The following is a 111,854-nucleotide window of genomic DNA, read 5'->3' on the forward strand; positions in this document are numbered from 1 at the left end:
GGAAAGAAGCGGACCTACGAGAAGCCGGTCCCGATCTCCACGCAGGTGCTGCTGGACCGCGAGCGGTGCGTGCTGTGCGCGCGCTGCACCCGCTTCTCCAACCAGATCGCCGGTGACCCGATGATCGAGCTGATCGAGCGGGGGGCGCTGCAGCAGGTCGGCACCGGTGAGGGCGACCCGTTCGAGTCGTACTTCTCCGGCAACACGATCCAGATCTGCCCGGTCGGCGCGCTCACCTCGGCCGCCTACCGGTTCCGCTCGCGCCCCTTCGACCTCATCTCCTCGCCGTCGGTGTGCGAGCACTGCTCCGGCGGTTGCGCGACGCGCACCGACCACCGGCGCGGCAAGGTCATGCGGCGGCTGGCCGCCTTCGACCCCGAGGTCAACGAGGAGTGGATCTGCGACAAGGGCCGCTTCGCCTTCCGCTACGCCCAGCAGAGGGACCGGCTCACCACACCGCTGGTGCGCAACGCGGAGGGCGAGCTGGAGCCCGCGTCCTGGCCGGAGGCGCTGCAGATCGCCGCGCAGGGGCTGCTCGCCTCGCGGGGCCGTACGGGTGTGCTGACCGGTGGCCGGCTCACCGTCGAGGACGCCTACGCCTACAGCAAGTTCGCGCGCGTGGCGCTCGACACCAACGACATCGACTTCCGCGCGCGGGTGCACAGCAGCGAGGAGGCCGACTTCCTCGCCGCCCGGGTCGCCGGGCGAGGCCGTGACCTCGACGGTACGGGCGTGACGTACACCTTCCTGGAGAAGGCGCCGGCGGTCCTGCTGGCCGGCTTCGAGTCCGAGGAGGAGGCGCCCGGCGTCTTCCTCAGGCTGCGCAAGGCCTGGCGCAAGCACGGGCAGCGGGTGTTCGCGCTGGCGACGCACGAGACGCGTGGGCTGACCAAGGCGGGCGGCACGCTGCTGCCGGCCGCTCCCGGCACCGAGACCGAGTGGCTGGACGCACTCGCGAGCGGCGTCGGTCTGGAGGGCGACGGGGCCGGGGCCGCCGAGGCGCTGCGCACCGGCGGTGCGGTGATCGTCGTCGGTGAGCGGCTGGCCGCGGTGCCCGGCGGGCTTACGGCCGCCGTACGGGCCGCGTCCGCGACCGGCGCCGAGCTGGTGTGGATCCCGCGGCGGGCCGGGGAGCGCGGCGCGATCGAGGTGGGTGCGCTGCCGTCGCTGCTGCCGGGCGGCCGCCCGGCCACCGATCCACGCGCGCGTGAGGAGGTGGCCGCCGTCTGGGGCGTCGCCGAACTCCCGCACCGCTACGGCCGTGACGCCGGGCAGATCGTGGAGGCCGCCGCCGGCGGTGAACTCCAGGCGCTGCTGGTGGCCGGTGTGGAGGTCGCCGACCTGCCCGACCCGGCACGCGCGCGTGCCGCCCTCGACGAGGTCGGCTTCCTGGTGTCGCTGGAGCTGCGGCCCAGCGAGATCACCGAGCGTGCCGACGTCGTCCTGCCGGTCGCGGCGGTCGCCGAGAAGCCGGGCACCTTCCTCAACTGGGAGGGCCGGGTCCGCTTCTTCGACGCCGCTCTCAAGCCCGACCAGATGACCCGCCGTATCGAGCCGACCGACGCGCGCGTGCTGCAGATGCTCGCCGACGCCATGGACGTCCACCTGGGACTGCCCGATCTGCGCACCACGCGCGCGGAGATCGACCGGCTCGGCGCCTGGACCGGGCCGCGCGCCACCGACCCGCTGGAGACCGCCGGACCGTTGCCGCGGCCCGCGGCCGGTGAGGCGGTGCTCGCCGGGAACCGGCTGCTGCTCGACCAGGGCGTGCTCCAGCAGGGCGACGAGGCGCTCGCCGGGACCCGGCACGCCGCCCACGCGCGTCTGTCGGCCGCGACGGCCGCCGAGGCGGGCGTCAAGGACGGCGGCCTCCTCGCCGTGACCGGCCCCGCGGGTACCACCGAACTTCCGCTCGAGGTCACCGAGATGCCCGACCGTGTCGTCTGGCTCCCGCTGAACTCCGTCGGCGGCGGCGTCGCCTCCGACACCGGGGCGCTGCCCGGCTCGCTCGTCCGCATCGGCCCGGCGGCCGCCGTCGCCGACGCCCCGAAGGAGGTGGAGGCATGAGCGTGTACCTCGCCGCTGAGGACCTCTCGATGTTCGGCCGCGACCCGTGGTGGCTGGTCGTCGTCAAGGCGGTGTTCTGCTTCGCCTTCCTGATGGTGACCGTGCTGTTCTCCATCGTCTGGGAGCGCAAGGTCGTCGCCTGGATGCAGCTGCGCATCGGCCCCAACCGGCACGGCCCATGGGGCATGCTCCAGTCGCTCGCCGACGGCATCAAGCTGATGCTGAAGGAAGACGTCATCGTCAAACGCGCGGACAAGGTGGTCTACGTCCTCGCGCCGATCGTCGCCGCCATCCCGGCGTTCATGGCGATCGCGGTGATCCCCTTCGGACCGGCCGGCAACGAGATCTCGATCTTCGGCCACCGCACCACGATGCAGCTCACCGACCTGCCGATCGCGATGCTGTACATCCTCGCGGTCGCCTCGGTCGGCATCTACGGCATCGTGCTCGCGGGCTGGAGCTCCGGCTCGACGTACCCGCTGCTCGGCGGTCTGCGCTCCTGCGCGCAGATGATCTCCTACGAGATCGCGATGGGTGCCGCGTTCGCCTCGGTGTTCCTGTACTCCGGGTCGATGTCGACGTCGACGATCGTCGAGCAGCAGCACGACCGCTGGTACATCCTGCTGCTTCCGGTCTCCTTCATCCTCTACATCGTCACGATGGTCGGCGAGACCAACCGCGCCCCCTTCGACATGCCGGAGTCCGAGGGCGACCTGGTCGGCGGCTTCAACACCGAGTACTCGTCGATCAAGTTCGCGATGTTCATGCTCGCCGAGTACGTGAACATGGTGACGGTGTCGGCGGTGTCGACCACCCTCTTCCTCGGCGGCTGGCGCGCCCCCTGGCCCGTCAGCAGCTTCTGGGAGGGCGCCAACCACGGCTGGTGGCCGCTGCTCTGGTTCGTGATCAAGGTGCAGCTGCTGCTGTTCTTCTTCATCTGGCTGCGCGGCACACTGCCCCGCGTCCGCTACGACCAGCTGATGAAGCTCGGCTGGAAGGTCCTCATCCCGGTGTCGGTGGTGTGGCTGATGCTGGTCGCGACCGTGCGGGCGCTGCGCAACGAGAACTACGACTTCGCCGACATCGCCCTGTACGTCGGCGGCGCCGTCCTCGCACTGCTGCTGCTGTCGTTCGTCGTCGACATGTTCCGCGAGAAGACGAAGAAGGACGCGACGCCCGTCGAGCAGCCGGCCGGTTTCGACCCGATGGCCGGCGGATTCCCCGTACCACCGCTGCCCGGACAGGAGCTTCCGCCGGTGCCCCGGCGTCGCTCGCGCCGCGAGCGGGAGCTGATTGTCAGTGGTGGGTCCGATACTCACAGTGACGGATCTCTGGATGGAAAGGAGGCGTCCGATGGCTGAGGAGCCCAAGGAGACCGAGCCCGGTTTCCTCAACCCGGTGGCCGGCTTCGGCGTGACCTTCAAGGCCATGTTCAAGAAGCGGCTGACCGAGCAGTACCCGGAGCAGAAGAAGACCACGGCTCCGCGGTTCCACGGACGGCACCAGCTCAACCGCCATCCGGACGGCCTGGAGAAGTGCGTCGGCTGCGAGCTGTGCGCCTGGGCCTGCCCCGCCGACGCCATCTACGTGGAGGGCGCCGACAACACCGACGAGGAGCGCTACTCGCCGGGCGAGCGGTACGGCCGCGTCTACCAGATCAACTACGCCCGCTGCATCCTGTGCGGGCTGTGCATCGAGGCGTGCCCCACGCGCGCGCTGACGATGACGAACGAGTTCGAACTGGCCGACTCCAGCCGCGCCAACCTCATCTACACCAAGGAGCAGCTGCTCGCCGGCCTCGAAGAGGGCATGGTCGACTCCCCGCACGCCATCTACCCGGGGATGGACGAGCAGGACTACTACCGGGGCCTGGTCACCGAGGCCGCCCCGGACACGGTCCGGCAGGTCGCCGTCTCCAAGGGGGAGGTCCCGCAGGAGGCCGCGTCCACCTTCGGCGAGGAGGAACCGGCGTCGGAGAAGGTGATCGGGCGATGACGACGCAGCTCGCCGCCTACTCCACCTCCACCGGAGAGGCCTTCCAGTTCTGGGTCCTCGGCACGGTCGCGGTGATCGGCGCCCTGTGCACCGTCTTCATGAAGAAGGCCGTGCACAGCGCCCTCTGCCTCGCCGGGACCATGATCGTCCTGGCGGTGTTCTATCTCGCCAACGGCGCCTACTTCCTCGGCGTCGTGCAGATCGTCGTCTACACCGGCGCGATCATGATGCTGTTCCTGTTCGTGGTGATGCTCGTCGGTGTCACCGCGGCGGACTCCCTGAAGGAGACCATCAAGGGCCAGCGCTGGCTGGCCCTGGTGTGCGGCCTCGGCTTCGGCATCCTGCTGTTCGCCGGGATCGGCAACGCCTCCCTGAAGGAGTTCAACGGCACCGGCCAGGCGAACGCGAACGGCAACGTGGAGGGGCTCGCGTCCCTCATCTTCACCAAGTACGTCTTCGCCTTCGAAATCACCGGCGCCCTGCTGATCACGGCGACCATCGGGGCCATGGTGCTCACCCACCGCGAGCGCACCGAACGCGCCAAGACCCAGCGTGAACTGTCCGAACAGCGCATCCGTGAAGCCGTGTACATCCCGCCGCTGCCGGCGCCCGGCGTGTACGCCCGGCACAACGCGGTGGACATCGCGGGCCTGCTCCCCGACGGCACCCCGTCCGAGCTCACCGTCAGCAAGACGCTGCGCGAGCGCGGCCAGGTCCGTGACGTGTCCACCGAGGCGCTGAGCGACCTCAAGGCACTGGAGCAGCGCGCGCAGGAGCGCCTGGAGCGCGGTGCGAGCACACCGGCGACCTTCAAGCGGAACAAGGAGGCGTCACAGTGAACCCGGTCAACTACCTGTATCTGGCAGCTCTGTTGTTCACGATCGGCGCCACCGGTGTGCTGATCCGGCGCAACGCCATCGTGGTCTTCATGTGCATCGAGCTGATGCTGAACGCCTGCAACCTCGCGTTCGTCGCCTTCTCCCGGATGCACGGCAACCTCGACGGTCAGATCATCGCGTTCTTCACGATGGTCGTCGCGGCCGCGGAGGTCGTGGTCGGCCTCGCGATCATCGTGTCGCTGTTCCGTTCCCGCCACTCGGCCTCGGTCGACGACGCCAGCCTGATGAAGCTGTAAGGGGTCGGAAGAATCGTGGAGAACCTGATTGCGCTGCTCATCGCGGCGCCCCTGCTCGGAGCGGCCGTCCTCCTGGTCGGTGGCCGGCGCCTGGACCGCGTCGGCCACTGGATCGGCACACTGCTGTCGGCCGTGTCCTTCGTGTTCGCTCTCGTCCTCTTCTCCGACCTGCTGGGCAAGGACGCCGCACACCGCACCCTGACCCAGCACCTGTTCAGCTGGGTGCCGGTCGAGGGCTTCCGGGCGGACGCCGCCTTCCGCCTGGACCAGCTGTCGATGACGTTCGTCCTGCTGATCACCGGCGTCGGCTCGCTGATCCACCTGTACTCGGTCGGGTACATGGAGCACGACGAGCGCCGCCGCCGCTTCTTCGGCTACCTCAACCTGTTCCTCGCGGCGATGCTGCTGCTCGTCCTCGCCGACAACTACCTGCTGCTGTACGTCGGCTGGGAGGGTGTCGGTCTCGCCTCCTACCTGCTCATCGGCTTCTGGCAGCACAAGCCCAGCGCGGCCACCGCGGCGAAGAAGGCCTTCCTGGTCAACCGCGTCGGCGACATGGGCCTGTCGATCGCCATCATGCTGATGTTCACCACCTTCGGCACCTTCGCCTTCGGCCCGGTCCTCGGCACGCACGAGGCGCCCGGCCTGGTCGGCGGCGCCACGGAGGGCAAGCTCACCGCGATCGCCCTGATGCTGCTGCTCGCCGCCTGCGGCAAGTCCGCCCAGGTGCCGCTGCAGTCCTGGCTCGGGGACGCCATGGAGGGCCCGACCCCGGTCTCGGCCCTCATCCACGCCGCGACGATGGTGACCGCGGGCGTCTACCTCATCGTGCGCTCCGCGGCGATCTTCAACGCGGCGCCCGACGCGCAGCTCGTCGTCACCGTGGTCGGCGCGGTGACGCTGCTGTTCGGTGCGATCGTCGGTTGCGCCAAGGACGACATCAAGAAGGCCCTGGCCGGCTCGACCATGTCGCAGATCGGCTACATGGTGCTGGCCGCGGGCCTCGGCCCGATCGGCTACGTCTTCGCGATCATGCACCTGGTGACGCACGGCTTCTTCAAGGCCGGCCTCTTCCTCGGCGCCGGTTCCGTCATGCACGGCATGAACGACGAGGTCGACATGCGCCGCTACGGCGGCCTGCGCAAGTACATGCCGGTCACGTTCGTCACCTTCGGCCTCGGCTACCTCGCGATCATCGGCTTCCCCGGTCTGTCCGGCTTCTTCTCCAAGGACAAGATCATCGAGGCGGCGTTCGCCAAGGGCGGCACCGAGGGCTGGATCCTCGGCGGTGCGGCCCTGCTGGGCGCGGCCATCACCGCGTTCTACATGACGCGCGTGATGCTGATGACGTTCTTCGGCGAGGAGCGCTGGCGCAACGCGCCGACGCCGTCCCCGGCCGAGCCCAGCGTGGAGCCCGCGGCGGAGACCCGCGGCGCACACAGCGAGCCGCACCCGCACGAGTCGCCGAAGGTCATGACGATCCCGATGATCGTGCTGGCCGTCGGATCGGTCTTCGGGGGCGCGTTCTTCAGCATCGGCGACCGCTTCCTGAACTGGCTGGAGCCCGTCACCGGGCACAGCGAGGGCGACTCGCCGCTCAGCGCGGCGGTGGTCACCGGCGCCACCATGGTGTGCCTCGTCATCGGCGTGGCCATCGCCTGGGCCCAGTACGGCCGCAAGTCCGTCCCGGCCGTCGCCCCGCGCGGCTCGCTGCTCACCCGGGCCGCCCGCCGCGACCTGCTGCAGGACGACTTCAACCACGTCGTCCTGGTCCGCGGCGGCGAACACCTGACGCGCTCCCTGGTCTACGTCGACCACACCCTGGTCGACGGTGTCGTCAACGGCACGGCGGCCTCCGTCGGCGGCCTGTCCGGACGGCTGCGGCGACTGCAGAACGGCTTCGCGCGGTCGTACGCGGTCTCGATGTTCGGCGGTGCGGCACTGCTCATTGCCGCGACCCTGCTGATGAGGGCGGTCTGATACCGATGTCCTTTCCTCTGCTGACAGCGACGGCGGCGCTCCCGGCCATCGGGGCCATCGCCACGGCCGCCGTGCCGGCCGCGCGGCGCACCGCCGCCAAATGGCTGGCGCTGCTGTTCTCGCTCGCCACGCTCGCCCTGGCGGTCACGGTCCTGGTCCGCTTCGACCCGGGCGGAGGCCGCTACCAGCTCACCGAGTCGCACGCCTGGATCAAGAACTTCGGGGTGCGCTACGAACTGGGCGTGGACGGCATCGCGGTGGCGCTGGTCGCGCTGACCGCCCTGCTGATCCCGTTCATCGTCCTGGCGGGCTGGCACGACGCCGACCCGCTGGAGACCGGCAGCCGGCGCTGGCGGCCCACGCAGGGCTTCTTCGCGCTGATCCTGGCCGTCGAGGCGATGGTGATCCTCTCCTTCGAGGCCACCGACGTCTTCCTCTTCTACATCTTCTTCGAAGCCATGCTGATCCCGATGTACTTCCTCATCGGCGGCTTCGGTGACCGTGCCCATGAGCACGGCGAGGAAGCGGCGTCCACCCAACGGTCGTACGCGGCCGTGAAGTTCCTGCTCTACAACCTGGTCGGCGGTCTGATCATGCTGGCCGCGGTGATCGGTCTGTACGTGGTCGCCGGGAACTTCTCCCTCGCCGAGATCGCCCAGGCCCGGGCCAACGGCTCGCTGCACATGGCGACCAGCACCGAACGCTGGCTGTTCCTCGGCTTCTTCTTCGCCTTCGCGGTGAAGGCGCCGCTGTGGCCGCTGCACACCTGGCTGCCCAACGCCATGCAGGAGTCCACCGCGCCGGTCGCCGTCCTCATCACGGCGGTCGTCGACAAGGTCGGCACCTTCGCGATGCTGCGCTTCTGTCTCCAGCTCTTCCCGGAGGCGTCGAAGTGGGCGACGCCGGTGATCCTCGTCCTGGCGGTCATCAGCATCATCTACGGCGCGCTGCTCGCCGTCGGCCAGCGCGACATCAAGCGCCTGATCGCGTACGCGTCGATCTCGCACTTCGGCTTCATCATCCTCGGCATCTTCGCGATGACCAGTCAGGGCCAGTCCGGCGCGACGCTGTACATGGTCAACCACGGCATCTCGACGGCCGCGCTGATGCTGGTCGCCGGCTTCCTCATCTCCCGGCGCGGCTCGCGGCTCATCGCGGACTACGGCGGGGTGCAGAAGGTCGCCCCGGTGCTCGCCGGCACGTTCCTGATCGGTGGTCTCGCGACTCTGTCGCTGCCGGGTCTGGCGCCGTTCGTCAGTGAGTTCCTGGTGCTGGTCGGCACGTTCTCCCGCTACCCGGCGATCGGCATCATCGCCACGCTCGGCATCGTGCTGGCCGCGCTGTACACGCTGGTGCTGTACCAGCGGACGATGACCGGCCCGGTGAAGCCGGAGGTCTCCGCGATGCCCGACCTCCGGGTGCGCGAGCTGGTCGTCGTGGCCCCGCTCGTGGTCCTGCTGATCTTCCTGGGCGTCTACCCGAAGCCCGTCACGGACATCGTCAACCCGGCGGTCAAACAGACCCTGTCCGACGTACACAAGAAGGACCCCCGGCCCGAGGTGGAGGCGGCCAAGTGAGCACACCAGCCGTCCACAGCCTGTGGACAACTGCGGCCGACCCGATCTCCAAGATCGACGCGCCGAAGATCGAATACGGGCAATTGTCGCCCACCCTGATCGTCCTCGGCGCCGCGATCGTGGGAGTCCTCATCGAGGCGTTCCTGCCGCGCAAGGCGCGCTACCACGCCCAGCTGTTCGTGTCCGTCGTCGCGCTCGCCGCCGCCTTCGCCGCCATCGTCGCGCTCGCGGCGGACGGCTACGGCACCACCAAGGCGCACATCGCCGCGATGGGCGCGATCGCCGTCGACGGGCCGGCGCTCTTCCTGCAGGGCACGATCGTGCTGGCCGCCCTGGTCGGCCTGTTCACCTTCGCCGAGCGACGCCTGGACCCCGCCGCGCACGGCCGGCCGGTGGACTCCTTCGCCGCGCAGGCCGCGTCCGTACCGGGCGGCGACAGCGAGAAGGCGGCCGTGAAGGCCGGTTTCACCACCACCGAAGTCTTCCCGCTGCTGCTGTTCGCGGTCGCCGGCATGCTGGTCTTCCCGTCGGCCAACGACCTGCTGACCCTGTTCGTCGCGCTGGAGGTCTTCTCGCTGCCGCTGTACCTGCTGTGCGCCCTGGCCCGCCGCAAGCGGCTCATGTCGCAGGAGGCCGCGGTCAAGTACTTCCTGCTCGGCGCGTTCGCCTCCGCCTTCACCCTGTTCGGCATCGCCCTGCTGTACGGCTACGCGGGCTCGGTCTCCTACGGCACGATCGCCCAGGTCGTCGACGGCACGATCAGCAACGTCGACCCGGCCCTGGCGAACACCATGGGCAACGACGCGCTGCTGCTGCTCGGCACCGCGATGATCGTGATGGGCCTGCTGTTCAAGGTCGGCGCGGTGCCCTTCCACATGTGGACGCCGGACGTCTACCAGGGCGCTCCGACCCCGGTGACCGGCTTCATGGCCGCGGCGACCAAGGTGGCCGCCTTCGGCGCGCTGCTGCGGATCCTCTACGTCGTCCTGCCCGGGATGCGCTGGGACTGGCGGCCCGTCATGTGGGGCGTCGCGATCGTCACCATGCTGGGCGGCGCGATCGTCGCCATCACGCAGACCGACATCAAGCGGCTGCTGGCCTACTCGTCGATCGCGCACGCGGGATTCATCCTCGCGGGTGTCATCGCGACCACGCCCGACGGCGTCTCGTCGGTGCTGTTCTACCTGGCCGCGTACTCGTTCGTGACAATCGGCGCGTTCGCCGTGGTCACGCTGGTGCGCGACGCGGGCGGTGAGGCGACACACCTGTCGAAATGGGCGGGGCTCGGCCGGCGCTCGCCGCTGGTGGCGGCCGTGTTCGCGGTGTTCCTGCTGGCCTTCGCGGGCATCCCGCTCACCTCCGGCTTCGCCGGAAAGTTCGCCGTCTTCAAGGCGGCCGCCGAGGGCGGCGCGGCCCCGCTGGTCGTGATCGGTGTGATCTCGTCGGCCATCGCCGCGTTCTTCTACATCCGCGTGATCGTGCTCATGTTCTTCAGCGAGCCGCGCCCGGAGGGCCCGACGGTCGCCGTGCCGTCGCCGCTGACGATGACGGCGATCGGTGTCGGCGTGGCGGTCACGCTGGTGCTCGGTGTGGCGCCGCAGTACTTCCTGGACCTGGCGAGCCAGGCGGGAGTGTTCGTGCGCTGAGCCGTAGCCGTTCGTGCCGTGTTCGTGCGCTGAGCCGGTACGGCCGTGGGGCCCTGGTTCCTTGTCGGAGGAACCGGGGCCCCGCGCGTGCGTCGTCAGTTCTTCGGCATGCCGGAGGCCGGGCAGGTCACGTCGGGGTTCCACTGGGCGAACAGGCCGTTGCGGTTCGGCTTGTACAGCCAGGCATGCAGGTCGTAGTGGCGCGGCATGCCCGGGTAGTGACCGGCCATGGGACCCTGAAAGTCCTGGCCGAAGATCTGCGGCCGCTTGCCCTGGGCATCGGCGGTAGGAACGACCCACTCCACCCCCACGAGACGGCGCCCGCCGTTGCCGTCGTCCTCGTAGAGGAGACCGGCCGGCTTGGTCGGGTCGAGTGAGCCGAAGCGGGACTCGTTGAAGTAGTGGTAGCCCATCCCGCCCTGGTCGCGGGCCAGGCACATGTGCGCCCGGTAGCCGTCGGCGAGCGCGTTCGGCAGGTAGCTGTACTTCGCGGTCGCCTCGTAGGTGCGGGCGAGCTGCCCTCGCAGCGCGGGGTCCGGGGTCGTGGAGGCGGCGTGGGCGGGCTGCCCCGGCAGGACCGGCTCCGGGCCCGCGGAGCCGGCGTGGGCGGGCGCTGCGGCCAGGGACAGGGAGAGGGACGCGGTCAGGGCGAGGACGGCCTTGGCGAGGCGGGGACGCATGCGGGACATCTCCTCGGGACGGACGGACACGACGGCTGCGGATCCCCCCGGGGCCCGCCCGAGCAGCATGTCCCGCGTCACAGGGGGCCCGCCACGCCGGGCGGGCCATTGGGCTGAGGTGCGGGGACGGCACAGGTGTGCGGCGGTGAGGTCGGATGATCACACTGCGCGCCTGTGGATAACTCGGGCACTGTCGGCGCGGCCCCCTATCGTGGAGGCAGTGGTCGAGGGACGACACACGGGGGACGGGACGATGGCCGGGACGGGCGTGATCAGCGAGATGGCAGAGATGACCGAGGCGCCGGGCGTGGGCGAGAGCGAGGCGCTCGCCACACTGCACCGGGTCTTCGGATACGAGGCCTTCCGCGGCGAACAGGAAGCGATCGTCGAGCATGTGGTGGCCGGCGGGGACGCGGTCGTCCTCATGCCGACCGGCGGCGGCAAGTCGCTGTGCTACCAGATCCCGGCCCTGGTCAGACCGGGCACGGGGATCGTCGTCTCGCCGCTCATCGCGCTCATGCAGGACCAGGTGGACGCGCTGCGCGCGCTCGGTGTGCGCGCCGGGTTCATCAACTCCACGCAGGACTTCGACGAGCGGCGCGTCGTGGAGGCCGAGTTCCTGGCGGGCGAGCTGGACCTGCTGTACCTGGCGCCGGAGCGGCTGCGGGTCGACGCCACCCTTGACCTGCTCTCCCGCGGGAAGATCTCCGTCTTCGCCATCGACGAGGCGCACTGCGTCTCCCAGTGGGGCCACGACTTCCGGCCCGACTACCTCACCCTGTCCCTGCTGGGCGAGCGCTGGCCGGACGTCCCGCGCATCGCGCTCACCGCGACGGCGACCGATGCGACGCACCGGGAGATCACCGAGCGGCTGAACATGCCGCGCGCCCGGCACTTCGTGGCCAGCTTCGACCGTCCCAACATCCAGTACCGGATCGTGTCGAAGTCGGACCCGAAGAAGCAGCTGCTGAGCTTCCTGCGGGAGGAACACCCGGGCGACGCCGGCATCGTCTACTGCCTGTCGCGCAACTCCGTGGACAAGACGGCCGAGTTCCTCACCGGCAACGGCATCCAGGCGGTGCCGTACCACGCGGGCCTGGACGCCGGCACGCGCGCCGCGCACCAGTCGCGCTTCCTGCGGGAGGACGGCCTGATCGTGGTGGCGACCATCGCCTTCGGCATGGGCATCGACAAGCCGGACGTGCGTTTCGTCGCCCACCTGGACCTGCCGAAGTCGGTCGAGGGCTACTACCAGGAGACCGGCCGGGCCGGCCGCGACGGACTGCCCTCCACGGCCTGGATGGCCTACGGACTCAACGACGTCATCCAGCAGCGCAAGCTCATCCAGTCCGGTGAGGGCGACGAGGCCTTCCGGCGGCGGGCCCAGTCCCACCTGGATGCCATGCTCGCCCTGTGCGAGACGGTCCAGTGCCGGCGCGGCCAGCTCCTCGCCTACTTCGGGCAGGAACCGGACGAGGTGGGCTGCGGCAACTGCGACACCTGTCTCACCCCGCCGGAGACGTGGGACGGCACGGTCGCCGCGCAGAAGGTGCTGTCGACGGTGGTGCGTCTGCAGCGCGAGCGCGGGCAGAAGTTCGGCACCGGGCAGATCGTGGACATCCTGCTGGGCAAGCGCACCGGCAAGGTGATCCAGTTCGACCACGACCAGCTGTCGGTGTTCGGCATCGGCGCGGAACTCGGCGAGGGCGAATGGCGCGGCGTGGTGCGCCAGCTCCTCGCTCAGGGACTGCTCGCCGTCGAGGGGGAGTACGGCACGCTGGTGCTCACCGAGGCCAGCGGCTCGGTGCTGCGGCGCGAGCGGGAGGTGCCGCTGCGCAAGGAGCCGAAGAAGCCGGCGGCCTCCCGCTCGGCGTCGGGCTCCTCCGGCCGTGGCGGCGAACGCAGGCCGAAGACCGCCGCCGCCGAGCTGCCCGGTTCGCTCCAGCCCGCCTTCGAGGCCCTGCGTGCCTGGCGCGCCGAGCAGGCCCGCGAGCAGGGCGTCCCGGCGTACGTCATCTTCCACGACGCGACGCTGCGCGAGATCGTCACGGTGTGGCCGACGTCGGTGCGGGAGCTCGGAACCGTCGGCGGGGTGGGTCTGAAGAAGCTGGAGACGTACGGGGAGGGCGTGCTCGAAGTCCTGGCGGGCCTGGACGCCCCGACCGGCACGCCAGCGCCGGCGGAGGCCCGGCCCGGGGCGGCGGGTCCGGGGGAGGCAAGTGCCGGGGCCGGGAGTGCGGGTGTGGCGAGGGCCGGCGCCGGGAGTGCGGGTGTGGCGAGGGCCGGCGCCGGCGATGCGGGGGTGGCGAGGGCCGGGGTGGCGGATCCGGAGGACCACTGGCCCGACGTCGAACCGGAGCCGGAGGACTGGATATAGGGCGCTTGGCGCTCGGCGGTCGCTGTTGGTCTCCCGGCAGCGGGTGCGTGCGGCGGGCCGAGGTCGGGGCGGAAGCGGGCCCGCCCGCCGAGCGCCGGGCGGCGCCCCTGCTCCTGACCGCGACCGCCGCGTACCCGGACTTCCGGCGCCGCCTCACATCCCCCGTGCCGCTTACGCCCTGAGGTCCGCGACCGCCGCGTACCCGGACCTCCGGCGCCGCGTCACATCTGCCGTGCCGCGTACGCCGTTGGGCCCGCGACCGCCGCGTACCCGGACCTTCGGCCTCCTGTCACAGTCCCCGTGCCGCGTATGCCCTGACGTCGGCGTCCGTGTCCGCGGTGGCCGTGGCGAGGGCCGCGCGGGCGCCCTCGGCGTCGCCGCGCCGGGTGAGGGCGAGGACGGCGGCCTTGCGCACGTCGGCGTTCGGATCGGCGACCGCCTTGGCGAGCGCGGGCACCGCCACGGTGGCGTCCGCGGCCGACAGGGCGGTGGCGGCACCGGCGCGGACCTGCCAGGCCGCATCGGCCAGGGCGGCGACGGCCCGCGCGGCCAGGGCGGCAGGGCAGCCGGCGGCGCCGAGCGCCTCGTAGGCCGCACCGCGCACCAGCGCGTCGGGGTCCTCGGTGAGGGCCGCGAGCGCCGCGAGGACGGCAGCGGGTGAGGTGGCGGCGGGGGCGGCGTCCGCGCGGGTGGTCGCCGCCACCGTGGCCAGCGCCTTGGCGAGCGTGACCCGGACCTCGCGGGAGGGATCGGTGGCGGCGGCGCGGGCCAGTTCGTCGGCCGCGTCGACGGAGACGAGGGCCCGTACGGCCTCGATGCGCACGGTGATGTCGGTGTCGGTCAGGGAGCCGGCGAACAGGCCGGCGTCACCGAGGCGCAGGGCCCGCAGGACGTCGAGGGCGGCGGCGCGGACGACGGCGTCCGGTTCGGCCAGGGCGGCGGCGAGAGCGTCACGCAGGGCGGGATCCGGCGGCAGGGTCTCGACCAGCTCACGGAGGGAGGCGGCTGCCGCGGAGCGCACCTCGGCGGCCGGGTCGCGCAGCGCGGCGGCGAGCGCGGGCCCGGTCCCGGCCGGCAGCGTCTCGGTCAGCACGCCGACCGCCTCGCGCCGGACGGCGGCTGCCGGGTCGGCCAAGTACGGGAGCAGTGCGTCCAGTTCGGGCTGTTCCTCGGCGAGGGCCACCAGCTCCAGCAGACGCCCGGCGGACGGTCCGGTGCGGGGGAGGGCGTCCGACGGCCGCGGGAGTTGCGAGGACGCCTGCGGCTCGGAGTGCTCGGCAGCGACGCCCGTGACCGCCACGGGTGCAGCGTCCCGCGACCCGGCGGTGGCCACGTCCTGCGGGCGTACCTCGCCCAGAGCACGGGAGGAACCGCCGACCGGCGCGTACCCCTCCACGGGGACCAGATAGGGAGCCACGGGACGGGCCGTGAACTCCATCGCACCAGAGGGGGATTTGTGCAGATCGAGGTGGTGGAACCAGGAGGCGTCGTCGCGCGCGGGATGGTCGAGGCGCTCGTGGTAGAGGCCCCAGCGGGACTCCGTGCGGGCCAGGGAGGCGCGCGCGGCCATCTCCGCGCAGTCACGGATGAAGGTGACCTCCGCGCACCGCATCAGCTCGTGCGCGGTGCGCGCCCCCATCGCCGCGATGTCGGCGCGCATCCGCTCGAACGCCTCCAGGGCCAGGGAGAGCCGGGCGCCGGACTTCGGCGGGGCGACGTAGTCGTTCACGAAGCGGCGCAGCTTGTACTCGACCTGCTGTTGCGGCGGGCCGTCCGGGTTGCGCAGCGGGCGGTAGACCAGCTCGTGCGCCTCGTGCAGCTGGTCCTCGGGCAGGTCGCCCTCGTAGGGCGTGTACTGGGCGGCGTCCGCGCCGGCCAGGTCGCCGAAGACGAAGGCGCCGATCATGTAGTTGTGCGGCACGCACGCCAGGTCGCCGGCCGCGTACAGACGGGGCACGGTGGTGCGGGCGTGGTCGTCGACGCGGACGCCCGAGGCGGAGTGGCCGCCGCACAGGCCGATCTCGGAGATGTGCATCTCGACGTCGTGGGTGCGGTAGTCGTGACCGCGCCCGGAGTGAAAGGCGCCGCGGGTGGGGCGCTCCGTGGAGTGCAGGATCGACTCCAGCGCCGCGACCGACTCCTCCGGCAGATGGCTGAGCTTGAGATAGACCGGCCCCCGGTCGGAGGCCACCTCGGCGGCGAACTCCGCCATCATCTGCCCCGACCAGTAGTCGGAGTCGACGAAGCGCTCGCCGTGCCGGTTGACCTGGTAGCCGCCGAAGGGGTTGGCGACATAGGCGCAGGCCGGGCCGTTGTAGTCCTTGATCAGCGGGTTGATCTGGAAGCACTCGATGCCGGTGAGTTCGGCGCCCGCGTGGTACGCCATGGCGTAGCCGTCGCCCGCGTTGGTGGGGTTCTCGTAGGTGCCGTACAGGTAGCCGGAGGCGGGCAGACCGAGGCGGCCGCAGGCGCCGGTGGCGAGGATGACCGCGCCCGCGCGGACGGTGACGAACGCGCCGGTGCGGGTGTTGAAGCCGACCGCTCCCACGGCCCGCCCGCGCGCCGTGAGGACGCGTACCGGCATCACCCGGTTCTCGATGCGGATCCGCTCCCGCATCTCCCGCCGGCGCAGCTGCCGGTAGAGGACCTTCTTGACGTCCTTGCCCTCCGGCATGGGCAGCACATAGGAACCGGAGCGGTGCACCTGGCGGACCGCGTACTCGCCGTGCTCGTCCTTCTCGAACTTCACGCCGTACGACTCCAGCCGCTGCACCATCGCGAAGCCGCGCGTCGCCGTCTGGCGGACCGTGGACTGGTCGACGATGCCGTCGTTGGCGCGGGTGATCTCGGCGACGTAGTCGTCGGGTTCGGCCCGGCCGGGGACGACCGCGTTGTTGACGCCGTCCATGCCCATGGCGAGCGCGCCGGAGTGACGGACGTGGGCCTTCTCCAGCAGCAGCACGTCCGCGCCGCGCTCGGCGGCGGTCAGCGCGGCCATCGTCCCGGCGGTGCCGCCGCCGATGACGAGGACGTCGCAGGTCAGCTCCTCGGCGTCGCCGGGGGCGGGGATCGCCAGGGGAGTGTCCGCAGTGGTGTTCTCGACAGTCACCGGGGTGCCTTTCACGTACCGAGCGAGGAGAGGATGTCGCGGCGCAGCGCCACGCGCGCGGGGTCGTCGTGTGCCGTCCGGTCACGGGGGCGCGGCACATCGCGTACGGCGGTCAGTTCGCCGGAGCCGACCAGCGCCACCCGGTCGCCGAGGAACAGCGCCTCGTCGACGTCGTGGGTGACGAAGACGACGGTGGCGCCCGTGCCGTGCAGCACCTCCACCAGCAGGTCCTGCATGCCGGCCCGGGTCTGGGCGTCCAGCGCGCCGAACGGCTCGTCCATCAGCACGGCGCGGGGCCGGCCGGCCAGGGCGCGGGCCAGCTGGGCGCGCTGGCGCTGCCCGCCGGAGACGCGGTGCGGCAACTGCCCGGCACGTTCGGCGAGGTGGACGCGGTCCAGCCACTCCTGCGCCTGGGCCCGGCGTGTGCGGCGCGGGACGCCGGCGATGGCGAGCGGGAGTTCCACGTTGCCGCGCAGGGTGCGCCAGGGCAGCAGCGCGTCCTCCTGGAAGACCAGGGCGCGCTCCGCGGCGGGTCCTGTCAGCGGCCGGCCGTCCTGCTCCACCGTTCCGGCGAGCGGGGGCAGCAGCCCGGCGAGGGTGCGCAGCAGCGTCGACTTGCCGCAGCCGGAGGGGCCGACGACGGTGAGGATCTCGCCGGGCGCGATGTCCACGTCGACGCCGTGGACGGCGGGCGCGTCGGGGCGGCCGAGAGTGACGCCGCGCAGGGTGAGCCGGGTACCGCGCGCGGCCTGTGCCGCAGAAGGCGCGGGCCGGGTGGGCGTGCGGGTGTCAGACGAGGTGCTCATCGCGTGCCTCCTTGCTCGGCGCGGGGGACGCCGTGGCCACGGCGGCGCCTCCCGGCGCGTTCGACGCGGCGGTCCCGGCGGGGCGGACGCGTGCCGTGGGGGCGTGGGACGTGCGGGGCAGCCAGTGCGTCAGGCGGCGGCCGAGGAGTTCCACGGCGGTGGAGGTGATCCAGCCGAGCACGCCGATCGTGACCATGCCGACGAACACGCCCGGGTAGTCGACGACGGTGTAGTCCTGCCAGGTCCGGTAGCCGACGCCGTACTGGCCGGAGATCATCTCGGCGGAGATCACGCAGATCCACGACACGCCGATACCGACCGACAGCCCGCCGAAGATGCCGGGCAGGGCGCCCGGCAGTACGACCGAGCCCAGCACACGCCACCGGCCGCCGCCCATGGTGCGCACCGCCTCCTCCCACACGGGGGTCAGAGCGCGCACTGCGTGCCGGGTGGAGACCAGGACGGGAAAGAAGGCGGCGGTGCAGGTGATGAAGACGATGCCTTGCTCGTTGGACGGGAAGAGGAGGATCGCGACCGGCACCAGGGCGATCGCGGGGATGGGACGGACCACTTCCAGCAGTGTGCCGAGCAGGTCCTCGGCGAGCCGCGAGCGCGCCACGAGCACGCCGGCGGCCACGCCGAGGACGGCCGCGAGGAGGAAACCGGAGGCGATACGGGTCAGGCTGTCGGTGAGGTCCGTCCAGTAGTCGGGGCCGGACAGCCGCTGGGCGAAGGCGTGGGCGACGTCGGTGACCGTGGGGAACTGCGAGAAGCGCAGCCACAGGTCGACGTCCAGGCCGGTCAGCAGCTGCCAAACGCCGAGTGCCGCGGCGAGGGAGAGAACGCGCAGCGCGTACCGCGTCATGAGGCCCGCTCCAGAGCTTCCGCGTACGGGACGACACGCGCACCGCCGTGGCCCAGCACGTAGGCCCGCGCGGTGGCCGGGGCGACGAACGGCAGCAGCTTCGCGCCGTCGGCCACCCAGGTCGCCTTGTCGGCGAACCACGGGGTGCCCGTGGTGGCGTCGGCGACGTAGGCGGCGCGGACGGTGTCGCGGTGCCGCTTCACGTGGCTGAGCAGCGCCGCGGGGGAGGGCAGCTCGAGGGTCTTGTCCGCGCCTTTGGGCCAGACCTCGGCGGCGGCCGGGGCGGGCGTGGCGGTCAGGCGCCGGGTGTAGGAGGCGCCGAGGGCCTGCTTCACGTAGTGGTCGTCGACGAAGGCGTCCACGTCGATGTCGCCGGTCAGTTTCGCCGCCTTGAGGATGGCGACGTCCTGTTTCAGCGCGGAGACGAGCTGCGGTTTGACCGCCGGGTCGAAGGTGGCGATGCCGTGGGCGCCGTTGTAGAGGTAGACGACCTCGGCGGGCAGGCCGGTGGCGTCGGCGACCTTCTCGGCGGCGGTCACCGGATGCGCGCCCAGGTAGTCGGTGGCCTCGGCCTGGGCCCTGAGGAACGCCTCCAGCACGGCCGGGTGCTTCTCGGCGAAGTCCTCGCGGGCGGTGACGCCGTGGAAGGTGGGCAGGTTCAGCTGGGCGCCGTCGTACAGGGCCTTCGCCTTGCCCTGGTAGGCGAGCAGACCAGGCCAGGCGACGAACTGCGACAACGCGTCCGTGCTGCCTGCGGCCAGGGTGGACGCGCCGACGGCGGGCTGCTGGTTGAGCTTCTCGACGCCGCTGTCGGGGTCGATGCCGGCGCGCTGCAGTGCCCGCACGAGGGTGCCGTCGGCCGCGGAGCCGACGGACGTGGAAACCCTCTTGCCCTTCAGGTCCGTCACGGATGCGAGCTTCGAGTCGGGTGCGGTGACGATGGTGTTGAGGCCGCCGCGCAGGTTGTAGCCGGTGACGGAGACCAGGTGGGTGGGGCGGCCGAGCTGTGTGCCGCGGGCGGCGTTGATGAGGAGCGGGAAGTCACCCATCGAGCCGATGTCGATCTTGCCCGCGGTCATCTGGGCCGTGATGGGCGCGCCGGTGGCGTAGTCCTGCCAGACGACCTTGTAGGTGTGGCCGTCGCGCAGGGCGTTCAGCTGCTTCTCGAAGGAGCCGAGGGAGCGCAGCAGGGTACCGGCGGTGACGGCGTTGATGGTCTTGGACTGGTAGCCGACCGTGACGGTGACCGTGGCGCTGTCGCCGGCGGAGGCGGTGCCGCCGCAGGCGGTCAGGGGCGCGAGGAGCAGCACGGCGGCGGCAAGGGCCTGGGGTTTCATGGGTGTGGGTGACCTCTCACCGGAGCAGGTAGGGCATGTTGACCGTGACGGCTCCGGTGGGGCAGCGGGCTGCGCACGGGCCGCAGTACCAGCACTCGTCGACGTGCATGTACGCCTTGCCGCTGGAGGTGTCGATGGCGAGGGAGTCCAGCGGGCACATGTCGACGCAGAGTGTGCAGCCGTCGATGCACTTGGACTCGTCGATGGTCACGGGCACGTCGGCCCGCTGGGGCACCAAGGGCATGGCTGTCTCCAGAGATCGGGGCAGAAAATCGGCGGGAATCCGCGGGGATCCGCGGGAAAAGTCGTCGCGGCCGTGAACCGGTCGGGCCCCGCCGAACGATGAAGAGGTGAAGGGCAGGACGGCGGACCGGGAGGGGGCGGGATGAGGGCGGTGAGAGGTCAGGCGGAGCGGTGCAGCAGGCCGCTCATGGAGATGCGGTCGCCGCGGAAGCGGATGAACTCGAGGTCCACCGGGCGCCCGTCACACAGGTGCGTGAGGCGCTCCAGCATCAGTACGGCCGCTCCGCGCGGTGCCTCCAGGACGGCGGCGGAGTGGGCGTCCGCGTTCACCGACTCCAGGGTGATCTCGGCATGGCCGAGACGCCGGCCTGTGATGGCCTCCAGGAGACGGAAGACGTCGGTGTTCTCCAGGTCGGCGCCGAGCAGGGCGGTGCCGATGTCGAGCGGGACGTAGGTCAGGTCGAGCGAGAGCGGCAGGCCGTTCAGGCGGCGCAGCCGTTCGATGTAGAGGACGTCGGCGCCGGGCGGGACGTGGAGCCGGTCGGCCACGGGGCCCGGTGCGGGGACGGGGCCCATGGTGCGGACCTCGTTGGTGACACGGCCGTGTTCGTGCAGGGTCTCGGCGAGCCCCATCAGGCGGTCGAGCCCATGGGGGTACTTACGGGCGACGACGACCGTGCCGACGCCGGGCAGGCGGTCGACGAGGCCTTCGGAGCGCAGCAGGTCGAGAGCCTGCCGGACGGTGTTGCGGGAGGTGCGGTAGTCGGTGGCGAGGATGGATTCATGGGGAAGGGTGCCGGTCTCGAAGCCGCCGGTGAGGAGCTGGCGGCGGAGCAGATCGGCGAGCTGCCGGGCCCGGTCCGCACGCAGCCGGCGCCGCGCGCGGTGGGCGGCGACGGTGGTCGCGCCCTGGCCGGCGTGGTCCCGGATACGGTCGGTGGCTGGCATGGCTGGAACCATACCGAGTAGGTAGGAAACGGGGGGTTGCTGAAATGTTGCGCCACCTGACGACCCGTCGCATACGGGGCTGACCTCGGGTTTCGGTACGCGTCGGGGGAGATCTGCCACCCGGGAGGTGCGCCGGTGGGTGCGCCGGCCCAGTGCGCACCGTCCGGAGCGGGCCCCAGGTTCGCGCGTCAGGCCAGTGCCGTCAGCCCGGGGGCGAAGGCGATCAGCAGCGGCAGCAGGGGGACCAGCGCGGCCACGGTGGTCGTCAGGGCCCTGCGGCTGCGGTCCAGCCGGGGCGGCGGCTCCAGCAGGCGGTCGACCCGCTCGCCGAGCAGGCGGTGACTGGAGGCGCAGGAGAGCACACCCCGGTGCTGGTTCAGCTCGATCAGGGCCAGGGCGGTGGTGACGTGGCCGCAGCGGCGGGAGGCGGTGTCGTCGGCGGCCAGTTCGACCAGGCGGTGGGTCTGGTCGCAGAAGTGGGCGAAGAGCGGAATGCGGGGGAAACCGGTGGCCAGGGCGGTGGAAAGGTGCAGCAGCCAGTCGTGGTGGGCGCGGGCGTGGCCGCGTTCGTGGGTGAGGACGGCGTCGAGCTGGTGGGAAGTGAGGCGGTGCAGGGCGCCGGTGGTGACGACCAGCTGGGGCGGATGGCCCGGCATCCACCAGGCGTCGGGGTACTCGTCCTCGAGCACGAGCAGCGGGCCGCGCGCCGGACCGAGGCCGGCCGGCAGTTCGGGGGCGCGTTCGCGCAGGTGGGCGCGGGTCACGCCACGGCGGCGCCGGGCCTCGGCGAGTTCCCGGGCGAGCATGGCGGTGGTCCAGGCGGCACCGCAGGCCAGGAGCAGGGTGAGCGCGACCGCCCAGGGCGGCGCCGAGGACAGGTCGTACGCCTCGCTCACCCCGGGCGGCGCGGGCGCGAAGAGTTGGGTGCGCACGGTGTGGAAGACGGCGGCGGCGCTGAGCGCCAGGGCCGTCAGACAGCACAGCAGGACGGTCGCGACGAGGCACTGCCACACCCACAGGGCGACGACCGGTTCCCGTTCAGGCCAGGCGGCCCGGGTCAGCGCGCGCGGGACCGGCACGGCGGCCGTCAGGGCGACGGCGCTCAGCAGGAGCAGGCAGACGGTCATGCCACGGGCTCCGGATCCTGGTCGGACAGGGCGGGGGTGGTCGTGCGGGCGACGGACGCGATCGCTCGACGGCTCGGTGAGCGCGTCCGTCGCCAGTATGACGGCCCTGGGGGCGGTGCGTCAGCCCGTCATCACCGCCCTGCGGGGGTATGCGTCAGCGCGTGACGATCCGGCCTGTCACCTCGCCGAGTCCCACCCGGACGCCGTCCGGGCCGGGCGCCCAGGCGGACAGGGTCACCACGTCGCCGTCCTCCAGGAAGGTCCGCTTGCCGTCGGGGAGTTCCAGCGGGTCCTGGCCGTTCCAGGTCAGCTCCAGCAGGGAGCCGCGCTGGGCGGGCTCGGGGCCGCTGACCGTGCCCGAGCCGTAGAGGTCGCCGGTGCGCAGCGAGGCGCCGTTGACCGTCATGTGAGCGAGTTGCTGGGCGGCCGTCCAGTACATCGTGGAGAAGGGGGGCTCGGAGACGACGTCGCCATTGATGGCGACGGAGATCCGCAGGTCGTAGCCGCCGGGTTCGTCGGTGGAGTCGTCGAGGTAGGGCAGCAGGGGGTGGGTGCGCTCCGGGGGTGCGACGCGGGCCTCGTCCAGGGCCTCCAGCGGGGTGATCCACGCCGAGACGGAGGTGGCGAAGGACTTGCCGAGGAAGGGTCCGAGGGGGACGTACTCCCAGGCCTGGATGTCGCGGGCCGACCAGTCGTTGAGCAGGCACAGTCCGAAGACGTGATCGCGGAAGTCGCCGAGGGCGACGGGCTCGCCGAGGGAGGAGGGAGCGCCGACGACGAAGCCGACCTCGGCCTCGATGTCGAGGCGGACGGACGGCCCGAAGACGGGCGCCGGATCGGTCGGGGCCTTGCGCTGACCCGAGGGGCGCGCGATGTCGGTGCCGGAGACCACGACGGTGCCGGAGCGGCCGTGGTAACCGATCGGGAGGTGCTTCCAGTTGGGGGTGAGGGAGTCGGCGGCGTCGGGGCGGAAGATCTGGCCGACGTTCCGGGCGTGGTTCTCGGAGGCGTAGAAGTCGACGTAGTCCGCGACCTCGAAGGGCAGGTGCAGGGTCACGGCGGACAGGGGGTGGAAGAAGGGCTCGACGGCCTCGCGGTGGGAGGGCACCGTCACCCACGCCGTCAGCGCGCGCCGGACGTCGGACCAGGCGGTGCGGCCGGCGGCGAGGAGCGGGTTCAGCGAGGGCTGGGCGAGCAGCGCGGCATAGGGGGAGCCGAGCGCCATCGCCGCCGCGCCCGCGTCGAGCACGTGGTCGCCGAGCCGGACACCGACCCGCCGCTCTGCCGGAGAACCGGCGGGCGAGAAGACGCCGTACGGAAGGTTGTGCGCACCGAAGGGGTCGCCCTCGGGGACGTCGAAGGGGGGCATGCGGTGCCGCCTCGCTTTCGTGCACGTCGGACACGGCACCAGGGCCGTGCGATCCAGGTGGTCGCGCCACACGTTACGGCTGAGGCGGAGTCTTGGGCAGTGTCTAAAGAGTTTGCAATGTCCGTCATGTCCTTGTCGGAGGTGGCAATTCCGGCTTAGCGTCCTTTGCGGGGAACACGGACGGAGGGCATCCGTTCCGTCGGGGGGACACGTGGGGGGACCCGTGGCCAGCAGTGCCGCAAGCCTGCCGTTCCAGGCCGACCGTGAAGTACCCGGCCTGATCGTGAAGTTCGGTGACTACCCGCTGCACCACGGTGGTGTCGGGGCCATCCGAAGCCTGGGGCGTCTGGGCGTGCCCATGTACGCGATCACCGAGGACCCCTACACCCCGGCCGCCTCCTCCCGTTATCTGCGGCGCGCGTTCGTATGGCCGACAAAGGGCACGGAGGAGGCGGGGCACCTGGTCGAGGGGCTGCTGCGGATCGGGCGCCGGATCGGGCGGCCGACCGTGCTGATCCCCACCGACGAGGAGGCCGCGGTGCTGATCGCCGAGCACCAGGGCGACCTGGCCGGCCCGTTCCTCTTCCCACGCGTCGCCCCCGGCCTGCCGCGCCGGCTGGCCAGCAAGCAGGGGCTGCACGAGCTGTGCGCGGACCACGGCGTCGCCAGTCCGGCGGCCGCGTTCCCGCGGTCGTACGACGACATCGTGGCGTTCGCACGGCACGCCCGCTTCCCGGTGGTGGCCAAGAACCGGGAGGCGTTCGTGCGCCGCAGGCAACCGGCAGTCAACGGCACCACGCGCATCAGCACCCGCGACGGGCTGCTCGCGCTGGCGCGGGACTGGGGCGAGCGGCCCGGGGTGATCCTGCAGGAGTATCTGCCGCGCGAGCAGGCCGAGGACTGGATCGTGCACGCCTGCTTCGGCGCCGACTCGGCACCGCTGGCGTTGTTCACCGGCGTCAAGGTCCGCTCCTGGCCGCCGCACGCCGGGATGACGGCGCACGCCTACGTCGTCGACAACCCGGAACTCGCCGACGTCGCCGCACGTTTCATCAAACAGATCGGCTTCACCGGCATCGTCGACCTCGACCTGCGCTTCGACCGGCGCGACGGACAGTACAAACTCCTCGACTTCAACCCGCGCATGGGCGCCCAGTTCCGCCTCTTCGAGAACGAGGCGGGGGTGGACGTGGTCCGCGCCCTGCACCTGGATCTGACCGGGCGCACCGTTCCGGAGGGGGAACAGCGCGCCGGCCACCGCTACATCGTGGAGAACATCGACCTGCCCGCCCTGCTCGCCTACCGCCGCAGCGGCTACACGACACCGCACGCGCCGGACCGGGCGAGCGGCACGGAGCTGGCCTGGCTCGCGGGTGACGACCCGCTGCCGTTCCTCACGATGCTCGCGCGCTTCGTGCGACCCGGCGCGAGGCACCTCTGTCAGCTGTGGCGGACGCACCGCCGCGGCAGCACCGGACCGGGCGGACGCCACCAGCCGTAGCCTCCTTCCGGCCGGAACACGAAGTGACGACATGACGTCCTGGGGAGGGACTTCGTGACCCAACCGGTAGCAGTCCTCGGGGCAGGCCCGTTCGGCCTGTCCACCGCCGCCCATCTGCGCGCCCGTGGCGTGCCCGTCCGTGTCTTCGGCGACCCCATGGTCAGCTGGCGCGACAACATGCCCGCCGGCATGCTCCTGAAATCCACTCCCGCGGCCTCGGCCATCGACTGCCCGCAGCGCGGGCACACCCTCGCCGACTACTGCGACGCGGCCGGCATCCGGCGTCTGGTCACCGACGAGGACATCATTCCCGTGGAGACGTTCATCGCCTACGGCGAGTGGTTCCAGCACAAGCTGGTGCCCGAACTGGAGCGGGTGCGGGTGGTCTCCGTGGACCGGCGCACCGGCGGCGGCTTCGAGCTGAAGCTGGACTCCGGCGAGCAGTTCACCGCGCGGGCCGTCGTCGTGGCCACCGGGCTGTCCGGGCTGTCCCACCTGCCCCGCGAGCTGGCCGCGGCCGCGCCGGACGGCCCCGCCCCCACGGCGCCGCTCTCGCACAGCTCCCAGCACCACGACCTGACCCGCTTCGCCGGACGCGAGCTGATCGTCGTCGGCGCCGGGCAGTCCGCGCTGGAGACGGCGGCGCTCGCCGCCGAGGCCGGGGCCCGGGTGCGGGTGGTGGCGCGAGGCCGGGGCCGGGTCGCCTTCGGCGCGCCGCCGTGGGACCAGCCCCGGCTGCGCCCGGAGTCGCCGTTCGGCCGGGCCTGGTCGCTGTGGGCGCTCAGCCACTACCCGCACCCCTACCGCTATCTGCCCGCCGAGATACGCCACTACCTGGTCCGCCGGGTCCTCGGCCCGCTCGGCGCCTGGTGGCTGCGCGAGCGTTTCGCCGGAAAGGTGCGTGTCAGCGAGGTGCAGCGGATCGTGCGGGCGGAGGCGGCGGGCGAGGGCGCCACCCTCACCGTCCACACCCACGCCGGCCGCTCCGAGCGGCTGGCCGCCGACCATGTCATCGCGGCCACCGGCTACCGGGTGAACATCGCGGCGATGGACTTCCTCGGCCCCGGGCTGCGCACCGCCCTCGCCGTCAGCCGCGGCACCCCGAGGCTCGGCGCCGGCTGTGTCTCGTCGGTCCCCGGCCTGTACTTCACAGGGCTGCCGGCGGCCGCGTCGTACGGTCCGGTGATGCGGTTCGTGTGCGGCACGCGGTTCGCCTCGCCGCGCCTGGCCCGGCACCTGGTGGCGGCGCACGGCTGACCTGAGGGAAGGCAGGCGCGGGGCCGGCGGCAGGCGGCGGGCCCTGTGACGGGAGGCGTGGCGCTGGAAGACGCGGCCTGTGGGGGAGGGCGGCCGCCGGGTCAGCCCTCCTGCGCGTGCTGCCAGGCCAGGAAGCCGGCGATCAGTTCGGGAGGGTTGGCCGCCTCGGTGGCCTCCACCTCCCAGCCGGGGCAGTCCATGTCGAAGACGACGACCGGCAGCGGGCGGCCGAGGATCTGCTCGATCCGGCCGCTCGTGTGCAGATGCCGGGACCGACGCAGGCGTCGGCGAAGTACAGGCGCAGCAGGTCGTCCGCCGCGTCCTGCTCGGCGCGCACCGAGTCGGGCAGGGCGGGGTCGTCGGGGTCGCCGTCGTACCAGAGGCCCAGCTGCCGGGCCTGCGCGGTGAAGAGCGGGGCGCCCACCGGGTCCTCGGGAAGGTTGCCGAGCATCTCGAAGCCGTCGAGGAGCCAGCAGGCGTAGTTCCAGCGGGCCTCAGCCGGGTCCTCGGGGCGCCTTTCGCGCTCGTACTGGGACTCGGTGGTGTAGCCGATGGCCACGTAGGGGTGGCGGTCGTCGTGGTCGAGACGCCAGATGCGGAAGGAGAGGGCGTAGATGCCGGGGACGTCGGCGGCGGGGAAGCGTTCGAGGACGCCGTCGGCGGCCCGCCTCAGATGCTGCTGGAAAGGGTCCGGTCCGGCTGTCACGTCGTGTGTCTCCCCGTGGACGACTGAGCGAGGTGTCAGCCTGCCACGGCGTCACGGGGCCCGGCGGGGCCGGGGCGGGGAGGGCCGGGGAGGAGGGCCGATCGGGCGGTGAACGGGTGACCTGCGGGGTCCGTATTCTCTGATCATGGCCGCACCCCTTGCATATGCACTCATCGCCACTGACCTGGACGGAACGCTGCTGCGCGGCGACGACACGCTCTCCGACCGGTCCTGGGACGCGCTCGTGCGGGTGGCGCGGGCCGGCGCCCGGCACCTGGTGGTGACGGGCCGTCCGGCGCCCCGGGTGCGGCCCCTGCTGGAGGACCTGGGCAGCACGGGACTCGCGGTGTGCGGCCAGGGCGCGCAGGTGTACGACGCGGAGGCCGGCCGTCTGCTGTGGTCGGTGACGCTGGACCGGGAGCTGGCCGAGACCGCGCTCGGCAAGATCGAGGCCGAGGTGGGAGAGGTGTACGCCGCGGTCGACCAGGACGGCGCGGACGGGCTGACGCTGATCGAGCCCGGCTACCGGATGCCGCACCCGACGCTGCCGGCGGTGCGGGTCGGGCGGCGCGACGACCTGTGGGGCGAGCCGATCAGCAAGGTGCTGCTGCGCCATCCGGAGCTGTCCGACGACGAGCTGGCGGCGACGGCCCGCGCGGTGGTCGGTTCCCTGGCGACGGTCACCATGTCGGGGCCGGGGACCGTGGAGCTGCAGCCGTGCGGTGTCACCAAGGCGACGGGGCTCGCGCTGGCGGCCGACCATCTCGGGCTGGGCGCGGAGCGGGCGCTCGCGTTCGGCGACATGCCGAACGACATCCCGATGTTCGCCTGGGCCGCCCGCGGGGTGGCCATGGCCAACGCCCATCCAGAGCTGAAGGCCGTGGCCGACGAGGTCACCTTGTCCAACGAGGACGACGGCATCGCCGTCGTCCTCGAACGACTCTTCGGGTGAGGCGGTGGCTCAGTACGCGCTGAAGACGTTGTCGATCGAGCCGTAGCGGGCGGCCGCGTAGTTGCAGGCCGCGGTGATGTTGGCGATCGGGTCGTACGGGTCCATGGACGTGCCCGACACGTGGTAGGCGAGGAACGTCGGGTCGATCACCTGGAGCAGACCCTTGGACGGGGTGCCGGCGACCGCGTTGGAGTCCCACAGGTTGATGGCGGCGGGGTTGCCGGAGGACTCGCGGATGATGTTGCGGTAGATCCCGTTGTAGGTGCCGGGGATGCCGTGCTGGGACATGATGTCCAGCGACTGGCGGATCCAGCCGTCGAGGTTGTTCGGGTAGGCCGAGTTCGCGGCGGTGATCACGGTGGCGCTGGTGGCCGGCGTGGCGGCGGAGGCGCTGGTCGCGCCGAAGAGCGGCAGCGCGAGAGCGGCGGCACCGGTGCCGGCGACGGCGAGGGTGCGGACGATGCGGGACGTGCGGGTGCGGCGGTGCTGACCGGCAGCAGGCATGGCGAATTTCCTCTCCGGCGCCTGCGAGGTGAGCTGTCGGGTTCGGGCTGGAGATGCCCGGCCGGCCGCGGATGCGGCACGGCTTCACCCCGAGCCGGTCCGGGGCGTCGTCGGGATGACGACGTCCGGCTCGGCGACTTACCTGGGTCCCCCGCTCCTGCCGTACACGGATGAGTTGGTCCGATGTGGGTGCCGGACGGCGGCAGGATTAGGCGTCCATCCGACAGGCCGGGAAGTTATGCGAGAGCACATGCCGGGAACAAGTAGCGGTTTCACCTATCGCCCTGGATGACCTTGGTCGGGCTGTTTGGGGTGCTTGATCCTTTGCGATCGCCAAGGCTCAACTCGCTTGTGGGGACTGGCGAAATGCGGGGCAGAAGGACCGGAGGGCGGTGAGGGGTGCGCGTGACCCAATTCACTGACGTCACAGCTGCAACACATTTGGTACCAAGGTGACCAAGGTGAATCGGCTGATTAATTACGGCAAAACGGGCAGTCCGGTCGTGTTGCGGCGCGGTGGGGCGGGGCGGCTCGCGGAGGGTGGGGGGTGGTCTTCATGGCGAGCGCATGGTTGATATCCATACTTTTCACCTGATCATCTTTGATCAGTAAACATATCGGACGTGATCCGGAACCGCCTGGCCTGTAACCGTGGGCGCTATCGGTGATCGAAACGTGACCGGATACGCTGACTTGAGTGATGGCAGCGACCTATCGACAAACCGTGTAATCGCCAACCGGCACCAGCAGACAGGAGACCCCTCGTGACCGTCGTCGGGCCGTTCGGGCTTAGCGTGCGGGACCAGGCTCTCGAGGCCGATGTCCAGGCCGGATTGGCGGCTGTCGAGGAAGGGCTGCTCGAGGCCACCAAGAGCGAGGTTCCCTTCATCACGGAGGCCGCGCAGCACCTGGTGCGGGCGGGCGGGAAGCGGTTCCGGCCGCTGCTCGTGATGCTGGCGGCGCAGTTCGGTGACCCGTATGCGCCGGGTGTCGTGCCGTCGGCCGTCGTGGTCGAGCTGACCCACCTCGCCACGCTGTACCACGACGACGTCATGGACGAGGCCGCCGTACGGCGCGGCGTGCCCAGCGCGAACACCCGGTGGGGTAACTCGGTCGCCGTACTGACCGGCGACTTCCTCTTCGCGCGGGCCTCGCAGATCCTCGCCGACCTCGGGCCCGAGGCGGTGCGGGTGCAGGCCCTGGCGTTCGAGCGGCTGGTCACCGGGCAGATCCTGGAGACCGCTGGGCCGCAGGACGGGCGCGACCCGGTCGACCACTACCTCGAGGTGCTCGGCGGCAAGACGGGCTCGCTGGTGGCGGTGTCGTGCCGGTTCGGCGCGATGATGTCCGGAGCCGACGAGACGGTCGTGGACGTGCTGACCCAGTACGGGGAGCGGCTGGGCGTCGCCTTCCAGCTGGCCGACGACGTGCTCGACATCGCCTCCGACTCGCACGAGTCCGGCAAGACGCCGGGAACGGACCTTCGCGAGGGCATCCCGACGCTGCCGGTGCTGCGGCTGCGGGAGCGGGCCGAGCGGCTGGGCAAGCCGGAGGACCGCGCGCTGTGCGAGCTGCTGGACTCCGACCTGAGCGACGACGCGCGACACGCCGAGGCGCTGACCGCGCTGCGGGCGCACCCCGCGCTGGAGCAGGCGCGGCGCGACACCGTCCGGTACGCCGAGGAGGCGCGGGCGGCGCTGGCGCCGCTGCGGGAGTGCGACTCCAAGGCGGCACTGATGGAGCTGTGCGACGCGGTCGTGCACCGGGCGGGCTGACCGAAGCCTTGCGGCCCGCCGGCCCGGCCCTCCTGTCCCTTCTCCGACGGTGACGCTCCCCCGGGCGTCGGCCCCCGCCCCCGGGCGTCGGCCCGCACCCCCGGGTGGAGTCCGGGCCTCGTCTCCGTAGCTCTCCGGTAGCCCACCTCCCCTACGGGTAGGGGCTGCTGACCGCCTGCCATGTCATACCCCAGCAGTACATGCAGTTGCGTCCACGGAGTGACGCTTCCCGGCGGCCGATTTGGTCTCATGGAAAGCACAGAGGACACCACTCCTCACCGATTCGGGTGAGAATGGCGGCTTGGGGTGGGGCCCGCCGGGAGCACATGCCGAGGGTCACGGGACGGACAGCCGCCGCCGACGACGGAGGTAGCGCACACATGGCACCGTATGGAAGCGATGACAGGACGACGGCTGTGCAGGAGCCGGCCGGCCCGTCGGGCGGGGGGCGTCGCAGGGCCGCGCGGTACGTCGTGCCCGCGACCGTCGTGGGGGTCGCCGCCGCGACGATCGGGATCGTTCCCGCGCTCGCCAGCTCCGGTGACCCGGACCTGCCGAAGATCAGCGCGAAGCAGCTCATCGAGAAGATCGCGGCGTCGGACGTCCAGCAGCTGTCCGGCACCGTGCGGATCAGCACCGGCCTGGGGCTGCCCGACTTCGCCGGGCTCGCCGGCGGCCTCGGAGGGAAGGCGGGCGGCGGCGGTGACGGCTCGGCCGCCGACCCCTCCGCCAAGGTCGCCGAACTCGCCACCGGCTCGCACACGCTGCGGGTGGCGGCCGACGGCCCGGACCGGCAGAAGGTGTCCGTGCTGGAGGACGCCGCCGAGTACAGCCTCATCCACAACGGCAAGAACGTCTGGGGCTACGACAGCAAGTCCAACGAGGTCTACCACGCCACCTCGGACGACACCGGCAAGGAACACGGCAAGGAACACGGCAAGGAGACGCGGGGCACGGACGACTTCTCCGGCACGCCCAAGGACTTCGCCGAGCAGGCCCTCAAGGCCGTCGACTCCACCACCGCCGTCACGGTGGACGGCACCGCCCATGTCGCCGGCCGCGACGCCTACAAGCTGCTGATCAAGCCCAAGCAGTCCGGCACCACCGTCGGCGGGATCACCATCGCCGTGGACGCCAAGACCGGCGTGCCGCTGAAGTTCACCCTGACCCCGAAGAGCGGCGGCGCCGCCGTGGTCGACGCCGGCTTCACGCAGGTCAGCTTCTCCCGGCCGGCCGCCTCCACCTTCGACTTCACCCCGCCCAAGGGCGCCAAGGTCACCGAGGCCGACGACCACGAGCACGCCAAGGGTGACAAGGGGGACGGCCCGCTGAAGGGCGTCCTGCCGGAGCACCTCCTGCCCACGCCGGGCGGTCAGCCGGGCAAGGGGATCGAGGGGCCCAAGGTCCTCGGTGAGGGCTGGAACGCGATAGCGGTCCTCGACACGGGCGCCAAGGGCGGCGTGCCCTCCGGCAGCAAGGCCGGCGGCGCCCTCGGCGGTTTCCTGGACTCGCTCGGCGACAAGGTCTCCGGCAAGTTCGGCAAGGGCACCGTGTTCTCCACCCGCCTGGTCAACGCCCTGATCACCGACGACGGCAAGGTCTACGTCGGCGCGGTCACCAAGGACACCCTCGTCGAGGCCGCCGACGCGGGCAGGTAAGGCGGCGGACACCGCCGACCCAACGGGAAACGATCGGGGAGCCGATGGACGACGCGCCCGCCGCACGGGGTGAGCAGGAGCCGGATGACGAGTACGTCATCCGCACCCGCGCCCTCACCAAGCGCTACCGCGGCGGGCAGCTCGCCGTCGACGGACTGGACCTGGCCGTCCCGGCGGGCAGCGTCTTCGGCTTCCTCGGTCCGAACGGGTCGGGCAAGACCACCACCATCCGCATGCTGATGGGCCTCATCGAGCCCACCTCCGGCGCCGCGCGCGTGCTGGGGCAGCCGATGCCCCGGGCCGCCCGCTCGGTGCTGCCACGGGTCGGCGCACTCATCGAAGGTCCCGCGCTGTACGGCTTCCTCTCCGGCCGGGACAACCTGCTCCGCTACGACGCCGCCGACCCCACCGCCGACCCGCGCACCCGGCGCGCCCGGGTCACCGCGGCCCTGGAGCGGGTCGGGCTGACGGCGGCGGCCGGCAAGAAGGCGAAGGCGTACTCGCTGGGCATGAAGCAGCGGCTGGGGCTCGCCGCCGCGCTGCTCCAGCCCCGCCGCCTGCTCGTGCTGGACGAGCCGACCAACGGGCTCGACCCGCAGGGCATGCGCGAGATCCGCGCCCTCGTGCGGGAGCTGGCCTCGGACGGCACGACCGTCTTCCTCTCCTCGCACCTCCTCGACGAGATCGAGCAGGTGTGCACGCACGCCGCGGTGATGGCGCGTGGGCGGCTCATCGTCCAGGGGGTGGTCGCCGACCTGGCGGCGCGGGCGCGCGGGCGGCTGGTGGTGACCACGCCGGACGTCTCCGACGCGGCGCGGGTGCTGAAGGAACAGGGCGTCGGGGATGTCGTCGTGGCGGAGGACCGGGTGACGGGTGAGCCGCCGGAGCGGGAACCGGCCGACATCAACGCCGCGTTGGTCGCGGCGGGGATACGGGTGCGGGGCTTCGGGGTGGAACGGGCCTCGCTGGAGGACGCGTTCGTGGCGCTGACCGGGGAGGGCTTCGATGTCGCAGGATGACACCACCACCACCACCACGACCACGGCCCGCGGGACAGGGGCTGCCGTTGCGACCGGGGCCGCCGCAGGGACGGTCCGGGCCGTGCGACCGCTGTGGACCCTGGGGCTCTTCGGCAGCGAGTTGCTGATCACCCTGCGGCGCTGGCGCACGCTCGCGCTGCTGGGGGTGCTGGCCGCGGTGCCCGTTCTGGTCGGGATCGCCGTGCGGATCGAGACGGGGGACGGTTCGTCGTCGGGGTCCCGGGGCGGCGGAGGGCCGGCGTTCATCTCCCAGGTCACCAACAACGGCCTGTTCCTCGTTTTCACCGCGCTGGCCGCGACGCTGCCGTTCTTCCTGCCGATGGCGGTCGGAGTGATCGCGGGCGACGCCATCGCCGGCGAGGCGAACGCGGGCACCCTGCGCTACCTCCTGGTCGCCCCGGCCGGACGCGCCCGGCTGCTGCTCGCCAAGTACACGACGACGATGGCGTTCTGCCTGCTCGCCACCCTCGTCGTCGCGGTGTCGGCGTTGCTGGTCGGCGCCCTGCTCTTCCCGCTCGGCGATCTGACGACCATCTCCGGCACCCGGATCAGTTTCGCCGAGGGGCTGGGCCGGGCCCTGCTGATCGCGCTCGTCGTCGCCGCGTCCCTGATCGGCGTGGCGGCGCTCGGACTGTTCGTCTCCACGCTCACCAACAGCGGCATCGCGGCGATGGCGACGACGGTGGGCCTGCTGATCACCGTGCAGATCCTGGACCAGTTCCCGCAGCTGCACGCGATACAGCCGTATCTCTTCTCGCACTACTGGCTGTCCTTCGCCGATCTGATGCGCGAACCGGTCTACTGGGACGACCTGGTGAAGAACCTCGGTCTCCAGGGCCTGTACGCCGCCGTGTTCGGTTCGGCGGCCTGGGCCCGCTTCACGGCGAAGGACATCACGGTCTAGCGGAGGTCCAGGGGCTCACGCGCGCTGGTAGGGGAAGCGGGCGAAGGGTGCCTCGCCGGCGAAGAAGGTCTTGGCACGGGTCAGCGCCGCGTGGTCGGTCAGGATGTCGCCGGGGCGGCTGCCGTTGCCGAGGAGGACGCCGCCGAACCGCATGCCCAGGTAGGCGGCGGAGTTGTTGAGCGTGCCGATGAGCGGGTCGGCTACCTCCTCCTCCCGGTGCGCGAGCGCGGTCACGCCCCACAGGGTGCGTCCGGCCATCCGCGCCTTGAAGTCCACGCCCGGGGTGCGCAGCCAGCCCGACCAGTGGTCCAGGTAGCGCTTGGTCTGGGCGGAGACCGAATACCAGTACAGCGGCGAGGCGATCACCAGGTCCGTCGCGGCGAGCGTGGCGTCCAGCAGCAGGGCGGTGTTGTCCTCGGCCGGCCGGACGTGGTCGCTGTCGTGGCGCAGGTCGGCGAAGTCGGGCAGCGGATGCTCGGCGAGGCTGATCCACTCCTGCTCCACGTCCTCGGGGAGTTGCTCGGCGGCCTTGCGGGCGAGGAGTTCGGTGTTGCCGTCGTCGCGGCTGCTGCCCAGCAGGAACAGGAAGCGGCGGGTCGTCATCGGTGCTCCTGGTGTCGGCGCGGATCTCTATGCACGTACATAGAACACGGCGGGCCGACCGGATCTTCCCGGCCACCCGGCCCGAGACGGGCACCATGCCGGAGACGGCCAGCCCGCGCGAGACGGCTACCCCGCCGGAGATGCCGCCCCGCCGGAGACGGCTGCCCCGCGCGAGACGGCCGGCCCGCGCGAGACGGTCACCATGCCGGAGACGGCCCCCCCGACCGAACGGCCCCCCGACCGAACGGCCCCCCGCCCAAGACACCCCGCCCGCCGCACGGGCGGCCGTCAGACTGTCGCCCCGTCGCGCCGCGCGCGCGGCGGTTCATCGGCCGGGGCCGCCTCCGCCGGGTCCCTGCTGCGGCGGCTTCGGGACGCGGGGTTGCTGTGCGGGCGCGGTGCCCGGCGCGGGGCGGTTCGTGGTCGGTGTGGTGGGCGACCTGCGACCGGACTGCAGGCGTGCGGCGGCGGCGAGCGGGTTGCCGCCCGCGCCCTGGGCGGTGGCTCCCGCCGTTCCCGTGGTCCGTCCCGCGGCCGCTTCCTCGGCCCGGTGCCTGGCCAGGTGGGAGCCCTGCAGTGCCGTGGCCATGAAGCCCGCGGCGACGTTTCCGCTCTCCGGCGGCGCGGTCTTGCGGTCGATGACGCTCAGCCTGGCCATGTCCTCGCGGCTGAAGATGTTGCCGGGCAGCATCCGGGAGGCGGCACCGGTCACATCGACGGTGTGTTTCCGGTCGTCGGCCTCGAACTGGAGCCGGTAGCCCAGGTACTGCTCGTTCTTGTCGAAGAGGAGTTCGCCCTTGACCTGTCCGCCCTGCTGCCGGGCCCAGCGGTCCAGGGTCTCCGCGGCCTGCGGCAGCCGGGCCACCCGCCCCAGACAGGCGACGTAGGCGTCGCCCTCGACGTGCAGCGCCTTGAGCCGCACACCGCCCTCGGGCGTCCGGACCGTCTCGACGGCTCCGAGCCGCTGGTTGGCCACGGTGACCAGACGGCCGTTGCCCCCGAGTTCGGCGTCGTACGTGCGACGCATGTTCAGGTACTGGGAGTCGTTGTGGAGGACCCAGGGTGCGGCGGTTCCCACCATGGTCACCCGGGCGTTCGGGTTGCCCTCCAGGATGATCTCCGCGTTGGCGATGGCTCCGCCGCCGATCCCCGCGATCACCCAGTCGTCGGCGACCGTGGGGTCGTAGTCGCCGTCGCCCACCTCGTCGCCGAGGAGCACCCGGCCCGGAGCGGCGGCAGTGGCCTCCTCCCACTTGGCGGTCGCTTCGAGCGTGGTCCGGGCGCCGGCGACCTGCTGGTCCGCCGCGTCCTGAAGGGAAGCGGCCACGCGCGGGTCGGCGAGCACCTCCAGCGCGGCGGCCGCGTGACCCGTCCCGGGCGGCAGCGCGGCCAGCCGGTCGCGGGCCTCCAGCGCCTCGGGAGTGCCCAGGGAGGTGAGGTGGCCGTCCAGGACCTGGGTGGCCTCCCGTACCGTCGGGATCTGCCGGTCGACACCCGGGACCACCTCCGGCGGCACCCCGGTGGCCACCAGCGGCGTGCCCACCACCTCGACCTTCACCGGCGGCGACCCGTCCGAGGGCGTGATGTCCGCGATCAGACGGCCCCGGTCGTCCAGGGACAACCCGGCGTGCCCGTCGACGACGGGTCCGCGCACCGCCGCGGTGTCCTCCCACAGTTGCAGGGCGGCCAGCGAGACCCGCTCCTTCGGGTCGGTGAACCGGTAGGGGTCCCAGCCGACTTCCCTGAGGTGCCGCACCTGGTCCGCGGACTGCACGATGCCCTTGATGGGGTCGACATGCCACCGGCCGCGCGAGTCGACGAGCAGCGCGTCCGGGTCGCGTCCGGCGAGTGAGGCCCCGCCACCGATCATGATCGGGCGCTTCGGATACTCGCCCTCGGGCAGCGCGGCCGCCTCCGCGCGCAGCTGGTCCAGCGTCCGGCCGGACGCCGCGGTGCGCTGCTGCGCCGCCGCGTCTCGGGCGGTGGCGAGTTCCTCCCGTGTCAGGGGCACGCCGTCGGGGCGCAGGCCCGGCAGCGGGAAGGAAGGGGACGTGCCCAGCGGGGGCTGCGCGGTTCCCGCCTGGGCCAGGCGTGCGCGGTGCTCCAGGAGGACTCGGGCGTCGGCCGGGGCGAGCTGCTCCACGGGCCGTCCGAGTTCGCGGACGGAGCGGGCCGCCTCGGTGGTCAGGTGCGGACGGACGGTGTCGTACCGGAGCCTGGCCGCGTACTGCTCGGCCGTACGGGCGGCCGTGTCCTCGGCGGGCGAGCCGGCGCGCAGGCCCGTGTGGTCGATCAGCTGGGACAGCTCCGCGCGGGCTTCGGTGCGCTGGCCGGGAGCCAGGGCGCTGTCGTTCATGCGGGCCGCGAGGTAGTTCAGTTCGCCGATCCGGCCCAGGTCCTCGTCGGAGAGTTCGGGACGCGCCGGTACCGCGGCGCCACGGGTGAGCAGGTCCTGTGCGGCCGGCGCTTCGGCGCGGGCCGCGCGCTCGCGTACGGAGAGCAGCTCGTTGAGCTCATGGCTCAGGGCCCGGCCGATCTGCTCGGGTGCGATGCGGTCGGAGAGCTGGACGACATGGTTGTCGGAGGCGGTGTTGACGAAGCTGCGGGCCACGGTCCGCTCCGGCAGGGACGCGGTCTCCAGGCGGATGGTCAACGCCTGTCCGCGCTCGTCGCGCAGCGCGAAGAAGCGCCGGCCGTCTTCCTCGGACATCGTGTGCGAGCGCAGCCGGTCGGCGTACAGCGCCTGGATCACCACGGGCAGCGTGGCCTCGGCTTCGGCCAGAACGCGTTGCTCGGGGGACCGGGTGCCGCTGTCCGCCCGGAAGCCCGTGCCCAGCACGTCCGTGGCCGTGATGACCACCTCTTCGGAGCGTGCGCGGTCGTCTTCCCCGTTCACGACGTCTCCCCCCTCTGGCGTCTCGAGTCCCTTAGGATCATGACATGTTGATCGCTCGGTCGATGCAGGAAGCGCACCTCTACATGGACCTCCACGCCTGCGTCTGCGGCGCGGAGGAATTCGAGCGGGAACACCGCCTGGAGGACCGGGACGGCACCCTGGTCGCCGTGTACGAGGGCACGTGTCCCCGGTGCGGCCGCGCGCGCTCGTTCGAGTTCCGGATGTCCGACGAGCTGCCTCCGGCGCCGCCGGCGTTCGGCGGTTCCGAGCCCTCCCGGATCATCGATCCCGGCGAGTTCATGTGGGCCGGGGACCGGGCGTCGACCGAGTCCGGGCTCCGCCTGCTGAACACGCCCCTCGCCGAGCACCGGACGATCCGTCCGCAGACGGCGTACGCGATCGCGGCCTTCGAGGAGGTCGCCAAGTTCCTTCCCGAGGGCGCGGACCGGATCCCGAAGGAGCGCTTCACCTCGCAGCGTGGACGTGAGCTGTACGCCAAGGACCCGGACCGCTTCACCCGCGAGGAGATCGTTGCCGCGCTCGAGCTGAAGAAGTCCATCCTCGACGACATCGACCGCTTCAGCCCGCCGCAGGGCTGAGGTCCAGCAGCAGTGCCATGACGCCGACGAGCGTGGCGCTGCTGACGATCTCCCGGCGGGTGATCATCCCGGGGATCCGGGCGAGCGGGATCCACTCCAGGCGGTCGGACTCGTTGCGCTCCGAGGGGGCGCCGATCCGGCGGGGGTCGTCCGCGCGGAAGAGGAAGTGGCGGGCGTCGGTGATGCCGGCCGCGGGCTCGGCGTACACCAGTTCCCGCAGCGCACCGGGCCGCCAGCCGGTCTCCTCCTCCAGCTCCCGCGCGGCGGCCTGCGCGGGTTCCTCACCGTCCTCGACCAGTCCCATGGGCAGCTCCCATGCCCAGCTGTCGGTGACGAAGCGGTGCCGCCACATCATCAGCACGCGTCCCTGGGTGTCGACGGGGGCCGTGATCGCCACGTCGCGCAGCCGGACCGCGTGGTAGTCGACCCGCGTGCCGTCGGGCTGTTCGACGTCCAGGGACCGCAGGCGCACCCAGGGGGTGTCGTACAGCGAGCGTTCCCCGTGGACCGTCCATCGCATCGCAGACTCCTTCATCGCAGGTCACAGGCGTACACAGTTACGTCAGTGTCGTACGCCTCCGCGGTCACCGCCTCCACGGTTTCCGTCAGCGTCGTAGGCCTCCGCAGTGACCGCCTCCACGGTTTCCGTCGGCGTCGTACGCCTCCACGGCTACCGTCAGCCGTCGTACGCCTCCACCACCGGTGACGCCTTCGGCCGGTGGGTGCCCTCCTTGCAGCCCGCGAAGGGGCCTGTGGGGGAGCGGAGTTCGCTCATCACCGGGCCCAGGTGGTCCCGGTGCCAGACCGCGGGTCCCGAGGCGCCCGCCGCCGGGTCGGTGTACTCCTGCCACGCGAGCCACAGGGCGTGCAGCCGCGCGACCGCCTCGAGGTGCTCCCACCAGCGCGGGCACCAGGGCTGCTGGGAGGTGACCTCACGGCCGTACACGGGCAGGAGCAGGTCGGAGACCCACAGGGCCAGGTTGCGCATCTCCTCGGCGTGGTCGGCGCCGTCGAGGTACAGGATGAACGGCGGAGCGAGGGGCTGCTCCTCGGGTGTGGTCATCGGACGGCTTTCTCTGCGGCGCGGGCGGTGATGGCCTTCACTTCGGCCTGGGCGGCTGCCTGGATGCGGTCGGCGCCGGGCTCGGCGTACCAGGGGCGCAGCCGGATCAGGGCCGGTTTGACGCCGGTGGCCAGGAGGAGGGCGGTGCCCTTGGGCAGGGCGCGGATGCGGTCGACGGGCAGGATGCGCTCCAGGCGGTAGGAGGTGGAGCGGGAGCGGCCGTCCTTGCTCCTGGAGTAGCTGACCGTCGACACGTCGTGCTCGCCCACCAGCCGGGAGACCTTCTCGACGAAGTCCGCGTCGTCGAGGCCGGCGCCCAGCAGCTTGATGGTGGCCGCGCCCCACAGCGCGTCCATCCCGGCCTCGCCCCAGACCCGTACGCCCTGCCGGTAGCTCTGCAGCAGCGTCACGATGTTGATGCCGCGCGAGCCTAGGTGGGAGTACAGGTCGGGCAGGTCGGAGATGCGGCACACGTTGGCGGCCTCGTCCAGCACCGCCGTCATCGGGGGATCGAGGCGGCCGCCCATCCGCTCGGCGGCGACCACGCCCGCGCGCAGCACCGAGTCCGCGGCGGCCGCGATGACGCCCGCGGCCGAGCCGCCGCCGTCCTTGGAGAGCAGGTACAGCGTGTCGTTCGACAGGACGTGCCGCTCCGGCAGGAACTGCGGCGTCCGCGTATCCGGCGTCACCCAGGCGGAGATGGCCGGGTCCAGCAGGCAGGCCACGCACTGGCGGGCCGTCTCGTAGATGCCGTCCCGGGTCTCGACGGCGCCCTGGATCGTCCCCTGCAACTGGTCGGCGAGGGCCGGCATGGCCGCGTCGCGCAGCAGGTCGATGGGGGTGCGGTCGGCGGGGTCGGCGAGCCAGGCCAGCACCTCGTCGATGCGGCGCCCGCCCCGGTTGGCGGCGTGGAAGAGTGCCGTGAGCGTGTTCTGCGCCGCCGAGATCCAGAAGTCCCGTTTGGAGGCGTCGTCGTTGACGGCGCCGACGAAGTGCCCTGCGAGGCGCCGGGCGCCCTCGATGGTGGCGGCGTCGGCGAGCATGTCCCACCAGGTGGCCCGCGGCGTGTGCGCGATGCCCTGCGGGTCGAACACCCAGACCTGCCCGGCCTGTTCGCGCTGGGCGCGGGTGACGCTGTAGACGTCGGCCTTGTTGGAGGTCAGCAGCACGCTGCCCTGGGCGCGCAGGACGCGCGGTACGGCGATGCCGGTGGACTTGCCCGCGCGCGGAGCCATCAGGTCCAGCTCGACGTCCTCGTAACTGGAGCGCAGCTCGGGGCCGTGGGGCTCCAGGTTGCCCAGCAGGTTGCCCGTCTCGTCGGGGTGCAGGCGGGCCGCCTTGGACAGGGACGGACGCAGGGCCCGGGCGCGGGCCGCCGCCCCCTTGGGGAGCAGCCCGGCCAGTTCCTTGCGGCCGGCCAGGCCGGTGGGGCGGGACACCCGGCGGCGGACCAGCACGACGAGCGTGATCACGAGGGCGACGAACAGGCCGAAGACCGTGGCGATGCCGGCCGTCACGGCGCCGTTCGAGGCGTTCGGCCACACCGCCTGCGGGCCGTCCTTGACCAGCGTCGACAGCGTCCCCGCGGAGAAGGGCGGCGGGTTCCAGCCCGCGCCGGACACCGCCGCGCCCAGCGTGCCGCCCAGCCAGGCGCCGGTGAAGGCGCCGCCGACGAGGACGGCCGTGCCCGGGATGAGCCAGGGCAGCAGGTCGTCACCGGAGGAGTGGCCCTTGCGGGCGGGGCGCGAGGTGCTCATCTCGTCGCCTCCGTCGGCTGGGAGAGGTTCAGGCTGTTGCCGGTCCAGCGGGTGTTGGTGTTGTGCAGGTTGCGCTCGGTGTCCGTGATCGACACCTTGATAGGGATGCCGGGCCGGCCACCCACCTTGATCAGGAAGCGGCCGCGGCCGGGCGGCTCCTCGTGGCCGCCGGCGCTGGCCCAGCCGGGCGGCGACGACCAGGAGGAGACCAGCTCGATCTCCCGCTCCGACATGCCGACGATCTCGCCCAGCTCACGCATCTCGCTGCGGGGAAGTCCCGCGCACACGACCATGCCGGCGCGTTCGACGAAACCGCGCGCCTTGGCCCGGTCGGCCTCGCTGCCCAGCGCCTCGGCGTCCTTGAGGGTGTGCGTGATCTTGGCGTCGCCGAGGCCGAGGGAGCGGTTGAGCCGGGTCAGGGCGTCGATCCGCTCGACGATGCCGGAGGCGGCGCGCAGCGGCCGCCACAGCTCGTCCAGGACGGTGAAGAACCAGCGCTGCGGGGCCAGTCCGGCGTCCGCGAGGGCGTGTGCGGCGGCGACCGTGCCGAGCCCGTCGGACCAGGCGGCGAGCATGGCCGCCGCGGTCAGCTGGGTGTCGGCCTCGCCGATGCGCGAGATGTCCACGCAGACCGCGGGGGAGGCCGGATCGATCCTGGTCGACGTCTCGGAGGCGAACGTGTCGCCCAGGGGCCCGTCCAGCACGCCGAGCAGGGAGCGGTGCAGCGGGTCGACGGCCTCCTGGTAGCGGGTGACGTCACCGCGGTCCAGGGTCACCGCACGCACCCGGTCGGGCCCCTCGTCCAGCACGCGCAGCAGGTCGGGCAGGAGCGGTGCGCGGCCCGGCTCGGTCCGCTCGGCCAGATGGTGCAGGCAGGCGGAGAGCACCGACTGCTCGTGGTCGTCCATCGGCCGGCCGCGCACGATCGTGATCAGCGCGGCGACCATGTTGAGCACCCGGCCGTGGGCCTCCGCGGCCAGCACCCGCCCGGCCTCCCCGCCGATCCGCACCGCGGCCTGGCCCATCGCCCCGGGGTCGAGGACGTTGATGCCGCCGACGCCGCGCCCGATGGAGATGACCTGGCCGCCCAGGGCCCGCACGGTGTCCGCGTAGTCGGGCTTCAGGTCACCGAGCACCAGCGGGGTGACGCCGGTCGCCGCGAGCCCGATCAGGATCCGGTTGACCAGCGTCGACTTGCCCAGTCCGGGCATGCCCAGCATGAACAGCGACGGGTTGGAGATGTACCGGGCCCGGGTGAACCAGGAGATGGGGTCGCCGCACACGGTGGCGCCGGTGTGCAGGTGCTGTCCGAGGGGAACGCCCGTCATGGGCGCGCCCGAGCCGGCCGCGAACGGCCACAGACCGCACGCCTGCACGGTGGTCGCCCGCCACATCGTGGGCGGGTCGAGGTGACCGACCTGGCCGCCGCCCGGCCCGTACCACCCCCTGGGCGGGGCGACGGACGGACGCTGCGGGCGCTGCTTGCCGCTCACAGGGCCTCCCTGAGCTGGTACGGGACGAGGGTGTGCTCCCACGGCAGGATGCCGACGGGCAGGGTGCAGGAGAACGCGGACGCCTGCATGCGGTCGGCCGGCCGCATCAGGATGCGTGAGGAGGCCTGGAGGTTGCGCACGGTGATCGCCGCGTCCTGCAGTTCCTCCTCGTTGTCGACGGTGACCGTCACCATCAGCGAGAACTCGACCAGGCCGGCACCGGCCGCCTCCTCGGCCGCCGTCTGTTCGGCCGCCCGGATCTCGGAGCTGGCGCGGGCCTGCACCAGTCCGCCGCGCGAGGACGCCATGAAGTGGGCGGAGCGGCGGTCGGCCTCCACGATGCGGGCGGACGTCGCCGGGTCGATGGGCCGGTAGATCAGCGAGACCCGCTTGCGGCGCGTGCCGGGGGCGGGCTCCAGCAGGCCGCGCAGCACGTTGGAGCGGACGGTGCCGCGCGGGGCGAGCGTCAGCAGCCAGGTGCGGGAGACGCCCGAGTCGTGCGTGTACGTGCCGACGGTCTCGACGGCGGCGGCCGGTCCGCAGTCGTCCCACGCCACGCCGGTGGTGGTGTGCTCGGCGCGCACGCTCAGCACGGCGGGCGCCACGGCCGGGTCGTAGGCCACCCGTACGACCTCGGCGATGCGCTCGGCGGAGAGCGGGTACGCCGACCCGCCTCCCGCGGCGACCAGCCCGCTCAGCAGTCCCGGCAGCCGCATCGACAGGTCGGTGACGACGTCGTCGACGTCCCGCTTGGGGCCGCCGGCCGGGCCGTAGGTGAGGGCGATGTACGTGTGCATCTCCGAGGAGGCGGTCGGGTAGCGCTCGACGACCTCCTCCATCACGGCGCGGGCCGCGGCCGGGGCGTCGGGGGAGATCCGGGGCAGCACCTCGGCGGCGAGCCGGGTGCCGGTGTCGGGGGCGGTCTCGACGACGACCTGGGCGCCGCGCAGGCCGGGCTCGTGGGCGAGCCGGGACAGCCAGTCGCCCCAGGACGCCACCCAGATGTCCACCTGCTGCGGGTCGACGAGCGAGCCGCCGTCGGGTTCGCAGGCGAGGACCAGCGTGTAGAGGTTGCGTCCCGGGTGGTGGAGCACGCCGAAGGGGCGGTCGTAGGCGTCCCGGCCCTCGTACATCTTGACGCGGGCGAGCAGCCCGGGCGGCTGGAAGCGGCCGCCGGGGCGGCGCGAGAGAGGCCCGGAGACGTAGGTGGTGGAGCCGTTCGCCTTCCGCCGGATCCAGCCGATGCGCAGGGCGAGGAGCTGGTAGACGTTGCGGCCGTCCGACGTGCGCAGCGCCAGCGGGGCGAGGAAGAGGGCCGTGGGGACGAGCACGACGACGGCCGCCGCCAGGGAGACCAGCGAAGCCAGCAGTGCCACGAGGAGACCGCCGAAGGCGACGACGGTTCCGAGCAGCCCCAGAGGGCCGAGGCCGGGGCGGCGGGGGCGCCGCCAGTTCCCGTAGGTGGGACGCGTCATGGCGTCGGTGGACATGGAGTTTCCTTCTTCCCGTCTTCGGGCTTCGGCGGTGGGGGCGGGAGGGCGGGGCCGCCGTGGCCGGGTGCCGGGCAGGGCACCCGGCCACCGGCGGCGGCCAAGGATGCGGGTGGCCTACTGGTTGTGGCCCTTCATCCCGTCGTTGTCGTCCAGGGAGTTGGCCACCTCGCTGGCCGCGGCGACCGTGGTCTGCGCGACGACCGCGGCGGCCTGTACGGCGACGGCGGCTCCGCCGGTGGCGGCGCCGGCGGCCGCGCCGCCCGCCGCGCCCGCGGAACCGGAGCTGCCCGCGCCGCCGGCGCCCGCCGTGGGGGCCGGGGCGGCGGCCGGAGCGGCGCCGCCCTCGGACGGAGAGCCCTTCGGGCCCGGCGCGCCGGCTCCGCCCCCGCCTCCGCCGCCTCCGCCGCCGACCCCGCCGGAGGCGATGCTGACGGCGCCGCTGGCGAGGTTGTTGACGGCGTTGAGCATGACCGTGCCGCCGGAGGTGCTGCCGAGGGCGGCGGTGGCCGGCACGATCAGTTTCAGCAGGGCGGGCAGGGCGAAGACGGACAGGATGAGCATGCCCATACCGGCGATGACCTGGTTCAGGTCCTTGGTGTTCTTGGTCATGGCGGTGGCGGAGTAGATGATCAGCGCCGCCGCGGGTTTGTACAGGATCCAGGCCGCCAGCCAGCCGGTGTGCTTCTTCCACCAGCCCTCGCCCCAGCCGGTCATGGAGGACACGGCGGCCAGCGGGAGCGTGCCCACGAGCATGATCAGCACACCGATGCGGATGTACATCAGGCAGATCTGCACGAAGGACGACAGGATGACGAGGAGACCGAAGACGAGGACGAGGCCGGGCGAGCTGAGCTCCATCACGCCCAGGATCTCGTCCGCCTGCCCGCCGAGGTTGGATTTCGCGTAGACGTCCGTGGCGTACGCGTCGGACGCGGCGTTGAGGGCCTGCACCACCGGCACGGCGAGACCGCCGACGAGGAGCACCTTCCACATCCCCAGGAAGGCCTGCTTCATGGGCTGGCCTCTTCGGTCGAGCGCCATCTTGGCCGCGGCGATGAGCAGGCAGGCCACGGCCACATAGCCGACCAGCCAGCTGGTCACGCCGTGGATGTCGGTGGTCGGCTGCGTCGGATCGCCGGGCTTGATGTTCATCCAGACGCCGTTGAGGGACTGCAGCGTCTCCGACGTCGCGTTGCCGATGGCCTTGGCGAAGGCCTTGACGCCTCCCTCGGCGAGCGCCTCACCGCCGCCTTGGACGACGTCCCCGATACAGGTGTAGAGCTTCCAGTCGCACACGTCATGCCTTCCAAGTGACGAAGCCGTCCGTGCCGCTCACCTGGGACATGCCGGAGTACACCGAGCCGTCCGGGTCGGGCACGAGTTTCCAGTCGCCGTCCTGCCAGCGCACGGTCAGCGAACCGGAGCCGTACGCCGTGGCGTTGACGCGCACCAGGATCATCACCGTGGCCTGCTCCTTGGTGTACGACAGGACCGTGAAGCCCGCGTAGCCGCCGGCGTCGGCCTCACCGGAGACCGGCTTGTCCGGCTCCTTGGAGCGGCTGGCGATCAGCGCGTCCCGCCCCGGACCCGGGACGACCTGCCGCTCCATGACCTCCTGCCAGCCCGGGTAGTTGAAGTGGTCGGTGATGGCCTGCGCGGCGAGCACCGACCCCATCGGCGTGTGTGCGTAGCAGGACCAGACCGGTCCGTCGTACGTGAGCGGTCCCGCCGTCCTCGACACGGGTACGAGCCCGGTGCCGTCGGCCTTCCACGAGAAGTCCTTCGGCGGCGCCGTCGGCTTGGCCTGGTCGCTGTCGTCGGTCCGGCAGCCGGCGGGCCGGTCGTCCTCGCCGCGGCCCCCGCCGCCCGTGCCCTGCCCGCCGCCCTCGCCCTGCCCGCTGCCCGGGCTGGAAGGCGCCGGGCCGGACGCGTGCGGCGCCCCGTCGTCGCCGCGGGTCATCAGCGTGAAGCCGCCGAGGACGACGAGGACCAGCAGGAACCCGGCCGACAGAATCCAGCCCCGCTGTTGCCAGAACGGCTGCTCCCACTCTCCGCTGCCCCCGCGGGGCCGGCCGGAGTTCATCATGGGTGTGACTTCCCTTCCGTTGAGTCCGTCGGGCGGCCGGGCGGATCAGCCGAAGACGAAGGTGACGACGGGGCCTGCGGTGGCCACCAGGACGCAGCCGCCGAGGACCATGCCGAGCCGGCCCATGTGCTCCGAACCCTCGCCGCGGCGCATCGAGATCGCCATCATCGCGCCGGTGATCAGGACGCCGGCGACGCCCGCCGCGGTGCCCACCCACGCGAGCAGGCCGAGGACGGTGTTCACCTTGGTGGTGAGCTCGCCCGGGGCGTTGCGGGTGGGCTCGGGAACACCGGCGCCCGCGAGCACGTAGGCGTGGGCGGTCTTGGCGGCAAGCGCGTGAATCATGAGTTCTCCCCGATTGGTCCGGCCGGCTGGCCGGGGTCGTGCGTGCGTGTCGGAAAAGGTGTGTGTCGTACGGGCTTCGAGATCCTGACGCGCCGAGCGGGCTCCGGGAACCGTGCGTAGGGATCCTCCATCACTCGGTGACGTGTTCGTGACAGAGGAAGGGGTCGCCGCGACGCAAGTGCCCTGCCGTGGTCAGGAGTTGGTGTTCCAGAAGTCCAGGCCGACGAACTGGACGATGGGTCCCGCGCAGGCCGCGACGACGCACGCCCCGAGCACGATGAGGTACTCCTTGAGGTGCTCCTCGGCGTCGCCGGTCTTCAGCGCCACGGCCATCCGGGTGCCGACGATCATCATCCCGGCCACCCCGGCGGCGGTGACGAGCCAGGCGATGTAGCCGAGGACCTGGTTCAGGGGGCCCGTGACCGAGCCCGGCGGGTTGTACGCCAGGCCGGCCACCGTCACTGCGGCGTTCATCGGTCGCTCCTCGCCTGTGGGTCTCGAGCCGGCGGTGCGGCGGCCAGCGCGGCCAGTGGGGACGTCTCCCGCGGCGGGGGGACGGTGAGGTCCCCGGTGCGCCAGGCGGGCACCCAGGGCACCCGGTGGACCCGGATCACCGAGCCGATCACCTTGACCCGCTGCTGCAGCGCCCGCGGCAGCCGCACCGGCGCGTCCGCGACCAGGGCGACGGCGAGCAACTCCACCCCGGGCGGTTGCTCGCCGCGCCGGAACAGGTCCAGAGCACGCGACACGGCCTGCAGTCCGGCGGCGTGCGTACGGGCCACCAGCACCACCGCGTCCGGCTCGCCCTGCTCCGGTCGCGGCCAGTGGCGACCGCCGTCGATCCCGCCGAAGACCGCCGACAGCGTGGAGGCGCCGGCGCCCCCATGGGCGGCCACCCATACCAACGGGCGTGCCAGACCGCTCACTTGCACGGAAGCGTCCGGCTGAACCGGTTGGGAGGGTGTGGTGACGGGGCCGCGGATCCAGATCTCCGGGCCGCCCACCGGACTCCCCTGCAGCGTCAACTCGTCCCCCGTTTGCCGCGCTTGACAGCCTTGCAGTCTGATTATCGCTGGTGATGCGGTGTCAGGTAACCGTCCGTGAGGCGTCGGGGCGAGTTTGTGACGAGGTGGTTACGCACGGGAGACCGGGGGCCGGGGACACTCAATGAGGCGCGCAGAAGCACTACTTGAAGCCGAGGGGAGCGGATGGGCAAGAACGGGGGAGGGGCCGCGGGCTGGGTGATCGGCGGTGCGGTCGCCGCGGTCCTGCTGCCGGTGATCATGATGGTCGGGGTCAGCGGCAACGACGATGCCGAGGCCGTCGGAAGAGCGGTGGGCGGAGGCCTCAAGAACGGGACGGTGAAACCCGAGTACGTTCCCTGGATCCTCAAGTCCGGCGCCCAGTGCGACGTCATCAAACCGGCCGTCGTCGCCGCTCAGATCGAGGCCGAGTCCAACTGGAACCCCTACGCGGTGTCCCCCGTGGGCGCCCTCGGGCTGTCCCAGTTCATGCCGGGCACCTGGGTCACCTGGGGCCGGGACGACGACGGCAACGGGCGGGCCTCGCCCTACGACCCGGGGGACGCGATCATGGCGCAGGGCCGCTACGACTGCTCGCTCGCCGAGGACGTCGAGGGGTACAAGAGGCGGGGCCTGGCGTCCGGTGAGACCCTCGACCTGGCCCTGGCCGCGTACAACGCGGGGCCGGGAGCCGTGCTGAAGTACGGCGGCATGCCGGCCTACTCGGAGACGCGGTCCTACGTCGCCAGCATCAAGTCGCTCATACCCAAGTACGAGTCGGTCGACGATCCGCCGGGCCAGGTCCCGCCGGGGCAGAAGCTGGCCATGCCGCTGCGCGGCAACCCGCCGATCACCTCACCGTTCGGCATGCGCATGCACCCGATCCTGCACGTCTACAAGCTGCACACCGGCACCGACTTCGGCGCCGCGGCCGGTACCCCGTTCCTGGCGGCCCGGGACGGCGTGGTGACGTTCGCCGGCTGGTCCAACGGCTACGGCAACCGCGTGGTGATCTCGCACGGCACCATCGACGGCAGGCAGATCTCCACCACGTACAACCACATGTCGGCCATCAACGTCTCCGTCGGACAGCATGTGCAGGTCGGCCAGCAGGTCGGAGCGGTGGGTTCCACCGGTTACTCCACCGGCCCGCACGCCCACTTCGAGGTCATGCAGGACGGGCAGTACGTGGACCCGGCACCCTGGCTGGGGCTCAAGTGACGCAACGGGGAAGGGGAGGCGTGATGAGGACACCCACCGCACAGGCCGGGCGTCGCCGGTGTGTGTCGCTGCTGCTCACGGCGGTCACCGGTCTCACTCTGCTGTCGGGGTGCGGGCTGCCCGACCAGCGTGACGACCCGGCTGGACAGGGCGGTTCGGCGGCGCCACAGCCGGCCTTCACGCCCAAGGCTCCCGTGCCGGCCGGCCGGCCGCTGGGCCCCGACGCCCATGTGCCGACCCCGGGCGTGATCGACGACAACGACGCCACCGCCGTCTCCACGGCATGGGCCGAGGTGACGTACGGTTACGACACCAAGTACGACACGAGCCCCCATGACGCGGTCCTGCGAGCCGCTCGATGGCTCACGGAGCGCCGGATCGCCGCCGAACGCGACTACCGGCCGGCCAGCGGCCCCGGAGCCCAGTGGAACACCTGGGCCCGCCACCACGCCTGGACCACGGTGACCGTCGGCAGCGAACTGGAGGACGACGCGCCGCGCGACAGCGAGACCATCGCCTACCGCTCCCTCGTCGTGTCCGGCACCGCACACGGCCGGGACGGCTGGACCGGCCCGGGCCCGCGGCTCAACACCTACGTCAAGCTGGTCCGTACGGCCGTCGGCGAGCCGTGGCGCGTGGACGACGCGACCGTCGTCGAAGCCGCGACCCCGCCGAGCGCCGGCCCGTCGTCGTCCGGAGCGCCGTCCGCCCCGTCCGCCCAGTGAGGAAACCGATGTCCAGATTCAGTCGCGGTGAGAACAAGCGGCGGAAGAACCGGCCTGGGCAGGAGCAGCCGTCCGGGTTCGACCTGAAACCGATCGACGTGCACGTCTCGGCCGACGGCACCACCACGGTGGGCGGACTGCCGGTCGTCGGTGTGGCCGGGGAGAGCCCCCAGGAGGCGGTGCTGGACTATCTGCACCGTCTGGTGCTCGCCACCGGCCACCCGGTCGCGGCGCGGGTCGACGACGAACGGATCGGGTACACCACGCCCATCCTGGTCGCGGCGGACGGATCGAGCACGTTCGCGGGCGAGCCGGTGCCCCTCGCCGGAAGCCCGGTGACGTATGCGCGGGCGGGCCGGGCGGAGGGTGCCCCGGTGTCCCCGGCGCAGACGCCCGGGCACGCCCCCGGGGCGCCGGGGGCGGACGCCGTCCCGGCGCCCGCACCGCAGGCCGCACCGCAGGCCGCGCCGCAGGCCGCGCCGCTCGCCGCCGTACCGCCGCAGGTGCGGGACCGGACGACGCGATTCCTGCGAGCCGTACCGGATCCGGACGCGGCCCCGGCTACGGCGTCCGAGCGGGCCCCGGCGGACGACGACGCCCCCTCCGTGGAGGCGACCGCCGCCCCCTCCGCCGTGCCGTCCGTCTCCGTGCCGTCCGTCTCCGCGCAGTCCGCGGACCCCGTCCGGCCCCCGGCGTCCGCTCCACCCGCCGGCGCCACCGTGCCCTCCCTCCTCGCCGAACCCGTCCGCCGGATCAACGAGGCGGTGAGCATGGGCCGGATCGAGTCCGCCGCGGCGATGGCGGAGCAGACCATGGGCACCGCCACCGAGGCCCTGGGCGCGGAGCACGCCGAGGTGCTTCAGCTGCGCGAACTCGCGGCCTACATCGCTTACTTGGCCGGGGACGCGCCGCGTTCCTTCGCCCTGTCGATGGAGGTCGCGAGGATCCGCAGACAACGCGGCGACGAGCGGGCGTTCGCCAACGTCCAGGGCGCGGCCGCTGCCTGGCGCGCCCTGCGGGACCCGGCGCAGGGACTGGCCCGCGGCGAGGAACTGATCGCCCTGTGGAGCGAGATGGCCGCCGAGGGCGGTCCCGCCGCGGCCGACCCGACCCAGCTGGAGGCGGCGCGCGCCCGGATGGGACGCCTCGCCGAACGCGCTCGCGCCGCGTCCGGCCACGGAACCACCGGGGGTGCCCATGCCCAGGGAGGGTGAACTCCCCGCCGGGCGGGGGCGGGGGCGAGGGCAGGCGCAGCCGCAGCCGGAGCAGGACCGCCTCCGCGGGAAGGCGGCCGAGCGCCGCTCCCCACGGCGCCCGCGCACGGAGGTGTACGTCAACGAGGTGACCGGGATCGTGAGTTGGCGCAGGGCGCGGCCCGCGCGGCACGCTGCCCCCGGCCGTGGCACGGACGAGCGAGCGGGGCGGCTCGCCGGCGTCGAGGCGTCCGGAGCCCGGGCCGAGGCGGCCGCCCTGCGCTCGGCCGGTCTCGACCCGCGACGCGTGCCCGCCCGGGGTACGGCGCCGATCTCCACGCATCCCGCCACCGTCCGTGCGGTCACGCAGGCACACGTCGACGCGCTTCCGCCGGACCTCCAGCGCGCGCACCTGGCCCGGATCGGCCTGCTCCGCTCCGAGGTCGCGGGTGATGTGAGCCGAGGCGCGCGCATGCCTTCGGCGGTGGCGGCCAGGCTGCGCTCGGTGGTGACGCCGGCCCACGCGCAGGCGCTGTCGTCCGTGCGGGCCGAGACGGTCGGGGCGCAGTCCCGCAGGGCCGCACCGGGCGCGCCGGGCGTGCCGGGCGCGCCGGGCGCGCCGGGCGTGCCGGGCCGGGGTGCCGCGGGCGCCCCGCCGGCCCCCGTTCATCGCAGGTGAGACCTCCGGCCCCGCGTCTGCGACGATGCTGTGACGCCGCGGTGACGCGTGCTCCGGCAAAGGGCGGGACACTCGACGGCAGGGAGGGGCCGGCCGATCCGAACCGGCCCAGCGAGTGAGGGAGCGACATGTCTCGGTTCAGCCGGGGGCGAAGGGATGGGCGCGCGTCCGCGGAGCTCCTGGCCGACGGGTCGGTGGCTGCGCCGATCGAGGTCCGGGTGCCGCCCCCGGGGCCGGGAGGCGGTGGGGCCTTCATCGGCGGCATGCCGGTCGCGGCGGTGGACGGCGAGGAGATCCAGCGCACGGTCCTGGCCCGGCTCCACCACATGGCCCTGGCCGCGGGCCACCCCCTGCGGGTGATGGTCCACGACGAGCGCGTGGGCCGGGTCATTCCCCTCGAGGTGAACCTGGACGGATCGAGCCGCCTGACGGCCGAGGTCCGGGCGCCGCAGCAGCCGTCAGCGACACCCGGTCCCGAGCGGCCGACGCCGATGCCCGAACCCCAGCGGCCGGCGCCGACGGCGGGGCCCGAGCGGGCCGCACCGATGCCGACGCCCGGCGAGCCGGTGCCGACGCCCATGCCGACGCCGACGCCCGTACCCGAGCGGCCGGCGCCGTTGCCCGGGCCCGAGCGGTCTGCGCCGGTGCACGGGGGTCGGCCGGCCTCCCGGACGCAGGCGTCGCAGGTCGCCGACGCGCCGCCCGCCCCGCCCACCGGCTTCGATGCCGTCGCTGAGGCCGTCCTCGCGGACGACACCGACACCGACACCGACACCGGTGGGGCGCCGGGCGGACCGTCGCACTTCGCCGAACCGCTGGCCCGGATCAGCGAAGCGGTGCGCGGCGGGCGGATAGACGAAGCCGCCCACCTGGCCGATCACGCGGCGGCGCAGGCGGAACAACTGGGTCCGGACCATCCCGAGGTGATGTGGCTCGGCGAGCTGTCCGCCTACATCGCCTATCTGTCCGGCGAACCGGCCCGCGCCTGTCACCTCTCCCTGGGCCTGGCCCGCGCGCGCCGCCGCCAGCAGGACCCGGAGGCCGCCTACGGCAATGTGCAGAGCGCGGCGACCGCCTGGCGGGCGGTGCGCGACCCGCGGCAGGGGCTCACCCTGGGCGGCGAGCTGATCGCGCTGTGGGCCGAGCTCGCCGCGGGGGACGGCCCCGCCGCCGACGACGACGAGCTGATCCGGTCGGCCCGCGCCCGCATGGACCGCCTCACCGCACGGGCCGCCGGCAGCGGCTGACGGAGGTTGACGGCAGCTGACGGAGGTTGACGGTCCCTCAGCGGGCCGTCACGACGACAGCGTCCACACCGCGTACGCGATGGCGTCGCTGTCGTGGTCCAGCGCCGTGTCGTCGATGTTGGCCGTCGTGTCGCACGACGAGCGGTAGCAGCGGTCGAAGGTCTCCCACGCCGTGCCGCCCCCCTTGGCGGCCTGGGCCGGCGTCTTGATGTGGTCGGCGCCGCTGAACAGCCCGCCCCCCAATGCGGGCGCGGTCGGCCGAGGAGAGCCGGCCCACTCAAGGACCGCGAGCCGGCCGTGCCCAGCTCCTCCGCACCCCACCAGGCGAAGCGCGGGTGCTGGGCGGGTGCTGGGCCGGGTGGCAGCCGGGCCGGGCCACGGCGAGCGCGGTCTCCAGGAGCGCGGCGGAGCCGGAGCCGTTGTCGTCGATGCCGGCTCCGGCGGTCACGCTGTCGAGACGGGCGCCGGGCTGTTCGCAGACCGGATCATTCACCGGGCCCGCGCGGCAGCTCCACGCTCAGTGCACGCAGAACTCGTTGCCCTCCGGGTCCGCCATCACCACCCACTGACCGCTCGGCTCCTTCACCTCCCGCAGCACGCTCGCCCCGAGCCCCTTCAGCCGCTCCACCTCGTCCGCGCGCCGTCCCTCGCCCGGATGCAGGTCGAGATGGAGCCGGTTCTTCACGGTCTTCGGCTCCGGCACCCGCTGGAACAGCAGCCGCCGCCCCAGCCCGGTGCCGCTGCGCGGGTCGTAGGGGTCCTGCGGGTGCCGTACGGCGATCAGGTCCCGGAAGGCGGGTCGGCCGTGGAACTCCACGGTGGCCGCGCCCGGCAGCGCGCCGGCGGCGAGCAGTTGCTCGATGAGCGCGGCGTTGTCCTCGATCTCGTAGTGCAGCGCGGCGGCCCAGAAGTCGGCCTGCGTGTGCGGATCGGCGGCGTCGATGACGATCTTGAAGTGCACCGGAGCGGGTGCCGTCGTGGTCATGTAACCAGTAATAATGGTTACATGAGCGAGCGCGCAACGGAATCGCCGGGGCCGGCCGGCCTTTCCGCCCGTCCCGGCGGCCCCAGCGGACTGATCCTGCACACGCACGACGGCCGCCCCTACCGCTTCGACCCCGGCGCGCTGTGTCTGGAGCTGCTCACGACCGGCGGGCCCGGCGCCTTCGCGCGGTACGAGGTGCTGCACGCCCCCGCCGACCTGGCCGCCTGGGCCGCCCGCAGCCGCCTCCCGCAGGGCCTCGACCTGCGTGTCACGCACGCCGAGCTGGCCCGCGTCCGTGACGTGCGCGACGCGCTGTTCCTGCTCACCGCCGACCGTGCGCACGGACGCGCGATGCGCGCTGACCTGGTGGCGACGCTCAACGAGGCGGCCGCGCGGCCGTCACTGGTGTCCCGCCTCGCCCCGGACGGCACCCGTGCCTGGGCGCCCGGCGCGACCGGCACACAGCTGCTGTCCACCCTCGCCCGCGACGCGATCGACCTGTTCAGCGGCCCGTACGCGGACCGCGTCCGCGAGTGCGGGGCCCACGACTGCTACCTGCTCTTCGTCGACACCTCCCGCCCGGGCCGCCGCCGCTGGTGCGCGATGGAGCACTGCGGCAACCGGGAGAAGGTCCGCGCCCACCGCTCCCGGGCCGGCCGCGACGGGGCCGTCCGGGGCCACGCCCACCAGGACGGCGACGGCGCCCGCCGCCCGTCCGGCTGAGAGCCCGGCGCCCGCAGCCCGTCCGGCTGAGCGCCCGGTGCCGTATCCGGGACGCGGGCGCGCCCGGCGCCGTATCCAGAACGCGGCGCGCCCGGCGTCGTAGCCCGGACTACGCCTCCACGCGAGGCGTCGGCGCCGGTGTCCCGGTGGACGGGGACTCGATGGCCGCGAGGCCGGTCGCCGCGGGTTCCGTCACCGCGGCTCCGAGGGTCGCCCGGAGGCGGGCCGCGCGGCGGGCCGTGCGGAGGCTGTCGGCGGTGAGGAGGATCAGCGCCAGCCAGACGAGGGCGAAGCCGGCCCAGCGCTCGGCCGGCATGGCCTCGTGGAAGTACAGGACTCCGCACAGGAACTGGAAGACCGGGGCGAGGTACTGCAGCAGCCCCAGCGTGGACAGCGGCACGCGGATCGCGGCCGCGCCGAAGCAGACCAGCGGGATCGCGGTGACCACGCCGGTGGAGACGAGCAGCGCGGTGTGGCCCGCGCCCTCGGCGGTGAACGTCGAGTGGCCCTGCGCGCTCAGCCACAGCAGATACCCGAGCGCGGGCAGGAACTGGATCGCGGTCTCGGCGGCCAGCGACTCCACGCCGCCGAGGTTCACCTTCTTCTTCATCAGGCCGTAGGTGGCGAAGGAGAAGGCGAGGATCAGGGAGATCCACGGCGGGCGGCCGTAGCCGACGGTGAGGACGATCACGGCGGCCAGGCCGACGCCGACGGCGGCCCACTGCGCGGGCCGCAGCCGCTCGCCCAGCAGTAGTACGCCCATGGCGATCGTGACGAGCGGGTTGATGAAGTAGCCGAGCGACGCCTCGACGACATGGCCGCTGTTCACGGCCCAGATGTAGACGCCCCAGTTGACGCTGATGACGCCCGCGGCGACCGCGACGAGACCCAGCCGGCGCGGCTGCCGCAGCAGCTCACCGGCCCAGCGCCAACGCCGCATGACGAGCAGCACCGATGCGACGACGACGAAGGACCACATCATCCGGTGGGCGAGCACCTCACCGGCGCCGGCGGGCTCCAGCAGAGGGAAGAAGAGCGGGAACAGCCCCCACATCCCATACGCCGCGAAGCCGTTCAGCAGACCTACGCGCTGCTCACCCTTCGACGTCCCGCCCACGGGCTCCTCCTTCGCCTCCGCACATGCCGTCACGAAGGTAGCGCCACGCCGCCCGCCCTGTCATGTCCGTATCGCCATACGGTCATGACAGGGCGGGCGGATGAGAAGCTCGGCTCTCCTGCGCGACAGCGCGGGCGGGGTGCGGCGGGCGGGTGTGGCGGGCGGGGTGGGGGCGGGACGCTCAGCCCTTCAGCGCGGCGGCGATCGCCTCGGCGAGCGGTGTGGTCGGGCGGCCGGCCAGCCGGGACAGGTCGCCGGTGGTGACCTCCAGCTCGCCCTTCTCGATGGAGACGTCGACCCCGGCGAAGACCGCGGCGAGCGGTTCGGGCAGCCCGGCGCCGGTCAGGATGCCGGTGAGCGCCTCAGGGGTGACCGCGTTGTAGACGATCTCCTCGCCGGTCTGCCGGCTCAGCTCGGCCGCGTACTCGGCGAAGCTCCACGCGGTGTCGCCGCCCAGCTCGTACGTCTGGTTCTCGTGCCCCTCGCCGGTCAGTACGGCGACGGCGGCGGCCGCGTAGTCGGCGCGCGAGGCCGAGGACACGCGGCCCTCGCCGGCCGCGGCGACGACGGCGCGGTGCTCCAGGACCGGGGCGAGGTTCTCCGTGTAGTTCTCGTGGTACCAGCCGTTGCGCAGCAGCACGTAGGGCAGGCCGGAGGCGAGCAGCGCCTCCTCGGTGGCCCGGTGGTCGTCGGCGAGCGCGGCGGTGAGGCTGCCCGGGGCGCTGGTGTAGGCGAGCAGGGCGACGCCGGCGGCCTTCGCGGCGTCGATGACGACCTGGTGCTGGGCGGCGCGGCCCTTGTCGACCTCGCTGCCGGAGATCAGCAGCACCTTGTCGCCGGCCGCGAACAGGCCGTCGAAGGTCTCGGGGGCGTTGTAGTCGGCGACCGCGAGGCGCACGCCGCGCTCGGCGAGGCCGGCGGCCTTCTCCGGGGTGCGCACGACGGCGGTGACCTGCTCGGCCGGGACCTTTTCCAGCAACTGCTCCACGACGTGGCGGCCGAGCTTTCCGGTGGCTCCGGTGATGACGATGCTCATGGGGTGCACTCCTCGGGGTGTCCGTTCTCCGTGTCTGACACCCACCCTACGGAGTGCGCTAACTTCTGGAAAGTACCCACTTTGAAGTAAGGTACTGGCATGACAGTAAGTGGAGTGGGCGGCGACGCCGAGGCGATGTGTCCCTACCGGCTCGTCCTGGAGCACGTCACCAGCCGCTGGGGCGTGCTCGTCCTGATCGCGCTGCTGGAGCGCTCCTACCGGTTCAGCGAGCTGCGCCGCGAGGTGAGCCGCGTCGGCCGGGCCGTCAGCGAGAAGATGCTCACCCAGACCCTGCAGACCCTCGAACGCGACGGCCTGGTCCACCGTGACGCCAAGCCGGTCATCCCGCCCCGCGTCGACTACTCCCTGACGGCCCTGGGCCGGGAGGCCGCCGAAGGGGTGCGGGCGCTCACGGCGTGGACCGAACAGCGCATGCCGGACGTGGAACGGGCCCGCCGGGCATACGACGAGGCCCGGGACAGCTCCTCGTCCCGGGCCTCGTGAGGGAAGGCGGCGTCAGCCGACGACCGTCCAGGTGTCGCCGCCGGCGAGGAGCGCGGCGAGGTCGCCCTTGCCGCGCTGTTCGACCGCGGTGTCGAGCTGGTCGGCCATGAGCGTGTCGTAGACCGGCCGGTCGACGGAGCGGAGCACGCCGATCGGGGTGTGGTGCAGGGTGTCCGGGTCGGCGAGCCGGGACAGCGCGAAGGCCGTGGTGGGAGAGGCGGCGTGGGCGTCGTGGACGAGGACGTCGGCCTCGTTCTGAGGCGTCACGTCCACCACCCGCAGATCACCGCTTCGCGCGTCCCGTACGACCCCGCGGCCGCCGTCGGCGCCGAACCGGATGGGCTGCCCGTGCTCCAGGCGGATCAGGGCCTCGGCGGCCTGCTGCTGGTCCTTGAGGGCGTCGAAGGCGCCGTCGTTGAAGATGTTGCAGTTCTGGTAGATCTCGATCAGCGCGGTGCCCGGGTGGGCGGCCGCCTGCCGCAGGACCTCCGTGAGGTGCTTGCGGTCGGAGTCGATGGTGCGGGCGACGAAGGAGGCCTCCGCGCCGAGTGCCAGGGACACCGGGTTGAAGGGAGCGTCCAGCGAGCCCATCGGCGTCGACTTGGTGATCTTGCCGATCTCGGAGGTCGGGCTGTACTGGCCCTTGGTCAGACCGTAGATCCGGTTGTTGAACAGCAGGATCTTCAGGTTGACGTTGCGGCGCAGGGCGTGGATCAGGTGGTTGCCGCCGATGGACAGCGCGTCGCCGTCACCGGTGACGACCCACACGCTCAGGTCCCGGCGCGAGGTCGCGAGGCCCGTGGCGATGGCCGGGGCACGGCCGTGGATGGAGTGCATCCCGTAGGTGTTCATGTAGTACGGGAAACGGGAGGAGCAGCCGATGCCGGACACGAAGACGATGTTCTCGCGGGCCAGCCCCAGCTCGGGCATGAACCCCTGCACCGCCGCCAGGATCGCGTAGTCACCGCAGCCCGGGCACCAGCGCACCTCCTGGTCCGACTTGAAGTCCTTCATCGTCTGCTTGGCCTCGGCCTTGGGGACCAGCTGAAGCAGCGTGTCGGCGTCAGTCATGGATGGCCTCCTTCAGCGCCGCGGCGAGCCTCTCCGCCTTGAACGGCATGCCGTTGACCTGGGTGTGCGAAAGGGCGTCGACGAGGTACTTCGCCCGGATCAGGGTGGCGAGCTGGCCGAGGTTCATCTCGGGGATCACGACCTTGTCGTACGAGCCGAGGACCTCGCCGAGGTTGCGCGGGAACGGGTTGAGGTGACGCAGGTGCGCCTGGGCGATCGCCTCGCCGGCCGTCCGCAGCCGCCGTACCGCCGCCGTGATCGGCCCGTACGTCGATCCCCAGCCCAGCACCAGGGTGCGCGCCTGCTGCGGGTCGTCGACCTGAAGCTCCGGGACCTCGATGCCGTCGACCTTCGCCTGCCGGGTGCGGACCATGAAGTCGTGGTTGGCCGGGTCGTAGGAGATGTTGCCGGAGCCGTCCTGCTTCTCGATCCCGCCGATGCGATGCTCGAGACCCGGCGTGCCCGGCACCGCCCACGGCCGGGCCAGGGTGTGCGGGTCGCGCTTGTAGGGCCAGAAGACCTCGGTGCCGTTGTCCAGGGTGTGGTTCGGGCCCTGCGCGAACTGCACCCGCAGGTCAGGCAGGTCGTCCACCTCGGGGATGCGCCACGGCTCGCTGCCGTTGGCCAGATAGCCGTCCGACAGCAGGAAGACGGGCGTCCGGTAGGTCAGCGCGATCCGCGCGGCCTCCAGCGCGGCGTCGAAACAGTCCGCGGGCGTCCTCGGCGCGACGACCGGCACCGGCGCCTCGCCGTTGCGGCCGTACATCGCCTGCAGCAGGTCCGCCTGCTCGGTCTTCGTCGGCAGACCGGTGGAGGGGCCGCCGCGCTGGATGTCCACGATCAGCAGTGGCAGCTCCAGCGAGACCGCCAGACCGATCGTCTCCGACTTCAGCGCCACACCGGGGCCGGAGGTGGTGGTGACCGCCAGCGAGCCGCCGAACGCCGCGCCCAGTGCGGCGCCGATGCCGGCGATCTCGTCCTCGGCCTGGAAGGTGCGCACACCGAAGTTCTTGTGCCGGCTCAGCTCGTGCAGGATGTCCGAGGCCGGCGTGATCGGATACGAGCCGAGGAACAGCGGAAGGTCGGCCTGGCGGGAGGCGCTGATCAGGCCGTAGGCGAGGGCCAGGTTGCCGGAGATGTTGCGGTACAGCCCGGGCGGGAACGCCTTCGCCGCCGGCGCGACCTCGTAGGAGACCGCGAAGTCCTCCGTCGTCTCACCGAAGTTCCAGCCCGCCCGGTAGGCGGTGATGTTCGCCTCGGCGATCTCCGGCTTCTTCGCGAACTTGGTGCGCAGGAACTTCTCGGTGCCCTCGGTCGGCCGGTGGTACATCCACGACAGCAGCCCCAGCGCGAACATGTTCTTGCTGCGCTCGGCCTCCTTGCGGGAGAGGTCGAACTCCTTCAGCGCCTCCACCGTCAGCGTGGTCAGCGGCACCGGGTGCAGGCTGAACCCGTCCAGCGAGCCGTCGTCCAGCGGGTTGGAGTCGTAGCCCACCTTCTGCATGGCCCGCTTGGTGAACTCGTCGGTGTTGACGATGATCTCCGCGCCGCGCGGCATGTCGCCGATGTTCGCCTTCAGGGCGGCCGGGTTCATCGCCACCAGCACGTTCGGCGCGTCGCCCGGGGTGAGGATGTCGTGGTCGGCGAAGTGGAGCTGGAAGCTGGAGACACCCGGGAGGGTGCCGGCGGGCGCGCGGATCTCGGCGGGGAAGTTCGGCAGGGTGGAGAGGTCGTTGCCGAACGACGCGGTCTCCGAGGTGAAGCGGTCGCCCGTGAGCTGCATGCCGTCACCCGAGTCCCCCGCGAACCGGATGATGACCCGGTCCAGCCGGCGGACGTCCTTCCCTCCGGCCGGTCTGCGCTGCTCTCCTACGACGGTGGTGTCGGCCTGCTCCGCTGGATGCTCCGCTGGGCTGCTGACCTGACTGGTCACTGAACTGGACCTCCCTCGAGGCGGCTGTCGGGAGCGGCCCTCCCACGGGCTCTCCCAGGATCAACCCTACGTCTGTAAGGGTCGCCTTCCCTTGACTTTTCGCATGGTGGTCACTCGACCGCCAGCAGCCGCCGCGAGCCGTGCTCGTCACCGGTCCGGGTTCCCCCGCGTGCGGCACTGTCCCGGCGGGCCGCTCAGGAGTTCAGATACGTCAGCACGGCGAGCACCCGGCGGTGATCGCCCCCACTCGGGGACAGGCCGAGCTTGAGGAAGATGTTGCTGACGTGCTTCTCCACGGCGCCGTCGCTGACGACGAGCTGTTTGGCGATGGCCGAATTCGTACGCCCCTCGGCCATCAGTCCGAGGACCTCCCGCTCCCTCGGAGTGAGCCCGGCGAGGACGTCCTGCTTGCGGGAGCGGCCCAGCAACTGGGCGACGACCTCGGGGTCGAGGGCCGTACCGCCCTCGGCGACGCGCACCACCGCGTCCACGAACTCGCGCACCTCGGCCACGCGGTCCTTGAGCAGATAACCGACGCCGCGGCTCGAACCGGCCAGCAGCTCGGTGGCGTACCGCTCCTCGACGTACTGCGACAGCACCAGCACCCCGAGCCCGGGATGCGCCTTGCGCAGCTGTACGGCCGCCCGTACGCCTTCGTCGGTATGGGTGGGCGGCATCCGTACGTCCGCGACGACGACGTCGGGCAGCGCGCCCTCCGCGTCCAGCTCGGCGATGGTCTTCACCAGCGCCTCGGCGTCTCCCACGCCGGCGACGACATCGTGCCCGCGGTCGGTGAGCAGCCGCGTCAGCCCCTCCCGCAGCAGCACCGAGTCCTCGGCGATGACCACCCGCACTCTGACCTCCACGACGCTGTTCCCCCCACACTGCGCGACAACAGGCCCAGCATTCCACCAACGACACCGATCGGCGGCCACGGCAGGTCGAAGAGGGGCCCCGGATATCGGATTCCGGCCGGGGAGGGGGGTGGGGGGAGGGGTGGGGTGGTTGGGGGCGGGGGGTGGCTCAGGGGTGGTGCGCAGGGGGCCCCAGGGGGTGGCTCAGGTGGTGCGCAGGTGGTGGTGCAGGGGGGGCGCGGGGGTGGCCCGACAGCAGGGGTGGTGCAGGGGGGTGCGGGGGTGGCTCGGCGGTCGTGGGTGGCCAGGTCCCCAGGGCGGCCGGGGGGCGCTCAGGGGTGGTGCAGGGGGCGGGGGGTGGCTCGGCGGTCGTGGGCGGGCCGGCCCCCAGGGTGGGCAGGGGCATCCCGGCGGACAGTGCCCGGGGCTGGACCGCGGGGGCGGCTCTGCGGTCGTGGGCGGCCGACATGACCCGGGCCGTTCGGACGGAGGCCCCTTTCAGGCCGGGCGTGGCCCAGGGGTGGTGCAGAGGCGCGGGGCGGCTCGGCGGTTGGGGGACGGTCTCCCAGGGCGGCTGGGCGTCGCACAGGGGTGGTGCAGAGGCGCGGGACGGCTCGGCGGCCAGGGCGGCCGGGCCCCCAGGGCGGACGGGGGTCCCGGCGGACAGTGCCCCGGGGCCGGGCCGGAACGCGAGGGCGTTCCAGCGGCCGTGTGTCCCGGGGCCGGAACAGGGAAGCCGGGCCGGCCGACGGCCGCGACGGCTCCCGCGGCGCTCGCAGCCCTGGTGGCCTCCCTCGACCGGGCCGCGGCCTCGGCCGCCCGGCCTCCGGGCCGAGTCGCGCTGCGATCCGCGGCCCCGACGGCCGCGAACCAGTGGTCCTGGGGCCGGCGCCGGGCGGCTGGGGCCCGGCCGGTATCCGGGAGCCGGCCCAGCGGCTCAGGGGCCGGCCGACGCCCTGAGCCGGTCCGGGGGCCTGAGCCGGCCCGGTTCCGGGAGGGGGCAGCCTTCACCCCGGCCGGTCGGGGCGTCGTCTTCCCTCAGTGGGTTCGCCAAGGGAGTTCCGCTGTGATGCGGGTCGGGCCCGCCGGTGGGGAGTCGATGACGAGGATGCCGTCGACCGCGTCGAGGCGTTCGGTCAGGCCGGTGAGGCCGGAGCCGTGGGCGGGGTCCGCGCCGCCGGCCCCGTCGTCCGTGACCTGGATCAGCAGCCGGTCGTCGGAACACCACACATCCACCGTGGCGGACTTCGCCCCGCTGTGCTTGCTGACGTTCTGCAGCAGCTCGCAGACCGTGAAGTAGGCGATGCCCTCGATCGCGGCGGCCGGCCGCGACGGCAGGTCGACCTCGACGCGCACCGGCACCGCGGACCGGGAGGCCACCGCGGACAGCGCCGCGTCCAGCCCGCGATCGGTCAGCACCGCCGGATGGATGCCGCGCGCCAGGTCCCGCAGTTCCTGCAGCGCCGTCTTCACCTCGCGGTGCGCCTCGTCCACCATCCGCGCGGCCGCCCGCGGGTCCTCCCGCAGCTTCTCCTTCGCCAGCCCCAGATCCATCGCCAGGTTGACCAGCCGCGCCTGCGCCCCGTCGTGCAGATCCCGCTCGATGCGCCGCAGGTCCGCCGCCGCCGTGTCCACGACGGCCCCGCGGTCCGACTCCAGCTCCACGACCCGCGCGCCCAGCTTCGACGGCCCGAGCAGCCCGTGCACCAGCAGCCGGTCCACCGTCGTCAGCGCCCGCACGATCCACGGCGTGGCCATCGTGAACAACGCTCCCACCAGCACCGTCACGGTGATCTCGAACGGGTTGTCGAGGTAGATCCGGTGGTGCGCGTCGCCGTACAGCTGCAGGCCGCCCTGCCCGGTGTACATCGGGAAGACCCAGAACCACAGCGGGTACGTCAGCATCGCCCAGCCGTACGCCCAGAACGTCAGTGCCACGCAGAAGGAGAACACCGCCCACGGGAACTGCAGCACCGCGTACAGCAGGTGCCGCCAGGACGCGCCGCTCTTGAGGACGGCCCCGATCCAGCCCATCAGGCTGTTCTTACGGGCCCGCAGCGGCTCCGGATCGGCCACCTCCAGGCCGAGCAGCCCGCGCGCCCGCGCCCGTTCCAGCGAGCCGAGGCCCCGGCAGCCGGCGAGCGCCGCGGCCAGCACCGGGACGCCGAGGAACGTCACCAGCAGCCCCGCCCCGAGCGAGACCATCGTGACCGCGAAGACGAACAGCACGATCCCGATCGGCAGGCCCAGCAGCACATATCCCAGCTCCCGCCAGCTGCGCCCCTCGAACGGCGCCCGCAGCGCCGCCGGCATGCGGTGGCGCCGGGTGCCGTCGTCGTATCCCGGCCGGTAGTGCTCTTGGTACTCCATGGCCATGACTGTCCGTCCGTTTCTGCTCGCGGCCCGTCCGGCTGCACGCCCTGTGTCCTTGCATCCAGCGTGCTGCGTCGCAGGTCGGCGGACCATGGAGGCCGTCGGCGTCCTGGACGGGGGGTTTTCCCCACCTCAGGAGCGGCCGCCCTCCCGCCAGGCATGCGCCGCGTCCTCGCGCCACGCATGTGCCTCAGGGCGGCCGCCCTCCCGCCACGCATGGGCCTCAGGAGCGGTCGTCCTCCGACCGGTCGCGCCACGGCAGTTCCGCCGTGACCGTGGTCGGGCCGCCGGGCGGCGAGTCGACGACGAACAGGCCGTCCACGGCGTCCAGCCGCTCCGCCAGCCCCCGCATCCCGGTGCCGCGGTCCGGTGACGCGCCGCCCCGGCCGTCGTCCCACACCTGGATCAGCAGCCGGTCGTCCGACCGCCACACCTCCACCGTGGCCGACCTGGCACCGCTGTGCTTGCTGATGTTCTGCAGCAGCTCGGACACCGTGAAGTAGGCGATGCCCTCGATCGCGGCGGCCGGCCGCGAGGACAGTTCGGCGGTCACCTTCACCGGCACCGTGCACCGGGAGGCCACCGACGACAGCGCCGCGTCCAGCCCCCGGTCGGTCAGGACCGCCGGATGGATGCCGCGCGCCAGGTCCCGCAGTTCCTGCAGCGCCAGCTTCACCTCGCCGTGCGCCTCGTCGACCATCGCGGCCACGTGCTCGTCGGCCTGGCCCTCCAGCAGCTTCTCCTTCGCCAGCCCGAGACCCATCGCCAGGTTCACCAGCCGGGCTTGGGCCCCGTCGTGCAGATCCCGCTCGATACGCCGCAGATCGGCCGCGGCCGTGTCGACGACCACCCCGCGGTCCGACTCCAGCTCCGCGATACGGCGCTCCAGCTCGTCCGACGGCGACAGCAGCCCGCGCACCAGCGCCCGGTCCACGTTGCTCATCCCGCGCGCCAGGAACGGCAGCACCGGCCACAGTACGAACAGCGAGGTCAGCGTCACCACGAACGTGACGATGCCCCACGGCAGCCGGACCAGGTCGTACAGCGCCGTCCGCCACGCCACCGAGTCCTTCAGCACCATCCACACCCGGCCGAAGACACCGTCCGCGCGATGCAGCGGCAGCCGGCTCGGCTCGTCCACCCGCACCCCCAGCAGCGCCCGCGCCCGGGCCCGTTCGAACCGTCCCATCAGCCGCGCGCCCATCAGGGCCAGCGCCAGCAGCGGGAAGCCGATCACGGTGATCGTCAGCGCGCCGCTCACGAGCAGCACGGTCATGACGTAGACGAAGCCGATCAGCGTCAGCGGAAGGTTCGCCAGGAGATGGGCGATCTCCTTCCAGGTGTGCGCGTCGTAGGCCAGGCGGGCCGGTGGCGGACGATCGTCGTCGGCCGGCCGGGAGGCGGCGGGTTCGGGTGCGGTCATATGGGCTAGCGTGCCGCGCGCCGGGGCGCCGCGCCATGAGGTCGCCCGGCCTCGCCCCGGTGGGGAAAACCCCACCCCCGCCCCCACCGTCGCCCCACCCTGCCCCCTGGCCGCGCGTCTCAAGGCGTGACGGGCTGCTTACCGCCTCTTTATCAGGGCCTAGACTCCCGTGCGTACAGATCGTCGAACACCTCGGCGGTCGTCGAGAGCCGAGAAACACGAAGCCAGGGAGCGAGGAGACGGACGTGCGGGATATGACCGTCGTCGTCGCGGCGGACTACTTCCACTCCTATTCGGTCGTGGGACTGCTCGCCGTCGTCGGCGTGCTCTTCGTCGCCGTCGCCTTCGGGGCCGGCCGCCTGCTGCGGCCCGTCGTGCCCACGCCCGAGAAACTCCTGACGTACGAGTGCGGCGTGGACCCCGTCGGCGAGGGCTGGGCCCACACCCAGGTCCGCTACTACGTCTACGCGTTCCTGTACGTCGTCTTCGCCGTCGACTCGATCTTCCTCTTCCCCTGGGCGACGGTCTTCGCCGCGCCCGGTTACGGCGCGGCCACCCTGGTGGAGATGTTCATCTTCCTCGGCTTCCTCGCCGTAGGCCTGCTGTACGCGTACAAGAAGGGCGTCCTGGCATGGACGTGAACCCGGCCGGCACGGACGTGAACCCGGCTGCCGCGGAGCCCGTTGTCCCCCAGCCCGTGCTGCTTCCCGAGCCGAAGAGGCTGGGCACGCTCGCCCGCCTGGCCCCCGAGCCGATGAAGGTGGTCCTGAACTGGGGCCGCCGCTACTCGCTGTGGGTCTTCAACTTCGGCCTGGCCTGCTGCGCGATCGAGTTCATCGCCGCGTCGATGTCCCGCCACGACTTCATCCGGCTCGGCGTCATCCCGTTCGCGCCGGGCCCGCGCCAGGCCGACCTGATGGTCGTCTCGGGCACGGTCACGGACAAGATGGCCCCGGCCGTCAAGCGCCTGTACGAGCAGATGCCCGAGCCGAAGTACGTCATCTCCTTCGGCGCCTGCTCCAACTGCGGCGGCCCGTACTGGGACTCCTACTCCGTCACCAAGGGCGTCGACCAGATCCTCCCCGTCGACGTGTACGTCCCCGGCTGCCCGCCCCGGCCCGAGGCGCTGCTCCAGGGCATCCTCAAGCTCCAGGAGAAGATCGCCCGCGAGTCCCTCGGCGAGCGCTACGGCCACGGCGCCACCCGGCCCTCGACCGCGGCGCTGCAGAGCGGCCTGGTGCGACCCCCGGCCACGCCGGGCCAGGGTTCCGGGGAGGACCGATGAGCGGTACGACCGGCTGGCTGCCCGCCGACGTCGAGGACCTCTTCGGTACGGAGGCGACGGCCGAGGAGTCCTACGACGTCCTCACCGTCGACGTCCCGCCGGCGTCCTGGCTCACGGCGCTTCGGACCGCCCGCGACCGGCTGGGCTGCACCTACTTCGACTGGCTCAGCGCGGTCGACGAGCCCGGCGTCGGCTTCCGCGTCGCCGCGCACGTGGCGGCGCTGGGCCCCGTGCGGCGCCTGCTGGTGCGCACCACCGTGCCGCACGAGGCGCCGGTGCTGCCGTCGGCCGTCTCGGTGTACGCGGGCGCGGCCTGGCACGAACGGGAGACGCACGAGATGTTCGGCGTCGGCTTCGAGGACCACCCCGGCCTCGACCACCTGCTGCTGCCCGACACCTTCGAGGGCCACCCGCTGCGCAAGGACTTCGTCCTGGCCGCCCGGGTCGCCAAGGCCTGGCCGGGCGCCAAGGAGCCGGGGGAGTCCGAGCACGGCGGCCCCAAGCGCCGCCAGATGCTGCCGCCGGGCGTCCCCGACCCCAACGAGTGGGGCCCCCTCAAGGGCCAGCTCCCGCCCGCCCCGGCCCGCCCGGCCCGAGCGGCCCGCGCGGCAGGCCCTGCCGGTGCGGGGCGCGCGGCGGGTGCGGGGCGCGCCGCGGGTGCCGCCGGTGCCGAACGTGCCGCGGGTGCTGCCGGTGCCGGCCGTGCCGCGGCGGGGGAGCGGCCGGCGCGCCGCATGCGCACGGCGTCCGAGGGTTCGGTGAGCCAGGCCGGGGCGGCGACTTCCGAGACGGCGGGGACCGAGGCGGACGCCGGGGCCCCGGAGACCGCCCCCGGAGCGCCTGCCGGAGCGCCCGCGCGACCGCGCCGGACGCGCAGCGCGAGCGAGGGATCGGCCGGCCAGGCCGCAGGACGTTCGGCGGACCAGGCGGCCCAGCTGGATCAGGGGGCCCAGCCGGCCCAGGCGGAACAGGCCGCGGCACGGTCGGCGGCTGAGGCCGATCAGGGCAGCGGCGATGCCGTCGCGGGGCGCGCGGACGCACACACCGACGCGGACGTGGACGCGGCGACGCGCAAGCAGGACGCGACCGAGGGCGACGCCTCCCGAGCGGCGGCGGAGGGCCCGGCCGCCGAGGCCTCGGTGGCGCACGAACCCGGCCCGGCCCCGGCACGCCCGCGCCGGGCACGCAGCGCCTCGCAGGGCTCGGCCTCCCAGCGGTCCGAGGCGGACCAGCCCGCGCCGACGGAGCCGGAGCCGAGGGAGCCGGAGCCGACGCCGACGGAGCCGAAGGCTGCGGAGCCCACTGCACCCGCGAGCCCCGCCCGGCCGGCTCCCCGCAGCTCGGACGCCCCGTGGCACCACGCCCGCCCGGCCTTCGACGACGCGAAGCGCCGGCCCGAGCCGGAGCCCCAGCCGGAGCCGGAGCCGGAGCGCCACCCCGAGCCGAAGCCCCAGCCCGAACCGGAACCCCAGCCGCAGCCGCAGCCGACCCGCGACGACGCGGACCCCGGCACGGAAACCGGCACGGACCCCGGCACGGCAACCGGCAGAACCGGCGCAGCCCAACACCCTGAAGACCCTGAAGACCCCCGCACCCCCCACGACCCCGCAGGAGGCCCGCAGTGAACGGCGCTGTCGACGTCGCCCTGCGACTCGTGGTCGTCTTCGTCGTCTTCCTCACCTTCCCGCTCATCGTCGGCCAGACCGAGCACAAGGTCATGGCCCACATGCAGGGCCGCCTCGGCCCGATGTACGCCGGCGGTTTCCACGGCTGGGCACAGCTGATCGCCGACGGCGTGAAGTTCGCGCAGAAGGAGGACATCGTCCCCGCGGGCGCCGACCGCCGGGTCTTCCAGCTCGCGCCGGCCGTCGCGCTGCTGCCGTATCTGCTCGTGCTGCTCGTCATCCCGATCGGGCCGCGGGAGGGCGCGGTCGGTCAGGTGCTGGACGCCGGCGTCTTCTTCGCCCTCGCCGTGATGGGCGTCGGCGTGCTCGGCTCGCTGATGGCCGGCTGGGCCAGCGCGAACAAGTTCTCCCTCCTCGGCGGTCTGCGTACCGCCGCGCAGCTCCTCGCCTACGAACTGCCGATGCTGCTCACCGCCGCCTCGGTGGCGATGGCGGCCGGCACGGTGTCGCTCCCCGGCATCCTCGACGCGTTCCGGTGGTGGTGGCTGCCCTGGCAGATCGTCGGCGGGATCGTCTTCTTCGTCGCCGGCCTCGCTGAACTCCAGCGGCCCCCGTTCGACATGCCCGTCGCCGACTCGGAGATCATCTTCGGCGCGTACACCGAGTACACCGGCCTGCGCTTCGCCCTGTTCCTGCTCGCCGAGTACGCCGGGATCATCGTCCTGTGCGGCCTGACCACCGTCCTCTTCCTGGGCGGCTGGCACGGCCCGTGGGGCGCCGACGGCCTGGGCTGGGTGTGGACCCTGCTGAAGGCCGCGGTCCTCGCCTTCATCGTGATCTGGCTGCGCGTCACCTACCCGCGGCTGCGCGAGGACCAGCTCCAGAAGCTCTCCTGGACTCTCCTCGTCCCCCTCTCCCTCGCCCAGATCGCCCTCACCGGCATCGTCAAGGTGGTGATCCAGTAGCTATGGCGATTCCCGGCAGCGGCCTGGCCAAGGGCCTGGCCGTCACCCTGCGCACGATGACGAAGAAGCACGTCACCGACCAGTACCCGGAGGTCCAGCCCGAGCTGCCGCCGCGCACCCGCGGCGTGATCGGCCTGTTCGAGGAGAACTGCACGGTCTGCATGCTCTGCGCCCGTGAGTGCCCCGACTGGTGCATCTACATCGACTCCCACAAGGAGACGGTTCCCGCGGCCACCCCCGGCGGCCGCGAGCGCAGCCGCAACGTCCTCGACCGGTTCGCGATCGACTTCTCCCTGTGCATGTACTGCGGTATCTGCATCGAGGTGTGTCCTTTCGACGCGCTGTTCTGGTCCCCGGAGTTCGAGTACGCCGAGACCGACATCCGCGACCTCACCCACGAGCGCGACAAGCTGCGCGAGTGGATGTGGACCGTCCCGGCCCCGCCCGCCCTCGACCCGGGCGCCGAGGAGCCGAAGGAGCTGTCGGCCGCCCGCAAGAGTGCCGAGAAGCTGGCCGCCGCCCGTGACGAGCAGGAGGGAACGTCGTGACCCTCGCCGCCGCAACGGCCACCGCGACCGCCACCGGCTCCCACGGTTTCCTCTCCCCGTCCGGCGTGGAGATCGCCTTCGTCCTGGTCGGCCTGCTCACCTTCGGCGCCGCGCTCGTCACCGTCACCACCCGGCAGCTGGTGCACGCCGCGCTGTGGCTCGTCGTCACCCTCGGCGGCCTCGCCGTCGAGTACCTGCTGCTGACGGCCGAGTTCATCGCCTGGGTGCAGGTCCTCATCTACGTCGGTTCCGTCGTCGTCCTCCTGTTGTTCGGTCTGATGCTCACCAGGGCCCCCATCGGCCGCTCCCCGGACGCCGACTCCGGCAACCGGTGGGCCGCCCTGACCGTGGCGGTCGCCGCCGCGGCCGCCCTGGTCTGGGTGGTCGTCGACGCCTTCCGCACCACCTGGATCGACCTGGACGGCCCCGCCGCCGGTTCCACCGCGGTCACCGGCGCGAGCCTGTTCCAGAACTGGGTGCTGCCCTTCGAGGCCCTCTCCGTCCTCCTCCTCGCCGCGCTGGTCGGCGCGATCGTGCTGTCCCGCAAGGCGAAGGCAGAGGCGGTGGCGGAGGCGGTGGCGGAGGCCGGCACCGATGCCGCCCGCGCCACGGCCGCCGGGAAGGAAGGCGCCTGATGCATCTCGCCTACCCCGCCGTCCTGTCCGCCCTCCTCTTCTGCACCGGCCTGTACGGCGTCCTCGCCCGCCGCAACGCGATCCTGGTGCTGATGTCGGTCGAGCTGATGCTCAACGCCGTCAACCTCAACCTCGTCGCCTTCGACGTGTGGCTGAGCAAGGCCGCCGAGGAGACCCTGCACTCCGGGCAGGCCCTGACCCTGTTCACCATCGCCATCGCCGCCGCCGAGATCGGCATCGGCCTGGCGATCGTCCTGGCCGTTCACCGCAACCGCGGCACCTCGGACATCGACCGGCTCCGCGACACCGCCGAGGGCCCAGAGCCCGACGGCTCCCGCGGCGACGCCCTCACGGCCGACGCGACCGAGAAGGCTGAGGCCACCGCGTGACCACGACCACCCTCGCCGTCCTCGTCCCCCTCCTGCCGTTCCTCGGCGCCGCCGCCGGCCTGCTGCTCGGCCGCACCGCACCCGGGTTCGTGCGCCCGCTCGCGATCCTGCCGACGCTCGCCGCCGCGGCGCTGGCCGTCGCGGTCGCCGCGGACCAGGGCGGGGGCGCCGCGATCGACGCCGCCACCGGGCTGACCCCGACCGGCTCGGTGCCGATCGACCTCGCGTTGCACATCGACGGTTTCGCCGCGCTCGTCGCCGTCCTCGTCGGCGTCGTCGCGACCTGCGTGCAGGTCTACTCCACCGGCTACCTGCGCGACGACCCGCGCTACGCGTCCTACGCCGCTCTGGTCTCGCTGTTCACCTCCGCGATGCTGCTGGTCGTCTACTCCGGCGACCTGATCGTGCTGCTGGTCGGCTGGGAGGTCATGGGCATCTGCTCCTACTTCCTGGTCGGCCACTACTGGGAGACCCCCGAGGCACGCGCCGCCTCGATCAAGGCCTTCCTGGTCACCAAGCTCGGCGACGTCCCCTTCCTGATCGGCCTGTTCGTCCTCGCCGGCGACACCGGCTCGTTCCGCATCACCAAGATCCTCGGCGCGGTCGCGAACGGCGGCCTGGACCACCCCACGCTGATCGCCCTGCTGCTCCTGGCCGGCGTGGCGGGCAAGTCGGCGCAGTTCCCGCTGCACACCTGGCTCCCCGACGCGATGGCGGGCCCCACACCCGTCTCCGCGCTGATCCACGCCGCGACGATGGTCGCCGCCGGTGTCTACTTCGTCGCCCGTCTCCTCCCGGTCTTCGAGGCCTCCCAGGCCGCGATGGTCGTCCTCGCCGTCATGGCCGCCGTGACGATGGCCGGCTCCGGCCTCGCCGCGCTCGCCCAGGACGACATCAAGCGTGTCCTCGCCTACTCGACGATCGGCCAGCTCGGCTACATGACCGGCGCCCTCGCCGTCGGCGACCGCGGTGCCGCCGTCTTCCACCTCCTGTCGCACGGCGCCTTCAAGGCGCTGCTCTTCCTCGCCGCCGGCGCGGTCATCCACGCCGCCGGCACCAACTCGCTGGCCGCCATGTCCCGCATGGGCCGCCTGCGCGACCGCGTCCCGGACGCCTACTGGACGATGACCGTGGCGCTGCTCGCGCTCGCCGCGATCCCGCCGTTCAGCGGCTTCTTCTCCAAGGAGACGGTCCTCGGCGCCGCCGAGCACGTGGCCACCGGCCACACCGCGCACGCACCCGGCGCGGCCGGCTGGATCGTCCTCGTCGCCGGCCTGGTCACCGCCCTGCTCACCGCCGCGTACGCGACGCGCCTGTGGCTGCTGGCCTTCCGGGGCCACGGCACCGAGGCCCCGGACCACGGCCGGCAGCCGCTGACCATGACCGTGGTGCTGTGGGTGCTCGCGGTGCCCTCCCTCGCGCTCGGCGGGCTCGCCTACCGGCTGCTGCCCGACTGGTTCGACGGCCGCTCCCTCGCCCCGGCCCTGACCACCTCCGTCCTCGGCACCGGCGTGGCGCTGGCCGGCGGCATCGTCACCTACGCGGCCTGGCGCCACACCACCGCACGCGCCGCCCGCGTTCCCCTCGGCGCGGTCGCCGCCCATCCCGAGGGCGACGCCGGTCTCGTCGAGGCCGAGGCCATCGCCACCCACACGCCTGCCTACGGGGACATCGCCGACGCCCCCGACCCGGCCGACCCCGGGCGCCTGCTGCTCGGTCCGCTGCACCGGCACGCGGTCGGCGGCTTCCACCTGGACGCCGTCTACCACGCGCTGTTCGTGCGTCCGGTGCAGGCCGGGGCGAGCCTCGTCAGGTTCCTCGACCGGGAGGTCGTCGACACCTATGTGCGTGGCGCGGGCGCCCTACCCCGCTGGCTCGGGGCTGCCGTGCGGCGCGCCCAGACCGGCAATGTGCAGACCTATGTGAGCGCGCTGCTCGCCGGCACCGTGGTCCTCGCGGTCGCCGCCGTCCTCGTCGCCACGGGAGCGTGAGCAGGCGTGATCGATATCAACGAGTCCGTGATGCAGTTCCTTCTGGCATTCGTCGTCGTCGGCCCGCTCCTCGGCGCGGTCGCCGCTCTCCTGCCGGCCCCGCCCGGGCTGAAGGGGAAGTCCCCGGAGCAGGCCGTGCTCCGCCACGGTGTGACCGTGACCGGCGTGATCCTCATCGCCGCGATCGTCCTCGCGCTCGGCTTCGACCACGACCATCCGTCGAAGATGCAGGCCAGCACCGACATCAGCTGGATCCCCGCACTCGACGTGCGCATCCACCTCGGCATCGACGGCATCTCCCTCCCCCTTCTGGTCCTGACCGCGCTGCTGACCTTCCTCAGCGCGCTGTACTCCTACTTCAAGCGGCCCGCGGGCCCGTCCCCGAAGGCCTTCGTCGCCCTGATCCTGGTCCTGGAGTCCGGCACCCTCGCCACCTTCGCCGTCCTCGACCTGATCCTGTTCTTCCTCGCTTTCGAGACGGTCCTGATCCCGATGTACTTCCTCATCGCCCGCTGGGGCGGCGAGGGCCGGGCCGCGGCGGCGTGGAAGTTCATCCTGTACACGCTGCTCGGCTCGGTCGTCATGCTGCTCGGCCTGCTCCTGATCGGGCTGCGAGCGGGCACATTCGACATGGTGGCACTCGCCACTGACAACGGCCGGTCGCTGAGCACGTCCGTGCAGGTCATCGCCGTATTGGCGATCGGGATCGGGCTCGCCGTGAAGACGCCGATGTGGCCGCTGCACAGCTGGCTGCCCGACGCGCACACCGCCGCGCCGACCGTCGGCTCGGTCCTGCTGGCCGGTGTCCTGCTGAAGATGGGTACGTACGGGTTCGTCCGGATCCTGCTGCCCATCGCCCCGGACGGCATGCACACCTTCGCGCCCTACCTCGCCGCCCTCGCCGTCGTCGGGATCATCTACGGATCCCTCGCCTGCCTGGCCCTCGCCAAACAGGGCGCGAAGGGCGACCTCAAGCGGCTGATCGCCTACTCCTCCGTCGGCCACATGGGCTTCGTCCTGCTCGGCATCGCCACGATGTCCCCGACCGGCGTCAACGGCGCCCTGTTCGCCAACATCGCCCACGGCCTCATCACCGGCCTGCTGTTCTTCCTGGTCGGCGCGTTGAAGGACCGCACCGGCACCACCGACCTCGACACCCTGGCCGAGGGAACCGGAGCCGCGCTGTACGGCAAGGCCCCGCGCCTGGGCGGCCTGCTCGCCTTCGGCGCGGTCGCCTCGCTCGGCCTGCCGGGACTGGCCGGGTTCTGGGGCGAGATGCTCGCGCTGTTCGGCGCCTTCAAACCCGCCGCCGACCTCAGCCGCCCCGCCTTCCTCACCTTCATGGCGATCGGCGCGTTCGGCACCCTGCTGACGGCCGCGTACATGCTCGTCGTGGTCCGCCGCGTCTGCATGGGCGCCGTACCGCAGGACACCCCGAAGCTCGCCGACGTCCAGACGTACGAGTTCGCGGCCTGGACGCCGCTCGTCGTCCTCACCGTCGTCGCGGGCCTGTGGCCCAAGGCCCTGCTCGGACTGACCGACCCGGCCGTGCAGCAGCTCTTCGCAGGAGGCACCCGATGAGCTCCCCGGCCCTGCCGCTCGCCCGGCCCGTGGCGGAGTCCCTCGTCCAGTCCGTCGACTGGCTCGCCATCGCGCCGCCCACGCTGACGGCCGTCGTCGGCCTGGCCGTCCTCGTCGCCGACCTGTTCGTGCCGGACGCGAAGAAGGCCGTCCTCGGCTGGATCTCCGTCGCCGGACTCGCCGCCTCCGCGCTCCTGCTGCTGCCGATCCTCGACGGCGACCGGTCCACCTTCTGCCTGCCCGCCCGGCAGGACGCGTGCAGCTACACCGCGGACCGCTTCACCCTCGTCATCCAACTGCTCGTCCTCGGCGGCGCCCTGCTGGCCGCGCTGCTGTCGGTCACCGCCCTGAAGGACGCCCGCAAGCAACTGCCCGACGGCGAGTACTGGTTCCTGCTGCTGTCCTCCGCCGCCGGCGCCGCCCTGCTGCCCGCCTCCCGCGACCTCGCCACACTGATCGTCGCCCTGGAGGTCGCCTCCCTGCCCGCCTTCGCCCTGGTCGGCCTGCGCCACGGCGACAAGCGGTCCTCCGAGGCGGCCCTGAAGTTCTTCCTGTCGTCGGTGACGGCCACCGCCGTCAGCCTCATGGGCGTCAGCTTCCTGTACGCGACGACCGGCACCCTCTACCTCACGCAGATCGCCGACCGCATCCAGCACGTCGACGGCCAGTTCCAGACCCTCGCCCAGACGGGCGTCGTCCTCACCCTCATCGGCTTCGCCTTCAAGACCGCGGCCGTCCCCTTCCACTTCTGGGTGCCCGACACCTACGTCGGCGCGCCGCTGCCGATCGCCGCCTATCTGTCGGTCGTCGGCAAGGCCGTCGGCTTCTCCGGCCTGATCCTCGTCACCGTCGTCGCCCTCCCGTCGTACGCCGACGCCTGGGGCCCCGCGCTCGCCGTGCTGGCCGCCCTCACCATGACCGTCGGCAACGTCGGCGCCCTGCGCCAGCAGCCCACGCGCGCGTACAGCGCCGTACGACTGCTCGCCTGGTCCTCCGTCGGCCAGGCCGGCTACCTGCTGGTCCCGATCGCCGCCGCGGCCTACACGGACGACCCCGCGCACTCGATCGGCTCCACCGTCGCCTACGCCCTCATGTACGGCGCCGTGAACCTCGGCGCCTTCGCGGTGGCCGCGCTGGTGGGCCGCACGCGCGTGCTCAACCGCCTCACGGACTACCGCGGCCTGTACGCCACCAACCCGCTCACCGCCCTCCTGCTGGCCTTCTTCCTGCTGTGCCTGGCCGGCCTCCCGCCGGGCATCATCGGCCTGTTCGCCAAGGTCACCGTCTTCTCGGCGGCCGTCGACGCCGGCCTCGGGTGGCTCGCGGTGATCATGGCCGTCAACGTGGTGATCGCGCTGTTCTACTACCTGCAGTGGACGGCCCTGCTGTTCCGCGCCCCCGACGGCGAGGCCGCCCGCCACCGCGTCCCGGCCCCGCTCACCGCGGCGCTCGCCCTCACCGCGGTCGTCGGCGTCGCGCTGTCCGGCGCACCGCAGATGGTCCTGCACTTCGCGGACACGGCCCTTTTCTGACGGTGGCGCGGGGGCCCTCACCCGAGTGGCGCAGGGCACCCCGCGAACGCAGGGGAACTGGCGGCCCCCGCCTGGCGTTGACCAGAGCGGGAGGGTCCACTGGACGTGACACCACGACCTCGGTGGATACCGCAGATCAGCAGGCAAAGGGTTCCCCTGCCGCACCACTTGGAGGGAGTACCGTGCACCGCCGGCACAACGGGCTCAGGACGGCAGTACTCCTCGGGGGGCTGTCCGCACTCATCATCGTCATCGGCAGCTTCTTCGGCCGTACGGGCCTGATCGTGGCCGTCCTGGTGGCATTGGGCACCAACGCGTACGCGTACTGGAACAGCGACAAGCTGGCCCTGCGCGCCATGCGGGCCCGCCCGGTCAGCGAGTTCGAGGCGCCGGGGCTCTACCGCATGGTCCGCGACCTGTCCACGCAGGCCCGCCAGCCCATGCCGCGCCTGTACATCTCACCGACCGAGGCGCCCAACGCCTTCGCGACCGGCCGCAACCCGCGCAACGCCGCCGTGTGCTGCACGGACGGCATCCTGCGCCTGCTCGACGAGCGGGAGCTGCGCGGCGTCATCGGCCACGAGCTCAGCCATGTCTACAACCGCGACATCCTGATCTCGTCGGTGGCCGGCGCGCTCGCCTCGGTGATCATGTTCCTGGTGAACTTCGCCTGGCTCATCCCCATCGGCCGTTCGGACGACGACGAAGGCCCCGGCCTGCTCGGCATGCTGCTGATCATGCTCCTCGGCCCGATCGCCGCCAGCGTCATCCAGCTCGCCATCAGCCGCTCCCGTGAGTACGAGGCCGACGCCTCCGGGGCCCGCCTCACCGGCGACCCGCTCGCCCTCGCCGGCGCCCTGCGCAAGCTGGAGACGGGCACGCAGCAGCTGCCGCTGCCGCCAGAGCCGCGCATCGAGACGGCCAGCCACATGATGATCGCGAACCCCTTCCGCGCGGGTCAGGGACTGTCAAGGATGTTCTCCACCCACCCGCCGATGGCGGAACGCATCGCCCGGCTCGAGAAGATGGCAGGTCGCCCGCTGTGAGAACCATTCTGAACGTCATCTGGCTGGTCCTGAGCGGCTTCTGGCTGTTCCTCGCCTATCTCCTCGCCGGCGTGCTGCTCTGCATCACGATCATCGGCATCCCCTTCGGGATCGCGGCCTTCCGCATCGGCGTCTACGCGCTGTGGCCCTTCGGGTACACCACCGTGGAGCGCGGCGACGCCGGAGCGCCCTCCTGCGTCGGCAACGTCCTGTGGCTGATCCTCGCGGGCTGGTGGCTGGCCATCGGCCACATCGTCACGGGCATCGCCCTGTGCGTCACGATCATCGGCATCCCGTTCGGCATCGCCAACTTCAAGCTGATCCCCGTCTCGCTGTTCCCGCTGGGCCGCGACATCGTCCGCACGGACGAGCCGTTCGCGGCGCGCTGACCAACGGCCACGCGCGGGGGCCGTACGCGGCCTATCCGCGGCCCACCCACCGCCGCACCGCGTACGCCGCCGCGCCCACCGCCAGCACCCCCGCGCCGACGGCCACGGACAGACCCGGCAGGGCGAAGGCCAGGGCGGCGCAGCCCGCGAGGCCGACGGCGGGCACCACGCGCGTGTGCCACGCCGGAGTCAGCGACCAGGCCGAGGCGTTGGCGACGGCGTAGTACGCGAGGACGCCGAAGGACGAGAAGCCGATCGCGCCACGGACGTCCACCGTGGCGGCCAGCACCGCGACCGCCGCGCCCACCGCCGGCTCCGCCCGGTGCGGCACCCGGAAGCGCGGATGGACGGCGGCCAGCACCCCCGGCAGATGACGGTCCCGGGCCATCGCCAGCGTCGTCCGCGACACGCCCAGGATCAGCGCGAGGAGCGAGCCCAGCGCCGCCACGGCCGCCCCCGCCCGCACGAGCGGCGCCAGCCCCGGCACCCCCGCCGCCCGCACCGCGTCGGCCAGCGGCGCGCCCGCGTCGCCGAGCCGGTCCGCGCCCAGTACGGCGAGGACGGCCACCGCCACGCACGCGTAGACGCCCAGCGCGATGCCCAGCGCCAGCGGGATCGCCCGCGGAATGGTGCGCGCCGGATCGCGTACCTCCTCACCGAGGGTGGCGATCCTGGCGTACCCGGCGAAGGCGAAGAACAGCAGACCGCCCGCCTGCAGCACCCCGCCCACGCCGCCGGAGGCCCCGACGTCCAGCCGCCCCGTGTCCGCGGCCCCCGACCCCAGGCAGGCCACGACGACGCACACGAGCACGGCCAGCACGACCGCCACGATCACCCGGGTCAGCCACGCCGACTTCTGCACGCCGCCGTAGTTCACGGCCGTCAGCGCGACGACGGCGGCGACCGCCACGGCGTGCGCCTGCCCGGGCCACACATACGCGCCCACGGTGAGCGCCATCGCCGCGCACGACGCCGTCTTGCCGACCACGAACGACCAGCCGGCGAGGTACCCCCAGAACGCGCCCAGCCGCTCCCTGCCGTACACGTACGTGCCGCCCGAGGCCGGGTAGCGGGCCGCCAGCCGCGCCGAGGACCGGGCGTTGCAGTAGGCGACGACGGCGGCGAGGGCGAGGGCGGGCAGCAGACCCGACCCGGCGGCGCGCGCGGCGGGCCCCAGGGCGGCGAAGATCCCCGCCCCGACCATCGAGCCCAGCCCGACGACCACGGCGTCCCGGACACCGAGAGTGCGCCGCAGCTCGCCACCGACGGCCGGTCCGGACTGTGTCATGGCCCGCACCCTACTGATCAGCGCAACCGCGGGACGCCCCCGAGACGTCCTGTTCATCAACGACGTACGAACACGCGCACGAGGCCCGGCCGGGACGCAGATCACACAGCTCCGGACGGGCCGCGCACAGCGCGGAAGGGCAGGTTCACGGCATGGGAATCATCAGCTGGATCATCCTCGGCCTGCTGGCCGGAGCCATCGCCAAGTTCCTGCTGCCGGGCCGCGACCCGGGCGGCTTCATCGGCACCACCCTCATCGGCGTCGCCGGCGCCTTCATCGGCGGCTGGATCTCGGCCCGCTGGCTGGACCACCCGATCGCCAAGGACTTCTACGACGGCGCCACCTGGGCGGCGGCCATCGGCGGCTCGCTGGTCCTGCTGATCGCCTACCGCATCCTGTTCGGCAACTCCCGCGACTGACACCCGTCGCCGGCGCGAAGGGCGGGCAGCGCGAGGGCTGGACAGCGCGAAGGGTGGGCACCCCCGACACCTCGGGGAGCCCACCCTTTTCGTCGCCGGTACGCGCGCGTGGCCGACCGGCGGTCCTACCGGTAGTTCACGAACTGCAGCGCGAAGTCGAAGTCCTTGCCCTTCAGCAGCGCGATGATGGCCTGCAGGTCGTCACGGCTCTTGGAGCTGACCCGCAGCTCGTCGCCCTGGACCTGGGCCTTCACGCCCTTGGGGCCCTCGTCGCGGATGATCTTCGCCACCTTCTTGGCGTTCTCCTGGGAGATGCCCTCCTCGATGGAGGCGAAGATCTTGTACTCCTTGCCGGAGAGCTGCGGCTCGCCCGCGTCCAGGGACTTCAGCGAGATGCCGCGCTTGATCAGCTTGGACTCGAAGACGTCGAGGACAGCCTTCACCCGGTCCTCGGAGTTCGCCTCCATGAGGATCTTGTCGCCGGACCACGAGATCGAGGCACCCACGCCCTTGAAGTCGTAGCGCTGCGAGATCTCCTTGGCGGCCTGGTTGAGGGCGTTGTCGACCTCCTGCCGCTCGACCTTCGAGACGATGTCGAAACTGGAGTCGGCCATGTCCTGTGGCTCCTTGTATCGGGGTGCGAAACGGGTGCGTGTCGGCGTCCGTGGGGCTGCCGCCGAGCCCGGCGTACGTCCCGGGCGCATCCCGACCAGCCTAGTCACCCCGCCCCTCGGGGGTGGTCATCAATCGGGTGGCGAAGCACCCCTGCGCATCGGGTATTGTTTACGTCGTTGCCGGGGAGCAGCGCCGAAAGGCGGCTCGAAGGCAGCACCACCCGGCGGTGTGCCCGAGCGGCCAAAGGGAGCAGACTGTAAATCTGCCGGCTCAGCCTTCCCAGGTTCGAATCCTGGCGCCGCCACGCTGAGGGAAACCCTCTCCGACCTGCTGAAAAGCAGGACGGAGGGGGTTTCTTCGTTCCGGGGGACCATGTGGGTGTTTCGGGCGGCTTTATCCCACCTTGTCTCACCCTGACACGCGTGGTGACCAGCGTGTGTGGGGCATCTGTGGGGCAGCGTGGGTCACGCCCAGCGGCTCAACGCTTCGTCGATCCTGGCGTTCGCCATCTCCGTGGCCCCGTCAAGACACTTCGCGTAGACCTTCAGTAGAACTGCAACCGAGTGGCCGGCGCGACGGGCGACTTCCACCGGGTCCACACCGGAGTTCAGCCAAAGGGAGACGCACGCATGACGTAGATCATATGGGCGAGCGGCGAGCGGCGAACCGTGCTGCTGCGGGGTGAGCGCCTGCTTCCGGGCGCGTGCCCATACCTCCCCATAGCCGCTCTCTTGAACCAGGCCGCCGCGAGAGGTGCGAAACAGCCGTCCGTCCGGCGCTACGCCGTATCGCTCGATGTGGTCACGGAGCATCGCGGTGAAGTGCGGCGGGATGGGCACGTGTCGGATCTCCCGCTCCGGCCGCCACTTCAGCCCTCGGACGTCGTGCGGGGTGCCGGAGTCGGTCCAGCCGCGGCCGACGCGCGGACGTGAGCCGTCCAGGTGAAGCGTGCCCCATCCTGACATGGGCAGCTCGCAGTTCTCGCGGCGGAGCCAAACGGCCTCCGCCGGCCGCATGGCGGCGTGGTACAGGCACCCGAAGAACGCCTTGAGGTGCTGGCCACGCGTTCCCTGATCGGCCACCGCGTCCAGCAGCACGCGAGCCTGCCGGGGGTTCACCACGCAGCCGGGGTCCACCTCGTCCACGGAGGGAGGGATCACCCATTGAACCTGCGGGAGGGGGTTGTGCGGGAGCCGGCGGGCCTCCACGGCGAACCCGAGCGCGTTGTGGAAGATGGCGCGCTTTCGCTTGACCGTGGACGGCGCCGCCCTGCCCCCGTCCAGCCGTTGAGTGAACGCGGTGAGCACCTTGCGGATCACGAGCGGGTCGTCCAAGGCGCTCACTGGCAGGGCGTTGCGCTCGACCCATGACAAGACGCGCGTGACCTCCGCCGGAGGGTCGTCCGACCAGCGGTTGAGGTTGAACGCCCAGCTGTAGAGGGCGTGCCGTAGGTCCTGTGCGCTCGGCATACCTCGGCGGCTGCTGACCAGGACCGGGGTGGCGGTGGCCATGGCGTCGGCGAGGGTGGTCCGGGTCTTGGCGGGGGACGTCGGCCACTTCATCTCGATGTAGTCGCGCGCATGTTGGTACCAGGACACGTCATTGCGCTGCCGCAGCTCCCGCATGGGGATGCCGGTGGCCTCGTCGAACGGCTCGCCGGCGTTGACGGCTGTCAGCAACTGCGCGCGCCGGCTATCGGCGAGGGTCTTGGTGGCGAACGTCTGAGAGTGGGGGGTCTCTCCCACCTTCCAGCGCAATTCGGCGGACGACTGCCCGCGGTCCTTGCGCTGCCGGACTGCCCAGATCCGAACGTTGTACGTCGTGCCCACAAGGGTCCTTTCATGGAGAGGGGCCCGCTGCCGGAGCGGGCCCCTTGGGTGGTGTAGGTCGGATTAGGCGGCGTTTTCTCCGCACTGCTGCCACCAGGCGTCAAGGTCGGTCCGGCTCACACGGATCTGACCGTTGGGCAGCTTCCGGAGCTGGGGTGCCTGGCCGCGGGCGCGCATGCGGTAGAAGGCGGCGCGGCTCATGCCGATCTCTTCGAGGACTTCGGGGAGTTTGAGCATCTGGGGGCGAGCCATCGTTGCGACTCCTCGTCTCGGGCCTTCTGGGAAATCCGCAACATCCGCAACGCCGCAACATGCCTGGTCAGAGCGTCGGCTCTGTTGCGGATAGCTGTTGTGTTGCGGATAGGTGCCGCCGCATGGACGTGCGGCGGCGGGCTTCGGGCCGGGTGATCAGCCCGCGATGCGCAGTTGGCGTGTGTCGCTTTCGGCGGACATGTGGCGGCTATCGGCGGGGGTTTCCGCCACAGATTCACCGGTGCTGACCTGCGGTGTTGCGGATGTTGCGGATGTTGCGGACTTCTCGGGGGGCGGGGGGCAGTAGCGGGCCCAGGCGTCGGTGAGGTCTTCCGCGTAGTAGCCCTTGGGGGTGCCGCTGCCGATTCGGACGCTGCGGGGCTTGATGGGCGTGTTGTCGGGGCGGACGTACTGGCTCAGCAGCTTGGACAACCCCCGGGAGGTGAGGGGTTTGCCTTCGTCGTTCATGTCGGCCCAGGGCGCGTCGTCGAGGCCGAGGAGGACTTCGAGGATGGCGGCGGTGGGCATGCGGTCGGCTCCGCAGAACACCCTGTCGCGTAGGTCGGTCAGCAGGCGGACGCCGAGGGAGGCTTCGCTGCTTTCCTCGCTGGCGGCCTTGATGAGTTCGACGCAGGCGGCGCGGGCGCGCTCGGGCCAGTGGCCGCCGGCCGCGTCGGCGACCGCGAGGAGCGGTTCCCACACGTCGGCGGGCCGGTCGGAGACACCGTCGGGCATCTCCGGCCAGGCCTCGGCGACCTGGTCGTGCACGGTGGCGGCCCACTCGGCGAGCCGGTCCCGCAAGGCGTGACCCTGCTTCTCGTGGACGCGTCGGCGGTAGGGCTCGACCTTCTCGTTGGGGGCACGCTTGCGCATGCGGATGATGACCGAGCGCGTCAGGATCGTGTCCGGGAGGGAGCCGAGCCCGGCCATGGCGACCGCGCAGAAGGAGGCGAACCAAGCCGACGTCTGATTCGAGCCGTCCCCGACGCAGCGCAGGGACTTGGCGCCGCGCCGGTAGCCGGAGTTGAGGAACCCGCGGACCTCTTCATTGCCGCCGGCCTTGGGCCCGAAGACGGTGTCGATCTCGTCGAAGAGAAGGGTGGGCTTGCCTTCTTCGGCTTCCACGAGCCGGAAGAGGGCGTTCGCGGAGGCGTTGACGGTGGTGGCGGCGCGGGGTGTGAGGGTCTCCACGATTTCCAGGGCGCGGGACTTGCCCGAGCCCGGTTCGGGGGACAGGAACGCGAGGCGGGCGGTGCCGTCGAAGGCGTCGATCAGGTGGGCGTGGGCGTCCCACAGGGTGACGGCGACGTAGGCGGCTTCGGTGGGGAAGACGTTGAAGCGGCGGTGGAAGGCTTCCACCTCGTTGAGGAGTGCGGCGCCGTCGATGGGGTCGGTCATGCGGCGGCCCTTCCTTCCTGGGGCTTGCGCAGGGGGCATGCGTCGCGGTGGGCGGTGTGGTCGTCGATCAGGGCGAGCACCCGGCGGTGGCCGATGGCGCTGCGGTCGCGGCCGCACTCGCACCGCGACGTGGCGGTGGGGGTGGCGTCGCGCGGTGCGGCGATGTGCAGCCACGCCACGGGGTAGCGGCCGTCCGCCGGGTGCTGGTTAGAGCGAAGGGCAGAAGGGACGCCCTTACGGGCGGCGCCTTTCGGCTCGCCCACGGCCGTCACCGGCGCGGCCGTGAGGGCGGCGAGCGGCCGGTGGTCGCTGGGGGTCTGGCTCTTAGTAGGCGGGGGGTTGGTCATGCCGCGACCCGCTTGCCGGCCGGGTTGTGCGCGATGGACCAGTCCAGCCCGCGGGCGATGACGTCGTCGTAGTAGCGCTGCGTCTGGGTGGCGTTGCCCGCCGCCGCCCTACTAAGAGCCTCCTCAACCTCCGCGCGGGTGAGGTCGCCAGACGCGACCAGCCGCCCGAGTGCTCGTGCGGCCCGCAGCAGCGTGGCGTTGCGGGTGCCGTCCGTGGCGGTGGCCACGCTGTGCGCCTCGTTGCGCAGCGCTGCTGCGGCGTACCCGCTGGCGTGCGCAGGGGCCTCGGGCGCGGCCTGTGCGGGCCGCTGAGGGGGTTTCAGGGCGCGATGGAGCCAGTTCGGCAGCGGGGTGGGGTCGCGAGGGTCGATGACGGTGTAGGTGCCGTCGGGGGTAGTGCTGCCGGCGGCGACGACGTATCCGCCCCACCCTCGGGTGTCGATCTTCTTGGCCAGGCGTCCGGCGGTGGAGTGCAGTCGCGCGCCGGGGGGTTGGGTGAAGTACAGGTGCTCGCCGCCGCGTGCGGTCCGCACGCGGTAGGTGTCGGGGACGGGCTGTCCGGCGCGCTCGCAGAGCGCTGCGAAGTTGGTGACGCCGTCAGGCGTTCCTTTCGGCTCGTGCGGTTTGGGCATGTCGAGGTCGACGACCAGCAGCCCGGACGGGCCGGTCGCGATGGCCACGTTGTACGGCTGCTGGGACCAGGCGGCGGTGATCAGGTCCACGTCTGTGGTGGCGCGCTGCTCGGGGGTCTTGTGCCCGTCGGTGCACCGTCCGGTGCCGGGGCAGTACTTCTCGGCGTGCCCGGCAGGGCGCTTGTCGCCGGGGCGGAGCGGGAAGACGCGCCAGCCGCGTCCGCCCGCCTCGATCGCCCACGCCAGCAGCTCCAGTCGGGTCAGATCCGTGGTGGGCAGGTCGGCCGGCACTCGCCGGATGTCGGGGGGTTGGGTCATGCTGAATGTCTCCAGTTCCTTAGTGGGGTGCTGGATGACAAGGGCGGCCCCGGTTCTTGGCGGAATGGGGGGCCGCCCTTGGCGCAGCTAGAACGGCGGTTCGTCGCTGTAGCCGTCAGTGCCCCACGGGTCAGGGGCGCTGCTGGTACGGCGGTGCAGCCAGCGGGGACGGCGAAGAAGCGGCAGCAGGACCACGCACCGTTTGTCGTCCCAGCAGTGGCAGGGGTCCCACTCGGTTCCGGCGTACTCGCCGTTGTGGTCCCCGTAGTCGTAGGCGATGCCGCCCTCCCCCCGGCAGTCGGGGCAGTTGGGGCGAGGGGTGTCGGTCAGGGCCAGCGCGCGGCGCGACGAGCAGACGACCTTGATACGCAGCCGGGGGAGGTTTCGGCGGTTCATACGGTGCGCTCCTCGGTCACCGCCGCCATGTCGTCGACCTGCAAGAGCAGGTTTCCGAGCTGTCGGCGGGTGAGGTCACGGCTGTAGGTCGTGGGCTGGTCGTCGTTGTCCCAGCTCAGTTCGACGGTGACGATCTCGTCCGGGTCGAGGTCCATCAGGACTCCTGGCGTGTTGGGGCGTTGTGGGCGGTGAGGGCGGCCCCGGCTTTGGTGAGAGGAGCCACTCTTTGGCGTTGTCAGCGGTGGTTGATGGTTCCGATGGCCCGGCCGAAGAGGCCGGTGGCGGTGATGTTCTGGGTGATCTGCGTCGGTGCCGTCGGGCGCCGCGCGGAGCGCAGCAGGACGGGCACGGCTACGACGGCGGCGACGATGAGCGCGGCGGCGGACCACAGGGCGTGGGTCATGGCGATCAGTCCCGGTGCGGCGTAGGAGAGTCCGACGGACGCGGCGCCGATGCCGAGCCCGACGGTCGGGGCGAGCAGCGCGGTGGTCTTCGCCCACGCGGGGATCGGCTGCGGGGCCGCCGCCGCGGGCGGGGTGGGGGCGGTGGGCGGCTGGGTGTAGGCGAGGGTGCGGGTGCCGCCGGGCAGGGTGACCATCTGGACGCCGGGCGGCACTTCCTCGGGCAGCATCGCGGGCCGCTCCCAACCGGTCCCGTAGGCCACGGGGGCGGTCGGCAGGGGGCGGGCGGTGGTGATCTCGTACAGGGTCTGGGGGTGCACAACGTGGTCCCTTCAACGCGGCGGGCAGCCTCCGCGGTGGGGTGGCTGCCCGTGCCTTGTCTTGTCGTGTCGCTTGTCGTGCGGCTTGTCGTCTGGCTTGTCGCTTGTCTTGTCTTGTCGCTTGTCGCCTTGCAGGTCACAAGCCGTTTCAGGGCCTCTGAGAGCCGCTGAGGGGCTTTGTCCGGGGCGGGACGACAAGCGACAAGCGATCAGTGCCCGGGCGGTTGCTCGGGGGCGTGCTGGCGGTGGACGTAGCGTGCTTTGGTGCCCTCTCCGACGCGCACGGCGATGCCCTGCCGAGTCCAGTCGCGGAGCCAGCCGACGACCGTTTGACGGCTCGTGCCGTACTCGTCGGCGAGTGCGCGGGCGATCGCGGATGCTCCGGTCCCGTCGGGGCCGGCGGCGAGCAGCAGGGCGAGGGCGGCCTGCTGTGCGGGGCTGTCCTCTTCGCCGCGCAGCGCGGACAGGTTCAGCCCGCCCGGTGCGGGCGGCACCGGGTCGCCCGTCGGGATGGTCGGGTCGGGCGCGGTGCCGAATTGGGCGTCGATCTGTGCCCGGAACTGGCGCAGCATCTCCTCTTCCGGCGAGGCCTGCTCGGTCGGCTGCTCGGTGCGCAGCGCGGATAGGTTCAGCCCCGACCGCCCGTCAGACGGCCCGACGGTGCCGGTGTCGTCTCCGGGGGTGTGCTCGCGCATCCACGCGGTGCGCTCCGTGTCCCAGCGTCGGGTGTAGGCGGGGCCGGCGGCCTTGGTGGACAGCTCGTCGAGGCGGGGGTGCCGGTCGCTGGTGGCGGCGATGATGTCGCGGATCTGGTTGGGCAGGATGCGCCACGTCTTGAACAGGGCGGCCGGGGATTCCGGGGTGCTCATGAACCCAGAGCCCTTGTAGGGGGCCTGTTCGACGCGCAGGCCGCGGGAGCCGGGGAACATCTTGGACAGGTCCATGCCCTCGGTCTCACCACCGGTCAGCGCAACGCGCACCTTGGCTTCCCGCCGGATCATCAGGTTGCCCAGCACCGCGCCCGTGGCCCCGAGGGCGGTGAGGACGGTGCGCACGCCCATGGCGCGGGCGATCCGGATGACCTCCAGGATCTTCTCGCCGAGCTTGCGGATCTGCCGGTCGGGGCTGGCCAGGATTTCCGCGCCCTCGTCGATGACCAGCATGATCTGCGGAATCCGGGCGCTGATCGGGAGCAGGTCGGTGTTCGCCTTGGCGAGGAGGTCCTGGTAGCCCATCTTGCGCTGCTTGGCCACCTTCACGGCCGTGTCCAGCATCAGCATGGCCTCGTCGTACGTGCCGGCGAGCCAGTCGATGCCCGGCCGCACGGGCTTGTCGTTGTCACCCTTGATGTCGCCGTTCAGGGCGGGCAGGACCCAGGGCAGGCCCGCGCTGCCGGCGTTGAGGTCGATGACCCAGGTCAGGATGTCCTCGGCGCGGGCGAATCCGGCGAGGATGCCGTGGACCATGTTGGTCTTGCCCGAACCGGTCGGCCCGACGACCAGCGCGCACTGCTCGCGCAGATGGGCGCGGATCTCCTCGGCGTTGGTGCGGTAGCCCCAGGGGATGCCGGTGTGCAGGGACAGCGGCCCGTACTCGGCGGGGTAGGTGCGCTCTTCCTGCAGGACGTTGACGGTGGTCACGTCGATGATGACGCGGCCCTGGTGGATGCCGGGCGAGGCGGTGGCGGTGCAGCCGTGCGGCAGCCGGGCATCCGCCGACAGCCGCGCCGACTCGGCGGCAATCTTGTTCCAGGTCGCGCCGCCGGGCGGGAGTTCGGCGTCGATGGAGTAGCCGGTGCCGGTCTCCCACTTCTCCACGCCGACCACGCGCACGGTGATGGAGCACACCCGCTGGATGCGGTCGATCCACTCCGCGGCGATCGCCCGCCGCTCCGCGGACAGCTCGGCCGCGATCTGCCGCTGCTCCGCGGCAATCGCCTCTTCTTCGCGGGCCTCTTCGTAGAGGGCGGTGGAGCGGGCGGCGGCGCCGATGCCGACGCCGATGGTGGCCAGGGAGCCGAGGGCGGCCCAGGTGAGGGGGCCGTGGGTGATGGCCCATGTGGTCCAGCCTGCGCCGATGAGCCAGGAGGCGGCGCGGGTGGCGAGGGTGCGGCCGGCGTTGCGCCACCGGAGTCCGGCGACGGTGTGTCCGAGGGCGCCGGCCGCGCCGACGGCGAGGGCCCAGCCGGGGGGCATGGCGGTGGCGGCGCCGGTGGTGGCGACGGCGAAGGCTCCGGTGGTGGCGGACAGGGCGCCGGTCACGGGTCCGTGACCGGCCGCCCAGTCCAGCACCGGCCCACTCGGCTGCTGCTTCGTGGCGGTGGTGGTGGCCATGGCTTAGACGTTCCAGCCCTTCTCGGCCTCGTGGCCGTTGCGGGGGTCTTCGTGGCGGGCGATGTCCTGCTCGTGGGCCTGCCGGAACAGCGGGCCCATGTCCTCGGCGACGGCGACGGCGCTCATCAGGGCGCCGAAGATGTCGTTGAAGCCGTCCGCTACCTCCTTCTCCAGCGGGAACTCGGAGTCGGAGCGCTCGGCGAGGACCTTCATCACGTTCGCCACGTTGGTGAGCGCGGCGGGCAGGCCCTCGACCATGGCGAGGATCTCCATGGCGTTCTCGGGGTCGTACTGGTTGGCGGCCTGCTCCATCTCGGCGGCCGCCTCTTCGAACCGGAAACCGGACACGTTCTCTCCCTCACTGGAGTCGGGTGTGGTGCTGGTCGGGACCGTGGCCACGGGCCGCTGAACGCCGTCCGCGATGCCGTCCGTGCCGTCCTCGGCGGCCTGCGCGTCGGCGGCGGCTTCCTGCTTGGCCAGCTCCTCGCGGATCGCCGCGTCGCGCTCGGCGCGCTGCTCGGCCGCGACACCGGCCAGCCGCCGGAACAGGCGGCGGCCGGGGTGGATCAGCCAGGGGATGTTGAGCTTGCGGCCGATCGGGCTGGTGACCAGCCCGAGCAGTCCGAGCGGCAGGGCGAGCAGCGCGGCCAGCAGACGGCGGCCGTGGAAGCGGGCCGCGGAGCGACGCAACGCCTGCCGGGCCGCCTTCCGCGCCGGTGCCTTACGCACCTGGGCACGCTGGGCGGCGACCTTGCCTCCCGTGGCGGCGTCCCGCTTGGCACGGCTCTTGGCGACCGCCGCGTCCCGCACGGCCCGCGCCTTGCGAGCGGCACCGCCCAGCAGGCCTCCGCCTCCGCGACCGTTGCTCTTGCTCGGTCGGTTGCCGCCGGCGGCGGCCTTGGCCTGGCGTCGGGCGTCGGCGACCGCGCGGCGGGCCGCCGTGGTCTGCGCCCGCTGCCCGCCACGCGATCCGGCCGCGGTCTGCTGCGTCGACCGCAGCGCCTTGACCTGCCCGAGACGCCTCGCAGCCTTGCCCGCGGCGCCGCCCGCCGCCTTGGTCAGGCTCTGACCAGGCTTCTTGCCGGTCTTGCCGACCGTCGGGGTGCTGCCGTTGCGGGCGGCCGGCCCGGCGTTGGGGCCACGCTGGCCCGGCACACCGCTAAGCCGCCCCGCAGACCGGCCACCGGAACGACCGGCACCGCCAGTCGATGAGCGGCCCGCGCTGCTTCGATTGGCAGTGCCACGACCGGAGCTGCCCCGGCTGCCGCCCGTGGCCGCGCCCGCGCCCTTGCGAGCCAGGCCCGCGCTGCGGGCAGCCGTGCGGCCGGCGGCACGCGCCGCGGTGCGGCGGGCTTCACGACGCTCGTTGGGCTTGCGAGAGCGGGTGGCGGCGACCGTGCCGAGCACGACCGCACCCGTGGCGGCGACCATCGCCGCGATGGGCCCGCCGGCCAGGGACGCGGCGGCGACCATGCCCACGGTCGTGTTCGCCCCCGACAGGGCGAGCGGGACGACCGGCCAGCCTCCGGGCGTGTGGTCCACTTCCGCCGCCGGCGGGGCTCCGGGGGTTGCCGGGTCGGGCGGCGGGGGCGGGGTGGCCGGTGCCTCGACGGCTACCGGCTCGGTGCTGAGATCCGTCATGCTGAGTGCACTCCTTTGCGGAGTAGGGCCCGGCCGGGACTGTGGAAGGTTGGCGGCCGGGCCTGCCAGACAAGGAATGAGCGCGGCAACTTAGCCGCGGTGCGGGTGATGGGCTGCGATCTCCTGCCAGCGCCGGTTCTCCGCCGCGTCCGCGCCGGTCAGGCTCACCCGGAAGTCGCAGCCGGGTCGCTTGCAGCGGTGGGTGGTCGTGGCGGCGGCGTTGATCAGCCGGAACAACAGGCTGGAGAATGTGGCCAGGCAGGACAGGGAGCAGGCCAACAGCAGCGAGAGCGGGACGCCGTAGCCGTCCAGCCGCACTCCGATCGTGACAGCGAGCACGGCGCTGGCGGCGACGGCGCCGCCCACAAGGGCGCGATGACGTGTGTCGTCCACTGAGAACTTCCCTTCCGGAGAGGGTGGTTAGGCGGCGCGCTGTTCCTCGGGATAGGCGCAGGTGGCGCACGCGCCGAGCGAGGCGGGGATGACGTAGCCGGCATCCCGGCGGCACTCGGGGCACATGCGGCGGGCGGCGTTCGCCCGCTCCAGCGCCGCCCACTTCGCGGGCGTCATGGGCCGGACGGGCTTGGCCTGCTCGACCGAGTAGAGGTAGGCGACCAGCGGGCCGCGGCGGCGCCGCGGCCGTTCGAGCTGGGCGGCTACGTCCTGACCGCCGGGCCGCAAGCCTTGGGCGCGCAGCTGGCGGCGGGTAGCCAACCCGTCAGGGGCCAGCCGCCACCGGTAGACGGGGACGGTGGCCATCAGCGGCTCGCGATGGCCAGCTCAGCCCCGCCCGCGGCCGGGTCGCGGTGCTCGGCGTAGCGGGAAGACACCCAGCCGACCGACCAGCCGCACAGCTCCGCCGCCTGGCGCACCGACAGCCCCGCCGTGAACGCGGCGGCCACGATCGCGCGCGCCTCGTCCTCGCCGAGCTTCTCCGTGGCCGGGCCGCGCTGAAGCAGCGCGGCGCGTTCACGCTCCGCCCGCTCCTCACGCTCGCGCTGTTCACGGCGGTCACGCTCCTCGCGGTCGCGGCGCTCCTGCTCGCGGCGTTCGGCGGCCTCCCGTTCAGTGCGTTCACGTTCCCGTTCACGCTGTTCACGCTCGCGTTCACGGCGTTCACGCTCTTGGCGTTCCGCGCTCTCGCGGGCGGCCTGCCGCTCCATCTCCTCGCGGCGCAGCCGCTCCTCCCGCTCCGCCTGCTCGCGGGCCAGCGTGGCCTCGTGTTCACGCTGTTCACGCGCCAGGGCGGCGGCGTGCTCGCGCTCCTCACGGGCCTGCCGGCGGGCCGCTTCCTCGCGCTCGCGCTGCGCCTGCTCGGCCCGCTCGCGCTCGGCCCGCTGCCGCTCCTCCAACGCGTGCACGGCGGCCGTGATGGCACGGCGGTAGGCCAGCCCGGTCTCCGCGGTGACGATCAGCAGCAGCGGTGCAACGGAGTGCACGGCCACGCCGACCAGGTCTTTCTTCAGTGCGGAGTCGGCGGTGTTGAGGGCCAGGGTCATGACGCCGGTCATCCACCGCAGCGCGATCGGCCAGGCACCGCCGTGCCCACCGAGGCGGGCCAGCACCGAATCCAGCCGGACCACGATCACCACCGCGGCGTCCACGACCAGGGGCAGGATGGGGGCAGTCCAGTCCCATGCCTTGGGGGTGTGGGCGGCCATCAGCGGGGTGACGGTGAGGATCGAATACAGCATCGCGCCGGACACGATCAGCCACGTGCCCACCGACAACGCCTTCTCCGCTGAACGGATCTGAACACCGTTCACGCCGCGCCCTCCTCACCCTGCGGAGAGGGCACGCAGACGCTGCGAAAGCCCATCACGGTCTCGTCCCGCGTGAACGGGATCGTGCGCCACGCCACCGCCGTGTGCGGGCGTTCATCACCCGTCGTCCAGCCGTGAACGGGGGCGCCCTGGGTGGCCGCGTAGGCGTAAGCCTCCTCAGGACTGGCGTGGATGCTGTGCGGCTCGCCCCAGTGGAGCAGCAACACCAGCAACCGCCCCGCCCGCCGGGCCGCCTCCAGCTCGCTCTCCAGCAGCCGCACGTGCTCATCGGCTTCGGCCAGGTACTCGCGCAGGATCGCGGCGTCACTCTCCGCCGACACGGCGCGGCAGGTCAGCTCGCGGACGTTGTGGACGTGGCGGCTCAGGGCGGCATCCGCCTGCTCCTGCACCCGCCGTCCACGGGTACGGGCCTGATCGGCTGCCTGTTCCAACCGGTGCAGCGTGCCGGCAGTGACGATGCGGATCACGCCGCCTCCCCCGCGCTCGCGCGGTTGGCCAGCGCCGCCCGCTCGCTCAGCACCCGGTGCAGCGCCTTGCGCAGCCGCCGCTTGTCCAGCTCGTCCGGCGCGCGGTCCATCAGCGCGATCCGCACGTCCAGCAGCTCGACCTCCGCCAGGATCAGCGGCATCTCGCCCTCGACCGCGGCCAGCTCCGCGGCCGTCGGCTCGCGGTCCATCTCGTCGGCGGTAACAACCGCCTGAACAGCAACGATGTGCCTCATGGGTCGTGTGTCCTCTCAACAGGTTGAACGGCCCGAACAGCGCCCCGGAGTTGCCGCTCCGGGGCGCGCGCCGTTGGGGTAGGGGCCTCTCATACACGAGCGGCCACGGCCACCCGGCACACGCAGTCACTGCGACGGCGGTGTCGGGGACCGTGAGCACTGGTGCTCACCGCGGGCGTGTACGGCCCGCGAAAGGTTCTGCGGTCTCAGATGAAGCGATGCCGTCACCGCCCCGGAGGGCGGATCCGGGCGGGTCACCCGGCCCGACATGGGCGGTCGGGGTGATGACCCGCACCCATCGACCGCCCATGTTCAGGCGGCTGGGTCGGCACTCTGTTGAGTTCTCAAGCAACCGGCGCTTCCTTCGAGCCCCTTTCAGAGCCCTCCGGGCGTCATCGCGCACCGCGAATCGGAGCCAGCTCCGTTAACTGGTGCGCACCAGTAGATTGCACCTGGTGCGCACCAGAGTCAAGGTGGTTCGCTGGATTGGGTGGTGATCCCGTCCCGCGGTGCTTCTTCAGGAGACCGCCACCAGGGGGTGTTGCGGCAGCCAACTGACCTTCATAAAGGGCGGGTTAGGGTCACTGTTAACCCCTTTTGACCTGCGGCAATGTGAGGCATCATGGGCTAGCAGCCATCGCATCGATGCCGAGCGGAGTGCCCTGTGAGCGAAGGATCAGGACTGCGGAGCGCGCGGAAGGCGCGCGGCTGGTCGCAAGAGCGACTGATCCGTGAGATCGAGCAGTACGCCCGACGAAGCCTCACCGATGTCGCCTCGACAGCGAGTCTGCGGGTGTACGTCTCCGAGTGGGAGAACGGCCGGCGTTCGATCTCGGACCGGTACGCGGCGATCCTGCGCAAGCTCCTCGGCGTCACGGATGTTGAGCTGCGGGGCGTCACTCCTGAGCCCGCGCCCGCAGTGGCCGATGGTTACGACGACTTGTTGAGTCGGATCGACTCTGCCAGCAGCGTCAGCACGTCCATGGTGAAGGCGTTCAACGACCAGACCGAATTGCTTCGCACGATGGACCGGCAGATGGGCGCCGCCGGGCTCGTAGACCAGATGACTGGGCACCTGGCCGCCCTTGAGGACGCGTTGAACTTTGCCGTGTTACCTGCCGCTCGGCGGCCTGTTGCGCTCGCGCTCGCCGGCGCGTCGACCCTCGCGGCATGGCAGGCAATCGACTCCGGCGCCATCGAGCGAGCCTGGCGACACTACGAACTTGCGAAGCGCGCGGCGCGCGACGCGGAAGCGCCGATGTACCTCGCCCACGCGATGGGCGAGCAGGCCTATGTCCTCAGCGATGCGGGGCGGCCGGCGCTCGCCGTCCAACTCGTCCGCGACGCTCAGCGCTGCCTCGGTCAGTCCGGCTCGGCGCGGCTCCGGGCATGGCTATACGCGGCCGAAGCTGAGTTGTCCGCGCACGCCGGGCTGGTCGACGACTGCAAGCGTGCGCTGGACGCCGCCATGGCTGCTATCCCGCCGGGCCCGGAGGATCGCGACCCGGACATGCTCAGCATCTTCCTGAACGACGCCCACCTCGCCCGGTGGCACGGCAACGTGCTAGGCCTGCTCGGTGACGATGATGCGGTGACCAGCCTCTACGGCGCACTCGAAATGATGGACCCGACGTTCGTCCGGGCGCGGGCGGGGCTGCATGCGGATCTGGCGCAAGCCCATCTCGCCCGTGCCGAGTACGACGACGCGCACACGCATCTCCGGCAGGCGCGACTGCTGGCGAGCCGCACCGGTTCGGTGCGGCAGCGCCGTCGCGTCGACAGGCTCAGTGAGCGGCTGTGATGCTCTGCTTGCCCCTGGTCGCCAAGATGTGAAGCAGTGCAACCAGGGTGCCGGAGCCCAGTAGCTCACCGCGGGCCATGAGCCCGGGGATATCGGCGAGGGGCACCCACTCGATGTGGCCGGCCTCTTCAAGGTCGGTCGGCTCGCCAACCTTCTCCGCCCCATGAGCTACGAAGATCTCATGGGGCGAGTCGACCATGCCGACCATGGGTTGATAGCTGACGACGTGCTCAATGTTCTTCGGGCGCCACCCGGTCTCTTCGACGACTTCCCGCAGCGCCGTGTCCGCCGGCTCCTCACCCTCGTCGACGATGCCGCCGGGCAGCTCCCAGCCGAAGCGCTGCGGCACGAACCGGTACCGCCACATCATGAGCACGCGATCCTGATCATCGAGCACGGCCGTGATGGCGACGTGCTGAAGCCTGACCACGTGGTGCTCGAACCGCTCCACGCCGGGCGGCTCAACATCCCAGAGTTGAAGCTTCACCCATCGGTTGTCGTAGAGATCGCGCTCACCGTGGATGCGCCACGGCTCTAGCCCGTCCGGGGTCTTTACGCTCACCGCGCCGGGCACCCGGTAGGAGCTGCGCCCCCGCACCTCCAACGCGCCCTCTGCCACGAGACGGGCGAGAACCTGCCGGAGCGCCGTCCTGCCGATGCCCAGTTGCTCGGTCAGTGCGCGTTCAGAGGGGATCTTCTCTCCGGGCCCGCCGTACGCGCCCTCGGCAAGCCGGTGTCGAAGCGTCTCGTAGACCTTGGTCGTCTTGGGTCCCATCCGCGGAGCACTCTCCGTTCTGAAGTGGTGCGTACCAGCGTAGCGGGACGTACCGTTGTAACGGTTTTGTAACTGTCGCTCCTGGGTGTTCCTCGGAGGCTGTCGGCCGCGAGGGCAAAGCCCGCTTGAAGCCCGGTGGCTGACCCAGGGGGCAACAGGTCGCCTGCGCCCCCGCGTGAGTGTCTGAGCGCGCCAGGTTCATGACGTTCTGACCTCCAGGAAGGCTCCGCCATCCCCGTTATTGCATTGCAATGCAATGCAATAACGGGGATGGCGTAATCCCAGGTCAGGCAACAAGTGTTGCCCTAGAGTGGAGCGTTTCGCCCTGCAAATCGCGAACGCTCGGGTGGTGGAGGGTGTCCGAGCGGGCGCCGGTACCTCTGAGGCAATGTGTAAGCACCTCACCCGGGAAGTGAGAGCCGCGGGTGAGGTGCCTGACCCAAAGGAGAGTCGATATGAGTGTCGCCCAGTGCGTACCTCAGCCGTCAAGTAAGCCGCGCGTGCGATGGCTGGTCGTGATCGCAGTGATTGCAGTGATCGTTGTCGCGAAAGCGTGCCCACTTGTAGCCCAGGTACTGGGTATCGCCGCCAACCTGGCCGCGGTCGCGGGGTGCGCTTGCCTGGCTAAGTACTTCGTCAAGGGCGGCCGCTCCTTCGCGCGACGCCACGTGGCCGCAACTTAAGAGGGCCTGAAGCGTCAGGGCGAACCGATAAGCGCTCCGTGGGGCATCCGTGGGGCGCCGGACACCTGCTATCAGGACGACCAGGTGGCAGGGGGGAGCCTGCGCGGTCTGTAAATCTGCCGGCTCAGCCTTCCCAGGTTCGAATCCTGGCGCCGCCACGCTGAGGGAGACCCCCTCCGACCTGCTGAAAAGCGGTCGGAGGGGGTTTCTTCGTATTCGAACACACTGATTCGAACGGTGGTCGAAAAGCGAGGGTTGTCTCACCTGGTCTCAGGTGTGACCCGATCCTGATCAGCGTGTGTCCCCCAGGTGTCCCCCGGGGGACGTGCTCTCTTAGTGCCATTCCCGCAGGCCAGCCTCAATCTGGCGGTTCGCTCGGTCCTGAGCCTGTGCCAGAACCTTCGCGTAGACCCGCAGGAGCACAGCCACGGAGTGCCCGGCCCTACGCGCTACCTCCATGGGATCGACCCCGGAGAAGAGCCAGAACGAGACCCCGGCGCATCGCAGGTCGTACGGCCGGCGGGCGAGTGGGGACGCCACCTCGGAGGGGGACAGGACGGCGCTCCGGGCTTCCGCCCAAACCTCTCCGTATCCCGTGTCCTGAATCACACCGCCGCGGCTGGTGCGGAACAGGCGTCCATCCGGTGCCGCGCCGAATCGCTCGATGTGCCACCGGAGCATTGCGACGAAGTGCGGCGGGATCGGCACGACTCGCGAGTCCCGGACCGCTCGGGCCTTCAGGTGGCGCTCTTGGTGGGCCCGGTCGTCGTCTGTCCAGTCGTGGCCGGCATGGACGATGCCGCCGCGAAGCGTGAGGTGGCCCCACCCGCGCTTGGGCAGGTGACACTGTGACGCCTTCAGTCCCACGGCCTCAGCGGGGCGCATGGCGGCGTAGTAGAGGCACCCGAAGAAGGCTTCGAGGTGCGCGCCACGCTCCCCCTGCGCGCGTACCGCTTCGAGCAGCGCCCGCACCTGGCGCGGGTTGGCGACACTCGCCGGGTCAACTTCCTCGGTGGATTTCGGTGCCGTCCACTTCACCGTGGTCAGGGGGTTCACGGGGATGGTGAAGTACCGCCGTTCGACGGCGAGCCCGAGAACGTCGCTCAGGCAGGCTCGCTTTCGGCGGGCGGTACGGCCCGCTGCGGGGGAGCCGTTGAGAAGCGTCGACAGGGCGTCGAGCGCCGTGCGGAGCGTCGCGGGGTCTTCAAGCGCTGAGATGGCCACGGAGTTCTTCTCCACCCAGCGAAGAGCGTCGGCCACCTCGGCGGGAGGCTCTTTGTCCCAACGGCTCTTGTTGTACGCCCAGCTGTAGAGGGCCCTGCGCAGCTCTTGGGGAGCCGGGCGGCCGGCCGTGGTCTTCACCAGGGCGGCCGTGATGGTGGCGAGGGCGTCGGCGTCGTTTCGGCGGGACTTGGCCGGGAGGCGGTCCCATCTGCCGTCCACGTACGCTCGGGTGTGCTCGTACCAGGTCACGGAGCCGTTCAGCGCGCGGAGTTCCGAGGCGGGCAGGCCCGTCTCCACGTCGAACTGCTCGCCCTTGCGGAGAGCGGTCATCAGCTCGGATCGGCGACCGTCTGCCTGCGCTTTGACGGTGTAGCTCTTGGAGTGCTTTTGGGGACCGACAAGCCAGCGGACGCGATAGGGCTTCGGGCGGTCGCGGCGGGTTTCGATGCTGTAGACGCGAACGTCGTACGTGAAGGGCATTGCGCTCCGGGCAATGAAGGGGCCCACCTGAGAGAGTGGGCCCGAGGGGCGATGTGAGTCAGGCGGCGTACTCGGTGCAGCTCTCCCACCACGCGTCCAAGTCGGCGCGGCTGACGCGGACCTGACCGTTGGGGAGCTTGCGGAGCTTGGGAGCTTGGCCGCGGGCGCGCATCCGGTAGAAGGCGGCGCGGCTCATGCCGATCTCGTCGAGCACTTCCGGGAGCTTGAGCATCTTGGTGCCAGCCAAGGTGGTGACTCCTTCTCGGGGAGGCGACGGGGGGGGGACCCTCTGAGGGCCGCTACTTCCGCTACCGCCGCTACCTCGCAGGTCAGGGGCCTGTTCGAGGTAGCGGGAAGGGGTAGCGGTAGCGGATGGGTAGCGGCTCGCGGTGGTGCTTGCCGCTACCCCGTTTGTGCTGCTCAGGCGGCGTTTTCGGTGCCGGGTAGCGGAGGTAGCGGACTTTCCGGGGGAGGGGGGCAGTAGCGGGCCCACGCGTCCCTCAGGTCGGCGGCGTAGTAGCCCTTGAGGACGCTCCCGCCGGCCTTGATGTTGCGGGAGGTGATCGGCTCGATGTCGGCCGTCATGTACTCCGCGAGCATCCGCGACAGGCGCCGGTTGTCGAGCGGCTTGCCGTTGAGGTCGGCCCAAGGGGCGTCGTCCAGGGCGTTGAGCCGGTCGAGGATGGCGATGGTGGGCAGGCGGTCGATGCCGACCATGACGTGGTCGCGCAGGTCTGTGAGTAGCCGGACTCCGAGGCTGCCTTTGTCGTTGGCCTTGGACGCTGTAACCAGGGCGACGCAGGCTTCTCGGGCCCGGTCGGGCCAGTTCACACCGGCGGCGTCCGCGACCGCGAGCAGCGGTTCCCATACGTCGGCGGGCCGGTCCGTGACGCCCTCGGGCATCGTCGGCCACACGTTCATGACTCGCTCGCTGACCTGCTCTGCCCAGGTGGCGAGCCGGTCGCGCAGGGCGAACCCTTCCTTCTCGTGGATGCGGGTGCGGTAGGGCTCGATCTTCTCGTTGCGGGCCCTGCGCCGCATGCGGATGTTGACGGAGCGGTCCCGGATGGTGTCGGGCAGGTAGCCGAGTCCGGCCACGGCGACGGCGGCGTAGGAGTGGAATGCCTGCACGCTCTGGTTGGCGCCATCTCCCACGCAGCGGAACATCGGCCGGTTGCGGCGGTGTCCTGCGTTGATGAATCCCCGAAGCTGCTCGTTCTCCCCAGCCTTGGGGCCGAAGATGGTGTCGATCTCATCGAAGAGAATCGTGGGCCGCTTGCCGTCGACCCCGGCAACCGCGCGGAAGAGCGCGGCGGCGGAGGCGTCCACAGCGGCCATCGGGTTGGGCACGAGCGTTTCCACGATCTCCAGCGCACGCGACTTCCCGGACCCCGGCTCGGGGGACAGGAAGGCGAGGCGCGGGGTGGACTCGAAGCAGTCGAGCAAGTGGGCGTGCGCGTCCCACAGGACGACCGCGACGTAGGCGGCCTCGGTGGGGAAGACGTTGAAGCGGCGGTGGAAGGCTTCCACCTCGTTCAGCAGTGCCGCGCCGTCGATGGGCTCGGTCATGCGGCGGCCCTTCCTTCCTGGGGGTTGCGCAGGGGGCATGCGTCGCGGTGGGCGGTGTGGTCGGCGATGAGGGCGAGCACCCGACGGTGGCCGATGGCGCTGCGGTCGCGCCCGCACGCGCACCTCGAAGTGGCGGTCGGGGTCGCACCGCGCGGTGCGGCGACGTTCAGCCACGCGACGGGGCGCCGACCGTCCGCCGGGTGCGGGTCAGAGCGAAGAGCAGACAGGACGCCCATTCGGGCGGCGCCTTTCGGCTCGCCCACGACCGCCGTTTCCACAGCCTGTGGGGCGGCTGCCGGGCCGGTGGAGGTTGGGGTGGGGCAATCCAGGGCGGGGGGAGTCGGCGCCGTCATGCCGCCTCCCGTGGGGTGGCATGGGCGGTGATCCAGTCCATGGCGCTCCGGATGGTGGCGCGGCACTCGGCCGGCGGCAGGCCCGTCGACTCCCCCGCCCCCTGGATTGCCTCCTCCACCACGTGCCGGGGGATGTCGCCCCACGCCACGAACCGCCCCACCTTGCAGGCGCTGCGGTACAGCGTGGCGTTGCGGCCGTTCGGCCCGCCCTCGGTCGCCGCGGCGATGACGGCGCACTCGCGCTCCAGCGCCACCCGCGCGGCGCGGGTGCCGTCGTGCACCCGCACCGGCACCGGAGCGGGCCTGTCCGGCTCCGTGAGCAACGCAGTGAGCCACGCGGGTAGTTCGGCCACCGGCCCGTCGTGGGCGACCTCGTACGTGCCGTCAGGGGTGCTGCTGCCGGGGGCGACGACGTAGCCGCCCCAGGCGCGGGTGTCGATGTTCGGCCCGAGCCGCTTCACGCTGCACCTCAGGCGCGCCCCGGGCGGGGCGGTGAAGTACAGGTGCTCCCCTCCGCGCGCGGTCCGCACCCGGTAGGTGGCGGGCACGGTCTGCCCGGTGCGCTCGCAGAGCGCTTGCAAGGAAGTGGCGCCGTCAGGCGCTCCTTTCGGCTCTTCGGGCTTGGGCACGTCCAGATCGATGACGAGCAGTCCGGCCGGGCCAGTGGCGATGCCGACGTTGTAGGGCCGGTGGCTCCATGCGGCGTGGATCAGGTCAGGGTCGGTGGTGGCGCGCTCCTCCGGGGTGCGGTGCCCGTTGGCGCACCGCCCGGTGCCAGGGCAGGCGCGTTCGGCATGGCCGGCTGGGCGCTTGCTGCCGGGTTGGAGCGGGATGACGGGCCAGCCGCGTTCGGCCGCCGTGAGGGCGGACGCGAGTCGCGGCAGGCATTCCAGGGAAGCGCTCGGGATGCCGTCCGGCGGTAACGGCCGGTCCCCGCCTCGCCGGATGTGGGTCGCTTGGGTCATGCTGGGAGACCTCCATAGGTCTGTTGAGGACTGGAGACAAGGGCGGCCCCGCGACTTTGGCGAGACGAGGGGGCCGCTCTTGGCGTAGCTAGCTGTGGAAGTGGTTGCGCTTGAACACCGCCCGGCGGATGTTCACCGTGGTCCCAGCCTTGTGGTGGCCCTTGGCGGTGAGCACCTGGACGGCGATGAACCCGCCGAACAGGACGGCGGCCAGCGTGATGAGCTGGGTGATCAGCGCGGTCAGTGCGGCGATGAACGTGGTGAGCAGCAGCAGGCCGCCGCACACGGCGAGGAACCCGACGCCCCCGAGGGCGACGTTGACCGCCCCCCGGGAGACGGTCGGCTTGGCGGCGAGCGGTTCGGGCTGGGCGGGGCTGACGGCGTAGCCGGTGACGATCCTGCCGTCCGGGAGGACGATGCTCGCGACCGTGGGAACGGTGCCCGGCTGTATGGGTGCGAGGGGCGCTGGTACGACGGTGGCCGGGGTGATGGGGGCGGGGCGGTGGGTCTCGACGGCCCGCGGCGAGGGCGCCGGGAGGTGCTGTTCCGGGGTCATGGAGTTCCTTCCGGTGCGGGGTGGGGTGACTGGCCTGGTTAGGGGGTGGGGATGGCGTGGACGATGGCGGCGGTCATCTCGTTGATGGGTCCGGCGGCGCCGGTGGAGGCGAGGAAGAACCCGAACATGGCGGCGACGAATGCGGCGCCTGGGGTGAGGCTGCGGGAGCGCAGCAGGAAGAACAGGACGAGGCCGAACAGGGCGACGAGTGAGACGGTCACGGCCACGGCGTGAACCCCCTGTCGGAGTCGTGGCGGCGGTGCGGTTGGGTGCCGGCGCGGTGGATGTCCCGTCCGGTGTTGAACAGGCGGCGCCCGGTGCGGAGCCGGTAGCGGCGCCCACGGCAGCGGGAGCACGCTTTGACCGTGCGGCGGGCCTGCCGAATGCCGGTCCCGGAGCACTTCCGGCACGGCGCGAACGGCCGGACCGCACATAACACGGTGTAACCGGCGAGGGTGAGCAGGACGGCGAGGCTAGCGAGAGCCACGGAGGCTCACATCCCTTCTCGGGGCGGTTTCCAGGGGTTTTCGCAGGTGGACCGCTAGACGCTAGTTCGCTGATCAGCGGCCCTGTGGGGCGCTAGTGAGGCTGCTAGACCTAGCGGTGGCGGCTGCTAGGTCTAGCAGTGCCGCTTGGGTCAGGCGGCGGCCCGATCGGCGTTACGGCGAGTGATTGCGGCGGTGACATCGGCGCGCTTGATGCCGCGCCGGTTGGCTCCCTCGCCCTCGTCCGTGGTGCCCCACACCTGGCCCGGCTTGATGCCCCAGGGCTTGAGCGCGGCGGTGACGTTCTCACCGGCCCAACCGGCATACGTCTCGGGGTGGGCGGCGGTGAGCCGGGCGGCGATCCGCTCGCACCACACGGCCTTTTCGTCGTCGGCGATGACGTCCAGGACATCGGCGAGGATGTCGGAGCCGCTGCCGGTCGTCTCCGGGCCCTTGCCGATCGCGTGGCCGGTGACGTTGCCGTAGTCCTCGCGGGCCTGGCGGGCGCGGGCGACAATGCGTTCGGCGGCGACCGCGTCCACGAACGCGGACGCGACGATCCGCGGGTCGTCGCCCTCGCCGGCCATCCAGCAGATGCCCCGGTCGGAGCGGGAGAACATCGTGGCCCGGTACCCGGACTTGTACATCGAGGTGCCCAGCACCATGTCGTTGGCGGGCTGGCCCATGACCTTCAGGCAGAACCGCAGGACTGCGTTGGCGCTGATGCCGGTGGGCAGGGACTTGGCGTCGGGGCGCTGGGTGCCGAACATGGCCACGATCCCGAGCGCGGGACCGCGCTTGACCAGGTCGGTGCAGATCGCCTCGATCTCCTTGCCGTGCTCCTCGTGCTCGAACGGCACCTGGCACTCATCGAACCCGACCACGATCGGGTGCAGCCCCAGGCGCTGGTCACCGGCGAGTTCCGGGGTGACCTTCGACTCCGGGCACCGTGAACGGGGCAGGGACTTGATGACCTTCGCCCGGCGCCGCAGTTCCTCCTTCAACTCCCGCAGGGCGTGCACGACATATTCGATGTCCTCGTCTTCCTCGCCGGCGCGGTAGCGGTGGCAGACCGGTTCCAGGGCGCCGAAGTCACCGGTGCCCTTGAAGTCGAACGCATGGACCTCGGCGCGCGGGTCGAGTGCGGCAATCAGCAGGAACAGCCGCATGAGAAACGTCTTGCCCATGCGGGGGATGGAGCCGACGACGACGGATGCGAACATGAGGGTCACGGACACGTCCCGCATGCGCTGGTCGTTGCCGAACACCACCGGGCGGAATAGGTCGACCGTGCCGGACTTGGCCAGGGGCCAGGCGGGTTTGGTGGTCTCGTTCATGGGCTTGTCCCCCACCCACAGCACCAGGCGGCCCTCGTGCTGCTCGGGGTCCGGGGAGGGCCAGACGCAACCGGTCTTGCGGCGCAGACCGGAGGCCAGGGGCTTGCGGGCCTCCATGATGTCCTCGGGCGTGACGCCGTAGGGCAGGTCCAGATCGGCGCGGTAACCGGGCCCGTCCCGGACGATCTCCGAGACGAACCGCAGGCCGTTCATGTCACCGCCCTTCTTGATCGCGGCGGTGATCTTCGCATTCCCGATGCTGTCGAGGCCGCGCAGGACGATGGAGCCGGTCAGCTTCTGCACCTCGGTCTTCAGCACCGCCGGGCCGACCACGGGCGCATCGGGCTGCTGCCCGCCCAGGCCGAGCAGCAGCACACCGCCGGCCGCGAACGCGTACAGGTAGGCGGGGGCGAGGACGTACAGGTAGAGGGCGAACCCGAGACCGAACACGGCCGCGACCAGGGTGACCAGACCGCGCAGGCGGATGCGGCCGGCACGCAGCCGGGCCAGGCGCATGTACTCCTCAACGTCCTCGGTGCGCACGGCGAACTCGCGCAGGGGCGCGGCCTCCCGGTCCCACACCCACCGGTTCGTCGCCGCGACAAACCGGCACGCACCCCGGGGCGACATCAGGGCCAGGCGTCCGGCATACACCGGCACCCGCACCCCGTGGAACAGAGCGGCGTAGCCGACGTTCGCGCCCGCGTGGCGGGCGGTGGCGAGGAAGTCACGCTTGTTGGTGAGCCATCCGGCGAGCACCGGCTTACGCTTTTCGATGGTCACCTTCGGGTCCGGCAGGGCCGGGTTGTCCACCGGCACCGGCGCCGCCGGGGCGTCCTCGTCGGGGCCGGTGTCAGGCACGGGCCGCAGGTGCGGGCCCATCGTGCTGTCCGTCATGCTGAATGCTCCCTGCTACTCGAAAACGGGTGGTGAAGGGCCCGGGGGCGGTCTGTTTCCTTGGCCGGGACGACCGCCCCCGGGGGCATTGCTTACGGGCTGTTCTTGGCCCGGTGGGCGCTCACCACCACCAGGACTTCTTCTTAGGCACGAGGTTGGGGTGGCCGTTGCGCATGTGGTCGAGGCACTGCGGGCAGTCCTCGCGCGGGCCGAGGCGGGCGTGTGCGCGCTTGTCGTGGGCGTGCTGCCAGCACTGCGGACACTCGCCCGGAGGGGTCTGCTGGGCGGCCATGCTCACCACCAGCCGGAGGACTTCTTGGCGGCCTTGGCGGTGGCGGCCTCGTTGACGATGCGCTGCCGCTCGGTCTTCAGAGCGGCGATCTCGGTGATGAGGCGGGTCTCGGCGCTCTGCCAGGCGGTGTCCATCTGCCGGTCGGCGCGGGCGGTGCCGTTGCCCTTGTGCAGGCTGCGGGTGCCGGAGACGACCGCGCCGAGCACGGCGCGACGCTCGCGGCCGTCCAGCGGCCACATCTCGCGGTTCTTCACCGCGGTGAGCTTGCGTTCGTTCTGCTGGATGGCCTTGTCCAGGCGGCGGGTGTCGGGCTTGCCCATCAGGCACTCCTCGGGGAGGTGGAGGGGGAAGCGCAGGGCACGCAGGTGCCGAGCTGGGACGGGATGACGTAGCCCGCGTCGGTGCGGCACTGCGGGCAGATGCGGCGGGCGCGGTTGGCCTTGTCCAGCGCCGCCCATCGCGCCGGCGTCATCGGGCGGACTGGCTGGGCGAGGTCGACGCGGTACAGGTAGGCGACCAGCGGGCCACGGCGGCGGCGCGGGCGCTCCAGCTGCGCCGCCACCTCTTGACCACCCGGCCGCAGGCCGCGGGCGCGGAGCTGGCGGCGGGTGGCGTAGCCGTCCGGGGCGAGGCGCCACCGGTAGACGGGAAGGGCTGCCATCACGCGGCCCGCTCGGCGAGCAGCGCGTCGCGCAGCATGCGGGCATTGGCCGGCGAGGTGCGCAGTTCGCGGCGGATGCCCTCCGCTGTGATCTGCCCGGCATCGAGTCCGGCCGTTGCCTTCCGCGCCTGCGCCAGCAGCTCCTCGGGTGTCCGGCGGGTACGGGGCGACTTCGCAGCCGCCGGAACCCTGCCGGTCACCCGACGCGGGCGGGGCGAATCCGCCGGACTGGTGCGGGCAGGAGCCGCCTCGATCGGCACCGGTCGGACGGCCGGCACGACCGCCGGGAGCGGCTTGGTCGGGGTGGCCTGCTTGCCGAGATCGACCGGCACAGGATCGGGCACTACAAGCCGTGTCAGCGTGACCATGGCCGGGGTCGATTCCGGCTGGTCAGCCGTAGACCGTTCTCGACCGTTCTCGGTCGATTCCTCCGCATTCGTGTCGGTGCCCGGTGTGGTGTTCCAGGCGGGCAGTTCCCACCCGTTGGCGACGCTGGCGAGAGCCTGCCCCGTGCCATCCCCCTGCCGGGCGCCTTCCAGCTCCGACCATGCCCCGGCCAGGTGGCCGGCGGTCTTGGCCTGGACGCGGGCGACGCGGGCACCGGCCGTGGTCACGGCCGTGAGCCGGGTCTCCTCGGTCACCGCCCCGGCCCGCAGTCGGGCACGGGCCACGGCTGCCTCGTCTCGCGCTTCCTGCTGGATCGACTGAATCTGATCGAGTGCGGTCGTGGTGAGTGCGGTGCGCTCCCACAGTCCGTGGACCAGCCACAGCGCCTTCGCGGCGAGCGGCAGCCACGCCACGGCCAGCCACGCCCCACGGCCCTCAACGGCGGTGAGTGCGTGAGCGACCAGGACGCCGGTGGCGAGCAGGCCGAAGGACCAGCCGACGGCGGTCACCGGAGTGCTGTGGTCGCCCTGGGCGGCGAGGCGGCGTTCGTAGGCGAGGGTGGCCAGCCATCCGCCGTCGATGCCGAGACCGACGACCAGGGCGACCGGCCACGGCACCGCTCCGCCGAGCCACATCACGACCACGGCGAGGGTGAGCACCATGGACACCGCCGTCATCACGGCGGCTGGCAGAACGGTCCTGGTCTTCATGCCGCACCTCCGAGGGCGAGCAGGGCGGCGAGGATGAGCAGGGCGCCGCCGGCGTAGGTGAGGTCGATGGCGCGGCGGAGGTGGGCGAACTTGGCCACGGCCAGCCGGGACAGGCCTGCGACGTCGGCGGACAGGTCGCGGGACGCTGCGGCGGTGGCGACCTGGTCGGCGGTGAGCGTGGCCCACAGTGGGAAGCCGTGCCGGCCGCGCAGGTTCGGCCGGGTCGAGCGCAGCAGCAGCCCGGCCGCGGTGACCAGCACCGCGAGGCCGAGGCCGCCGGTGAGGTAGGCGGCGAGGTTGAGGGGCAGGTCGCGGGCGACGGACCAGGCGCCGGCGAGGACGGCGCCGACGAATGCCAGCAGCAGGCCGGTCTTGGTGTCCGTCCGCGCGATCTCCGCCTTCACCTCGGCGTGCATCGCGGTCAGGTTCTGCTCGGTGGCGCTCACGCGGCGCCTCCCGCCGGCATCGTGGCGGTGAGGTTGGCGAGCGCCGCCCGTTCCGCGAGCACGCGGCGGCGGGCGCGGCGGATGCGGCGGGTGTCCAGCTCGGTCGGGGTGCGGTCCAGGGTGACGATCTGTGCGTCGAGCAGGTCGACCTCCGCCATGATGGCGGGCATCTCCTGCTCGATCGCGTCCAGCTCCGCGGCCGTCGGCTCGCGCCAGTCGGCGAACGCGGTAACAGCGTCCTGAACAGTGACGATGTGGTCCATTGGGTCGTGTGTCCTCTCACAGGTGAAACGGCCCGAACAGCGCCCCCGGAGTTGCAGCTCCGGGGGCGCGCGCCGTTGGTGTCGGTGGGTGGTGGTGAAGGTCAGCGGCGGCGACCGAAAGCCCAGGTGACCAGGCTGCTCACGGTGTCCGTGGCGTCGGTGACGCGACCGGACTCCAGCTCGTTGGCGCGCTGCTCCAGACGGCGCGCGCCCTCCTCGTTCCCGCGGTTACGCACCTCGCGAGCCGCCTCGCGGTTCTTCTTGGCCTGGGCCTTCATGCGCTCGGACATCGGGGTCCTCTCGGGTGACGGAAGCGGAACCATCCCGGCTCCCCTCAGCGCTGCTCGTACGAGACGAGCAGCGGAGGCAACCGGCGCGGCGGAGGCCGCGAGGGTGTCGAAGCGCGATCGAGTCGCGCGGTCCGCCTTTTCGACTCGGGGAGGCGGGGCCCACTTATGCAGTTCTCAAACCAACGACCGCTTCCTTCGTACTCACCCCTGCGGGCTTTCCTCCGGGCGACAGCAAACCAGTTTGGACGAACCGTCTTGCGTTGGATCGACCATGAAGACAGTGGCACAGGGATCGCGACGGCGTCAACAACCAACGCAACATGGATTACTCCAACTTGGGTTGGTTGTTGCCTGCGGGGTTGATCGGGTGAGAGAGTGCAGCCATGGCAAACACGTCGAAGTACCTGGAGCTGGCGGATGCGCTAGCCGCGGCAATTCGGAGGGGGGAGCACGCGCCTGGTGACCGATTTCCCACCGTGAACGAGCTGGCCAGAGCGCACAGCGTGGCTCCCAACACCGCCAGCCGGGCGGTGCAGGTGCTCAAGGAACAGGGGCTTCTCTCGGGTAAGGCCGGCGGCACCACACGAGTGCGGGTGCAACCGGTCCACCAGGTCCGGTCTAACTCTCGGTACCAGACGGAGAAGGACCTTGTCCTTCGGCCGGAGGAGGAACGGGCGAGCACCGGCGTCGCAGAACTCGATTCCGGCGTGCCGCTGTCGACCGTGCATGAGAACCAGGTCCAGTTGGACGTGATCCAGGCCCCGCCCGACGTAGCCGAGATCCTGGACTTGGAGGCGGGCGCCCTGGTCCTACGCCGCACCAATACCCGTCGCCACAAGCAGGGGGCAGGCGTAGGCAGGTCCATCTCTTACATGCCGCACGACCTCGCCAGCAAGAACCCGGAACTGTTCGACCCGCAGCGAGAGCCTTGGCCCGGCGGCGCGCTTCACCAGCTCCACACCGTCGGCGTCGAGGTGGACCGCATCGAAGACTGGGTGACTGCCTCGGTGCCGACCGAAGCCGAGATGGAAGAACAGGACATCCCCCCGGGCGTCCCCGTACTCCGCGTGAGGAAGGTTTCGTACTCCACGACGGGTCAGGCTGTAGAGGTGACTGACATCCCGCTGCCGGCCGATCGCGTGGAACTCCGCTACATCACACCCCTGAGGAGGTGGTCATGACTCGAATCATCAGCGTGGTAACGGCCGTCTATGACGGAGGGGAGGAGTACCTGCACGAGGCGTACGAATCCCTCCGCGACGAGCGTGATCGTCTTCCTGACGGGTGGGATGTCCAGTGGCTCGTCCAGGAAGACGGGACCACGGGCAAGCCGCTCAACGTCATTCCGAGCGAGTCTTGGATCTCGACCGGAACGGGGACCAAGGGCGGTGCCGGGGCGACCCGCACACTGGCCCTGTCCCGAGCAACCGGCGAGCTGGTGCGCACGCTCGATGCGGACGACGTGATTGCGCCCGGAGGTCTGGCCCGGGATATCGCCGCGATGGAAGAGCATCCGGAGATGGGGTGGTGCGTCTCGGCAGGGCTCGACCTGCTGCCTGACGGATCCATGGTTGCTGGTCCTTATGACCCCCCAGAGGGGCCTCTCACCTACGAGGCGCTGCTGACCGCCTTCGATGAGGACCGCTTTCCCGTTATGGGGCAACAGCTCACGGCCCGCACACCGCTGCTGCTGGCAGTAGGGGCGTGGCCGGGGCTGCCGGCGTGGGAGACGGTCGCCACCGTTCTTCTCTGTGCTGCCGTGTCGGACGGGTGGATGATCGAAACCCCGGGCGGCTTTTACCGGAAGCACGCCGCCCAAACGACCGCGCAGCCGGCGTATGTCGGCATCACCGACGCGGATGAGCTTCGAGTCGTCGTCAAGGCGCAGGCGGAAGCCCTTCACGCCACCGGCTGGCGATGGCCTTCGGGAAGGTGATTTCCCCCAGGTGTCCCCCGGATGATGTGGCGGACGTGGAAACCGCAGGTCACTGATGGTGGGCGCGGCCCGCTGTAAATCTGCCGGCTCAGCCTTCCCAGGTTCGAATCCTGGCGCCGCCACACGGAACAAGGGGCCCGTGATCTGCGAGAGCAGATCACGGGCCCCTTGTCGTGTTCTCCGCCGGGTGGGACGCAGGGCCCAGGAAGGCGCATCTGCGGCAGGGCCGGGGGACCGAGCAGGAGAGCGCATACGGGACGTTGTGCAGCTCCGCTGGCGGTCGTGCGGCACCGGTCGGCGGTCCGGCCGCCCATTGCTCACGCGCGCGTGCACGCGGCCCGCCGCCGGCCAGACCTGGACCCCGATCCCGGTCCGCGCGTGGAGCAGCGCGTTGGTCACCAGCTCGCCGACCAGCAGCTCCGCGGTGGCCACCAGATCCGGTGCGGGATCCGGTGCGAGGCCCTCCAGCGCCGATCGGGCGAATCTCCGGGCCGACGCCACGTTCTCCGGTGCCGGGCCAGCCGCAGCGATGGTGCGTCGGGAGGAGGGGGCTTCCCATGCCAGCGGGGTGCCCCGGAAGCTTCCGGCCGACCAATGCCGTCGCGCGGGGCGACCACTCCGGGAGGTCACCGACCTCTGGCGGGTCACTGGGGGCCGCTGACCTCTCCGCCGCCCTTCTAGGGCGCTTCCGTCGACGCCTTCTTCACCTCCGCCTCGACCTCGTTGCGCATCCGGCCCTCGTCCTTGGCGAACTCGGACACCGATGCCTGAACGTCGCGCGCGAGGTCCCGCCAGGCGCGCCAGGCCGTCTCGTACGTCGAGGACTGCTCCTGCGTCCACGGGGCGGCCGTGGGCGGGCCGTAGGCCTCGCGCAGCTCGAGTACGCGCGTGTGCGCGTCATTGGCCGCGCGCTGTTTCTCTACGAGCTCGTCGAAGGTGTGTGCCACGTACGAAGGCTAAGGAGATGGCGGAGGTTTTGCGCGCCGAGCCGGGGCGCGCCGCGCGGAAGGCCGTTGTCAGTGGCCGCGGGCACACTGGTCGCATGTCCAGCCGTCGCAGACACTGCCCCGAGTGCCGTCGCGAGATCGCCGTCGTGGCGGGACGCTACGCCCGGCACGACCCGCCGCCCGGTACACGGGAGAGCGGCGCGCTCGTCTCGTGCCCGGGCTCGCGCAGACCGGCGCAACTGGACGCGGCGCAGCCGTCCTTGGACGGGTACGCCGTCCCGGTGTTCCCGGGGCAGCTGCCGTTGTTCTGACCGGAGGCCGGCCGTGCGTCAGTTGCCGGCCACCGACTTCACCGCCACCGGCACCGGGGTCGACCCGCTCACCAGTTCCAGCGTCAGGCCCGCCGTCGCCGGGGTGTCCACGAGTTCGGCCAGTACGGCGGCCACGTCGTCGCGGGGGACCAGGCCGCGGCCGGTGTGCGCCTCGAGACGGACCTGGCCGGTGCCGGCGTCGTTCGTCAGCGAACCGGGGCGCAGGATCGTCCAGTCGAGGGCGTCCAGGCCGCGCACGTGGTCGTCCGCCTCGCCCTTGGCGCGCAGGTAGACGTCGAACACGTCGTCGCCCTGGTGGCGGGCGTCCGCGCCCATCGACGACACGACCACGAACCGGCGTACGCCCGCCCGGACCGCAGCGTCCGCGAAGAGCACCGCCGCGCCCTTGTCGACGGTCTCCTTGCGGCCGACTCCGCTGCCCGGCCCGGCGCCCGCGGCGAACACCGCCGCGTCCGCGCCCCGCAAGGCGGCCGCGACCTGCTCCACGGACGCCGACTCCAGGTCCAGCAGGACCGGTTCGGCGCCGACCGCCCGCAGGTCCTCGCCCTGTTCGGCCTTGCGGATCAGCCCCGCGGCCTCGTACCCGCGCGCCGCGAACAGCCGCTCCAGCCGCAGCGCGATCTGACCATGACCCCCAGCGATGACAATGCGCATGTCTTCGACCGTACGCCTGGTGGCTCACGGGTGCCCGTGACACCGGGCGCCCGCCGGACCGCGTCCGGCGTGGCGCGCGTCAGGACAGGTCCCACTGGACCGCGTCCGGCGGGACGCACGTCAGGACAGGTCCGTGCGGCCCTGGCGGGGCAGACCCAGGTCCGCCGGCGCCGCGGAGTCGCAGAACTCCCTGACCGCGCTGGTGCGGGCCACCACCCGGCCCCGGTGGATCACGATGCGGCTGTAGGCCAGGGACAGCACCGCGGCCAGCCGGTCTCCGCGTACGGCCAGGAGTTCGGCCGGGAAGCCCGCCTCCACGCGTACCTCCGGCAGGCCGAGCATCGCGCGGGCGGAGGCGCTGACGGCGTCGTAGGCCTCCTCGGGGCGCAGGCCGTGGCGGGAGGCCAGCAGGTAGGCGGCCTCCAGGGGGTCGCCGCGGCCCACCGGGTTGGAGACGTCCCGCAGGGCGCCGCTGCCGGCCGCCACCCGGACGCCGGCGGCGCGCAGGAGGCGTACGGGCGCCGTCTCGCGCCCCTGCGCGCCTCCGCAGCCGCCCTGAGGCAGGCAGACGACGGCGACGCCGGCCGCGGCGAGCTGGTCGGCGGTACGGGCGGCCGCCTCGGTGGGCAGCCGGTTCAGGCCGCCGCACGGGCCGAGCGTGACGCCGGGGCGCAGGCCGCCCGCCATGGCCGCGAGCCGCGCCAGGCGGGCCGGGTCGGCGGCGTCGGTGTGCAGGTCGACCGGGCAGCCGTGCTCGGAGGCGACCTCGAGGACGGCCTCCACGTAGCCCGTGGGGTCCGGGTCGAGGTCGGGGCAGCCGCCGACGACCGAGGCGCCCATCTTCATCGCGTCGCGGAGCATCGACAGGCCGTCCGCCCCGGCCCGGCCCGTCAGCACGCGCGGTACGGCCACGGTGGTCAGTTCGGTGAGCCCGCGCAGCGCCCGCCGCGCCTGCAGGACCGCGCCCAGCGCGCCGAGGCCCGGTACGTCGCCCACGCGCACGTGTGCGCGCAGCGCCGTCGCCCCGTGGCCCAGCTGGAGGAGTGCGGCCTCGGTGGCGCGCCGCTGGACGTCCTCGGGGTCGGGCGAGGCCGGGCCGTCGCCGTCGGCCGACATCGCGGTGTCGGCGTGGATGTGCGGCTCGGCCGGGGCCGGCAGCAGCAGGTAGCCGCGCAGGTCCACGCGCGTGCCCCGGCACCGGGTCTCCGCCGTGAGGCTCCCCGCGGTGCCGACCGCCTCGATACGGCCGCCGCCCAGCCGTACGTCGACCTGCCGGCCGTCGGTGAGCCGTGCCCCGCACAGCAGCAGGCCGGGGTCGGCAGGTCCCGAGGACGGGGTCGACTGCGTCGGCTGGCTGTCGGGCATCGCGCTCCAGGGGCTCGTCGGACCGCGCGCGGCGGCGCAAGATCACAGAGAGTGAGTCGAGCCTAGGGTGGCGGCCCGCGCACGTCAGGGAGGAGCGCAATAGTCGTACCGGTGTGGTCCGGTCGCCGACGGGGCCGGTGGGGCCCGTGAGAGGGCCCGGCGAATCGGATTTGGGCGAACGGCGGGCGACCGTGTAATGTCTTCCTCGCTCGCCCCAATAGCTCAGTCGGCAGAGCGTCTCCATGGTAAGGAGAAGGTCAACGGTTCGATTCCGTTTTGGGGCTCTGGTGAGAGAGACTCCCGTCGCGAGGCGGGAATCGATCACACCGCAGCGGTGTAGCTCAGTCGGTAGAGCAAGCGGCTCATAATCGCTGTGTCACCGGTTCAAGTCCGGTCACCGCTACTTCAAGTAGCCGATTGGTGGGTCGGTCCGTCGATCGGCTACTCTTCATGTGCATTAATTTCTAGTCAACCGTTCGTCAAGGAGCACTCACGTGGCTGCCACCGACGTCCGCCCGAAGATCACGCTGGCCTGCGTGGAGTGCAAGGAGCGGAACTACATCACCAAGAAGAACCGGCGTAACAACCCGGATCGTCTTGAGATGAAGAAGCACTGCCCGCGTTGCAATGCGCACACCGCGCATCGCGAAACGCGATAAATCAGGCTCGTACGCGAGGCCGTCCCCGAGACTTTGGGGGGCGGCCTCGCGTCGTTTCGTCACTGCGGCGAACGTTCGTTGTTCACACCAGGAGTGATTCACACCAGGAGGTGCCGGGCCATGGCGCTCGACCAGTCCTTCGTGGGGCGGACCTACCCGCCCACCGAGCCCTATGAGGTGGGCCGGGAGAAGATCCGGGAGTTCGCGGAGGCGGTGCGGGACACCAATCCGGCGTACACCGACCCGGAGGCCGCCAAGGCGCTCGGTCACCCGGACGTGATCGCTCCGCCGACCTTCGTGTTCGCGATCTCCTTCCAGGCCGCCCGGCAGGTCATCACCGACCCCCAGCTCGGCCTGGACTACAGCCGGGTGGTGCACGGCGACCAGAAGTTCGCCTACCGGCGCCCGGTGCGGGCCGGTGACCGGCTCACGGTCACCTCGACCATCGAGGCGATCAAGTCGATGGCCGGCAACGACATCCTGGACGTCCGCGGCGAGGTCCACGACGAGGCCGGGGAACACGTCGTGACCGCCTGGACCAAGCTCGTGGCCCGCGCGGCCGAGGAGGTGTGACGAGTCCCATGGCGGCGAAGATCGCTTACGACGACGTCGAGGTCGGCACCGAACTGCCGGCCCAGACCTTCCCCGTGACCCGCGCCACACTCGTGCAGTACGCGGGCGCCTCCGGGGACTTCAACCCGATCCACTGGAACGAGAAGTTCGCCAAGGAGGTGGGCCTGCCGGACGTCATCGCGCACGGCATGTTCACCATGGCGGAGGCGATCCGGGTGGTCACCGACTGGACCGGCGACCCGGGCGCGGTCGTCGAGTACGGCGTCCGCTTCACCAGGCCGGTCGTCGTGCCCAACGACGACGAGGGCGCCACGATCGAGGTCAGCGCCAAGGTCGCCGCCAAGCTCGACGACCAGACCGTGCGGGTCGACCTCACGGCGACCAGCGCCGGCCAGAAGGTCCTCGGCATGTCCCGGGCCGTCGTCCGCCTGGCCTGAGGCCCGCACACCGCACCACGCACGTAAGGGGCGCTCTCCATTGCGGAGCGCCCCTTACGCGCGTCCGCACGTTCCCCCTTGACCAGTTAGTGATTGAG

General features: G+C 71.9%; 109 protein-coding genes, 3 tRNA genes, 2 pseudogenes and 1 riboswitch (1 of these 115 cut by a window edge). Of the genes and pseudogenes, 47 read left to right on the forward strand and 67 right to left on the reverse strand.

Going from position 1 to position 111,854, the window contains the following annotated elements:
- The 8 genes in view from AC0B9F_RS20830 to nuoN are tightly spaced (at most 15 nt apart) and all read left to right on the forward strand, a layout consistent with a single transcriptional unit that may run on beyond the window.
- On the forward strand, positions 1–2,067 hold the 3' portion of the coding sequence (locus AC0B9F_RS20830; protein WP_472004706.1) for an NADH-quinone oxidoreductase subunit G. The gene continues 438 nt to the left of window position 1, outside the view; only the last 2,067 of its 2,505 coding nucleotides appear in the window; its start codon lies beyond the left edge, outside the window; the stop codon is at positions 2,065–2,067.
- The gene (nuoH, locus tag AC0B9F_RS20835; protein WP_472004708.1) at positions 2,064–3,428 is read left to right on the forward strand and encodes an NADH-quinone oxidoreductase subunit NuoH; all 1,365 of its coding nucleotides are present in this window, start codon (positions 2,064–2,066) and stop codon (positions 3,426–3,428) included. The genes AC0B9F_RS20830 and nuoH overlap by 4 nt, the downstream gene beginning before the upstream one ends.
- Complete coding sequence (gene nuoI, locus AC0B9F_RS20840; RefSeq protein WP_472004710.1) at positions 3,421–4,062, forward strand: NADH-quinone oxidoreductase subunit NuoI; 642 nt, start codon at positions 3,421–3,423, stop codon at positions 4,060–4,062. The genes nuoH and nuoI overlap by 8 nt, the downstream gene beginning before the upstream one ends.
- Entirely contained in the window at positions 4,059–4,901 is an 843-nt protein-coding gene (locus AC0B9F_RS20845; protein WP_472004712.1) for an NADH-quinone oxidoreductase subunit J, read from the forward strand. The genes nuoI and AC0B9F_RS20845 overlap by 4 nt, the downstream gene beginning before the upstream one ends.
- Complete coding sequence (gene nuoK / locus AC0B9F_RS20850; protein ID WP_003974374.1) at positions 4,898–5,197, forward strand: NADH-quinone oxidoreductase subunit NuoK; 300 nt, start codon at positions 4,898–4,900, stop codon at positions 5,195–5,197. Before AC0B9F_RS20845 ends, nuoK (AC0B9F_RS20850) begins: the two co-directional genes overlap by 4 nt.
- Before the next feature lie 15 nt (positions 5,198–5,212).
- A complete protein-coding gene (nuoL, locus tag AC0B9F_RS20855; protein WP_472004713.1) occupies positions 5,213–7,177 on the forward strand; it encodes an NADH-quinone oxidoreductase subunit L in 1,965 nt (654 codons plus the stop codon).
- A gap of 5 nt (positions 7,178–7,182) precedes the next feature.
- Entirely contained in the window at positions 7,183–8,754 is a 1,572-nt protein-coding gene (locus AC0B9F_RS20860) for an NADH-quinone oxidoreductase subunit M (RefSeq protein WP_472004714.1), read from the forward strand.
- Entirely contained in the window at positions 8,751–10,400 is a 1,650-nt protein-coding gene (nuoN, locus tag AC0B9F_RS20865; protein ID WP_472004716.1) for an NADH-quinone oxidoreductase subunit NuoN, read from the forward strand. The genes AC0B9F_RS20860 and nuoN overlap by 4 nt, the downstream gene beginning before the upstream one ends.
- A gap of 95 nt (positions 10,401–10,495) precedes the next feature.
- On the opposite strand, the gene AC0B9F_RS20870 is transcribed toward nuoN, so the two are convergent.
- The gene (locus AC0B9F_RS20870) at positions 10,496–11,110 is read right to left on the reverse strand and encodes a hypothetical protein (RefSeq protein ID WP_472004718.1); all 615 of its coding nucleotides are present in this window, start codon (positions 11,108–11,110) and stop codon (positions 10,496–10,498) included.
- A 223-nt stretch (positions 11,111–11,333) separates the two neighbouring features.
- Here AC0B9F_RS20870 and recQ point away from each other — a divergent pair, with 223 nt between their 5' ends.
- On the forward strand, positions 11,334–13,457 hold the full coding sequence (gene recQ / locus AC0B9F_RS20875) for a DNA helicase RecQ (protein WP_472005311.1): 2,124 nt from the start codon (positions 11,334–11,336) through the stop codon (positions 13,455–13,457).
- Between the two features lie 289 nt (positions 13,458–13,746).
- Here recQ and AC0B9F_RS20880 read toward each other — a convergent pair whose 3' ends face one another.
- The 8 genes from AC0B9F_RS20880 to fahA form a co-directional block, all read right to left on the reverse strand.
- Positions 13,747–16,566: a fumarate reductase/succinate dehydrogenase flavoprotein subunit gene (locus AC0B9F_RS20880; protein ID WP_472004720.1), complete on the reverse strand. Its 2,820-nt coding sequence runs from the start codon at positions 16,564–16,566 to the stop codon at positions 13,747–13,749.
- 11 nt (positions 16,567–16,577) lie between these two features.
- Entirely contained in the window at positions 16,578–17,372 is a 795-nt protein-coding gene (locus AC0B9F_RS20885; RefSeq protein ID WP_472004723.1) for an ABC transporter ATP-binding protein, read from the reverse strand.
- Positions 17,356–18,237 (reverse strand): ABC transporter permease, encoded by an 882-nt coding sequence (locus AC0B9F_RS20890; protein ID WP_472004726.1) that lies wholly within the window; start codon positions 18,235–18,237, stop codon positions 17,356–17,358. The genes AC0B9F_RS20885 and AC0B9F_RS20890 overlap by 17 nt, the downstream gene beginning before the upstream one ends.
- On the reverse strand, positions 18,234–19,574 hold the full coding sequence (locus AC0B9F_RS20895; protein WP_472004729.1) for an ABC transporter substrate-binding protein: 1,341 nt from the start codon (positions 19,572–19,574) through the stop codon (positions 18,234–18,236). The genes AC0B9F_RS20890 and AC0B9F_RS20895 overlap by 4 nt, the downstream gene beginning before the upstream one ends.
- A gap of 16 nt (positions 19,575–19,590) precedes the next feature.
- Positions 19,591–19,818, reverse strand: a complete 228-nt coding sequence (locus AC0B9F_RS20900) for a 4Fe-4S dicluster domain-containing protein (RefSeq protein ID WP_053852588.1) — start codon at positions 19,816–19,818, stop codon at positions 19,591–19,593.
- A 158-nt stretch (positions 19,819–19,976) separates the two neighbouring features.
- A complete protein-coding gene (locus AC0B9F_RS20905) occupies positions 19,977–20,765 on the reverse strand; it encodes a GntR family transcriptional regulator (RefSeq protein ID WP_472004731.1) in 789 nt (262 codons plus the stop codon).
- A 188-nt stretch (positions 20,766–20,953) separates the two neighbouring features.
- On the reverse strand, positions 20,954–21,892 hold the full coding sequence (locus AC0B9F_RS20910) for a M56 family metallopeptidase (RefSeq protein ID WP_472004735.1): 939 nt from the start codon (positions 21,890–21,892) through the stop codon (positions 20,954–20,956).
- Between the two features lie 154 nt (positions 21,893–22,046).
- Positions 22,047–23,261 (reverse strand): fumarylacetoacetase, encoded by a 1,215-nt coding sequence (fahA, locus tag AC0B9F_RS20915; RefSeq protein WP_472004737.1) that lies wholly within the window; start codon positions 23,259–23,261, stop codon positions 22,047–22,049.
- Positions 23,262–23,505: 244 nt separating this feature from the next.
- Here fahA and AC0B9F_RS20920 point away from each other — a divergent pair, with 244 nt between their 5' ends.
- Both AC0B9F_RS20920 and AC0B9F_RS20925 read left to right on the forward strand, forming a co-directional pair.
- Positions 23,506–24,762, forward strand: a complete 1,257-nt coding sequence (locus tag AC0B9F_RS20920) for a carboxylate--amine ligase (RefSeq protein ID WP_472005313.1) — start codon at positions 23,506–23,508, stop codon at positions 24,760–24,762.
- Between the two features lie 54 nt (positions 24,763–24,816).
- Positions 24,817–26,019: an FAD-dependent oxidoreductase gene (locus AC0B9F_RS20925; RefSeq protein WP_472004739.1), complete on the forward strand. Its 1,203-nt coding sequence runs from the start codon at positions 24,817–24,819 to the stop codon at positions 26,017–26,019.
- Positions 26,020–26,161: 142 nt separating this feature from the next.
- Here AC0B9F_RS20925 and AC0B9F_RS20930 read toward each other — a convergent pair whose 3' ends face one another.
- Positions 26,162–26,725, reverse strand: coding sequence for a hypothetical protein (locus AC0B9F_RS20930; protein WP_472004741.1), 564 nt, complete (start codon positions 26,723–26,725; stop codon positions 26,162–26,164).
- Between the two features lie 145 nt (positions 26,726–26,870).
- Between AC0B9F_RS20930 and AC0B9F_RS20935 the strand changes: the two genes are divergently transcribed.
- Positions 26,871–27,677: an HAD family hydrolase gene (locus tag AC0B9F_RS20935; protein WP_472004743.1), complete on the forward strand. Its 807-nt coding sequence runs from the start codon at positions 26,871–26,873 to the stop codon at positions 27,675–27,677.
- Between the two features lie 9 nt (positions 27,678–27,686).
- Here AC0B9F_RS20935 and AC0B9F_RS20940 read toward each other — a convergent pair whose 3' ends face one another.
- A complete protein-coding gene (locus tag AC0B9F_RS20940; protein WP_472004745.1) occupies positions 27,687–28,181 on the reverse strand; it encodes a transglycosylase SLT domain-containing protein in 495 nt (164 codons plus the stop codon).
- 3 nt (positions 28,182–28,184) lie between these two features.
- A riboswitch (cyclic di-AMP (ydaO/yuaA leader) is annotated at positions 28,185–28,372 on the reverse strand.
- Positions 28,373–28,945: 573 nt separating this feature from the next.
- On the opposite strand from AC0B9F_RS20940, the gene AC0B9F_RS20945 reads away from it, so the two are divergent.
- The 4 genes from AC0B9F_RS20945 to AC0B9F_RS20960 all read left to right on the forward strand — a co-directional run bounded on the left by AC0B9F_RS20945 (position 28,946) and on the right by AC0B9F_RS20960 (position 33,558).
- Entirely contained in the window at positions 28,946–29,956 is a 1,011-nt protein-coding gene (locus AC0B9F_RS20945) for a polyprenyl synthetase family protein (protein ID WP_472004747.1), read from the forward strand.
- Between the two features lie 380 nt (positions 29,957–30,336).
- A complete protein-coding gene (locus AC0B9F_RS20950) occupies positions 30,337–31,614 on the forward strand; it encodes a LolA family protein (RefSeq protein WP_472004749.1) in 1,278 nt (425 codons plus the stop codon).
- 44 nt (positions 31,615–31,658) lie between these two features.
- Entirely contained in the window at positions 31,659–32,633 is a 975-nt protein-coding gene (locus AC0B9F_RS20955; protein WP_472004751.1) for an ABC transporter ATP-binding protein, read from the forward strand.
- Entirely contained in the window at positions 32,620–33,558 is a 939-nt protein-coding gene (locus AC0B9F_RS20960) for an ABC transporter permease (protein ID WP_472004753.1), read from the forward strand. Before AC0B9F_RS20955 ends, AC0B9F_RS20960 begins: the two co-directional genes overlap by 14 nt.
- Positions 33,559–33,573: 15 nt before the next feature.
- On the opposite strand, the gene AC0B9F_RS20965 is transcribed toward AC0B9F_RS20960, so the two are convergent.
- Positions 33,574–34,161 carry a flavodoxin family protein gene (locus tag AC0B9F_RS20965; protein ID WP_472004754.1) on the reverse strand — a complete coding sequence of 196 codons (588 nt, stop codon included), beginning with the start codon at positions 34,159–34,161 and terminating at the stop codon, positions 33,574–33,576.
- 325 nt (positions 34,162–34,486) lie between these two features.
- Positions 34,487–37,057 carry a hypothetical protein gene (locus AC0B9F_RS20970; protein ID WP_472004756.1) on the reverse strand — a complete coding sequence of 857 codons (2,571 nt, stop codon included), beginning with the start codon at positions 37,055–37,057 and terminating at the stop codon, positions 34,487–34,489.
- A 44-nt stretch (positions 37,058–37,101) separates the two neighbouring features.
- Here AC0B9F_RS20970 and AC0B9F_RS20975 point away from each other — a divergent pair, with 44 nt between their 5' ends.
- A complete protein-coding gene (locus AC0B9F_RS20975; protein WP_472004758.1) occupies positions 37,102–37,656 on the forward strand; it encodes an FmdB family zinc ribbon protein in 555 nt (184 codons plus the stop codon).
- Here the strand turns inward: AC0B9F_RS20975 and AC0B9F_RS20980 are convergent.
- From AC0B9F_RS20980 to AC0B9F_RS21025, 10 genes are all read right to left on the reverse strand, one after another.
- Positions 37,637–38,176, reverse strand: coding sequence for an NUDIX hydrolase (locus tag AC0B9F_RS20980; RefSeq protein WP_472004759.1), 540 nt, complete (start codon positions 38,174–38,176; stop codon positions 37,637–37,639). The two genes, AC0B9F_RS20975 and AC0B9F_RS20980, sit on opposite strands and share 20 nt — an antisense overlap.
- Positions 38,177–38,332: 156 nt before the next feature.
- Entirely contained in the window at positions 38,333–38,719 is a 387-nt protein-coding gene (locus AC0B9F_RS20985; protein WP_472004761.1) for a DUF4913 domain-containing protein, read from the reverse strand.
- Positions 38,716–40,476 (reverse strand): type IV secretory system conjugative DNA transfer family protein, encoded by a 1,761-nt coding sequence (locus AC0B9F_RS20990; RefSeq protein WP_472004763.1) that lies wholly within the window; start codon positions 40,474–40,476, stop codon positions 38,716–38,718. The genes AC0B9F_RS20985 and AC0B9F_RS20990 overlap by 4 nt, the downstream gene beginning before the upstream one ends.
- The gene (locus AC0B9F_RS20995) at positions 40,473–41,969 is read right to left on the reverse strand and encodes an ATP/GTP-binding protein (RefSeq protein ID WP_472004765.1); all 1,497 of its coding nucleotides are present in this window, start codon (positions 41,967–41,969) and stop codon (positions 40,473–40,475) included. The genes AC0B9F_RS20990 and AC0B9F_RS20995 overlap by 4 nt, the downstream gene beginning before the upstream one ends.
- A complete protein-coding gene (locus tag AC0B9F_RS21000; RefSeq protein WP_472004767.1) occupies positions 41,966–43,459 on the reverse strand; it encodes an SCO6880 family protein in 1,494 nt (497 codons plus the stop codon). Before AC0B9F_RS21000 ends, AC0B9F_RS20995 begins: the two co-directional genes overlap by 4 nt.
- A 117-nt stretch (positions 43,460–43,576) precedes the next feature.
- Positions 43,577–44,758 carry a hypothetical protein gene (locus tag AC0B9F_RS21005; protein WP_472004769.1) on the reverse strand — a complete coding sequence of 394 codons (1,182 nt, stop codon included), beginning with the start codon at positions 44,756–44,758 and terminating at the stop codon, positions 43,577–43,579.
- A gap of 1 nt (position 44,759) precedes the next feature.
- On the reverse strand, positions 44,760–45,548 hold the full coding sequence (locus AC0B9F_RS21010; RefSeq protein ID WP_472004771.1) for a DUF8175 domain-containg protein: 789 nt from the start codon (positions 45,546–45,548) through the stop codon (positions 44,760–44,762).
- A gap of 45 nt (positions 45,549–45,593) precedes the next feature.
- Positions 45,594–45,893: a hypothetical protein gene (locus tag AC0B9F_RS21015; RefSeq protein WP_472004773.1), complete on the reverse strand. Its 300-nt coding sequence runs from the start codon at positions 45,891–45,893 to the stop codon at positions 45,594–45,596.
- 192 nt (positions 45,894–46,085) lie between these two features.
- Positions 46,086–46,367, reverse strand: a complete 282-nt coding sequence (locus AC0B9F_RS21020) for a hypothetical protein (RefSeq protein ID WP_472004775.1) — start codon at positions 46,365–46,367, stop codon at positions 46,086–46,088.
- Positions 46,364–46,819, reverse strand: coding sequence for a DUF6668 family protein (locus tag AC0B9F_RS21025; protein WP_472004776.1), 456 nt, complete (start codon positions 46,817–46,819; stop codon positions 46,364–46,366). Before AC0B9F_RS21025 ends, AC0B9F_RS21020 begins: the two co-directional genes overlap by 4 nt.
- 282 nt (positions 46,820–47,101) lie before the next feature.
- Between AC0B9F_RS21025 and AC0B9F_RS21030 the strand changes: the two genes are divergently transcribed.
- From AC0B9F_RS21030 to AC0B9F_RS21050, 5 genes are all read left to right on the forward strand, one after another.
- A complete protein-coding gene (locus AC0B9F_RS21030; RefSeq protein ID WP_472004779.1) occupies positions 47,102–48,136 on the forward strand; it encodes a peptidoglycan DD-metalloendopeptidase family protein in 1,035 nt (344 codons plus the stop codon).
- A 23-nt stretch (positions 48,137–48,159) separates the two neighbouring features.
- Positions 48,160–48,861 carry a hypothetical protein gene (locus AC0B9F_RS21035; protein WP_472004781.1) on the forward strand — a complete coding sequence of 234 codons (702 nt, stop codon included), beginning with the start codon at positions 48,160–48,162 and terminating at the stop codon, positions 48,859–48,861.
- A gap of 8 nt (positions 48,862–48,869) precedes the next feature.
- A complete protein-coding gene (locus AC0B9F_RS21040) occupies positions 48,870–50,075 on the forward strand; it encodes a tetratricopeptide repeat protein (RefSeq protein ID WP_472004784.1) in 1,206 nt (401 codons plus the stop codon).
- Positions 50,059–50,733, forward strand: coding sequence for a hypothetical protein (locus AC0B9F_RS21045; protein WP_472004786.1), 675 nt, complete (start codon positions 50,059–50,061; stop codon positions 50,731–50,733). Before AC0B9F_RS21040 ends, AC0B9F_RS21045 begins: the two co-directional genes overlap by 17 nt.
- Before the next feature lie 263 nt (positions 50,734–50,996).
- Entirely contained in the window at positions 50,997–51,980 is a 984-nt protein-coding gene (locus tag AC0B9F_RS21050; RefSeq protein ID WP_472004789.1) for a tetratricopeptide repeat protein, read from the forward strand.
- Between the two features lie 48 nt (positions 51,981–52,028).
- Here AC0B9F_RS21050 and AC0B9F_RS21055 read toward each other — a convergent pair.
- Positions 52,029–52,446, reverse strand: a pseudogene (locus tag AC0B9F_RS21055) (M28 family peptidase); the annotation flags it as partial.
- A gap of 51 nt (positions 52,447–52,497) precedes the next feature.
- Positions 52,498–52,965, reverse strand: a complete 468-nt coding sequence (locus AC0B9F_RS21060; RefSeq protein ID WP_472004791.1) for a VOC family protein — start codon at positions 52,963–52,965, stop codon at positions 52,498–52,500.
- 21 nt (positions 52,966–52,986) lie between these two features.
- Between AC0B9F_RS21060 and AC0B9F_RS21065 the strand changes: the two genes are divergently transcribed.
- Positions 52,987–53,688: a CGNR zinc finger domain-containing protein gene (locus AC0B9F_RS21065; protein WP_472004793.1), complete on the forward strand. Its 702-nt coding sequence runs from the start codon at positions 52,987–52,989 to the stop codon at positions 53,686–53,688.
- A 109-nt stretch (positions 53,689–53,797) separates the two neighbouring features.
- Here AC0B9F_RS21065 and rarD read toward each other — a convergent pair whose 3' ends face one another.
- Positions 53,798–54,805: an EamA family transporter RarD gene (gene rarD, locus AC0B9F_RS21070; protein ID WP_472004795.1), complete on the reverse strand. Its 1,008-nt coding sequence runs from the start codon at positions 54,803–54,805 to the stop codon at positions 53,798–53,800.
- Between the two features lie 181 nt (positions 54,806–54,986).
- Positions 54,987–55,841, reverse strand: coding sequence for an SDR family oxidoreductase (locus AC0B9F_RS21075; RefSeq protein WP_472004797.1), 855 nt, complete (start codon positions 55,839–55,841; stop codon positions 54,987–54,989).
- Positions 55,842–55,940: 99 nt separating this feature from the next.
- Between AC0B9F_RS21075 and AC0B9F_RS21080 the strand changes: the two genes are divergently transcribed.
- Complete coding sequence (locus AC0B9F_RS21080; protein ID WP_472004799.1) at positions 55,941–56,345, forward strand: winged helix-turn-helix transcriptional regulator; 405 nt, start codon at positions 55,941–55,943, stop codon at positions 56,343–56,345.
- A gap of 12 nt (positions 56,346–56,357) precedes the next feature.
- On the opposite strand, the gene AC0B9F_RS21085 is transcribed toward AC0B9F_RS21080, so the two are convergent.
- From AC0B9F_RS21085 to AC0B9F_RS21105, 5 genes are all read right to left on the reverse strand, one after another.
- Positions 56,358–57,416: a 2-oxoacid:ferredoxin oxidoreductase subunit beta gene (locus tag AC0B9F_RS21085; RefSeq protein ID WP_472004802.1), complete on the reverse strand. Its 1,059-nt coding sequence runs from the start codon at positions 57,414–57,416 to the stop codon at positions 56,358–56,360.
- Entirely contained in the window at positions 57,409–59,349 is a 1,941-nt protein-coding gene (locus AC0B9F_RS21090; protein WP_472004805.1) for a 2-oxoacid:acceptor oxidoreductase subunit alpha, read from the reverse strand. Before AC0B9F_RS21090 ends, AC0B9F_RS21085 begins: the two co-directional genes overlap by 8 nt.
- Positions 59,350–59,543: 194 nt before the next feature.
- A complete protein-coding gene (locus AC0B9F_RS21095; RefSeq protein ID WP_472005315.1) occupies positions 59,544–60,203 on the reverse strand; it encodes a LuxR C-terminal-related transcriptional regulator in 660 nt (219 codons plus the stop codon).
- 1,038 nt (positions 60,204–61,241) lie between these two features.
- On the reverse strand, positions 61,242–62,579 hold the full coding sequence (locus AC0B9F_RS21100; RefSeq protein WP_472004808.1) for a sensor histidine kinase: 1,338 nt from the start codon (positions 62,577–62,579) through the stop codon (positions 61,242–61,244).
- Between the two features lie 220 nt (positions 62,580–62,799).
- Positions 62,800–63,999: a sensor histidine kinase gene (locus AC0B9F_RS21105; RefSeq protein ID WP_472004810.1), complete on the reverse strand. Its 1,200-nt coding sequence runs from the start codon at positions 63,997–63,999 to the stop codon at positions 62,800–62,802.
- Positions 64,000–64,253: 254 nt separating this feature from the next.
- Here AC0B9F_RS21105 and AC0B9F_RS21110 point away from each other — a divergent pair, with 254 nt between their 5' ends.
- The 12 genes from AC0B9F_RS21110 (at position 64,254) to AC0B9F_RS21165 (ending at position 75,985) form a co-directional block, all read left to right on the forward strand.
- Positions 64,254–64,640, forward strand: coding sequence for an NADH-quinone oxidoreductase subunit A (locus tag AC0B9F_RS21110; RefSeq protein ID WP_472005318.1), 387 nt, complete (start codon positions 64,254–64,256; stop codon positions 64,638–64,640).
- Positions 64,631–65,284 carry an NADH-quinone oxidoreductase subunit B gene (locus tag AC0B9F_RS21115; RefSeq protein WP_472004813.1) on the forward strand — a complete coding sequence of 218 codons (654 nt, stop codon included), beginning with the start codon at positions 64,631–64,633 and terminating at the stop codon, positions 65,282–65,284. Before AC0B9F_RS21110 ends, AC0B9F_RS21115 begins: the two co-directional genes overlap by 10 nt.
- Positions 65,281–66,909 (forward strand): NADH-quinone oxidoreductase subunit C, encoded by a 1,629-nt coding sequence (locus tag AC0B9F_RS21120; RefSeq protein WP_472004815.1) that lies wholly within the window; start codon positions 65,281–65,283, stop codon positions 66,907–66,909. Before AC0B9F_RS21115 ends, AC0B9F_RS21120 begins: the two co-directional genes overlap by 4 nt.
- On the forward strand, positions 66,906–67,874 hold the full coding sequence (locus AC0B9F_RS21125) for a complex I subunit 1/NuoH family protein (protein ID WP_472004817.1): 969 nt from the start codon (positions 66,906–66,908) through the stop codon (positions 67,872–67,874). Before AC0B9F_RS21120 ends, AC0B9F_RS21125 begins: the two co-directional genes overlap by 4 nt.
- 2 nt (positions 67,875–67,876) lie before the next feature.
- A complete protein-coding gene (locus AC0B9F_RS21130; protein ID WP_472004819.1) occupies positions 67,877–68,422 on the forward strand; it encodes a NuoI/complex I 23 kDa subunit family protein in 546 nt (181 codons plus the stop codon).
- Complete coding sequence (locus AC0B9F_RS21135) at positions 68,419–69,057, forward strand: NADH-quinone oxidoreductase subunit J family protein (RefSeq protein WP_472004821.1); 639 nt, start codon at positions 68,419–68,421, stop codon at positions 69,055–69,057. Before AC0B9F_RS21130 ends, AC0B9F_RS21135 begins: the two co-directional genes overlap by 4 nt.
- Positions 69,057–69,446, forward strand: coding sequence for an NADH-quinone oxidoreductase subunit NuoK (gene nuoK, locus AC0B9F_RS21140; protein WP_472004823.1), 390 nt, complete (start codon positions 69,057–69,059; stop codon positions 69,444–69,446). The genes AC0B9F_RS21135 and nuoK (AC0B9F_RS21140) overlap by 1 nt, the downstream gene beginning before the upstream one ends.
- Positions 69,443–71,437, forward strand: coding sequence for an NADH-quinone oxidoreductase subunit 5 family protein (locus tag AC0B9F_RS21145; RefSeq protein ID WP_472004825.1), 1,995 nt, complete (start codon positions 69,443–69,445; stop codon positions 71,435–71,437). The genes nuoK (AC0B9F_RS21140) and AC0B9F_RS21145 overlap by 4 nt, the downstream gene beginning before the upstream one ends.
- A 6-nt stretch (positions 71,438–71,443) precedes the next feature.
- The gene (locus AC0B9F_RS21150) at positions 71,444–73,018 is read left to right on the forward strand and encodes a complex I subunit 4 family protein (RefSeq protein ID WP_472004827.1); all 1,575 of its coding nucleotides are present in this window, start codon (positions 71,444–71,446) and stop codon (positions 73,016–73,018) included.
- A complete protein-coding gene (locus tag AC0B9F_RS21155; protein ID WP_472004828.1) occupies positions 73,015–74,550 on the forward strand; it encodes an NADH-quinone oxidoreductase subunit N in 1,536 nt (511 codons plus the stop codon). Before AC0B9F_RS21150 ends, AC0B9F_RS21155 begins: the two co-directional genes overlap by 4 nt.
- Positions 74,551–74,732: 182 nt before the next feature.
- Positions 74,733–75,596, forward strand: coding sequence for a zinc metalloprotease HtpX (gene htpX / locus AC0B9F_RS21160; RefSeq protein WP_472004830.1), 864 nt, complete (start codon positions 74,733–74,735; stop codon positions 75,594–75,596).
- The gene (locus tag AC0B9F_RS21165; protein ID WP_472004832.1) at positions 75,593–75,985 is read left to right on the forward strand and encodes a YccF domain-containing protein; all 393 of its coding nucleotides are present in this window, start codon (positions 75,593–75,595) and stop codon (positions 75,983–75,985) included. Before htpX ends, AC0B9F_RS21165 begins: the two co-directional genes overlap by 4 nt.
- Before the next feature lie 31 nt (positions 75,986–76,016).
- Here AC0B9F_RS21165 and AC0B9F_RS21170 read toward each other — a convergent pair whose 3' ends face one another.
- Positions 76,017–77,273: an APC family permease gene (locus tag AC0B9F_RS21170; RefSeq protein ID WP_472004834.1), complete on the reverse strand. Its 1,257-nt coding sequence runs from the start codon at positions 77,271–77,273 to the stop codon at positions 76,017–76,019.
- A 152-nt stretch (positions 77,274–77,425) separates the two neighbouring features.
- On the opposite strand from AC0B9F_RS21170, the gene AC0B9F_RS21175 reads away from it, so the two are divergent.
- Entirely contained in the window at positions 77,426–77,692 is a 267-nt protein-coding gene (locus AC0B9F_RS21175) for a GlsB/YeaQ/YmgE family stress response membrane protein (RefSeq protein ID WP_361630652.1), read from the forward strand.
- A gap of 125 nt (positions 77,693–77,817) precedes the next feature.
- Here the strand turns inward: AC0B9F_RS21175 and AC0B9F_RS21180 are convergent, their stop codons facing one another.
- Positions 77,818–78,306: a YajQ family cyclic di-GMP-binding protein gene (locus tag AC0B9F_RS21180; protein WP_472004836.1), complete on the reverse strand. Its 489-nt coding sequence runs from the start codon at positions 78,304–78,306 to the stop codon at positions 77,818–77,820.
- 223 nt (positions 78,307–78,529) lie between these two features.
- On the opposite strand from AC0B9F_RS21180, the gene AC0B9F_RS21185 reads away from it, so the two are divergent.
- A tRNA-Tyr gene (locus tag AC0B9F_RS21185) sits at positions 78,530–78,611 on the forward strand.
- Between the two features lie 160 nt (positions 78,612–78,771).
- Here the strand turns inward: AC0B9F_RS21185 and AC0B9F_RS21190 are convergent.
- From AC0B9F_RS21190 to AC0B9F_RS21260, 15 genes are all read right to left on the reverse strand, one after another.
- Entirely contained in the window at positions 78,772–80,136 is a 1,365-nt protein-coding gene (locus AC0B9F_RS21190) for a tyrosine-type recombinase/integrase (RefSeq protein WP_472004838.1), read from the reverse strand.
- Positions 80,137–80,199: 63 nt separating this feature from the next.
- Positions 80,200–80,388, reverse strand: a complete 189-nt coding sequence (locus AC0B9F_RS21195; RefSeq protein WP_472004840.1) for a helix-turn-helix transcriptional regulator — start codon at positions 80,386–80,388, stop codon at positions 80,200–80,202.
- A gap of 156 nt (positions 80,389–80,544) precedes the next feature.
- Complete coding sequence (locus AC0B9F_RS21200) at positions 80,545–81,786, reverse strand: DUF3631 domain-containing protein (protein WP_472004842.1); 1,242 nt, start codon at positions 81,784–81,786, stop codon at positions 80,545–80,547.
- Positions 81,783–82,133, reverse strand: coding sequence for a hypothetical protein (locus tag AC0B9F_RS21205; protein WP_472004844.1), 351 nt, complete (start codon positions 82,131–82,133; stop codon positions 81,783–81,785). Before AC0B9F_RS21205 ends, AC0B9F_RS21200 begins: the two co-directional genes overlap by 4 nt.
- Positions 82,130–83,083: a bifunctional DNA primase/polymerase gene (locus tag AC0B9F_RS21210; protein ID WP_472004846.1), complete on the reverse strand. Its 954-nt coding sequence runs from the start codon at positions 83,081–83,083 to the stop codon at positions 82,130–82,132. Before AC0B9F_RS21210 ends, AC0B9F_RS21205 begins: the two co-directional genes overlap by 4 nt.
- 87 nt (positions 83,084–83,170) lie before the next feature.
- The gene (locus AC0B9F_RS21215) at positions 83,171–83,479 is read right to left on the reverse strand and encodes a hypothetical protein (RefSeq protein ID WP_472004848.1); all 309 of its coding nucleotides are present in this window, start codon (positions 83,477–83,479) and stop codon (positions 83,171–83,173) included.
- Positions 83,476–83,634 (reverse strand): hypothetical protein, encoded by a 159-nt coding sequence (locus AC0B9F_RS21220; protein ID WP_472004850.1) that lies wholly within the window; start codon positions 83,632–83,634, stop codon positions 83,476–83,478. Before AC0B9F_RS21220 ends, AC0B9F_RS21215 begins: the two co-directional genes overlap by 4 nt.
- Positions 83,635–83,714: 80 nt before the next feature.
- Positions 83,715–84,200 (reverse strand): hypothetical protein, encoded by a 486-nt coding sequence (locus AC0B9F_RS21225; protein WP_472004852.1) that lies wholly within the window; start codon positions 84,198–84,200, stop codon positions 83,715–83,717.
- Between the two features lie 209 nt (positions 84,201–84,409).
- Complete coding sequence (locus AC0B9F_RS21230; RefSeq protein ID WP_472004854.1) at positions 84,410–86,533, reverse strand: hypothetical protein; 2,124 nt, start codon at positions 86,531–86,533, stop codon at positions 84,410–84,412.
- A gap of 3 nt (positions 86,534–86,536) precedes the next feature.
- Positions 86,537–88,174 (reverse strand): hypothetical protein, encoded by a 1,638-nt coding sequence (locus tag AC0B9F_RS21235; RefSeq protein WP_472004856.1) that lies wholly within the window; start codon positions 88,172–88,174, stop codon positions 86,537–86,539.
- Positions 88,175–88,264: 90 nt separating this feature from the next.
- The gene (locus AC0B9F_RS21240; RefSeq protein ID WP_472004858.1) at positions 88,265–88,567 is read right to left on the reverse strand and encodes a hypothetical protein; all 303 of its coding nucleotides are present in this window, start codon (positions 88,565–88,567) and stop codon (positions 88,265–88,267) included.
- A 27-nt stretch (positions 88,568–88,594) separates the two neighbouring features.
- A complete protein-coding gene (locus tag AC0B9F_RS21245; RefSeq protein WP_472004860.1) occupies positions 88,595–88,933 on the reverse strand; it encodes an RRQRL motif-containing zinc-binding protein in 339 nt (112 codons plus the stop codon).
- Positions 88,933–89,940 (reverse strand): DUF2637 domain-containing protein, encoded by a 1,008-nt coding sequence (locus AC0B9F_RS21250; protein WP_472004862.1) that lies wholly within the window; start codon positions 89,938–89,940, stop codon positions 88,933–88,935. Before AC0B9F_RS21250 ends, AC0B9F_RS21245 begins: the two co-directional genes overlap by 1 nt.
- Positions 89,937–90,425, reverse strand: coding sequence for a hypothetical protein (locus tag AC0B9F_RS21255; RefSeq protein WP_472004865.1), 489 nt, complete (start codon positions 90,423–90,425; stop codon positions 89,937–89,939). Before AC0B9F_RS21255 ends, AC0B9F_RS21250 begins: the two co-directional genes overlap by 4 nt.
- Entirely contained in the window at positions 90,422–90,679 is a 258-nt protein-coding gene (locus tag AC0B9F_RS21260) for a DUF6284 family protein (protein ID WP_472004867.1), read from the reverse strand. The genes AC0B9F_RS21255 and AC0B9F_RS21260 overlap by 4 nt, the downstream gene beginning before the upstream one ends.
- A 793-nt stretch (positions 90,680–91,472) precedes the next feature.
- On the opposite strand from AC0B9F_RS21260, the gene AC0B9F_RS21265 reads away from it, so the two are divergent.
- Entirely contained in the window at positions 91,473–92,480 is a 1,008-nt protein-coding gene (locus AC0B9F_RS21265; RefSeq protein ID WP_472005319.1) for an XRE family transcriptional regulator, read from the forward strand.
- On the opposite strand, the gene AC0B9F_RS21270 is transcribed toward AC0B9F_RS21265, so the two are convergent.
- The 15 genes and pseudogenes from AC0B9F_RS21270 to AC0B9F_RS21340 all read right to left on the reverse strand — a co-directional run bounded on the left by AC0B9F_RS21270 (position 92,464) and on the right by AC0B9F_RS21340 (position 104,853).
- A complete protein-coding gene (locus AC0B9F_RS21270) occupies positions 92,464–93,255 on the reverse strand; it encodes an NUDIX domain-containing protein (RefSeq protein ID WP_472004869.1) in 792 nt (263 codons plus the stop codon). The genes AC0B9F_RS21265 and AC0B9F_RS21270 overlap by 17 nt on opposite strands.
- 1,016 nt (positions 93,256–94,271) lie before the next feature.
- The gene (locus AC0B9F_RS21275; RefSeq protein WP_472004872.1) at positions 94,272–95,642 is read right to left on the reverse strand and encodes a tyrosine-type recombinase/integrase; all 1,371 of its coding nucleotides are present in this window, start codon (positions 95,640–95,642) and stop codon (positions 94,272–94,274) included.
- A 58-nt stretch (positions 95,643–95,700) separates the two neighbouring features.
- On the reverse strand, positions 95,701–95,889 hold the full coding sequence (locus AC0B9F_RS21280) for a helix-turn-helix transcriptional regulator (protein ID WP_472004874.1): 189 nt from the start codon (positions 95,887–95,889) through the stop codon (positions 95,701–95,703).
- 173 nt (positions 95,890–96,062) lie between these two features.
- A complete protein-coding gene (locus AC0B9F_RS21285) occupies positions 96,063–97,211 on the reverse strand; it encodes a DUF3631 domain-containing protein (RefSeq protein WP_472004876.1) in 1,149 nt (382 codons plus the stop codon).
- 349 nt (positions 97,212–97,560) lie between these two features.
- Positions 97,561–98,529 (reverse strand): bifunctional DNA primase/polymerase, encoded by a 969-nt coding sequence (locus AC0B9F_RS21290; RefSeq protein ID WP_472004878.1) that lies wholly within the window; start codon positions 98,527–98,529, stop codon positions 97,561–97,563.
- A gap of 88 nt (positions 98,530–98,617) precedes the next feature.
- Entirely contained in the window at positions 98,618–99,085 is a 468-nt protein-coding gene (locus AC0B9F_RS21295) for a hypothetical protein (protein WP_472004880.1), read from the reverse strand.
- 38 nt (positions 99,086–99,123) lie between these two features.
- The gene (locus tag AC0B9F_RS21300) at positions 99,124–99,312 is read right to left on the reverse strand and encodes a hypothetical protein (RefSeq protein WP_472004882.1); all 189 of its coding nucleotides are present in this window, start codon (positions 99,310–99,312) and stop codon (positions 99,124–99,126) included.
- Positions 99,313–99,722: 410 nt separating this feature from the next.
- Positions 99,723–101,804: a cell division protein FtsK gene (locus tag AC0B9F_RS21305; protein ID WP_472004884.1), complete on the reverse strand. Its 2,082-nt coding sequence runs from the start codon at positions 101,802–101,804 to the stop codon at positions 99,723–99,725.
- 121 nt (positions 101,805–101,925) lie between these two features.
- Entirely contained in the window at positions 101,926–102,096 is a 171-nt protein-coding gene (locus AC0B9F_RS21310) for a pRL2-8 (protein WP_472004886.1), read from the reverse strand.
- A 2-nt stretch (positions 102,097–102,098) separates the two neighbouring features.
- The gene (locus tag AC0B9F_RS21315; protein WP_472004888.1) at positions 102,099–102,416 is read right to left on the reverse strand and encodes a hypothetical protein; all 318 of its coding nucleotides are present in this window, start codon (positions 102,414–102,416) and stop codon (positions 102,099–102,101) included.
- On the reverse strand, positions 102,416–102,757 hold the full coding sequence (locus AC0B9F_RS21320) for an RRQRL motif-containing zinc-binding protein (RefSeq protein ID WP_472004890.1): 342 nt from the start codon (positions 102,755–102,757) through the stop codon (positions 102,416–102,418). The genes AC0B9F_RS21315 and AC0B9F_RS21320 overlap by 1 nt, the downstream gene beginning before the upstream one ends.
- Before the next feature lie 422 nt (positions 102,758–103,179).
- Positions 103,180–103,854 (reverse strand): annotated as a pseudogene (locus tag AC0B9F_RS21325) (hypothetical protein); the annotation flags it as partial.
- A complete protein-coding gene (locus tag AC0B9F_RS21330; protein WP_472004892.1) occupies positions 103,851–104,300 on the reverse strand; it encodes a Pycsar system effector family protein in 450 nt (149 codons plus the stop codon). The pseudogene AC0B9F_RS21325 and the gene AC0B9F_RS21330, both read right to left, overlap by 4 nt.
- The gene (locus AC0B9F_RS21335; RefSeq protein WP_472004894.1) at positions 104,297–104,563 is read right to left on the reverse strand and encodes a DUF6284 family protein; all 267 of its coding nucleotides are present in this window, start codon (positions 104,561–104,563) and stop codon (positions 104,297–104,299) included. Before AC0B9F_RS21335 ends, AC0B9F_RS21330 begins: the two co-directional genes overlap by 4 nt.
- Before the next feature lie 101 nt (positions 104,564–104,664).
- Positions 104,665–104,853 (reverse strand): hypothetical protein, encoded by a 189-nt coding sequence (locus tag AC0B9F_RS21340; protein WP_472004896.1) that lies wholly within the window; start codon positions 104,851–104,853, stop codon positions 104,665–104,667.
- Positions 104,854–105,236: 383 nt separating this feature from the next.
- Here AC0B9F_RS21340 and AC0B9F_RS21345 point away from each other — a divergent pair, with 383 nt between their 5' ends.
- Positions 105,237–106,034 (forward strand): GntR family transcriptional regulator, encoded by a 798-nt coding sequence (locus tag AC0B9F_RS21345; RefSeq protein ID WP_472004898.1) that lies wholly within the window; start codon positions 105,237–105,239, stop codon positions 106,032–106,034.
- Positions 106,031–106,789, forward strand: coding sequence for a glycosyltransferase (locus AC0B9F_RS21350; protein ID WP_472004900.1), 759 nt, complete (start codon positions 106,031–106,033; stop codon positions 106,787–106,789). Before AC0B9F_RS21345 ends, AC0B9F_RS21350 begins: the two co-directional genes overlap by 4 nt.
- Positions 106,790–107,466: 677 nt before the next feature.
- Here the strand turns inward: AC0B9F_RS21350 and AC0B9F_RS21355 are convergent.
- On the reverse strand, positions 107,467–107,736 hold the full coding sequence (locus tag AC0B9F_RS21355; RefSeq protein ID WP_472004902.1) for a hypothetical protein: 270 nt from the start codon (positions 107,734–107,736) through the stop codon (positions 107,467–107,469).
- A gap of 95 nt (positions 107,737–107,831) precedes the next feature.
- Here AC0B9F_RS21355 and AC0B9F_RS21360 point away from each other — a divergent pair, with 95 nt between their 5' ends.
- Positions 107,832–108,047 carry a hypothetical protein gene (locus tag AC0B9F_RS21360; protein ID WP_472004904.1) on the forward strand — a complete coding sequence of 72 codons (216 nt, stop codon included), beginning with the start codon at positions 107,832–107,834 and terminating at the stop codon, positions 108,045–108,047.
- Positions 108,048–108,065: 18 nt separating this feature from the next.
- On the opposite strand, the gene AC0B9F_RS21365 is transcribed toward AC0B9F_RS21360, so the two are convergent.
- Both AC0B9F_RS21365 and AC0B9F_RS21370 read right to left on the reverse strand, forming a co-directional pair.
- Complete coding sequence (locus AC0B9F_RS21365) at positions 108,066–108,722, reverse strand: SDR family oxidoreductase (protein ID WP_472004906.1); 657 nt, start codon at positions 108,720–108,722, stop codon at positions 108,066–108,068.
- 120 nt (positions 108,723–108,842) lie between these two features.
- Positions 108,843–110,087, reverse strand: coding sequence for an amidohydrolase family protein (locus AC0B9F_RS21370; protein ID WP_472004908.1), 1,245 nt, complete (start codon positions 110,085–110,087; stop codon positions 108,843–108,845).
- Between the two features lie 211 nt (positions 110,088–110,298).
- On the opposite strand from AC0B9F_RS21370, the gene AC0B9F_RS21375 reads away from it, so the two are divergent.
- The 5 genes from AC0B9F_RS21375 to AC0B9F_RS21395 all read left to right on the forward strand — a co-directional run bounded on the left by AC0B9F_RS21375 (position 110,299) and on the right by AC0B9F_RS21395 (position 111,756).
- Positions 110,299–110,371 (forward strand) — tRNA-Thr (locus tag AC0B9F_RS21375).
- A gap of 46 nt (positions 110,372–110,417) precedes the next feature.
- A tRNA-Met gene (locus AC0B9F_RS21380) sits at positions 110,418–110,490 on the forward strand.
- Positions 110,491–110,581: 91 nt separating this feature from the next.
- A complete protein-coding gene (rpmG, locus tag AC0B9F_RS21385; protein ID WP_003948671.1) occupies positions 110,582–110,746 on the forward strand; it encodes a 50S ribosomal protein L33 in 165 nt (54 codons plus the stop codon).
- A gap of 120 nt (positions 110,747–110,866) precedes the next feature.
- Entirely contained in the window at positions 110,867–111,319 is a 453-nt protein-coding gene (locus AC0B9F_RS21390; RefSeq protein WP_472004910.1) for an FAS1-like dehydratase domain-containing protein, read from the forward strand.
- Between the two features lie 8 nt (positions 111,320–111,327).
- A complete protein-coding gene (locus AC0B9F_RS21395) occupies positions 111,328–111,756 on the forward strand; it encodes a MaoC family dehydratase (RefSeq protein WP_472005321.1) in 429 nt (142 codons plus the stop codon).
- The last annotated feature ends 98 nt before the right edge of the window (positions 111,757–111,854 follow it).

The organism is Streptomyces sp. NPDC097129 (assembly GCF_055668065.1).

Bases quoted from the DNA above. Each gene is read 5' to 3' on its own strand.
- AC0B9F_RS21335 (WP_472004894.1), bottom strand. From the start codon at position 104,563: ATGGACCACATCGTCACTGTTCAGGACGCTGTTACCGCGTTCGCCGAC.
- AC0B9F_RS20845 (WP_472004712.1), top strand. From the start codon at position 4,059: ATGACGACGCAGCTCGCCGCCTACTCCACCTCCACCGGAGAGGCCTTC.
- AC0B9F_RS21245 (WP_472004860.1), bottom strand. From the start codon at position 88,933: ATGGCCACCGTCCCCGTCTACCGGTGGCGGCTGGCCCCTGACGGGTTG.
- AC0B9F_RS21270 (WP_472004869.1), bottom strand. From the start codon at position 93,255: ATGGGACCCAAGACGACCAAGGTCTACGAGACGCTTCGACACCGGCTT.
- nuoH (WP_472004708.1), top strand. From the start codon at position 2,064: ATGAGCGTGTACCTCGCCGCTGAGGACCTCTCGATGTTCGGCCGCGAC.
- AC0B9F_RS21305 (WP_472004884.1), bottom strand. From the start codon at position 101,804: ATGACGGACAGCACGATGGGCCCGCACCTGCGGCCCGTGCCTGACACC.
- AC0B9F_RS21320 (WP_472004890.1), bottom strand. From the start codon at position 102,757: ATGGCAGCCCTTCCCGTCTACCGGTGGCGCCTCGCCCCGGACGGCTAC.
- recQ (WP_472005311.1), top strand. From the start codon at position 11,334: ATGGCCGGGACGGGCGTGATCAGCGAGATGGCAGAGATGACCGAGGCG.
- AC0B9F_RS21040 (WP_472004784.1), top strand. From the start codon at position 48,870: ATGTCCAGATTCAGTCGCGGTGAGAACAAGCGGCGGAAGAACCGGCCT.
- AC0B9F_RS20950 (WP_472004749.1), top strand. From the start codon at position 30,337: ATGGCACCGTATGGAAGCGATGACAGGACGACGGCTGTGCAGGAGCCG.
- AC0B9F_RS21155 (WP_472004828.1), top strand. From the start codon at position 73,015: ATGAGCTCCCCGGCCCTGCCGCTCGCCCGGCCCGTGGCGGAGTCCCTC.
- AC0B9F_RS21115 (WP_472004813.1), top strand. From the start codon at position 64,631: ATGGACGTGAACCCGGCCGGCACGGACGTGAACCCGGCTGCCGCGGAG.
- AC0B9F_RS21010 (WP_472004771.1), bottom strand. From the start codon at position 45,548: ATGATGAACTCCGGCCGGCCCCGCGGGGGCAGCGGAGAGTGGGAGCAG.
- AC0B9F_RS21110 (WP_472005318.1), top strand. From the start codon at position 64,254: ATGACCGTCGTCGTCGCGGCGGACTACTTCCACTCCTATTCGGTCGTG.
- AC0B9F_RS20885 (WP_472004723.1), bottom strand. From the start codon at position 17,372: ATGAGCACCTCGTCTGACACCCGCACGCCCACCCGGCCCGCGCCTTCT.
- AC0B9F_RS21285 (WP_472004876.1), bottom strand. From the start codon at position 97,211: ATGACCGAGCCCATCGACGGCGCGGCACTGCTGAACGAGGTGGAAGCC.
- nuoK (WP_472004823.1), top strand. From the start codon at position 69,057: ATGCATCTCGCCTACCCCGCCGTCCTGTCCGCCCTCCTCTTCTGCACC.
- nuoI (WP_472004710.1), top strand. From the start codon at position 3,421: ATGGCTGAGGAGCCCAAGGAGACCGAGCCCGGTTTCCTCAACCCGGTG.
- AC0B9F_RS21345 (WP_472004898.1), top strand. From the start codon at position 105,237: ATGGCAAACACGTCGAAGTACCTGGAGCTGGCGGATGCGCTAGCCGCG.
- AC0B9F_RS20935 (WP_472004743.1), top strand. From the start codon at position 26,871: ATGGCCGCACCCCTTGCATATGCACTCATCGCCACTGACCTGGACGGA.
- AC0B9F_RS20940 (WP_472004745.1), bottom strand. From the start codon at position 28,181: ATGCCTGCTGCCGGTCAGCACCGCCGCACCCGCACGTCCCGCATCGTC.
- AC0B9F_RS21075 (WP_472004797.1), bottom strand. From the start codon at position 55,841: ATGAGCATCGTCATCACCGGAGCCACCGGAAAGCTCGGCCGCCACGTC.
- AC0B9F_RS21120 (WP_472004815.1), top strand. From the start codon at position 65,281: ATGAGCGGTACGACCGGCTGGCTGCCCGCCGACGTCGAGGACCTCTTC.
- AC0B9F_RS21105 (WP_472004810.1), bottom strand. From the start codon at position 63,999: ATGACCGCACCCGAACCCGCCGCCTCCCGGCCGGCCGACGACGATCGT.
- AC0B9F_RS21170 (WP_472004834.1), bottom strand. From the start codon at position 77,273: ATGACACAGTCCGGACCGGCCGTCGGTGGCGAGCTGCGGCGCACTCTC.
- AC0B9F_RS21205 (WP_472004844.1), bottom strand. From the start codon at position 82,133: ATGACCAACCCCCCGCCTACTAAGAGCCAGACCCCCAGCGACCACCGG.
- AC0B9F_RS20965 (WP_472004754.1), bottom strand. From the start codon at position 34,161: ATGACGACCCGCCGCTTCCTGTTCCTGCTGGGCAGCAGCCGCGACGAC.
- AC0B9F_RS21275 (WP_472004872.1), bottom strand. From the start codon at position 95,642: ATGCCCTTCACGTACGACGTTCGCGTCTACAGCATCGAAACCCGCCGC.
- AC0B9F_RS21290 (WP_472004878.1), bottom strand. From the start codon at position 98,529: ATGACCCAAGCGACCCACATCCGGCGAGGCGGGGACCGGCCGTTACCG.
- AC0B9F_RS21000 (WP_472004767.1), bottom strand. From the start codon at position 43,459: ATGTCCACCGACGCCATGACGCGTCCCACCTACGGGAACTGGCGGCGC.
- AC0B9F_RS21085 (WP_472004802.1), bottom strand. From the start codon at position 57,416: ATGACTGACGCCGACACGCTGCTTCAGCTGGTCCCCAAGGCCGAGGCC.
- AC0B9F_RS21200 (WP_472004842.1), bottom strand. From the start codon at position 81,786: ATGACCGACCCCATCGACGGCGCCGCACTCCTCAACGAGGTGGAAGCC.
- AC0B9F_RS20900 (WP_053852588.1), bottom strand. From the start codon at position 19,818: ATGCCCTTGGTGCCCCAGCGGGCCGACGTGCCCGTGACCATCGACGAG.
- AC0B9F_RS20990 (WP_472004763.1), bottom strand. From the start codon at position 40,476: ATGAGCACCTCGCGCCCCGCCCGCAAGGGCCACTCCTCCGGTGACGAC.
- AC0B9F_RS21390 (WP_472004910.1), top strand. From the start codon at position 110,867: ATGGCGCTCGACCAGTCCTTCGTGGGGCGGACCTACCCGCCCACCGAG.
- AC0B9F_RS21035 (WP_472004781.1), top strand. From the start codon at position 48,160: ATGAGGACACCCACCGCACAGGCCGGGCGTCGCCGGTGTGTGTCGCTG.
- AC0B9F_RS20905 (WP_472004731.1), bottom strand. From the start codon at position 20,765: ATGCCAGCCACCGACCGTATCCGGGACCACGCCGGCCAGGGCGCGACC.
- fahA (WP_472004737.1), bottom strand. From the start codon at position 23,261: ATGCCCCCCTTCGACGTCCCCGAGGGCGACCCCTTCGGTGCGCACAAC.
- AC0B9F_RS21360 (WP_472004904.1), top strand. From the start codon at position 107,832: ATGTCCAGCCGTCGCAGACACTGCCCCGAGTGCCGTCGCGAGATCGCC.
- AC0B9F_RS21365 (WP_472004906.1), bottom strand. From the start codon at position 108,722: ATGCGCATTGTCATCGCTGGGGGTCATGGTCAGATCGCGCTGCGGCTG.
- AC0B9F_RS21210 (WP_472004846.1), bottom strand. From the start codon at position 83,083: ATGACCCAACCCCCCGACATCCGGCGAGTGCCGGCCGACCTGCCCACC.
- AC0B9F_RS20975 (WP_472004758.1), top strand. From the start codon at position 37,102: ATGTTGATCGCTCGGTCGATGCAGGAAGCGCACCTCTACATGGACCTC.
- AC0B9F_RS21395 (WP_472005321.1), top strand. From the start codon at position 111,328: ATGGCGGCGAAGATCGCTTACGACGACGTCGAGGTCGGCACCGAACTG.
- AC0B9F_RS21310 (WP_472004886.1), bottom strand. From the start codon at position 102,096: ATGGCCGCCCAGCAGACCCCTCCGGGCGAGTGTCCGCAGTGCTGGCAG.
- AC0B9F_RS21315 (WP_472004888.1), bottom strand. From the start codon at position 102,416: ATGGGCAAGCCCGACACCCGCCGCCTGGACAAGGCCATCCAGCAGAAC.
- AC0B9F_RS21180 (WP_472004836.1), bottom strand. From the start codon at position 78,306: ATGGCCGACTCCAGTTTCGACATCGTCTCGAAGGTCGAGCGGCAGGAG.
- AC0B9F_RS21030 (WP_472004779.1), top strand. From the start codon at position 47,102: ATGGGCAAGAACGGGGGAGGGGCCGCGGGCTGGGTGATCGGCGGTGCG.
- AC0B9F_RS21065 (WP_472004793.1), top strand. From the start codon at position 52,987: ATGAGCGAGCGCGCAACGGAATCGCCGGGGCCGGCCGGCCTTTCCGCC.
- AC0B9F_RS21175 (WP_361630652.1), top strand. From the start codon at position 77,426: ATGGGAATCATCAGCTGGATCATCCTCGGCCTGCTGGCCGGAGCCATC.
- AC0B9F_RS21215 (WP_472004848.1), bottom strand. From the start codon at position 83,479: ATGAACCGCCGAAACCTCCCCCGGCTGCGTATCAAGGTCGTCTGCTCG.
- AC0B9F_RS21050 (WP_472004789.1), top strand. From the start codon at position 50,997: ATGCCGGTCGCGGCGGTGGACGGCGAGGAGATCCAGCGCACGGTCCTG.
- AC0B9F_RS21195 (WP_472004840.1), bottom strand. From the start codon at position 80,388: ATGGCTCGCCCCCAGATGCTCAAACTCCCCGAAGTCCTCGAAGAGATC.
- AC0B9F_RS21020 (WP_472004775.1), bottom strand. From the start codon at position 46,367: ATGAACGCCGCAGTGACGGTGGCCGGCCTGGCGTACAACCCGCCGGGC.
- AC0B9F_RS21230 (WP_472004854.1), bottom strand. From the start codon at position 86,533: ATGGCCACCACCACCGCCACGAAGCAGCAGCCGAGTGGGCCGGTGCTG.
- AC0B9F_RS20895 (WP_472004729.1), bottom strand. From the start codon at position 19,574: ATGAAACCCCAGGCCCTTGCCGCCGCCGTGCTGCTCCTCGCGCCCCTG.
- AC0B9F_RS21350 (WP_472004900.1), top strand. From the start codon at position 106,031: ATGACTCGAATCATCAGCGTGGTAACGGCCGTCTATGACGGAGGGGAG.
- AC0B9F_RS21015 (WP_472004773.1), bottom strand. From the start codon at position 45,893: ATGATTCACGCGCTTGCCGCCAAGACCGCCCACGCCTACGTGCTCGCG.
- AC0B9F_RS21370 (WP_472004908.1), bottom strand. From the start codon at position 110,087: ATGCCCGACAGCCAGCCGACGCAGTCGACCCCGTCCTCGGGACCTGCC.
- AC0B9F_RS21045 (WP_472004786.1), top strand. From the start codon at position 50,059: ATGCCCAGGGAGGGTGAACTCCCCGCCGGGCGGGGGCGGGGGCGAGGG.
- AC0B9F_RS21340 (WP_472004896.1), bottom strand. From the start codon at position 104,853: ATGTCCGAGCGCATGAAGGCCCAGGCCAAGAAGAACCGCGAGGCGGCT.
- AC0B9F_RS20960 (WP_472004753.1), top strand. From the start codon at position 32,620: ATGTCGCAGGATGACACCACCACCACCACCACGACCACGGCCCGCGGG.
- AC0B9F_RS21130 (WP_472004819.1), top strand. From the start codon at position 67,877: ATGGCGATTCCCGGCAGCGGCCTGGCCAAGGGCCTGGCCGTCACCCTG.
- AC0B9F_RS20890 (WP_472004726.1), bottom strand. From the start codon at position 18,237: ATGACGCGGTACGCGCTGCGCGTTCTCTCCCTCGCCGCGGCACTCGGC.
- AC0B9F_RS21220 (WP_472004850.1), bottom strand. From the start codon at position 83,634: ATGGACCTCGACCCGGACGAGATCGTCACCGTCGAACTGAGCTGGGAC.
- AC0B9F_RS21260 (WP_472004867.1), bottom strand. From the start codon at position 90,679: ATGAGGCACATCGTTGCTGTTCAGGCGGTTGTTACCGCCGACGAGATG.
- AC0B9F_RS20955 (WP_472004751.1), top strand. From the start codon at position 31,659: ATGGACGACGCGCCCGCCGCACGGGGTGAGCAGGAGCCGGATGACGAG.
- AC0B9F_RS21295 (WP_472004880.1), bottom strand. From the start codon at position 99,085: ATGACCCCGGAACAGCACCTCCCGGCGCCCTCGCCGCGGGCCGTCGAG.
- AC0B9F_RS20860 (WP_472004714.1), top strand. From the start codon at position 7,183: ATGTCCTTTCCTCTGCTGACAGCGACGGCGGCGCTCCCGGCCATCGGG.
- AC0B9F_RS21080 (WP_472004799.1), top strand. From the start codon at position 55,941: ATGACAGTAAGTGGAGTGGGCGGCGACGCCGAGGCGATGTGTCCCTAC.
- AC0B9F_RS21060 (WP_472004791.1), bottom strand. From the start codon at position 52,965: ATGACCACGACGGCACCCGCTCCGGTGCACTTCAAGATCGTCATCGAC.
- AC0B9F_RS20910 (WP_472004735.1), bottom strand. From the start codon at position 21,892: ATGACCGTCTGCCTGCTCCTGCTGAGCGCCGTCGCCCTGACGGCCGCC.
- AC0B9F_RS20980 (WP_472004759.1), bottom strand. From the start codon at position 38,176: ATGCGATGGACGGTCCACGGGGAACGCTCGCTGTACGACACCCCCTGG.
- AC0B9F_RS20985 (WP_472004761.1), bottom strand. From the start codon at position 38,719: ATGACCACACCCGAGGAGCAGCCCCTCGCTCCGCCGTTCATCCTGTAC.
- AC0B9F_RS21235 (WP_472004856.1), bottom strand. From the start codon at position 88,174: ATGACGGATCTCAGCACCGAGCCGGTAGCCGTCGAGGCACCGGCCACC.
- AC0B9F_RS21100 (WP_472004808.1), bottom strand. From the start codon at position 62,579: ATGGCCATGGAGTACCAAGAGCACTACCGGCCGGGATACGACGACGGC.